This window comes from Mesorhizobium salmacidum (SeqCode) (assembly GCF_037179605.1).
Taxonomy (GTDB): Bacteria; Pseudomonadota; Alphaproteobacteria; order Rhizobiales; family Rhizobiaceae; genus Mesorhizobium; species Mesorhizobium salmacidum.
Genome location: NZ_JAPYKS010000006.1, coordinates 170,804 through 284,912 on the forward strand (window position 1 = coordinate 170,804; position 114,109 = coordinate 284,912).

Here is a 114,109-nt window from a genome sequence, read left to right on the forward strand (position 1 = left end):
AGCCTGTTCGCCGAATTGGCCTGAGGGTCTCGGCAGATGAGGAGAGACGGTTGAGCGCAGCGGAGCTGAAGAATCTGCCCCCGGTACCGGCATCCGGGGCTTCTGACATGGCGCACATCGTTCTGACTTTCGACAACAACAAGCTTGCCAGCGCCCTTTACGGCCAGTTCGACGAGAACCTCGCCCGGTTGGAGCAGAAGCTCGGCGTCGACATCCGCTCGCGCGGCAACCAGTTGACCATCAAGGGGTCCGCTTCTGCCGCCGAACAGGCGCGTCGCGCCTTGGACAATCTCTACGGCATCCTGCAGAAGGGCGTCGATATCGGCCAGTCCGATGTCGACGGCGCCGTGCGCATGGCTGTCGCCGCCGATGATCAGCTCACACTGCCGACATTGGAGCGCAAGGGCAAGGTCTCCGCCGCCCAGATCGCTACCCGCAAGAAGACCATCTATGCCCGCTCGCTGAACCAGGACGCCTATATGCGGGCGCTGGAGCGGTCCGAACTGGTGTTCGGCATCGGTCCGGCCGGCACCGGCAAGACCTATCTGGCGGTGGCGCATGCGGCGATGCTGCTCGAGCGCGGCATGGTCGAACGCATCATTTTGTCGCGACCGGCCGTCGAGGCCGGCGAACGGCTGGGCTTCCTGCCGGGTGACATGAAGGAGAAGGTCGATCCGTATCTGCGCCCGCTCTATGACGCGCTCTACGACATGATGCCGGCCGACAAGGTCGAGCGTGCGATTGCCGCCGAAGTGATTGAAATCGCGCCGCTTGCCTTCATGCGCGGCCGTACGCTGGCGCACGCCGCCGTCATTCTCGACGAGGCGCAGAACACCACGCCGATGCAGATGAAGATGTTTCTCACCCGTCTCGGCGAGAACTCGCGCATGATCGTCACCGGCGATCCCACCCAGATCGATCTTCCCCCGAGCACCAAATCAGGCCTGGTCGAAGCCTTGCGTGTGCTCGACGGTGTGGCAGGCGCGGTAACCGTGCGCTTCAACGACGTCGACGTCGTTCGCCATCCGCTGGTGGCCGAAATCGTCAGGGCCTATGACCGGGACACCAAGCTGGCTCGTGGCCTTGGCGCCGAGAATTGATGTGACGATGCGGCCTCATGCCTGAGGACAGCACATCCGGCGGCGGGAGCTTTCCGGTTCCCGTCGAGATCGATATATCGATTGAGGCGGGCGACTGGCCCGATGAAGCAAGCCTGACGCGGCTGGTCGATCGCGCGGTTGACGCCGCCTTCGCCGAGACCGGTGTGACGGGTCGTTCCGAACTCAGCATTGTTTTTTCCGACGATGCCCATGTCCGTACCTTGAATGCGGACTGGCGCGGCAAGGACAAGCCCACCAACGTCTTGTCTTTCCCGGCTTTTCCGCATGTGAAAGGTGGTCCGCTGCCGCCGATGCTCGGCGACATCGTGCTTGCCGCCGAAACCGTGGCGCGCGAGGCGGCACTGGAAGACAAGCCGCTGGAGAACCATATCTGCCATCTCGTCATCCATGGCCTGCTGCATCTCATGGGTCATGATCACGAGACCGACGCCGAGGCCGAGGAGATGGAAGCCGTCGAGCGCGCCGCGCTTGCAAGGCTTGCCATTCGCGATCCCTACGCGTAACTAAAAAGATCAATTGACCGGACGACGATGAACGACAAACCAGAGACTGCCGCCCGCCCCGATGCCGGCAGTGCGATCAAGGCTTCCGATACGTCGGAAGAGGGATCAAGTCCCAGTACCGTTACCGCTGGTGTCGCCAACACCGGCAGCGCCGCCATCGGCCCGTCGCCTGCCGGTCCCTCCCTGTTCAACCGCGTGCTGGGCCTGTTCCGGCAACGCAACGGCACCAGCTTGCGCGAGGAGATCGCCGGCGCGCTCGCCGAAACGACAAGCGATGTCGAATCCTTCTCGCCTGGCGAACGTGCCATGCTCAACAACATCCTGCGCCTGCGCGAAGTGCGCGTCGAGGACGTCATGGTGCCGCGCGCCGATATCGAGGCGGTCGAGATCGCCACGACGCTTGGTGACTTGCTTGGCATGTTCGAACAATCCGGCCATTCCCGCATGCCGGTCTATTCCGAGACGCTCGACGACCCGCGCGGCATGGTCCATATCCGCGACGTGCTGGCCCATATCACCAAGATTGCGCGCGTCAGGAAGGGCCGCACGACCCGCAAAACGCCCGTCGCCACGGTTCTCGATCTTGCCCAGGTCGACCTCGCGCGCACCATCGGGGAGCTCAACCTGATCCGCCAGGTCCTGTTCGTGCCGCCGTCGATGCTTGCTTCCGACCTGATGGGCCGCATGCAGACGACGCGCACGCAAATGGCCCTGGTCATCGATGAATATGGCGGCACGGACGGCCTTGTCTCGCTCGAGGACATCGTCGAGATGGTGGTCGGCGACATCGAGGACGAGCACGACGACGACGAGCCGATGATCACCCAGACCGGTGACGGCGTGTTCATCGTCGACGGCAAGGCCGAGATCGACGAGGTCGCCAAGATGATCGGCGAGGATTTCGCCGCGGGTGAACATGGCGAATATGTCGACACCATTGGCGGCATGATCTTCAACACGCTCGGCCGCGTGCCGGCGCGCGGCGAGGTGGTGCAGGCCATTCCCGGCTTCGAGTTCCATGTGCTCGACGCCGATCCGCGCCGCGTCAAGCGTGTCCGCATCGTGCAGAGCCAGAAGGGCGAGCGCCGCCGGCGCGCCACGGCGCGCACCGAACAGGCCTGAAAAGCTCCGCGCCATGACGGTCGAGGATCCGTTCAAGCTCCGGTCCTCGGTTCTGGCGTATTCTACCGCGACCCGCGTGCGGCGCTGGATTGGCTCGAAGCGGCCTTCGGCTTCGAGCGCAGCATGGTGGTCAGCGATGCCGATCGAAAACTGGTCCATGCCGAGATGCGGTTCGGGGATGGCTACATCATCGTCGATTCCGAATGGGCCGATCACGTCGCGAGCCCCGCATCGGTCGGCGGCAAGAACACGCAGTCGGTCTATATCAGGCTGAGAGACGGCCTGGATGCACATTGCGAGCAGGCCCGCGCGGCCGGTGCTGCCATAATCCAGGAGCCGGCGGACCAGTTCTACGGCGAACGCCAGTATCGGGCGCGCGATCCTGAAGGCCATATCTGGACGTTCACGCAACCAATCCGTTCTGTTTCCCGTGAAGAGGCCGAGCGGTTGGGTGGCTTGCGCATCGAAGGCTGGCACCGGTAGCGCGCAGCCGGGTGGTGGCGCCGGCGTTTGGATTGCAGGCCGCGGCCTGATAAATCTTGCGTCCTGATTCTAGCGACTCGGAAGTATTCATGGTGCGCCTTGCCGGTCGGATAATTCTGCTCTGGGGCTGGCGCCGTGCGCTGGTGGCCTTTTTCGCTGGGGCGCTGGCGGTGCTGGGCCAGGCGCCTTACGATTTCTTCGCCGCCTGTTTCATTTCGTTTCCGGTGCTGGTCTGGCTGCTCGACGGCGCGACCGGTGAAGCCTCCGGCAGCCTGTTGCGGCGGCTGCGGCCGGCCTTCGCCGTCGGCTGGTGGTTCGGCTTCGGCTATTTCCTCGCCGGCCTCTGGTGGATCGGCTCGGCGCTGCTGGTCGAGGCCGACGACTTTGCCTGGGCGCTTCCCTTCGCTGTGGTCGGCATTCCTTTCGCGCTCGCATTTTTCTATGGCTTCGCAACAATGGTCGCCCGGCTCCTGTGGAGCAGCGATATCGGCCGTATCGCCGCCCTTGCCTTCGGTTTTGCGCTGGCGGAGTGGCTGCGCGGCTTCCTGTTCACCGGTTTTCCCTGGAATGCCGTCGGCTACGCGGCGATGCCTGTACCTATTTTGATGCAGAGCGTCTCGGTGACCGGCATGATCGGCATGAACGCGCTCGCGGTCTTCCTTTTCGCACTGCCGGCGCTGCTGGCGACGCGCCGGCATCTTCGGCTGGGCGCCACGCTGTTTGTCATACTCGCCGCGCTCCATGTCGGCTTTGGCTATGTCAGGCTCACGGCCCCCGAAAAGCCGGCGACGCGCAGTCTCGATGTCCGCATCGTCCAGCCGGCCGTCGACCTGTCGGAAAAGTGGGACGCCTCGGTGCGCGACCGCATCTTCGCCACCTTGCTGGGCCTGTCCGCCAAGGCTCCGGACCCAGGTCACGAAAAACCGCAGCTGATTCTCTGGCCGGAAACCTCGGTGCCGTTCCTTTTCACCGAGCGCCCCGATGCCTTGACGGCGCTGGGCGACATGCTGGGCGACGGCCAGATGCTGATCGCCGGCGTCGTGCGTGAAGAGGGCGGCTCGGCCGCCAGCGCCGAGAGCCGCTACTACAACTCCGTTGTGGCGATCAACGACAAGGGCGAAATCGCCGATGCCGTGGACAAGGTCCATCTGGTGCCGTTCGGCGAGTACCTGCCTTTTGCCGACCTGCTCGGCCGTTTCGGCATCGAACAGTTCGTCGCCGGGCCGCTGACGTTCACGGCCGGCAACGAGCGCCATCCCATCGCGCTGCCGGGCGGCATTCGTGCCCTGCCATTTATCTGTTATGAGGTGATCTTTCCCGATCTGGTGGCAGTTGACGCAACGTCAGCGCAGCTTATTGTAAACGTTACCAATGATGCGTGGTTCGGCGACACGCCGGGACCGTATCAGCATTTCAGGCAGGCCCAGATTCGCGCGGTGGAGAACGGATTGCCCTTGTTGCGTGCTGCCAACAACGGCATCTCGGCCGTTGTCGACACGCATGGCCGCGTCGTCGATGCGCTGGCGATCGACGCGCGCGGGGTCATCGATGTGAAGGTGCCTGTTTCCGAACAGACGGTGATTTCGCCCAACCAGCGGCGCATTAACGGAATGCTGATCATGTTGCTGTTTGCGCTGGTAGGGCTGCTGTTGAACGTAAGGCAAAAGCTACGGTGAATTGACAGTTGGCACATTAGAAACTCATACTGTACGGCCTGAAAATTTCTCGAAGCCGGTGGATCGTTCTGTTGGGGCAGTCGCCTCCGGCTTTGTTTGGGCAGGAAAAACACAAAGCCGAAAAAATTCGGCGAGGAAAAAATGACAGAAGAAAACAAGAAGAAACCCAATCCCATCGATATTCACGTTGGAAGTCGGGTTCGGCTTCGCCGCAATATGCTCGGAATGAGCCAGGAAAAGCTGGGCGAGAATCTCGGCATCACGTTTCAGCAAATCCAGAAATATGAAAAGGGCACCAATCGCGTCGGTGCCAGCCGTCTGCAGGCGATAGCCTCGATACTCGGCGTGCCCGTCGCCTTCTTTTTCGAGGATGCGCCGGGGCAGGAGTTGACGGCCAACCGTGGCTTTGCCGAGGATAGCTCGATGGCGTTCGCCGTCGAATTCTGCGGCAGTCCCGAAGGGCTTCAGCTCAACCGGGCCTTTGTCAAGATCGCCGACGTCAAGGTGCGCCGCAGGATCATAGATCTGGTGAAATCGCTCGCCGAGGGCGATCTCGACTGATCGGCGATGCGCTTCGCACCGGCGGCGTGCACCGCCGGTGGCACAAGATATCGCTTCCGACATTCAGGCCAGACCCGCGGCAACGCTTGACGAGCAGCGCTCCGCCCCGCTAACACGTGGCGCGCCAAAATCGGCAGCCTGCCGATCGTTTTTCAAGAGGGGACACCCGTGACGCGGCAGAACTACTTCTTTACCTCGGAATCCGTTGCCGAGGGCCATCCCGACAAAGTCTGTGATAGGATCTCCGACGAAATTGTCGATCTGGTCTATCGTGAAGCCAAGAAGACCGGCATGGACCCGTGGAAAGTCCGTGTCGCCTGCGAGACGCTCGCGACCACCAACCGTGTCGTCATCGCCGGCGAGGTGCGCGTTCCCGAGACACTCTTGAAGAAGGACAAAGCCGGCAACGTCCTCAAGGACGCCGCGGGCCATCCGGTCGTCAATCCGGCGAAGTTCAAATCCGTCGCTCGCAAGGCGATCCGCGAGATTGGTTACGAGCAGGCCGGCTTCCACTGGAAGACGGCCAAGATCGAGGTCCTGCTGCATGGCCAGTCGCCTGATATCGGCCAGGGCGTGGACAACGCCGCCGATCGTCAGGGCGAGGAAGGTGCCGGCGACCAGGGCATCATGTTCGGCTATGCCTGCCGCGAGACGCCGGACCTGATGCCGGCGCCGATCTACTACAGCCACAAGATCCTTGAGCTTCTGGCCGCCGCCCGTCACGAAAACAACGGCGAGGCTGGCAAGCTCGGGCCGGACGCCAAGAGCCAGGTCACAGTCCGCTATGTCGACGGCAAGGCCGCGGAGGCGACGCAGATCGTGCTGTCGACGCAGCATCTCGATTCGAGCTGGGATTCCAAGAAGGTCCGCAAGGTCGTGGAACCCTATATCCGCGAGGCATTGGGTGACCTCAAGATCGCTGACGACTGCATGTGGTACATCAACCCGACCGGCAAGTTCGTCATTGGCGGTCCGGACGGCGATGCCGGCCTGACCGGCCGCAAGATCATCGTCGACACCTATGGCGGCGCGGCTCCCCATGGCGGCGGCGCCTTCTCCGGCAAGGACACCACCAAGGTCGACCGGTCGGCCGCCTATGCGGCGCGCTACCTGGCCAAGAACGTCGTGGCGGCGAAGCTCGCCGACCGCTGCACCATCCAGCTTTCCTATGCCATCGGCGTCGCCCAGCCGCTGTCGGTCTATGTCGACCTGCACGGCACCGGCAAGGTCGATGAGGCAAAGCTCGAGGACGCGCTGCGCACCGTGATGGACCTGTCGCCGTCAGGCATTCGCCGTCATCTCGATCTCAACAAGCCGATCTACGCCAAGACGTCGTCTTACGGCCATTTTGGCCGCAAGGCCGGCCGTGACGGTTCTTTCTCCTGGGAAAAGACCGATCTCGCCAAGGCGCTCAAGGATGCTGTCGCGGCCTGATCGCCACGACAGACCACGCGACCAGATGAGCCAGCAAGACAGGCCAAGCCGTACGACCGAAGCCTTCTTCGGCCGTCGGCGCGGCAAGCCCGTTCGTCCGCAGCAGGCGGCGGCCCTGGAAAGCGGCCTCGGCGCCTACCGGCTCGATCTGACGGCTGAAGCGCCGTCGGAATTGCGAACCTTGTTCAAAACCGAGGTTTCGGCGGTTCGGCTCGAGATCGGCTTTGGCGGCGGCGAACATCTTCTGCACCGCGCGACCGAGGCGCCGCCGATCGGCTTCATCGGCGTAGAACCCTTCGTCAACGGCATGGCCAAGATGATGATGGCGGTGCGGGCAGCGCCGCTGGCCAATCTCAGGGTCTACGACGACGACGCCACCCAGTTGCTTGACTGGCTGCCGCCGGCCTCGCTCGACGGCATCGACCTTCTCTATCCCGATCCCTGGCCGAAGAAGAAGCACTGGAAGCGGCGTTTCGTCAGCCCGGTCAATCTCGACCGTTTCTCGCGCGTCCTGAAGCCGGGCTCGAAATTCCGCTTTGCGTCGGATATCGACACTTATGTGAACTGGACCTTGCTGCATTGCCGGGCGCATGGCGCCTTCGCATGGCAGGCGGATGAGGCGGCGGACTGGCATCGCTCCTATGAGGGCTGGCCCGGCACGCGCTACGAGGCCAAGGCCATTCGCGAGGGTCGCCGACCGGCCTATCTTACCTTCATCAGGACGTAAGCCCGCCCGACCGGCAACGGCCGCGGCAACTGCCGGGAGCCGGGATCATCGACAAATCGCGATCCCAGCGGCTCAATACATCCCGAACTCCTGCATTCTCCGGCCCTGTAGCCATGCTGTTCGTGCCATCCCCAGCTCCATTGGCTGGGGACGAAAACCGGACAACTCATGTGCTACCTGATCCGGACAATTCATGTGCTTACGACAGGCCGGCACTGCGGGCTTGAAACACCAGCCCGGATCGTTTATATCGACCTCAAATTCTTGGTCGGGATGACGAAGAGTGGGTCCACCCGGTCCCGCTCTTTTTTATTACCTGCCGATGGGTTCGGAACGAACAACAGGCAATTGATGACTGCAACGGCAAGCGAAGGCGACGACCGCATCATCCGCGAAAGCGGTATCGATGCGCGCATTGCGCTGATCGTCCAGCCGGTGCTGCGCGGCATCGGTTTTCGCCTCGTGCGCGTGCATCTGTCCGGCCAGAACGGGCTGACGCTGCAGATCATGGCCGAGCGTGAGGACGGCACCATGACCGTCGAGGATTGCGAAGAGGTCAGCCGCGCGGTGTCGCCGGCGCTCGACGTCGATGATCCGATCGAAAAGGCGTATCATCTCGAAGTTTCGTCGCCCGGCATCGACCGGCCCTTGGTGCGCAAATCGGATTTCGTGACCTGGACCGGTCATCTGGTGAAGATCGAGACATCGGTCGTCGTCGCTGACCGCAAGCGTTTCAAGGGCAAGATCGCCGAGGCCGGTGAGAACGACGTGCTGATCGAGCGCGACAAGGCGGCCTATGGTGAGGAGCCGACGGTGCGCGTTCCCTATGACACCATTGCCGATGTCCGGCTGATCCTGACCGACGACCTCATTCGCGAAGCGTTGTCGAAGGACAACAGGGCGCGCAAGGAAGCCAAGAGACGCCGCGGTGAACCGGACGACGATGTGTCCGAGGGTGCGGAACCGGACGCCACGGAAGAACACGAACAGGAAATTTGATTGAGCTGCCGGGCGCAAAGGTCCGGCGAACAGGCTCGGGAGAAAGAACATGGTTGTAAGCGCCAACAGACTTGAACTGCTGCAGATTGCCGATGCGGTCGCGCGTGAAAAGTCGATCGACAAGTCGATCGTCATCGCCGCCATGGCCGATGCGATCCAGAAGGCGGCACGCTCGCGTTATGGCCAGGAGACCAACATCCGCGCCGACATCAACCCGAACACCGGCGAGATGAAGCTGCAGCGGCTGATGGAAGTGGTCGAGAAAGTGGACGACTACGCCACCCAGATCGCCATTTCCTCGGCCCGTGAGCGTAATCCCGATGCCCAGCTCGGCGATTTCATCGCCGAACAGCTGCCGCCGATGGATTTCGGCCGTATCGCCGCCCAGTCGGCCAAGCAGGTCATCGTGCAGAAGGTGCGCGAGGCCGAGCGCGACCGCCAGTATGATGAGTACAAGGACCGTATCGGTGAGATCGTCAACGGCACCGTCAAGCGCGTCGAGTACGGCAACGTCATCGTCGACCTCGGCCGCGGCGAGGCGATCATCCGCCGCGACGAGCTGATCCCACGCGAAAACTACAAATACGGCGACCGCGTCCGTGCCTATGTCTACGACGTGCGCCGCGAGCAGCGCGGCCCACAGATATTCCTGTCGCGCACCCATCCGCAGTTCATGGCCAAGCTCTTCACCATGGAAGTGCCGGAGATCTATGACGGCATCATCGAGATCAAGTCGGTCGCCCGCGACCCGGGCTCGCGCGCCAAGATCGCCGTCATCTCGCGTGATAGCTCGATCGACCCGGTCGGCGCCTGCGTCGGTATGCGCGGCAGCCGCGTCCAGGCCGTCGTCGGCGAATTGCAGGGCGAGAAGATCGACATCATTCCGTGGTCGCCTTCGGCCGCCTCCTTCATCGTCAACGCACTGCAGCCGGCGGAAGTCGCCAAGGTCGTGCTCGACGAGGATGCGGAGCGCATCGAAGTGGTGGTTCCCGACGATCAGCTGTCGCTGGCCATCGGTCGCCGCGGCCAGAACGTGCGCCTTGCCTCGCAGCTCACCGGCTGGGACATCGACATTCTGACCGAGGCGGAGGAATCCGAGCGCCGTCAGAAGGAATTCGTCGAGCGCTCGGCGCTGTTCATGGAAGCGCTCGATGTCGACGAGATGGTCGGCCAGGTGCTGGCTTCCGAAGGCTTCACCAGCGTCGAGGAAGTCGCCTATGTCGATGCCGGCGAGATCGCCTCGATCGACGGTTTCGATGAGGATACCGCCTCTGAAATCCAGACCCGCGCCCGCGAGTATCTGGAGAAGATCGAGGCCGAGCACGACGAGAAGCGCAAGGCGCTGGGCGTTTCGGATGATCTGCGCGAAATTCCCGGCGTCACCACCGCCATGATGGTGACGCTCGGCGAGGACGGCGTGAAGACGATCGAGGATTTCGCCGGCTATGCCGCCGACGACCTCACCGGCTGGAAGGAACGCAAGGACGGCGAGACCAAGGTGTATCCCGGCGTGCTGGCCAATCACGGCGTTTCGCGCGCCGATGCCGAGCAGATGGTTCTCGCCGCTCGCCTCAAGGCCGGCTGGATCACCGAAGACGAGCTCGCGGCCGAAGAAGAAACGGCTGACGAAGCCGTTGGTGCGTGAGGTGAAACCGCATCGCACACAACCCGCCCTTGGACGAGATGAACGATCGCACCTGCATCGTCACCCGAAAACAGGCCGAACCGGATGAACTGATCCGGTTCGTCGTCGGTCCGGATTCGGCCGTCGTTCCCGATCTCAAGAGAAATCTGCCCGGCCGTGGTTGCTGGGTGAGTGCCGACCGCCTACATATCGAGAAGGCGGCGGCCAAGAACCTTTTTGCCCGCGCCTTCAAGGCACAGGTGGTCGTGCCGCCCGATCTCGGCGGCATGGTCGACGGGTTGCTCTCCAGATCCGCCCTGGGCATGCTGGGCCTCGCCCGCAAGGCAGGCGCGATTTCGCTCGGTGCTACCAAGGTCGAGAGCGCGGTGCGCGGCGGGCTGGCGCTTTTCGTGCTCCACGCGACCGAGGCGTCCGACGATGGCGTGCGCAAGATCAGTCAGGCGCGGCGGGCGACCGTCCATATCGGCGGCCCTTCCATCCTTGCCTACAAACTTTTCTCCGAGGCCGAGTTGAGCTTGGCATTGGGGGGTACAAATGTGATACATGCTGCCGTCCTCGCGGGAGACGCGGGTAAGGCGGTCCAGAAGCGCATGGTTGCGCTCGACCGATATCGGGGCGGAACCCCGGACGATCTTGCAATGCTTGCGGCCGTTGCTGACGAAGATGATGCCGCAGAGGATATGGAATGAGCGATACGAAATCGGGCGACGACAAGACGTTGAGTGTTACACCGAAGAAGACCTTGACGCTGAAGCGCCCCGGCATGGAACAGGGCACTGTGCGCCAGAACTTCTCGCACGGCCGTACCAAGTCGGTCGTGGTCGAGACCAAGAAGCGCAAGTTCTCGCTGCCCGGCGACAAGCCGGAGCTGGCTGCGGCTCCGCCTGCGCCCGTCTTCACGCCGAAGCCGGCAGTCGTGGCGGCACCTGTCGTGCAGGAAGCGCCCAAGGCACCGCCCCCGCCGCCGCCTCCGGTCGAGCGCAGCGGCATGGTGCTGAACGAACTGTCGCGCAGCGAAATGGAAGCGCGCCGCAAGGCGCTCGAGGGCTCGAAGGTCCGCGAGGTCGAAGACCGTCAGCGCGCAGCCGACGAGGCCAAGCGCCGCGCCGAGGACGAAGAGCGCCGCAAGCGCGAACGCGAGGACTCCGCACGCCGCCAGGCCGAGGAAGAGGCCCGGTTGCAGACCGAGGCCGAATCGCGCCGTCGCGCCGAGGAAGAAGCACGCCGCCGCGCACCGCAAGCCGCTGAGTTGGCGACCGCCGACGAGGAGGAAGGGGCCAAGCCGAAGCGGGCGACCGCCGGTGCACCGGTGCGCCGCCTGGTCACGCCCGAAGTGGCACGCCCGGCCAAACCCACCAAGAGCGAGGAAGACCGCCGCCGTGGCAAGCTGACACTGAATTCCGCGTTGTCCGACGAGGATGCGCGGGCCCGTTCGCTGTCGTCGATGCGTCGCCGCCAGGAAAAATTCAAGCGCGCGATGCACAATGAGCCGCGCGAGAAGGTCATGCGCGAAGTGATCCTGCCCGAAACCATCACCATCCAGGAATTGGCGCAGCGCATGTCCGAGCGTGCTGTCGACCTGGTCAAGTACTTCATGAAGCAGGGCCAGATTCTGAAGCCGGGCGATGTCATCGACGCCGATACGGCCGAGCTGGTGGCCACCGAATTCGGCCACACGGTCCGCCGCGTCGCCGAGTCCGACATCGAGGAAGGCCTGTTCAATATCGCCGATCGTCCGGAAGACCTCGTGTCGCGTCCGCCGGTCGTCACCATCATGGGCCACGTCGACCACGGCAAGACGTCGCTGCTCGATGCGATCCGCAACGCCAATGTCGTTTCCGGCGAGGCCGGCGGCATCACCCAGCATATCGGCGCCTATCAGGTCGAGAAGAACGGTCAGAAGATCACTTTCATCGACACGCCCGGCCACGCCGCATTCACGGCGATGCGCGCCCGTGGCGCCCAGGCCACCGACATCGCCATCCTGGTGGTGGCGGCCGACGACAGCGTCATGCCACAGACGATCGAATCGATCAGCCATGCCAAGGCTGCCGGCGTTCCGATCATCGTGGCGATCAACAAGATCGACAAGCATGATGCCGATCCGCAGAAAGTGCGCTCGGAACTCTTGCGTCATGAAGTCTTCGTCGAATCGATGGGCGGTGAAGTGCTGGACGTCGAAGTGTCGGCGACCAAGGGCACCAATCTCGACAAGTTGCTCGAAGCGATCCTGCTGCAGGCCGAAATCCTCGACCTCAAGGCCAACCCCGACCGCACCGCCGAGGGTGTCGTCATCGAAGCGCAGCTCGACAAGGGCCGTGGTCCCGTCGCCACCGTGCTGGTGCAGACCGGCACCTTGATGCCGGGCGACATCCTTGTCGCCGGCAACGAATGGGGTCGCGTGCGCGCGCTGGTCAACGATCGCGGCGATCAGATCAAGGAAGCGCCGCCGGCAATGCCGGTCGAGGTGCTCGGCCTTCAGGGAACCCCGCAGGCCGGCGACCGCTTCGCCGTGGTCAACAACGAAGCCCGTGCCCGCGAGATCACCGAATATCGCCAGCGTCTGGCGCGCGAGAAGGCGGTGGCCAGGCATGCCGGCCAGCGCGGCTCGCTCGAACAGATGATGTCGCAGCTGCAGACGAGCGGGTTGAAGGAATTCCCGCTGGTCATCAAGGGCGACGTGCAGGGTTCGATCGAAGCGATCAATGCTGCCCTGGACAAGCTCGGCACCGATGAAGTGCGTGCGCGCATCGTCCATTCCGGCGCCGGCGCCATCACCGAAAGCGACGTCTCGCTGGCGGAAACGTCGGGTGCGGCGATCATCGGCTTCAACGTGCGCGCCAATGTGCAGGCGCGTGCCGCGGCCGCGGCCGCGGGCATCGAGATCCGCTACTACTCGATCATCTACAACCTGGTGGATGATGTGAAAGCGGCTCTGTCGGGCCTGTTGTCGCCGGAGCGTCGCGAGACCTTCATCGGCAATGCCGAGATCCTCGAAATCTTCGACATCACCAAGGTCGGCAAGATCGCCGGCTGCCGTGTCACCGAAGGCAAGGTCGAACGTGGCGCGGGCGTACGCCTGATCCGCGACAACGTCGTCATCCACGAAGGCACGCTGAAGACCCTGAAGCGCTTCAAGGACGAGGTTTCGGAAGTCCCTGGCGGCCAGGAGTGTGGTATGGCCTTCCAGAACTACGAGGACATGCGCGTCGGCGACGTCATCGAGTGCTTCCGCGTCGAGATGGTGACCCGCACACTCTGAGTTCGAGTGGCTCGTCGATACCGGGCGGTGGTCGAAAGACCGCCGCCTCAGTGCTATTGAGAATGACCGATTGAGACATGCGGCACGGTCCCATCCCGCGCCTCACGCTTTCAGGATTGAGAAAAATGCCCCGTTCCACGACATCAAGTCCATCCCAGCGCATGCTGCGCGTCGGCGAGCAGGTGCGCCATGCGCTCTCCGAAACTCTGCAGCGCGGCGAGATCATCGACCCGTTGATTGAAAACTCGGTTGTTTCGGTCTCCGAAGTGCGCATGTCGCCCGATCTCAAGATCGCCACCGCCTTTGTTTCTCCGCTCGGTGCCAAGGACGCCGACGCGGTGATCGAGGCGCTGAACAAGCATGCCAAGTTCGTGCGCGGCCGCGTCTCCGGCGCGCTCAGGCAGATGAAGTACATGCCGGAATTCCGCTTCCGGCTGGATACGTCCTTCGACAATTTCGCCAGGATCAACGATCTGCTGAAATCCCCCGAAGTGGCGCGCGATCTGGATAGCGACGACAATAAGGAAGAAGAATAATGGCGCGTCGCGGCAAGAAAAAGGGCCGGCCGGTCTCCGGCTGGGTGGTCCTGGACAAGCCGGTCGGCATGGGCTCGACCGAGGCCGTGTCCAAGATCAAATGGCTGTTCCAGGCCGAAAAGGCCGGCCACGCCGGCACGCTCGACCCTCTTGCCTCCGGCATGCTGCCGATCGCGCTCGGCGAAGCCACCAAGACCGTGCCCTACGTGCAGGACGGCGCCAAGGTCTATCGTTTCACCGTTGCCTGGGGCGATGAGCGTTCCACCGACGATCTTGAAGGGCCGGTGACGAAGAGCTCCGAGCTGCGTCCGGCGGAAGCCGAGGTGCGGGCGCTGCTGCCGAAATACACCGGCGTCATCATGCAGACGCCGCCGCAATTCTCGGCCATCAAGATTGCGGGCGAGCGCGCCTACGACCTCGCCCGCGAAGGCGGGACGGTCGACATACCCGCGCGCGAGATCGAGATCGGCCGGCTCGATATTGTCGAGCACAAGCCGGACCAGACGATTTTCGAAGTCGAATGCGGCAAGGGCACGTATGTGCGTTCGCTGGCCCGCGACATGGGCCGCGACCTCGGCTGCTTCGGCCATATCAGCGAGCTGCGCCGGGTCGAGGTTGAGCCGTTCACGCCGGAGGACTTCGTCACCATCGCCGAACTCGAGGCCGCCCGCTTCGGCGCGCAAGGCGAGGACAAATCGGACCCAGAAGCAGATCCTGCTGACGCGGTGGAAGTGCCGATCGACTTCGGCGCCATCGACGGGCTTCTCGTCGACACGTCAGCGGCGCTCGACTGTCTGCCGCAGATCGCCATCAGCGATGACGCGGCCACAAAGATCCGCCTCGGCAATCCGGTCATCATCCGTGGCCGTGACGCACCGGTGGAGGCGGAAGAGGCCTGCGCGACGTCACGCGGCAAGCTGGTCGCCATCGGCGCCATCGAGCAAGGCATGTTCAAGCCCAAGCGGGTCTTTGCCGGGTGACCGGTCTGATCTCCATGGCGGCATAGGCACTGAGCTTGCGGAACAGCGGATAGTGAAGGCGGTTCGCGAAGCTCGTTCTACTTTTCTTGTGTGCAGATTAAGTGCATAATCCGACCATGACAGACCTTCTTGAAAAAGCCGTTGCCGTGGCAAGGGTCCTTTCTCCGGCCATGCAAGATGAGATTGCTCGCGCCATGCTTATGCTTGCTGCCGAGGAGTCGGAGCCGGTGCCTTTGACGCCTGATGAGCGTGCGGCTATTGCGAGATCGCGATCGGCTGCTGCACGCGGCGAATTTGCAACCGACGACGAGGTGCGTGCTATGTGGGCCAAGTACGATCTGTGAAGGTTCGCTTCACCAGTCCGGCCCTTGCTGACCTGAAGAATATCATTGACCACATCAATGTTCACTCGCCGCGAGGCGCCCATCGTGTCCGGCAACGCATCAAGCTTTTGTTGGAGCGGATTGCGGGTCAGCCATTTCTTGGCAAACGAACGGACGATCCGGCCATCCGTCGTCTCGCAACCGTCCCCTATCCCTATCTAATTTTCTACGAAGCGGCTGACGAAGAAATCATCGTTCATGCCGTACGTCATGGTGCCCGAGACCCATCGTCCATGCCAGGTCAATCATAGACATTCGATCATACGCATCTATGGCAACAAGCAGGTTTCGACGGGTGGTGGCATGGCGAAGGCCGAGGTGGTGAAAAAACGGGCGCCGGTGAAGACGAGGCGGCCGCCTGTCGGCGCCTCGCCGGGCACATTGATCGCCGATCCGGCCGCGCGGCGCTCCGAATTGCGGCTGACCCTGATCTCGACGCAGAAGTTCAAGACGATCGACAATGCCAGCATCGACGATGTCGAGGCCAATTGCCGGAAATGGCCGGTCATCTGGCTTGACTGCACCGGCCTCGCCAACATCCAGTTGATCGAGGAGATTGGCCGCATCTTCAGCCTGCATCCGCTGGCGCTGGAGGATGTCGTCAATACCGGCCAGCGGCCGAAAGTCGATTTCTTCGAGGATCACGCCTTCGTCGTCATGCGCATGATCGACGATGTCACGTCGCATCGCTACGAACAGATAGCTCTCTTCCTCGGCGAGAACTTCGTCGTCACCTTCCAGGAACGCGAGGGCGATCCGTTTAATCCGGTGCGCAAGCGCATCGAGAGTTCGGCGCCCAACAGGCTGCGCACGCGCGGCGCCGACTATCTCGCCTACGCGCTGATCGACGCCATCGTCGACAGCTATTTTCCGCCGATCGAGGCTGCCGGCGACCTTGTCGACAGCATCGAGGACCAGATGTTGCATTCGACGCACAAGCACCAAATGCGGCAGCTGCACGAATTGCGGCGCGATGCCAACGTCCTGAAAGGCGTGCTGTGGCCCATGCGCGATGCGCTGGCCACCCTGATCCGTAACGACGTGGCCTATGTCGGAGCCGAGACCAAGGTCTTCCTCAACGACACCCTCGACCATTCGCTCAGGCTGATCGAACTGGTCGAGACCCAGCGCGACATGCTGACCGGCCTGATCGAAATGCACCTGTCGCTGAGCCAGGCCCGCACCAACGACGTCATCTCCTATCTCACCATCGTCTCGGTCATCTTCATGCCGCTCACCTTCCTGGTTGGCATCTGGGGCATGAATTTCGACCCCGCGAGCTCGCCATGGAACATGCCGGAGCTGAAGGCGTACTACGGCTATCCGTTGTCGCTGCTGTTCATGGCTGCCGTCGCTGTCGGGCTGATTGCATTCTTCAAATGGAAGAAATGGCTTTGACTGGGATTGAACCTGCCATTTGAGCGTCAAAAGCCGGCTTGTGAATTGGGCTGGTGTTTTTCGGGGAATTGCACTATATGCGCCGCAGCATAGCGCCTTGACGCCTTGCATGCACGGCCCCTGCTGGACGACATCCCGGCTGTGGGCGACCCGTTTCCTCAAACAGATAAGGAAAAACACGATGTCGATTACTGCCGAGCGCAAACAGGAATTGATGGGTGAATTCGCAACCGCCAAGGGCGATACCGGTTCTCCGGAAGTCCAGGTAGCCATCCTTTCCGAGCGCATCAAGAACCTGACCGACCATTTCAAGGACCACAAGAAGGATAACCATTCCCGCCGTGGTCTGCTCGCTCTCGTGTCCCAGCGCCGCAGCCTGCTTGATTATCTCAAGCGTAAGGACGACACGCGCTATCAGACACTGATCGAGAAGCTCGGTCTGCGCCGTTGACGAACTGACCGGCGGACTTTCCCAGGGAAGTCCGCCGGTCACGCATTCTGCCAGTCGTATCGGCTGGCCAGACCCGGTTTCGAGCGTGCAGAGGGCCACTCGAAACCTCCCATGGACGGTCATGGGGCAGGATTGCAGGACGCTCGTGCGCGCTCGTCGCGCTTAAATCATCCGAGCTTCCCGTTGTCTTGCCCGTGGCTGCCCGAGAAAGGAAGCCAGGGAAAGGGCATCCGCGCACCGTGAAACGGCGCGCCCCTTTCCGCTTATTAAGGACAAGACATGTTCAATCACCACAAAGTAGAAATCGAATGGGGCGGCCGTCCGCTCATCCTGGAAACCGGCAAGATCGCGCGCCAGGCTGACGGCGCGGTGCTCGCCACCTACGGCGAGACCAAGGTTCTCGCCACCGTCGTTTCGATGAAGGAGCCGAAGCCCGGCCTCGACTTCTTTCCGCTGACCGTCAACTACCAGGAAAAGACCTATGCCGCCGGCAAGATCCCGGGCGGCTATTTCAAGCGCGAAGGCCGTCCGAGCGAAAAGGAAACGCTGGTTTCCCGCCTCATCGACCGCCCGATCCGCCCGCTCTTCGCCGCCGGCTACAAGAACGACACCCAGATCGTCGTCACCGTCGTCCAGCATGATCTCGAAAACGATCCGGACATCCTGTCGATCGTTGCCACCTCGGCCGCTCTGACGCTCTCCGGCGTTCCGTTCATGGGCCCGGTCGGCGGCGCCCGCGTCGGTTACATCAACGGCGAATATGTGCTGAACCCGCATGTCGACGAGATGCAGGAGTCCAAGCTCGACCTCGTTGTCGCCGGCACCGCCGACGCCGTGCTGATGGTCGAGTCGGAAGCCAGGGAACTTGGCGAAGAGCTGATGCTCGGCGCCGTCATGTTCGGCCACAAGGGTTTCCAGCCGGTCATCGACGCCATCATCAAGCTGGCCGAAGTTGCCGCCAAGGAGCCGCGCGACTTCACCGCGCCGGATTATTCCGCGCTTGAGGCCGCGATGCTGAAGATCGTCGGCGACGAGCTCAGCGATGCCTACAAGAATGTCGACAAGCAGAAGCGTTATGCCGCCGTCGACGCCGTCAAGGCGAAGGTCAAGGCAGCGTTTGCCCCCGCCGAAGGCGAAGACGCCAAGTACACCTCCGAACAGATCGGCTCGGTGTTCAAGGAGCTCCAGGCCAAGGTCGTGCGCTGGAACATTCTCGACACCGGCTCGCGCATCGATGGCCGCGACCTCAAGACCGTGCGCAAGATCGTCTCCGAAGTCGGCGTCCTGCCGCGCACCCACGGCTCGGCGCTGTTCACCCGCGGCGAGACCCAGGCGCTGGTCGTTGCCACGCTCGGCACCGGCGAGGACGAGCAGTATGTCGATTCCTTGACCGGCATGTACAAGGAGAAATTCCTCCTTCACTACAACTTCCCTCCCTACTCAGTCGGTGAGACCGGCCGCATGGGGTCGCCCGGCCGCCGCGAAATCGGTCATGGCAAGCTCGCCTGGCGCGCCATCCGTCCGATGCTGCCGAGCGCTGACCAGTTCCCCTACACGCTGCGCGTCGTCTCGGAGATCACCGAGTCCAACGGTTCGTCGTCGATGGCTACCGTCTGCGGTACCTCGCTGGCGCTGATGGATGCCGGCGTGCCGCTGGCCAAGCCGGTCGCCGGCATCGCCATGGGCCTGATCAAGGAAGGCGAGCGCTTCGCCGTGCTCTCCGACATCCTTGGCGACGAGGATCACCTCGGCGACATGGACTTCAAGGTTGCCGGCACCGAGGGCGGCATCACCTCGCTGCAGATGGACATCAAGATCGATGGCATCACCGAAGAGATCATGAAGATCGCCCTCGGCCAGGCCAAGGACGGCCGCTTGCATATCCTCGGCGAGATGGCCCATGCTCTGACCGGCGCCCGCCCCGAACTCGGCGAGTTCGCGCCGCGCATCGAGGTCATGCACATCCCGACCGACAAGATCCGCGACGTCATCGGTTCGGGCGGCAAGGTCATCCGCGAGATCGTCGAGAAGACCGGCGCCAAGATCAACATCGAGGACGACGGCACGGTCAAGATCGCTTCCTCGAACGCCAAGGAGATCGAGGCGGCGAAGAAGTGGATTCACACCATCGTAGCCGAGCCGGAAGTCGGCGAAATCTACGAAGGCACGGTCGTCAAGACCGCCGATTTCGGCGCCTTCGTCAACTTCTTCGGTCCGCGTGACGGCCTCGTCCACATCTCGCAGCTTGCCAACGACCGGGTCGCCAAGACCTCGGACGTCGTCAAGGAAGGCGACAAGGTCTGGGTTAAGCTGATGGGCTTCGACGAGCGCGGCAAGGTCCGCCTGTCGATGAAAGTCGTCGACCAGGCCACCGGCAAGGAAATCGCGCGCGAGAAGAAGACAGAAGGCGAAGAAGACGCCGCCTGAGCGATCTGACGGCAAATGAAGCGGGCGCGGCTTAGGTCGCGCCCGTTTTTGTTTATGGAGCACGGCTATGTCCGCTGAAGCGCTGAAGACGCTTTTTCATCCGTTCAATGCCGAGGCTCTTTCCCCACCGCGCAAGGGCGAGCACATCCTCTTCATTGGCGCCGAACCCGGCCTGCGTCTGCCGCCGGCTTTCGCGGCCACGCTCAATCTCGTACAGGGCTTCCGGCCGTATTTCCGTTCGTTGCAAGCGGCGGGCTTCACGGTCACGCCGCAATCGACCGGCGACCGTTTTGATGCCGCGCTCGTGCTCGCCGGCCGCCATCGCGGTCAGAACGAACTGCGCATCGCCGAGGCTTTCGAGCGCGTGGACGAGGGTGGATTGATCGTCATTGCCGGTGGCAAGGAGGATGGCATCGCCAGCCTGCGCAAGCGCGTCGGCGATCTTGCGCCGCTTGATGGCCACATGCCGAAATATCACGGCATTGCCTTCTGGCTGCGCCGCCCGGCCGATATGCAAGCCGCCGCCGCGCTTCGCGCCGCCAATCCCGCCTTGCTGGTTGGGGAGCGGTTCCACACCGCACCCGGCATGTTCTCCTTCGATCGCGTCGATGCCGGTTCGAAACTGCTGGTCGAGAACTTGCCCGGCGATCTGCGTGGCAGTGCGGCCGATTTCTGCGCCGGCTGGGGCTACGTGGCGGCGGAGATGGCTGCCCGCTCGCCGGGCTTGTCGACCCTCGATCTTTACGAGGCCGATTTCGATGCGCTGGAGGCGGCCAGGGGCAATCTCGGCAACACCGTGGCGCAGGGCTTCTTCTGGATGGATCTGCTCGCCGAGCCTGTCGAGCGCCGTTACGACGTCATCGCCATGAACCCGCCCTTCCATCGCAGCCGTGCGGCGGAGCCGGAGATCGGTGCCGGCATGATCCGCGCGGCAGCCAAGGCCCTGAAGCCCGGTGGACGCCTGTTCATGGTCGCAAACCGGCAGCTTCCTTACGAGCCAGTGCTGTCGGCCGCCTTTGCCAGTCATGCGGAGCTTGCCCGCGACGGCATGTTCAAGGTGTTTGCCGCGCGCAGGTAATGCGGAGCGGGGGGTTATCAATGCAGGTTGGCGACGCGCCTCATGTCGTCGGCGACATGCCCGTCGCCAACGCTGATCTTGAGCGGTGCTGGCCGGCCGAACAGGTAGCCCTGCACCACCTCGCAGCCGGCGGCCCGCAGCAGCGTCGCCTGGCTCTCGGTCTCGACGCCTTCGGCGATGATGCTGACGCCGAGCGCCCGCGACAGCCCGACAATGGTCGACACGACCGCGCCGGAACTGGCATCCGTATCGATGCGGCTGACGAAGGAACGGTCGATCTTCAGCTTGCCGAACGAGAAGTCGATCAGATAGCTGAGATTGGAATAGCCGGTGCCGAAATCATCGACGGCGACCGAAATGCCCATCTCGGCAAGTTCTTTCAAGATGATCGCCGCGCGGTCGCGGTCCTGCATCATCGCCGTCTCGGTGACTTCCAGTTCCAGCCGTGACGGCTTGATGCCGGTGGCCCGCATCGTGTCGCGCACAATGCCGACGAAGTCCTTGGTCATGAACTGGACCGGCGAGATGTTGACGGCGACGAAACAGTCGTCAGGCAGATGGCGGGCATCGCTGCAGGCCTTGCGCAGCACCCATTCGCCAATCGGGTTGATCATGCCGGTCTCCTCGGCGATCTGGATGAACTCCATCGGCGGGATCATGCCGCGTTCGGGATGCTTCCAGCGGATCAACGCCTCGTAGCCGACGATGCGGCCGGTCGGGAGGTCGAGCTGCGGCTGATAGTGCAGGTCGAAATCGCCGCGTTCAAAGGCGCCATGCAGCTCGGATTCGACCCATTGGCGATGGTCGGCCACGCGTCCCATCTCGCTGTCGAAGACCGACCAGTTGCCAACCCCTCTGGCACGCGCATTCTGCAGCGCCAGGTTGGAGCGCCGCAGGATAAGGACCGGATCGATACCGTCCTTGGGCATCGCCACGATGCCGACCGACAGGCTCACCGATTGCTGGTGGCTGCCGAGTTCATACGGCTCCATCATCTCGTCGATGAGCCTCTCGACCATGCTTTCCAAGGTTCCCTGGATCAGATGGTCCGGGAGCAGCACCGCGAACTCGCCGGCCCCGATGCGGCCGATCAGGGCGCGCGCGGGCACGCAGTCATGCAGCCGCCTGGTGAAGGCGCGGATCAGTTCATCGCCCTGTGTGTAGCCGATAGCGTCGTTGATCTGCTTGAACCGGTCGATGTCGATGTCGATCAGGAACACCGGTTCCCCGGTGCGGCTTGTCGCGCATGCCGCCTCGGCGATCTTGCCGACCATCGCCGGGCGCGCCAGCAGTCCGGTCAGCTTGTCGAAATGGGTTTCGTTGAAGACGAAATCCGCCGATTCATCGATGCCGGCGAAGAAGGACATTGCCGCCACAGATGCCGCCAGCGCGCAAAGCGCGGCCATGACCGACACCATCATATCAGCCGATATGCCGGCAAACCCGTCGCCGAGACCGTGCTTCAGGCCCCAGATGCCGAGGACGAAACTGCCAATGCCCGAACTTGCTATCGTGAGCAGTCGGAACACGGGTGTTCGCTTCGGGTTGCTGATGCCAGGCATGAAAAGGTCCCCAGATGGGGAGCTCTATAGCGGCAAGCCTCTTAAAATGAGTTTCCGCGAATGAATCCAATTTTACTGGAGAGGATTATTTTCTTTACTGGCAAAGAGCCCACGTGGGGACGCTTCAGTCACGCCCGCCATCCGTCTGCTTCAACTCATCGAGTGTCGGCATCGAGACGATATGATAGCCGGAATCGACATAGTGGATTTCGCCGGTGACACCGGAAGCAAGGTCGGACAGGAGATAGAGCGAGGAGCCGCCGACCTCGTCGATCGTCACCGTCCGGCGCAGCGGCGAGTTGCGCTGCTGGTAGGAGAACATGTGGCGGGCGTCAGAAATGCCGGCGCCGGCCAGTGTGCGCACCGGACCGGCCGAGATGCCGTTGACCCGGATGCCGCGTGGGCCGTAGTCGTTGGCGAGGTAGCGCACGCTGGCCTCGAGCCCAGCCTTGGCGACCCCCATGACATTGTAGTTCGGCATGACGCGGACCGAGCCGGCATAAGTCAGCGTGATCATCGAACCGCCGGCAGTCATCAGCGGCGCGGCGTTGCGCGCCACTTCGGTGAAGGAATAGCAGGAGATCACCATGGTGCGGACGAAATTGTCCCGGCTGGTGTCGGCATAGAGGCCTTTCAATTCGTTCTTGTCTGAAAAGCCGATGGCATGGACGACGAAGTCCAGTCCGCCCCATGCCTTGCCGAGCGTGTCGAACGTGGCGGCGACCGAAGCGCTGTCCTCGACGTCGCAGGGAACGACCAGCGAAGCGCCGAGCTTGTCGGCGAGCGGCTTGACGCGGCGGCCGAAAGCCTCGCCCTGATAGGTGAAGGCGAGTTCCGCCCCATGTTCGGACAATTTCCGGGCGATGCCCCAAGCAATCGAATGATCGTTGGCGACACCCATGACAAGCCCACGCTTGCCCTTCATCAATCCGTCCATGGCCGGCAAATCCTTATATAAAAAACTTGGCCTTATGCGGAATAGCGCTGGAAAACGAGCGTTGCGTTGGTGCCGCCGAAACCGAAGGAATTCGACAGAACGGTGTCGATCCCTGCGTTGTCGATGCGCTTGCGCACGATCGGCATGCCCTCGAATTCCGGATCGAGCGTCTCGATATGGGCGCTTTCGCCGATGAAGCCGCCTTGCATCATCAGGATCGAATAGATGGATTCCTGCACGCCTGCCGCGCCCAGCGAATGGCCGGTCAGCGACTTCGTCGACGTGATAAACGGCATCTTCTCGCCGAACACTTCACGGATCGCGCCCATTTCCTTGGAATCCCCGACCGGCGTCGAGGTGCCGTGGGTGTTGATGTAGTCGACCGGCGTGGAAACCGTCGCCAGCGCCTGGCGCATGCAACGGACCGCGCCTTCGCCCGAGGGCGCGACCATGTCGAAACCGTCCGAGGTCGCGCCATAACCGACGATCTCTGCGTAGATCTTGGCGCCGCGCGCCTTGGCGTGTTCCAACTCTTCCAGCACCAGCACGCCGGCGCCCCCGGCAATGACGAAGCCGTCGCGATTGGCGTCATAGGCGCGCGATGCGGTCGAGGCCCTGTCGTTGAACTTCGACGACATGGCGCCCATGGCATCGAACAGGTCCGACATCGTCCAGTCGAGATCCTCGTGGCCGCCGGCAAAGACCATGTCCTGCTTGCCCCACTGGATCAGCTCGTAACCATTGCCGATGCAATGCGCCGAGGTCGAGCAGGCCGAGGAGATCGAATAGTTGACGCCATGGATCTTGAACCACGTGGCCAGCGTCGCCGACGCGGTCGACGACATCGCCTTCGGCACCGCGAAGGGACCGATGCGCTTGGGGCTGCCGTTCTTGAGCGTGGTTTCGGCGGCCTCGACGATGGTGCGGGTGGAGGGGCCGCCCGAACCCATGACGATGCCGGTGCGCTCATTGGTGATGTCGCTCTCGCCGAGGCCGGCATCCGCGATCGCCTGGTCCATGGCGACGTGATTCCAGGCCGCGCCCTGGCTCAGGAAGCGCATCGCGCGGCGGTCGATCATGGCGGAAGGGTCGAGCGTCGGCGCGCCCCAGACCTGGCAGCGGAAGCCATGCTCGGCAAAGGAATCGGAAAAGCTGATGCCGGATCTGGCATCATGCAGCGAGGTCTGCACCTCGTTGGCATTGTTGCCGATCGACGACACGATGCCGAGGCCTGTGACTACGACACGTCTCATTCGCAACTCCTTCCAGGGATGCTGGCCAATGGGCGGGCCAGGGCTGCGGTCAAGCGACCGCCGACTGCTTTGACAGGCCGACCTTCAGGTCCGTCGCCGCATATATGGGCTCGCCATCCGCCTTCATCCAGCCATCAGCGATGCCGAGCACCAGCCGGCCGCGCATCACACGCTTGAAATCCACGCCATACTCGACCTTCTTGACCGATGGCGTGACCATGCCCTTGAACTTGACCTCTCCGGTCGACAGCGCCATTCCCCTGCCGGGTTCGCCAAGCCAGCCGAGGTAAAAACCCGTCAATTGCCACAGGGCGTCCAGGCCGAGACACCCAGGCATGATCGGATTGCCGATGAAATGACAGGCAAAGAACCACAGGTCGGGCTTGATATCGAATTCCGCGCGAATGAAACCCTTATCGAAGGCGCCGCCGGTCTCGCTGACCTCGGTGATACGATCGAACATCAGCATCGGCGGGTAGGGCAGCTGGGCATTGCCTTCTCCGAACAGCTCGCCGCGGGCGCAGGCCAGCAATTCTTCATAGTCGTAGCTGGATTTCGAACCCGCCATCAATTTCATCCCCATATCGTCCGGGCGGTAGCGCGCCCTTGTCGTTGGTGTCCTAACACAATCTGTTTCAGGCCGGAAACCGGCGTTTGCGCTTAACCCGCCAGTCCGCCCGGGTCAATGCGCGCTATTGATCGCATTCGGGCGACAGAATATATGTCAACAGGGGTCCGGTTTCGGCAGACATTCATCTTTTTGCCATTCTGGGCATGTCTTGAAGCGGGACTGTGAGTTTGGACGACCAGATGGACCGGGGCTGCCGGAAGGAAAATGTCGCTGTGGACAAGCGGGTACGTGAAGCCGGCCTGAGGCCGACGCGTCAGCGCATTGCGCTGGCCGACCTGCTTTTCGCCAAGGGCGACCGCCATCTGTCGGCTGAGGAACTGCACGAGGAGGCGCAGGCCGCCGGCGTGCCGGTGTCGCTGGCCACCGTCTACAACGCGCTTCACCAGTTTACCCAGGCGGGGCTGCTGCGCATCCTCGCCGTCGAGGGTTCCAAGACCTATTTCGACACCAATACCTCCGACCACCACCATTTCTATATCGAAGGCGAAAACAGGATATTCGACATCGCCAACGGCCCGGTCACGGTCACCAATCTGCCGGACCCGCCCGAAGGCATGGAAATCGCCAATGTCGATATCGTGGTGAGGCTGCGTCCCAAGCGTCCGGAATGACCGGCGAGGCCGGAATAATGGGCCAGGGCCAGGACAATCAGCCAAGCCGGAATAATCCGTCAGGCTCGAATAGTCGGTCCGGCCCGAATGATCGGTCTGGCCCGACTAATCGGTCTGGGATGAAGCCCCTCGATTGGATAGTCCGGCTCGAATGGGCTGTCGTGGCGGCGGTTGCGGTCGTCTTCTATGGCGCGACAGGCGTCTCCTGGTGGCTCTTAGCGTTGCTCATCCTGGCGCCGGACCTCTCGATGCTGGGTTATCTCGGTGGCCCGCGCATCGGCGCCATCGCCTACAACGCCTTGCACACCCTGATCGTACCGGGGCTTTTGCTGCTTGCCGGGCATCTCGCCGGCAGTGCGGTCGGCAGCGCCATCGCGCTGATCTGGATCGCCCATATCGCGATCGACCGTGCACTGGGCTACGGCTTGAAGCTGTCGACAGGATTTCAGGACACCCATCTTGGCCCCATCGGGCGCAAACGCGAGACGTTCAGTCCTTGACCCGCTCGCCCGGATAAGCACCCCAGACGACCGACTGGGCAAGCCAGCCGGTGTGGCCGTCGAGCGTCATTTCGCACCACTGGCCGTCGCAGGACTTGATCGTGCCCATCACGCCGGGTTCGACGATCGCCACCACCCTGGCATCCTTGTCGGGACCTTTCAGAAGATTGATCTGGCCGCCCTTGCCGCGCTGCCAGGGCGCGATGATCGCTGTGCGCCGGCCCGAAAGCAGCGACTGGTTGATCCATCCTTCCGAGCCGTCGGCGTCGCGCACCCGCCGCCACGTATCGAACTCCTGGATGATCTCCATCGGCAGGCCAGCCTTCATATACATCCAGTCGACGGAATAGTTGGCGCCGGGGCCGACGCGCGAGTTGACGCGGCCGGATTTCAGGCTGACGAATCGCGGCAGCGGCAGCCCGCTCGGTCCGAGCGTGATGGCGCTCTGGGCTGGGGCGGCCGCGCTCTGCGCGCCGGCAAGCGGAGAATAGAGGAGAGCGCCGAGAAATGCTGCGCTGAGGGCCAGGCGAAGCGACGCGAAACCAGACACTTTCGTTCCTTTCGGCGCCGGCCCGACGGCTGCGGCACCCCTTTTTCTTTGTCTTCGGCGGCACCGCTTGTTACATGGGTAAATCGGCTACCGCGACCAGCTTTCAGTTTCGCCGGTCTTGGTTAAAGAGGTCTCAACGAGGGAAACAATGCCAGGCAAAAAGAAGCCTCTCGTGGTCATCACGCGAAAGCTGCCCGACCCGGTCGAGACCCGCATGCGCGAACTGTTCGACGCAAGGCTGAATGTCGAGGACAGGCCGATGACGCAGCCGGAACTGGTCGCTGCGGTCAAGGAAGCCGACGTGCTGGTACCGACCGTGACCGACCAGATCGATGCCGCACTGATCGCCCAGGCCGGCGACAACCTCAAGCTGATCGCCAATTTCGGCAATGGCGTCGACAAGATCGACGTGGCGGCGGCGGCCAAGAGAGGCATCACCGTCACCAACACGCCCAATGTACTCACCGAAGATACCGCCGACATGACCATGGCGCTGATGCTGGCCGTACCGCGCCGGCTGGCGGAAGGCGCCAGCGTGCTTACCGGCGACAAGAAATGGGCCGGCTGGTCGCCGACCTGGATGCTTGGCCGGCGCATCTGGGGGAAACGGCTCGGCATTGTCGGCATGGGCCGCATTGGCACCGCCGTTGCCAAGCGGGCCAAGGCTTTCGGCTTGTCCATCCACTATCACAACCGGCATCGCGTGCTGCCGGCGGTCGAAGATGGACTGGAGGCGACCTATTGGGAGAGTCTCGACCAGATGCTCGCCCGCATGGACATCATCTCGGTCAATTGTCCGTCGACGCCGGCGACCTTCCATCTTCTGTCGGCACGGCGGCTGGCGTTGCTGCAGCCCACCGCCTACATCGTCAACACCGCCCGCGGCGACATCATCGACGAAGAAGCTCTGGTCAAGCTGATCCAGGACGGCAAGATCGCCGGCGCCGGCCTCGACGTTTACGAGCACGAGCCGGCCCTGAACGGCAAGCTCTTGAAGCTCGCCGCCAGGAACAAGGTCGTGCTTCTGCCGCATATGGGCTCGGCCACGCTTGAGGGCCGTATCGACATGGGCGAGAAGGTCATCATCAATATCCGCGCCTTCGTCGATGGCCATCGCCCGCCGGACCGCGTGCTGCCGCTCAGAACCTGAAACCCGTCCAGGCGCCGGCTCGCCGTTTATGAAATCGTTTTGCGCATGGTGATGGACGTCGGCCTGTCATAGCCGTCATGCGCCGTTCGTTCGGTCTCGCGAAAGCCGAGCCGGGCAAAGGCGGCATGATTTGCGGTGAGCTCGATCCTCGTCTCGAGATCGATGGCGGACTTGCCGCGGCTGCGGGCCAGATCCTCGGCCGCTTGCATCAGCCGCCGGCCAATGCCTTGCCCTTGCCGGTCCGGGGCGACGGCGAGCTTGCCGATATAAAAACCGTCAGCCCTTTCAAGAGCAAAAACGCAGCCCACGATTCTGTCGTCGCCGTCGAGTGCCAGAAAGCCCGTCTCCCGCAGGGCCTTGGCGCGTAGCGCATCGACTGTGAGCAGGTGAGCCGACGACGGCGGGTCGATGATGCCGTCCATGAAGGCGAAGGCACGCATGATGAGGGCAAGCACATCACCCCAGCGGCAGAAATCGGCCGGGATCTGCGTGATCGAAATACGGGATTGTTCCAAGATCAGCGTCTCTTGTAGCGGATCGTCTCGAAACGCGCGGCCAGCGCATCATAGAGCAGCAGCCGGCCGATCAGCGGCTCGCCTATGCCGGTCACCAGCTTGATCGCCTCCATCGCCTGCAGCGTGCCGATGACCCCCGTCAGTGCGCCGAGCACCCCGGCCTCCGCACAGGACGGCACCAGGCCCGGCGGCGGGGCTTCGGGAAACAAATCCCGATAGCTCGGGTTTGGCTTGCCGTCGCTGCCGTTTTCGAAAGGCTTCAGCACGGTCACCGAGCCGTCGAAACGTCCGACGGCTGCATGCACCAGCGGCTTCCCTTCGGCCGCGCAGGCATCGGCCACCACATAACGCGTCTCGAAATTATCGGACCCATCGACGACGATATCGTACTTGGCGACGAGGGCAGGGGCGTTCTCCGCGGTTAGCCGGAATGTGTGCGTTTCGACTGATATGTTGGGATTGATACGGGCGATTGCCGCCTCGGCGCTCTGGGTTTTCAGCATGCCGATCGTGTCGGTGCCATGGATGACCTGGCGTTGCAGGTTGGAGAGCGAAACTGTGTCGTCGTCGATCACGCCGAGCGTGCCGACGCCGGCCGCGGCGAGATATTCAAGCACCGGCGCACCGAGCCCGCCGGCGCCGATCACCAGGACCCGCGCCTGCTTGAGCTTCTGCTGGCCCGCGCCGCCGACCTCCGGCAGCACGATGTGGCGGGCATAACGTTCGATCTCGTCGGCGGTGAGCGCAGTGGTCATATCAGGACCATATAGCGGCCGAAAAACCTTGTCAGGGGTCTTCGGTTGGCCCAACCGTGCCATGATCGACCGTCAGGAACTGCGCCCGGCCATGCAGGCTGGAAAACAGCGCCGCATCGGTTCCCGTCATGAAAGCCTGGCAGTTCAGTTCCTGCAGGATCGAGAACAGTGCCGCGCGGCGACCGGCATCGAGGTGCGCCGCGATCTCGTCGAGCAGCAGGATCGGCGTCAGGCCGGACATTTCGCCGGTCAGCCGGGCATGCGACAGCACGATACCGACCAGCAGTGCCTTCTGTTCGCCGGTCGAGCAAAGTTCGGCCGGCATGGCCTTGGGCCGGTGCCGGACCACGAGGTCCGAGCGGTGCGGGCCCTCGAGGGTGCGTCCGGCGGCACGGTCACGGTCTCGGCCATCGGCAAGCGCCCGTCGGAACCGCTCCTCGACATCGACTGCCGGTGCATTGGCAATCTCGGCCTCCAGGTCACCCGAAAGTCCGATATCGGCCTGCGGAAATGGCCCCGTGTCGGGCAGCCTGCCGATCATGGCGGCCAGCAGCCGCACCATTTCGGCGCGCGCCGCGGCGATCGCCACGCCGGTCTCCGCCATCTGCGTCTCTATCGCCTCGAACCAGTCGGCATCGCGTGAGCCTTCCGTCAGCAAACGGTTACGGCCCCGCATCGCCTTCTCGTAGTCGAGCGCACGCTGGCCGTGTCCGGGATCGATCGCCAGCACCAGCCGGTCGAGAAAGCGCCGGCGATCCGCGGCCGGTCCGGTGAACAACGAATCCATCGCCGGCGTCAGCCACACGACCCGCAGCCACTCCAGCATGTCCTCGGCCCGGGCGGCGGCTCCGTTTATACGCACCCGCCTGCCGCTCTCCGCCGTGTCGCCTCCGGAAATGCCGGTGCCGATCTCGACCTCGCCGTCAGGTCCGTCGAGCCGCGCATGCAGGGCAAAGCCGCCATCGCCACCCTCACGGGCCACATCTCCGTAAGGCGCGCGGCGCAAGCCGCGCCCCGGGGTCAAAAAGGAGATCGCTTCGAGGAGATTGGTCTTGCCGGCACCATTGTCGCCGGAAAAGACCACGGCGCCCGGAGCAAAATCTATCGCCAGGCTTGTGTAGTTGCGAAAATTGGTAAGCGTAAGCTTACTTATGTGGGTTTGTGCCGGCAACCGCTATCCGCCTGTGGAAGTCACCGCAACCAATATCCGCCGCCGGCCGTATCGTCAGGCGACGCCGGCTATACTCGCATCGGCATCAGCACGTAAAGCGCGGTCTCGTCGGCCATGTCGTGGATCAGCGTTGGCGAACCGGCATCGGCCAGCATGAATTTGGCTTCCGTGCCGGTCAGTTGCGCGGCGACATCGAGCAGATATTTCGCATTGAAGCCGATCTCGATCGGGTCGGACGAATAGTCTGCAGCCAATTCTTCCGTGGCGCTGCCTGAATCCGGATTGTTGACGGCAAGCGTCACCTGGCCTTCGCTGATCGAGAGCTTCACCGCGCGGCCGCGTTCGGAAGAGATGGTCGAGACGCGGTCGACCGCGGCAGCGAAGCTCTGGCGGTCGAGGATCAGCTTCTTGTCGTTGCCGGTCGGAATGACCCGCTGATAGTCCGGGAAGGTGCCGTCGATCAGCTTCGAGGTCAGGACGACGCTGCCGATGGTGAAGCGGATCTTGGTGTCGGACAGTTCGGTGGTCACGGCGACATCCGGATCGTCGACCAGCTTCTGCAACTCACTCACCGTCTTGCGCGGAATGATGATGCCCGGCATGCCCTCCGAACCCGCCGGGGCGTCGATCTCGGCGCGCGCCAGGCGATGGCCGTCGGTTGCCACCGAGCGCAGCTTCAGCTTGCCACCGACTTCATGCGTGTGCAGGTAGATACCATTGAGATAGTAGCGCGTCTCCTCGGTGGAGATGGCGAACTGCGTCTTCTCGATCAGGCCCTTCAACGCCACCGCATCGAGACGGAAAATATGCGAGAAGGATCCCGCCGAAAGCTCGGGAAAGTCGGATTGCGGCAGGCACTGCAGGCGGAAGCTGGAGCGGCCCGACGTAACCGTCATGGCGTTGCCGTCCTCATCCGTCTTCAGCATCACCTCGGCGCCGTCTGAAAGCTTGCGCACGATGTCATAGAGCAAGTGCGCGGGGACTGTCGTCGCGCCGCCGCGCTCGACCTTGGCGGGCGTCGCTTCCGTCACCTCCAGGTCGAGGTCGGTGGCCTTCATTTCGAGGCTGGCGCCTTCGGCGCTGAGCAGCACGTTGGACAGGATCGGTATGGTGTTGCGCCGTTCGACCACGCGGTGGACGTGGTTGAGCGACTTCAGGAGATTTGACCGTTCCAGGATAACACGCATGACGAAACAGGCTCGCTTGAATGAATGAACGGGTCTCCGGCTACCGGCGCCCCGCAAAAGGTCTGAACAGGCTTCAGAATCTACGCAAACTGACAGGAAAAAACCAGTGAGCGCAAGCCCGCGCCACCGGTTCGGGCCGGTTACGCGGGCTTTCTGGGGATAAAGCTGGCCAACCCTGCAAGCGGGCCGTTCTGGCCGGTCAGGCCTGGTCGTTGATCAGCCTTCTCAGCAATTCCAGTTCCTGCGCCAGCGTGTTGTCATTGCCGGACAGGTCCTCGATCTTGCGCACGGCGTGCAGCACCGTCGTGTGGTCGCGGCCGCCGAAACGCCGCCCGATCTCCGGCAGCGAGCGCGGCGTCATCACCTTCGACAGGTACATGGCGACCTGCCGCGGCTTGACTATGGTGCGCGTGCGCCGGTTGGACAGCAATTCCGTCTTCGAGACGTTGTAGTGGCGCGCGACGATGCGCTGGATGTCCTCGATGCGCACCCGCTTCGGCTCGCCCGTGCGATAGATATGGCCGAGGATCTCGTCGATGCGGTCGATGGTGATCTGCGGCTCGAACGACTGGCGAAACAAGAGCTGGTTGAAGGCGCCTTCCAGTTCACGTCCGCTACCGGTCACGGTGCGGGCAACGTGGTTGAGGATCTCTTCGGAAATGTCGAGCGATGCATCGTCGATCCTGGCTGTGGCCAGGCGCAGTTTGAGCATGCCGAGCCGCATGGCGAAATCGGGTGCCGACATTTCGAGCGCGACGCCGCCATTGAGGCGCGAACGGACCCGCGGCTCGAGCGATTCCAGCTCCGACGGTGGCCGGTCGGCCGCGACGACGACCTGCTTGGCGCTGTCGAGCAGCATGTTGATCAGATGGCAGAATTCATGCTGGATCGACTTGCCCTGCAGGAACTGCATGTCGTCGATGATCAGGAGGTCGATGTCGCGCAGCTGCTCCTTGAGCGTCAATGCGTTGTTGTCGCGGATCGCCGTGGCGAAGCGCCACATGAAATACTCGGCGGTGAGATAGACGACGCGCGACTTCGGGTTCTGCTTCAGCGATTCCGCGGCGATGGCTTGCAAGAGGTGCGTCTTGCCGAGCCCGACGGTGGCATGCAGGAAAAGCGGATTGAAGCGCACCGCGCTCGACTGAGATTCCGCCACGGCCTTGGCGGCGGCGAAGGCGACGCGGTTCGAGGGCCCTTCGATGAAGGAGCCGAACGTGTAACGCGGATCAAGCGGTGATCCCAGCACATTGTGGCGGAACTCGCTCTCGACCGGCACGCCCGGACGCGGCACGGGAGACCGCTCCACCCTGCCTGGGCTGACCGTGCCGGCAGCCAGCGCCGTCTGCGTCTGCCGCGTCATCTTGCGCGCCGGCGCCAATTCCGGTTCGGGCTGGCTGCGCCCCTGACGGGTCGCGGTGCGCACGATGATCTCGATCTTGAGAAGCTCGGGATCCTCGTGCTTCCACAGCTCGGAAATGAGATCGTGATAGTGGCCGTTGATCCACGAGCGCAGGAACGCGGTGGGCACGGAGATGCGGACAATGCCCTTGGAAGCTTCCGCGACCTTCATGCGGCCGAACCAGCTGGAATAGACTTCGGTTCCCAGGCGCGCCTTCAACTGGGCCTTGACCCGGTCGAACTTCTGTTCCGCGTCGCTGGAGACCGCCATCTCGTTTGCTCCGATCAAAGTTCCAGGAAATGGGAGGTCGCCCGTAAGCTCCCTTTCGATGCCGCTCTGCATGATCGAGTTCCTTGCCTTTCTGTACCCGTTTTTCGCTGGGGATGCGCCTCCTGCACCCTTTTTCCAGCGACCGTGTCTTCGCTACGATGCCCGTTGCCGCCGCCGGCAATGAACGTCGCCCACCATCGAAGGGAACCGGTGCCGGCTCATGAAAGCCAGCCCGCGTTGGGTATGTCAGGGCAATACAACACCGTCCGGCGAAAGAGCGCCGGCGCGCCGTCCTACCTGCCATGTCTAGTTACGCCAGTCCCCTACCGTATCGAAAAAGAGCAAACCATACCCGTCCGCGGACTTGATCCGCGTCGCAAATCCCGCCAATTTAAGCTGGCCGCGTCAGGCTGGGTTAAGGGCCAGAGGCCCGTCTCCTTCGATAGATCGACATTACCGAAATCGCTGTGGATAGGGCAAGGCCACGTCTAACGGATTTTTAAGGAATCTGGTTACCTCGGGCGGGTTGGAGCGCCACGCCGCAGTGCTGTATTTTGACAAAGCCATTGTGATTCAAACCCTTTTCCGACGAATATGAAAAAGCCGGACCGGCGCGAAATTTTCTGAAATAATTCACTTGACAGCCAGTTGTCCTCCCGTCCCTTCGGCGCGTTGTGGACAAGCTGTGGATGACCGTCGCTAAACATTTGAAAAGTATCGCTTATTTCTGATGGATATGGTTTTTAAAGTCGACGCTTTTCAAGCGTTCCGATCATCAGCGGGCATGAATGTGCCGGCAAACCATTTCAAACTGTGGACGCTGCATTTGCAGTTGTTTCCGGCTATTCTTTTTAAGTACTTGCCGGCAAACGAAAAAACCCGGCGTGATCGGCCGGGTTCGAAGAAGATCGTTCTGAGAAGGCGATGTCAGGCTGACAGCACCTTGAGGCGCTGGGCGAGGCGCGACACCTTGCGGGACGCCGTGTTCTTGTGGATCACGCCTTTGGTCGCGGCGCGCATCAATTCCGGCTCGGCAGCCTTGAAGGCGGCCTGTGCTGCGGCCTTGTCGCCCGAGGCAAGTGCCTCCTCGACCTGGCGGACGTAGGTGCGGACGCGCGAGCGGCGGTTCTTGTTGATCGCCGCGCGGCGGGCGATCTTGCGCGTTGCCTTTTTGGCCGAGGATGTGTTGGCCATGATGCCTCTCTTCTGGTCTGGTCGGCGCACGCGGCGTGCCGCAGGGCGCAAAAAACAAACGGGCAGCCACGGGGCCGCCTCGGTTGGTGCGGCTTATAGTTCAGCTTTTCCGGCGCGTCAACGCCGCCTGGCGTTCTTTTTGGCCGATGCCACGGGTTTCGGTCGCTGACCCCCGACGCCCTACCGGTTGGTGAAATTCGGCTTCCGCTTTTCGGCGAACGCCGCCATGCCTTCCTTCTGGTCTTCGAGCGCGAAAAGCGAATGGAACAGGCGGCGTTCGAAGCGCAATCCTTCGGCAAGCGTCGTCTCATAAGCCCGGTTGACGGCTTCCTTGGCCATCATCACCGACGGCAGTGAGAAATCGGCGATTTTGGCCGCCGCCTTGACGGCCTCCTCGACCAGCTCGCCGGCCGGAACGATCCGCGACACAAGGCCCGAACGTTCGGCCTCGGCGGCATCCATCATCCGTCCGGTCAGGCACATGTCCATCGCTTTCGATTTACCGACGAACCGGGTCAGGCGTTGCGACCCGCCCATGCCGGGAATGACACCGAGCGTGATCTCCGGCTGGCCGAATTTGGCCGTGTCGGCGGCAATGATGAAATCGCACATCATCGCCAGTTCGCACCCGCCACCGAGCGCATAGCCGGCCACCGCCGCTATGATCGGCTTTCGCGCCCGCGTGAACTCTTCCCAGCCGACGAAGAAGTCCTGGCTGTAGGCATCCGCATAGGAGATTGCCTGCATCTCCTTGATATCGGCACCCGCGGCAAAGGCCTTGTCGGAGCCGGTAACAACCATGGCGCCGATGCCAGGATCGGCGCAGAAAACATTCACGGCTGCGACAAGTTCGGCGAGGATCTGGGAATTCAATGCGTTGAGCGCCTTTGGCCGGTTCAGCGTGATCAGTCCGACCTTACCGCGCATCTCGGTGATGATCGTCTCATAGGCCATTGGCTGTTCCTCCTTGCTCGACACCGGTCTAGCTCACGTCTGACAGGTCCGGCAATAGAAGGTCGAGCGTCCGCTCTGCACGATACGTTCGACATGGCCGCCGCAGCCATGCTTGGGGCAAGGCTCACCCTCGCGGTCGTAGACGGCGAAGGAATGCTGGAAATAACCCAGCGATCCATCAGTGTGCATATAGTCGCGCAGTGAAGACCCGCCGGCCGCGATGGCATCTGATACGACCGAGCGGATCGCCTCGGCGAGGCGTTCGCTTTGTTCCCTGGCCTTCTTGCCTGGCCTGCCGATGGTGCCAGCCTCACGTAGCGGTGACAGGCCGGCGCGCCAGAGCGCCTCCGAGACATATATATTGCCTAAGCCGGCGATCAGCCTTTGGTCGAGAAGCGCTGCCTTGAGCGGCGATCTGCGGCCTTTCAGCAACGAGGCAAGCAGAACGCCGTCCAGCGCATTGCCGGTGGGTTCGACGCCCAGTCCGGCGAGCATCGGATGCGTCTCCGGCGGCTCTTGCGCAAACAGCATGAAACCGAAGCGGCGCGGATCGTTGAAGATCACACGTGACCGCCCGCCGGCGGCGGAAACGACATGGAACACGACATGATCGTGTGCCGCGCTCTTCGAGCGCTCATGGTGGAACACGCCAGGTGTCTCGTCGTCGTTGCCGGTCTCGATGCGAAAGGAGCCGGACATGCCGAGATGGCAGATCAGCACCGGACCGCCCAGCATATGCATGGTCAGATATTTGGCCCGCCGTCCAAGCGCCGTGATCGTCCTGCCGGTCAGCCGCTCCGAAAACCGTTCGGGGAAGGGGAACCGCAGGTCGGGCCGTCTCATCTCGACCTCGGCCAGGTGGGCACCTTCCAGGACCGGCCGCAGACCGCGCCGGACCGTTTCGACTTCGGGTAATTCAGGCATGGCCGCCAATCGAGGCATAAAAGGATATGCCGTTGCGGCCGCGCGTCAGCGCAAGATGTTCGGCAACGGTCTCGCCGATATCGGCAAATGTCGCCCTAAGCCCTATGTCGCCGCCTTTGAGGCCGGGTCCAGTGCCGATGACCGGAATGCGTTCACGCGTATGGTCGGTGCCGCGCCAGGTCGGATCGTTGCCGTGATCGGCGGTCAGGATGAGAAGGTCGCCCTGCTTCAGCTTCGCGAAGGCCTCCGGCAGTCTCCGGTCGAAGGCCTCGAGCGCGGCGGCATAACCGGCGACGTCGCGGCGATGGCCGAATTCGGTATCGAAATCGACGAAATTGGCGAAGACGAGGTCGCCGTCGGTGGCCTCGTCCATCGCGATCAGCGCCTGGTCGAACATGGCCATGTTGCCCGCGGCCTTGCGGACTTGCGAGATCCCGCGATGGGCGAAGATGTCGCCGATCTTGCCGACGGCGACGACGCGGCTGCCGCGCGCCGTCAGCCGGTCGAGCAATGTCGGCTCGGGTGGCGGCACGGCGTAGTCGTGGCGATTGTAGGTTCGCTCGAACGTGGCTGATGTTTCGCCGACGAAGGGGCGCGCGATCACCCGTCCGATCCTCAGCGGGTCGACCAGCCGGCGCACCACCTGACACAATTCATAGAGCCGCTCCAGGCCGAAATGGACCTCATGCGCGGCGATCTGCAGGACGGAATCGACCGACGTGTAGCAAATCGGCTTGCCGGTGCGGATATGTTCCTCGCCGAACCGCGCGATGATCTCGGTACCTGGCGCATGGCAATTGCCGAGAATGCCGGGCACCTTGCCCTCGTGGATGATCGCCTCGGTCAGGTCGGCCGGGAAGGCGGGAACCGTGTCCGGGAAATAACCCCAGTCGAAGCGCACCGGCAGGCCTGCGATCTCCCAATGGCCGGAAGGCGTGTCCTTGCCGCTCGAAATCTCTTGCGCCGCGCCGTGGAAGGCATTGGCGAGCAGGTCCGTCCCGAAATGCGTAAACCCCAGTCCTGTCGCGGTCTCGGCCGCCTTGCCAAGTCCCAGCGATGCCATATGGGGGACGAACAGCGGTCCCTGACGAAGCCCTTCGCGATCCGCGCGCCCTTCGGCGCAGGCTTCGGCGATGTGCGCCAGCGTGTTGGCGCCGGCATCTCCATAGCTTTCAGCGTCGGCCGCGCCGCCGATGCCGAAGGAATCCAGGACGAAGAGGAAAGCACGCGCCATCGGGTTATTTGTTGCCAGTGTGGATACCCAGACATAGGGTTCCGCGGCGGCCTTGGCAATTCGGAAACCAAACGGCAACGGCTTGGCGCGATAGTCATGTCGCCCAAAAGTGCGCAGCGGTTTTGGGGATAACGACATGACAGGCTAGGGATCCATGTCGCCCCAATGTGCCTGGCGGTCTTGGCAACGAGATTCACACAACGATCAGGTGTTGTGACGAGGGATCCATGGACGGAACAAGAGGCGGGACGGTCCTGTCGACTGCGCTCAAGGCATGGACCGCCTTGATCGCTGTAAACGCGTTCTGGTGTGAACCGGCGTGGGCAGACTGGCGCGATGATATAGGTACATTTCGTATCGGCATCGTCGCCGAGCCCGGCGCCGGCAACACCGTTCCGGGGCTGTCGGTGTTGACGCAAGCCTTTACCAATGCGCTCGGCATGAAGGTCGAGTTCGTCGTTGCCCGCGATTATGCGGCACTGATCGAGGGACAGGCCAATGCACGGATCGAATACGCCATCTATTCGGCGACCGCCTACGCCACGGCGCTGCAGCGCTGCGGATGCATCGAGCCGCTCGTGGCTCCGGTCGATTCCGACGGTGTGGCCGGCATCCGCTCGGTACTGCTGACCAGGGATGGCAAACTGCGCGGCTTGGCCGATATGGAGACCCACCGGGTCGCCATATCGCCGCCTGATAGCGTCGGCGGTTCTCTTTTGCCCTTGGCGGGGTTGGCTGCCGAACACGTCGAGATCGCCGAAGATGCACGGTTTCTTGTCCATGCCCCTTCGGCGTCGGCGGCCGAAACCACGCTCGTCGATGGCGAGGCCGACGCCATGTTCGGCTGGGTGAGGGCAGCGGCCGACGGCCAGCCGCAGCTGTCAGGGGGCACGCAGGCAAGGCTCGAGGCATCAGGCCTTTCGGCGTCGGCCCTTCAGGTTGTGTGGACGTCGGGTCTGCTGCGATACGGTCCCATGCGGTGCGCAGCGATCTCGATCCGGAAGCCAAGCGTCGGCTGACCGTGTTCCTCACCAACCTCAAATCAACGACGCCGGATGTCTACGATCTTCTGGAATCGAAGCATGCCGGCGGCTTTATGCCCGTGGTTTCAAAAGATTATGCCACGGCGGAGGCCATCGTGCGCCTGGTGTCGGTCGATGGTGGGCGGCGATAAGGTCTTCAGCAGTCGCCGCAAGGAATCGTGACGCTCCTGCGGGGGCGCAGATAATAGGTTTCGCCCATCGGGATCGCCGTTGTGAGAGATTGGGTCATTCCAAGCTTCTGCTGGCTGTCCGTCGTCCAGCCGATGATCGGCAAATAGTTGAGATTGCTCTCGACGCGGATGAGGAAGGTGCCGGCGACCTTGAGCGTTGCCGGAACCGTGGTCGCGGTGCCGGCGGTGGCTCCGACGCCGTTCACACCGTTGACCACCTTGCGCGACCACACCACCAGCACCCTCGGCGTGGCATCGGTGGTGACCTGTATGGCCGTGATGGTGATGTCCGGCGTCGAGCGGTTGTAGGGTTGAAGGGTTACGCTGCCGATCTTCATAATGGCATCGAGGTCCGCCTTGACGATGCTCGGCTGTTGCGTCACGAGATCGGCGACCATGCTGCCGACACGGCTGACCTTCTTGCTTGTCTCGATGGCCTGCGAAGCCTCCAAGGTCATGAAATACATGACCAGCAGGATAGGCGCGATAAGCGCGAACTCGACCGCCGCGACGCCGCGGCGATTGGACCAGAACCTGACCGATTTGGCCCAGAGCCCTGCAATTCCCAGATGTGCCCCCGCACGCATCATACTCGTTGCCTTTTTTCTTGTTGGTGCTTGCGTGATAGTCTCAATTGTCGAACGGCTCGTTCTGCCAGGTCACTGAAGCGAAATGCAGGGTTTTGTTACCCCCCATCGACTGCGCCATCAGGTCGGTCATGATCGGCCATTTGTAAAAGACCCGCAGCATGTTCTTTGATTCCGCCGCACCCGCCGTGACGGTAAAGGGCACATCGGCGCCGCTGTTCGTCAGCTTGATGTCACCGCCCTGAATCCTGAAGCCGGCCAAAGCCGCGTCGGCGAACGCCGTATACTGGCGAAGATCGACGCTCAACTGATTGGGACAATCCTGGGAAACGATGATTTCCAGCTTGTCGCAGATCATGTTCTTCAAACTATCTCCGGCGATGTCGGCGGCCCTTAACTGGCCGGTGCGCAGCCGGCGTGCGACATCGTCCGTGATGTTGGCCATCACCTCCTGGCTGGCAAACGAGATGCAGCTTTCGAGGATGGCGAACACCAGGAGTGCGAACGGCATTGCAAGCAGCGCGAACTCCAGCGCCGTGCTGCCGCGCCGGTCGCGCACGAAGCGCCTGAAAGATCTGGTGCGCTCCATCTTGTGCTGATCTGTCGAGCTGAATTCCATGCTCATGCGATGTTCCTGCCATCCCTGGACGGTGCTGACAGGTCTACTAGCGCAAACCAATTGAGGTCCGGTTTGAATGATCGTTAAAGTCGGCGCGGGCGTTTTAACCAGGCGGTAACCTGGGCCAGGGCGCACTCCGTGCAGCCTATTTGCTGAGGTTCATCTCGGCTTCGGACGATTTCTCCGCCTCGCTCTTGTAGGAGCTTTCGCAATAGGGCGTGCACGACATGGTCTGGACATCCGCGCGCCGGTAAATGCGAACCGACGAGGCTGCCTGGCGGACCACGGTAATCTGTGCGTCGACGATCGGGCTGCCGTCCGGGTCGAGAACGACGAGATTGGTGACACCGAAACCCTTGCCGGTGAGTACGATCGTCGAGGCATCCTGGACGGAAGCGTCGGCGATTGCCGGGTTACCCACGACGATGGTATCGGCGGGGCGCGACAGTTTCACGATCTTGGCCTGATTCATGGTGACCTCGATGTCGGCGCCAGCCCTGGCGGGCGTAATCAAGCTGGCGGCGACAAGAAGCGCGGCAATCAGGATTGAGGATTTCGGCACGGCCATCAAGGCGCTCCACGCAAGCGGACTGTTCAACGGAACATGAACGAGATTGGTGAACCAACGGTTAAGTCGGCTTGCCGCCGCCGGATGTAGCGGTCGGCATGGCTACCCGCATGGCCCGATGCGCGCAGGGCCCGCAAGCTTCCGCAAGCCCTTGCCTTTTACGGCGTTGACCCGCGAAACGGAATATTAGCCAGCGCTTAGTGTAGAGTTAACCACGCACTCGGCTCGAGCCGGGAAAGGAATCGGTAAGGCTGTTTATTAAGCCGATTGAAAGAGCTTCTCCCTAGATTGCCAGCATCCGATCAACCATCACAGAAGTTGACGGAAGTGCTGTAACACGTGGAGTAGGAGCTCTCGAATGTCTAATCTCATCGCACGTTTCGTGAAGGACGAATCCGGCGCGACCGCCATCGAATATGGTCTGATCGCCGCTCTCATCGCGCTCGCCATCATCACCGGCGCCGGCGCGCTCGGCAATGCAATCAATGCCAAGTTTACCACTATCGGTACCGCGATGAACACCGCAGGCAGCGGCAGCTGATCTGTCGTATTGCTGAACACCCAGACTGCATTCTGAACAAGGGCCGCCGCGTTGCGGCCCTTGTTCTATGCCGCTGCCAATACCAGTCGTCTTTTCGTTCCGGGCCTCATCAATCGTTAATCGAACATGCCTAGATTGAGCCCCGTGGAATCCGACAATAGGCATAGCCTCGATGCTTGAAGCCCTGATCTTCGTCGTCTTTCCGTTCTGCATGCTGTTTGCAGCGATCTCCGACATGCTGTCGATGACGATCGCCAATCGCGTGCCGGTGCTGCTTGTCGCCGTCTTCGCGCTGGTGGCGCCGCTGACGGGCATGGAATGGGCGGTTTACGGCTGGCATTTCGCCGCCGGCGCCATTGTCTTGGCCGTGACATTCGGTCTGTTCGCCTTGGGTGGCATGGGCGGTGGCGACGCCAAGCTGCTGGCCGCCACGGCCGTGTGGATGGGGCTCAACGTCCATCTCGTCGAATATCTTGTCGCTTCGACAATCATCGGCGGCCTTCTGACAATCGCGATCCTGTTTTACCGGAAATCGCCTCTGGCGATGTTCACCGGACGCAATCCATTCCTGCGTCATTTTGCGGAAGAATCAGCCGGTGTTCCCTACGGGATCGCGCTCGGCCTGGGAGGCCTGCTGACCTATCCCGATTCCCCCTTGATGGTGTGGGCGCTGGCAAGGCTGGCGAGCTGAATTCATTAAATTTTCGTCGGCCGACATGCCTTGCACGTCGGCTTTGCGGAGCGGCCGCCCAGCATTTCCGCGCCTCACGGCGCGATCCATTCTAATTTATATAAACCTTAAATTAATCACGATCGTAAGCATTGCATTAACCTTGTTTTGACGATTGCCGCTGCAAAGTCCGGCTTGGCTAGGTTGGTTTGCCAAGGGCGAGGGTTCGGACAGATGCCAGCATCCCGATTGATTATTCTGAGCGTGGCGGTGGCCGCGGCGGGCGGTGCTGGCTATGTTGCGAAAAACATGGTCGCTCCGCCGCCTCAGGTCGTCGTCGATTCTGGCCCCCAGGCCCCCGCGGTGGCCCTGCAGGACGTGCTTGTGCTCTCGGGCGATGTCGCAATGGGCAACGCGCTCGAGAACAACATAAGCTGGCAATCCTGGCCTGCTGACGGCATCAACGCGAATTTCATCACCAAGGCCACAGCTCCCGATGCCCTGGAGAAGCTGAAAGGGTCGATTGCCCGTGTGCCGATGTATGCCGGCGAGCCCGTAAGGCGCTCCAAGCTGATCGGCGAGGGACAAAGCTTCATGTCGTCCATCCTGCCGTCCGGCATGCGGGCGGTCGCAACGACGATATCGGCGGACACTTCGGCCGGCGGCTTCATCCTTCCCAACGATTTCGTCGACGTCATCATGACCCGCAGGGCCGATGCCAACACCGGGGCCGGATTCAGCACCGAGACCATCCTGAAGAATATCCGCGTCCTGGCAATCGACCAGACCATCCAGGAAGACGAGGAAGGCAAGAAGACCAGGGTGGGCCAGACCGCCACGCTGGAGCTGACACCCAAACAGGCGGAGATCATCACCGTCGCCCAACAGATGGCGGATCGCCTGACGCTGGCGCTGCGGGCGATCACGGACACCCAGGAAAAGAATGTGGACGAGGCCGACTATCTCGTTTCCGGCAATGGCCGCCGGGGAACGGTGAGGCTGATCAAGTCGGGCGAAGTCTCCGAAGTAGGGGCAAGGAAATGAGGCTAAGCGCTAAACTGCCGGCAATCGTGGCCATGGCACTCGGCCTTTTGCTCGTCGGAGCGAATGTGCAGGGCGTCGAGGCGAAGAGCACGAAAGTGTCGGCCACGACAGCCACCCAGCGCGTCAAGCTTGGCCTCAACAAGTCGGTGGTCATAGACCTGCCGAGCGATGCCTACGACATTCTTGTCGCCAATCCCTCCGTTGCCGATGCGGTGACCCGCACCGCAAGGCGTATCTACCTCTTCGGCAAGGCGGTCGGCGAAACCAACATCTTCGTCTTTGGGCCGAACGGCGAACAGATCGCCAGCCTGGACCTGTCCATCGAGCGCGACGTCGCCGGCCTGGAGGATTATATCAAGCGCTTCATTCCGACCTCGGCCGTCAAGGTGGAACTTCTAAATGACAACGTGGTTCTGACCGGCACCGTGGATACACCCTTGGATGCTAAGCGCGCCGAACAGCTGGCAAATATGTTTGTGTCCGGCGGTGAAGCGACGACGGGACAATATTCGCAGACCGCCGCCGGCGGCTCGGCCCAGAGCGGTGTCGACATCAACAACCCGGACCAGGAGCGCCGCGTCAGCCAAATCGTCAATCTGCTGCAGATCATCGGAGACGATCAGGTCACGCTGAAGGTGACGGTGGCCGAAGTCAGCCGCTCCGTGATGAAGCAGCTTGGCGTCAACATGGTCGGCAGCGGCGGCAGCAACGGCATCAGCTATGGAGCGATCAGCGACAATTTCAACGGCCTCGGCAAGCAATTGTCGAATTCGGGCTTCACAATCGGCGCCTCGGGGTTGCAGGCCTATGTCAACGCCATGGAACAGTCCGGGGTCATGAAGACGCTGGCCGAGCCGACCCTGACCGCCGTATCTGGTGAGAAGGCGACGTTCAAGGTGGGTGGCGAATACAACATGGTGACCGGCGTCACCGCGAACGTATCAACCGACAACCAGACCGGCCTGAAGAACTATACCATCGACAAGATCGAATATGGTATCGGCCTGGAATTCCAGCCGGTGGTGCTGTCTCCCGGCCGCATCAGCCTGAAAGTCAGAACGTCGGTTTCCGAGCCGACAACCGAAGGATCCGTTTCGCTGTCCTCGGGTGTGACGAGTCCCGGCACGAATGTCCTGTCGCTGCGCAAGCGTCTTGCCGATACGACCGTGGAATTACCCTCCGGCGGCTCCATGATGATCGCTGGCCTAGTTCGCGACGATGTCAGGCAGGCCGTCAACGGCTTGCCCGGGCTGACGAAGATCCCCGTCCTTGGCGCACTCTTCCGCAGCAGGGATTTCGTGCGCAACGAGACCGAGCTCGTCATCATCATCACGCCCTATCTGGTGAAACCCGTGGCGCGCAATGATCTCGCCAAGCCGGACGACAATTTCAACCCTCCGAGCGACGGCGCCGGCATGTTCCTTGGGCGTGTCAATCGCGTCTACGGCACCATGCAGACCGACAGGCCCAATGGCCGCTATCACGGCGTTGTCGGCTTCATCTACAAGTGAACGGGAAAGCAGACATGTCTCAGTCAGCATTGAAGGCAAGGACCATGGCGATGCGCTCCGGCCGTTCTCGGATAAGCCTGCGAGCCCTTCCGATCATGGCGGTGGCGGTATCGGCTCTGCTGGCCGGTTGTGCCCACCGCGACAGCATTACCGTCGGCGCCATCCCCGACGACTATCGCACCAATCATCCGATCGTCATCGCGGAGAAGAACCAGAAGATCGATCTTCCTGTCGGCGCCGGCGACCGCGGCATGACCGGCTCGCAGCGCGACACGCTCCTGGGTTTCCTCGACGGCTATGACAAGAGTGCCGCTCCGGCATTGACGATCCAGATTCCAAGCGGATCGGCCAACGAAGTCGCCGCGACGGCTGCCGGCCGCGATTTCGCCCGGCTCGCGGTCGCCGCCGGCATCAAGCGCGACCGGATCGTCGTGGTCTCCTATCAGGCTGGATCGAGCGAGGCATCAGCCCCGGTTCGCGTCTCCTACATCGCGGTGAGGGCACAGACCGACAAATGCGGACGGTGGCCCGCCGACCTGGTGGAAACGTCGGAAAACAAGCACTACGCCGATTTCGGCTGCTCCTATCAGAACAATCTTGCCGCCCAGATGGCCAATCCAGGCGATCTTCTCGGGCCGCGTAAGTCTACCACCATTGATGCGGCAAATCGCAGCAAAGCCATCGGTGTCTACCAAGACAGGGGCATTTCGGATGAATTCCTCGGCAACTCGGAAGTGACTTACTAAGCCGCCCTCGGAAAGAAGCGACGCCACGAACAGGCCACGGAAAAGAGCATGACCATGAGCAACCTTGCCTACGACGCCACTGTCGAGGGTGATACCTCGCCGCAGGACGTCGCCGCGATGCAGGCGTTGCGGCCGGTTCCGCGCATTTCGATCCAGGCATTCTGTGAGACGGAGGGCGTTGCCAATCCGGTCCAGCGCGCCGGCGAGGACCGCCGCATGACCAAGGCGCACCTCAAGGTCCATATGGGCGGCGTTCCCACCGCCATCGAGTTCTACCAGTCGGCGCCGACACCGAACCTGATCCTGCTGGAATCGCGCAGCGAACCCAAGCAGCTGCTGGAGCAACTCGCCCAGCTCTCGGAATACTGCGATCCATCCTCGAAAGTGGTGGTGATCGGTCACTACAATGATGTTGGCCTCTATCGCGAACTCATCCGCTCCGGCATCTCCGAATATGTCATCGCGCCGGTGTCGATGGCCGACATCGTCAGCGTCGTGTCGTCGATCTTTGTCGATCCGGAAGCTGAACCGCTCGGCCGCTCGGTCGCCTTCGTCGGCGCCAAGGGCGGCGTCGGCTCTTCCACGATCGCCCACAATGTTGCCTGGGCAATGTCCTCTCTGTTCAAATCCGAGGTCGTTGTGGCCGACCTCGATCTCGCCTTCGGCACCGCCAACATCAATTTCGATCAGGATCCGGCCCAGGGCATCGCCGAGGCCGTGTTCTCGCCCGAGCGTATCGACGAAGTCTATCTCGACCGGCTGCTGACCCAATGCGCCGAGCATCTGTCGCTGCTCGCGGCGCCCTCGACGCTGGAACGCGTCTACGATTTCGATCCCGACGCCTTCGCGCAGCTTGTCGATACCGCGCAGCGCAGCGTGCCGATCCTTGTGCTCGATGTTCCCCATGTCTGGACGGGATGGGCCAAGAACACGCTGGTCAAGGCCGACGAGGTCGTCATCACGGCAACGCCGGAACTGGCCAATCTGCGCAACACCAAGAACCTGGTCGACATGTTGAAGCGGCTTCGCCCGAACGACCCGCCGCCGAAATTGATCATCAACCAGGCCGGCGTGCCGAAGCGGCCGGAGATATCGTCATCCGATTTCGCCGAGCCGCTCGGCCTGACACCGATGTCGGTCATCGGCTTTGATCCCTTGCTGTTCGGCAATGCCGCAAACAACGGACGCATGCTGGGCGAGATGGATGCCAAGAACCCGGTTGTGGCCACCATCAACGAGATTGCTCATGTGCTGACCGGCCGCAGCGAAATCAGAGCGAAAAAGAAGGCTGGCCTGGGCAGTCTGCTCGGCAAGCTCTCGCGCAACAAGAAGTGACGCAATGGGGTCAGTAGTCGGTCATGTTCGGTAAAAGAGGCAACGACGACGGCAATCGGTTCACGCCGGAATTTCGCCAGCCGGCACCGGTTGCGCCGGCCGCCACGGTCTCGGCGGACACCGCGGTTCTTGCCCGGCCCGCGGCCACGCCTCAGCCGAGCGCGCCTGTCGCGCCACCGGCCCGGCGCGCGGTCGAGGCGCCGCCGATGGCGCCGGAACCGAGGAAAGGCCGCGAAAAGAGCGAAACCTACTACGATACCAAGAGCCAGGTTTTCTCGGCCCTCATCGATACGATCGACCTGTCGCAACTCGCCAAGCTCGATCCCGAAAGCGCCCGCGAGGAAATCCGCGACATCGTCAACGATATCATCGCGATCAAGAACTTCGCGATGTCGATCGCTGAGCAGGAAGAACTGCTCGAGGACATCTGCAATGACGTGCTCGGCTATGGGCCGCTCGAGCCGTTGCTCGCGCGCGACGACATCGCCGACATCATGGTCAACGGGTCCAAGAACGTCTACATCGAAGTCAACGGCAAGGTCGAACAGACCAACATCCGCTTCCGCGACAACCAGCAGCTGCTCAACATCTGCCAGCGCATCGTCAGCCAGGTCGGCCGCCGCGTCGACGAATCCAGCCCGATCTGCGACGCCCGTCTTCCCGACGGGTCGCGCGTCAACGTCATTGCGCCGCCGCTGGCCATCGACGGCACCGCGCTCACCATCCGCAAATTCAAGAAGGACAAGCTGACGCTCGACCAACTGGTCAAGTTCGGCGCCATCTCTCCGCAAGGGGCCGAAGTTCTCAAGATCATCGGCCGTGTCCGCTGCAACATCGTCATCTCGGGCGGCACCGGCTCCGGCAAGACGACATTGCTCAACTGCCTGACCAACTACATCGACCGTGATGAGCGCGTCATCACCTGCGAGGACTCGGCCGAACTGCAACTGCAGCAGCCGCATGTCGTGCGCCTGGAAACGCGTCCGCCCAACCTTGAGGGCGAGGGCGAGGTGACGATGCGCGACCTGGTCAAGAACTGCCTGCGCATGCGTCCCGAACGCATCATCGTCGGCGAAGTGCGCGGACCCGAGGTCTTCGACCTCCTGCAGGCGATGAATACCGGCCATGACGGCTCGATGGGAACGATCCACTCCAACAGCCCGCGCGAATGCCTGAACCGTATCGAGTCGATGATCGCCATGGGCGGCTATTCGCTGCCGCAGAAAACCGTGCGCGAAATCGTCGTCGGCTCCATCGACGTGATCATCCAGGCGGCGCGCCTGCGCGATGGATCGCGCCGCATTACCCACATCACCGAAGTGATCGGGATGGAGGGCGACGTCATCATCACGCAGGATATTGTCCTCTATAACATCAAGGGCGAGGACGCCAACGGCAGGCTGCTGGGTGAACACGTCTCGACCGGCATCGGCCGCCCCCATTTCTGGGAGCGGGCCCGATACTATGGCGAGGAGCAGCGTCTCGCCACAGCGCTCGAGGCTATGGAGAAACGTGCTGACTGACGCATCCGCGGGCGTGAAGGTTCTGGTCGATGTTTGGAATTGACGGCACCGTATTGGCGTTTGTAGTGCTCGCCGGCTTCAGCGCCGGCGCGGTCGCTTATGCATTTCTGTTCACTCAGATCAGCAATGAGAAACAGGCCGGAAAGCGGCTTGAAACGATCAAGGCCGCCGAGACGGACCGTTCTGTTGTCAAGGCGACCCGTGACCGGGCGGCGGACGCGGCCAAGCGCCGCAAATCGGTGCAGGATTCCCTGAAGGAACTCGACGAGAAGCAGAAGACCAAGGACACCGCCGTCAAGAAGCCGCCGCTGAAAGCCCAGCTTCGCCAGGCTGGGATGAAGGTGCCGATCGAGCGTTTCTATATCTATTCGGCCATATTCGGCCTCGCGCTGGCAATCGTCGCGTTCATGGCCGGAGCGCCGATGATTGTCTTGCCCGGTGTGCTGCTCGCCGGAGCGCTCGGCCTGCCGCGTTGGTTCGTCTCCTTTCGTCGTATCCGCCGCGTCAAGGCATTCCTCAACGAATTTCCAAACGCGCTCGACATCATCGTGCGGGCGGTCAAGTCCGGCCTGCCGCTGAACGACGCCATACGCCTGATCGCCAATGAATCGCCTGAACCCGTGAAGGCCGAATTTCGCCGGATAGTCGATTCGCAGCAGATGGGCCTGTCGATCCCCGACGCGACCTTGCGCATGCCCGAAACCATGCCGTGCACCGAGGCGAGTTTCTTCGGCATCGTCATCCAGATCCAATCGCAGGCCGGTGGCAATCTCTCCGAGGCGCTGGGTAACCTTTCGCGCGTGTTGCGCGACCGCAAGAAGATGAAGGCCAAGGTCGCGGCACTGTCGATGGAAGCGAAAGCATCCGCCGCCATCATCGGCGCCTTGCCTTTCATCGTCGCCTTTCTCGTCTATCTCTCCAGTCCCAACTATCTGATGCCGCTGTTCACGACCAGCGTCGGCCATTTGATACTCGGTTTCGCCGCCGTCTGGATGTCGATCGGCATCTTCGTGATGCGCAAGATGATGAACTTTGAAGTCTAGGGCCGCGGCATGACCGAACAAGCCATCAAATCACTGACGGATCCCAGCTTCCTGATTGCGCTGCTGGTCGGTATCGCCGTGTTCGCAACCGTCTTTACGCTGCTCCCGGCGTTTGGCGGAAACCAGCTCAAGGCGCGCATGAAATCGGTCGCGCTGGAGCGTGATGAGCTTCGCGCCAAGCAGCGCGCGCGGCTTGCGACCGAGGCCGATCGCCGCCGCAAAGGTCTGCGCGAGCAACAGTCGGTCGGCATGCGCAACATTGTCGACCGGCTCGATCTGCGGCGTGCGTTGGCCGACGAGGCCACCTTGCAAAAGCTCAAGGTTGCCGGCTTTCGCGGGCAGAATCCGCTAACGCGTTTTCTGTTCTTCCGCCTGGTGCTTCCTTTTGTCGGCTTCGCGCTCGGTCTGTTCTATATTTTCGTGCTCGGAGGATTGCCCGACAAGCCATTGGTGGTCCGGCTGTTCGTTTGCGTCCTGGTTGCCTATGGCGGCTTCTACGCGCCGGTCCTCTACGTCAACAATCGCGCGACCAAGCGCAAGCAGTCGATCCAGATGGCGTGGCCGGATGCGCTCGACCTGATGCTCATCTGCGTGGAGTCCGGCATGTCGGTGGAAGCCGCGCTGCGCAAGGTCGCCGACGAGATCGGCGCGCAGTCGGTGGCCCTGGCGGAAGAATTCATCCTGACCAACGCCGAACTCTCCTATCTGCAGGAGCGCAAGCAGGCTTACGAGAACCTGGCCAGCCGCACGGGGCTGGAATCGGTCAAGTCTGTGTCGCAGGCCCTTGTCCAGGCCGAGCGCTACGGTACGCCGGTGGCGCACGCGCTGCGCGTGCTCGCCGCCGAAAGCCGCGACATGCGCATGAACGCCGCCGAGAAAAAGGCGGCCGCCCTGCCGCCCAAACTCACCGTGCCGATGATCTTGTTCTTCCTGCCGGTGCTGTTCGCCATCATCCTGGGGCCGGCGGGCATCCAGGTCAGCCAGCGCGGTATCTTCGGCGATCATCCCGGGGCGGCCGCGTCGACCAGCCAGTAAACCAACGCAGAATCCGTCTGCGGAAACAAAAAGCCGCGCTGCAATCGAGCGCGGCTTTTACGATTTGCGGTAAGCCCGCGGCGATCAGTTGGTGGCGGTTTTCGCCGGTTTCGCCTTGTCCTGGTCCTTGAGCTGGCTCCAGGCGTTCTGCTGGGCCAGCATCTGCCTGAGATAGGCGACGTTGGCCTGTGCCTGTTCGGGGGAAAGTTCCTGCGAGGCGATCTTCTCGGCTTCGTCGAAACGACCCTGCAGGCCGACAACGAGCGCCAGGTTCTGGCGCACCCGGCTGTCGGCGTTCGACTGCTGGGCGGCCGACCGCATATAGGTCTCGGCGGTGCGCAGATCCCCTTCCAGCACATAGGACATGCCGAGATTGGAAAGGATCGAGGGCTCGTTCGGCTTGAGTTCGAGGGCCTTGCGGTAGAGTTGGCGCGCCTCGTCCTTCTGGCCGGTCTGATCGAGGATGGCCGCCTCCGCCGACACCAGCCTCCAGTCGGGATATTCCGGCGTCTGTGCACGGCGCACCGCATCGAGCGCCGCCTCGAACTGGCCGTTGGCGGCCAGCGCCTTGCCATAGGCGGCGAGTACGTCGCGGTCCTTGGGATAGGCGATCGCCAGCTTGCGCATCACGGCGAGCGACTGGTCGGCATCCCCATCCATCTGCAGCGCCGCCGCGAAATTGGTGGCGATTCGCTTGTCGGTGGGGTTCCTCGCATAGGATTGGCCAAGAGCGGCAGTGGCGTTGTGCAATTCTCCCGCCGACATCGTCTCCAGCGGCTTGCCGCTGGTGCGTCCGATCGAGCCGGTGGTGAGCTTGTCGGTTGCGCATCCCGCGACACCTGCCGCGAGCGCCAGCACGAATGCCGTGGTGATGAGCCGCGTTCCCCGGATGTTTATCGTGCGGTTGGTCGGCATCGGCACCCTGGCCTCCATTCATGCGCGTGGCCATTGCGTGGCCATCTTCCCTCCAGCAGAAATATTCTGTTAACCCTAACGGAGGGTTAAGAAACGCCGACTCGGGCGAGTTCGGCAGGAGAGACGTCTGATGTCCGTGGAACTGGTCGAGAACAAGCTGAAGAACCCGCTGCCGATCCATCTGGTCGCCAGGGACGGGCTGGACGCGGCCGGTCTGTCGCCGTCTATTGTCGCTTGGGCCAAGGCAAACGGTTTTTCCGGCGAGGCCGGCAGGACGCTGGTCGTGCCCGGCGAGAACGGAGTGCTCGGCGGCGCCGTGTTCGGTCTTGGCGACGGTGAGGGCGCGCTCGGTCTGGGCGCGCTGTCGAAAACCCTGCCGGAAGGCGACTGGCACTTCGCCTCGGCGCCGCCGGCCGAGCCTGAATTGGCGGCGATCGCGCTGGCGCTCGGCGGCTATGTCTTTACCCGCTATGGCAAGAAGGCGGGCAAGGCGCTGCGCTTCGAATTGCCGGCCGGCGTCAATGCGCAGCGCGTTCGCCGCATCGCCGACGGCGTTTTCCTGACGCGTGACCTCGTCAACACACCGACCAACGATATGGGGCCGGACGATCTGGAGAGGGCAGTGCGGGTCCTGGCTGGGACCCACAAGGCCGAAGTCTCCGTCATCAAGGGCGACGACCTGCTCACACAGAATTTCCCGATGATCCACGCCGTCGGTCGTGCGTCGTCCGATGCGCCGCGCCTGATCGACATGACATGGGGGCAGCAAGGCGCGCCGAAGGTGACCCTGGTCGGCAAGGGTGTCTGCTTCGACACGGGCGGCCTCGACATCAAGCCGTCCTCGGGCATGCTGTTGATGAAGAAGGACATGGGCGGCGCGGCCAATGTGCTGGGCCTGGCTTCGATGATCATGGCTGCCGGGCTCAACGTACGGCTGCGGGTGCTGATCCCTGCGGTCGAGAATTCGATTGCCGGCAATGCCTTCCGCCCCGGTGACGTGCTGGCGAGCCGCAAGGGCATATCAGTCGAGATCGGAAATACGGACGCGGAAGGGAGGCTGGTGCTGGGCGACGCGCTGGCGCTTGCCGACGAAGAGGAACCGCAGCTCCTGGTCGACATGGCGACCCTGACCGGAGCAGCCCGCGTCGCGCTGGGTCCCGACCTGCCGCCCTTCTACACCGATGACGAGGCGTTTGCCGCGGAGCTGGCGGCCGCCTCCATCGCGGTCGAGGACCCGCTGTGGCGCATGCCGCTATGGCGGCCCTACGACGCGAGACTGTCGTCGAAGATCGCCGACATCAACAACGTCACCACGGACGGTTTCGCCGGCTCGATCACGGCCGCGCTGTTCCTCAAGCGCTTCGTCGAGAAGACGGCAAGCTGGGCGCATTTCGACATCTTCGCCTGGAACCCCGCCGATCGTCCGCACGGCCCCGCCGGTGGCGAGGCGCAAGGCATCCGGGCGTTGGAGCGGATCATGTCGACACGCTATGCCTGATGCGCAAGCAGAGCCGGCAAATTGCAGAAACTGAAACGGAACCGAAACAATTTGCTGTCATGCTGGCGCGATGTCGATTGCGATGCGCCCGAGCCAGGCCTTGCGACTGTGGCAGCAAGTGATGCTGTCGCAGGTGCGCGAGGATGCGCCCGATCTCACCATGCGGCAGACGGCGATCCTGTTCACCATCTATCTCGATCCGCCGCCGCACACCGTGCGCGGGCTTGCCGCCCGTCTCAACGTCACCAAGCCGGTCATCACGCGCGCGCTCGACACGATGGGCGCGCTGAAGCTGGTGTCGCGTCATCGCGACGAGCTCGACAAGCGCAACGTCCTGATCAAGCGCACTGTCGAAGGCGCGCTCTTTGTCGAGCGCTTCGGTGATGGTATCATTGCCAAGGCCCACGACCTGCCGATCTGAACAATTTTCTTATCTAACTGGATTGCCGATTTGACCGCCCACGACCCCCGCCTGCACGCCTTCCGCTCCGATCTCGCCGATGCCAGGTTGAAAGGAGAGGTCGCTGCCGACCGTTTCGTAGCGGGTCGGCCGGCGCGGATTTCGGTCCCGGTGGCCGATATCCGCAAGGCGCCGGCGTTGGATTCGGGCGTCAACACGCAAGCTCTGTTCGGCGACGATGTGCTGGTTTTCGAGGATAGAGAAGGCTGGGCCTGGATCCAGGCAGAGCGAGACGGCTATGTCGGCTATGTCGCCGACGCCATGTTGGGCGAGCGGGACCATGCGCCCACCCATATCGTCTCGGTGCCGCGCACGTTCCTGTATCCCGGTCCCGATCTGCGCTTTCCGATTGCCGGGCAATTGTCGATGGGATCGACGGTAACCGTGACGGGTGCCGCCGAAACGCGCGGCACGCACTATGCACTGCTGCCCTCCGGTGAAGCCGTGATCGCTGGCCATCTGCGCCCGATCGGCGAAGTGGCCGGCGACTATGTGTCCGTGGCCGAGACGTTTCTCGGCACGCCCTATCTCTGGGGCGGTGTTTCCGGCTTCGGCATCGATTGCTCCGGCCTGGTGCAACTGGCCATGCGCATGGCCGGCGAGGATGTGGTGCGCGATTCCGACATGCAGGCCAATTCGATCGGCGAGCCGCTTCAGCCCGGCCCCGATTTTACGGGGCTGCGACGTGGTGACCTTGTGTTCTGGAAAGGCCATGTCGCCATCATGACCGACGCCGAGACCATGATCCACGCCAACGGTCACACCATGCTGGTGTCGCGCGAAGGGCTGAAGGAAGCCATCGCCCGCATCGGTTATCTCTATGGCGCGCCGACGGGATTCCGGCGGCCGTAAGGCTTTCGATCCCCTTTTGTTCCGATTCTGCTTGGCGATTGCGCGCCGCCGCGCTACCTCTGGCGGGTGACCGAGCTGCCGCGCCTCGCCGACCAGAATGCCGCCGTCGTCTTGCCCGAGCCATTCGTAAAATGGTTCGGCGAGAAAGGCTGGTCGCCGCGCGCGCATCAAATCGAACTCCTGGCGAAGGCCCAAGCCGGGCAATCGGTGCTGTTGATCGCGCCGACCGGCGCCGGCAAGACGCTGGCCGGCTTCCTGCCGTCGCTGACCGAACTGGCCGTCAGGCCGAGGCGAAAACCTGGCCAGGCGCGGCGCGGTATCCACACGCTGTATATCTCGCCGCTGAAGGCATTGGCCGTCGACATCGAGCGCAATCTCGGCAAGCCGGTCGAGGAGATCGGTCTGCCCGTCACCATCGAAACGCGCACCGGCGACACCCCCGCCCACAAGCGCCAGCGCCAGAAGCTTGCGCCGCCCGATATCCTGCTCACCACGCCGGAGCAACTGGCGCTGCTGATCGCGGCAGGCGATGCGAGGCGCTTCTTCGAGGATCTGCGCTATGTCGTGCTCGACGAATTGCATTCGCTGGTGACGTCCAAGCGCGGCCATCTGCTGGCGCTTGGGCTGGCGCGGCTGCGCAGCTTTGTCCCTGGCCTGCAGACGATCGGCCTGTCGGCGACGGTGGCCGAGCCGGGCGAATTGCGGCGCTGGCTGGTCAGCCAGAACCCGCCGGGTGATATGGCGGAATTGATCACTGTGACGGGCGGTGCGAAGCCCGAAATCTCGATCCTCGATTCCGAGGAGCGCGTGCCGTGGGCGGGGCACTCGGCGCGCTACGCCACGCCGGAAATCTACCGCGAGATCAAGCGCCACAAGACGACCCTGCTGTTCGTCAACACGCGCAGCCAGGCGGAGCTGCTGTTCCAGGAGTTGTGGCGCGTCAACGAGGACACCTTGCCGATCGCGCTTCACCATGGTTCGCTCGACGTCGCCCAGCGCCGGCGCGTGGAGAAGGCGATGGGCGAGAACGCGCTGCGCGCCATCGTCGCCACCTCGACGCTCGATCTCGGCATCGACTGGGGCGATGTCGATCTGGTCGTGCATGTCGGTGCGCCGAAGGGTGCCAGCCGGCTGGCGCAGCGCATCGGCCGTGCCAACCACCGCATGGATGAGCCGTCGAAGGCGATCCTGATTCCCGCCAACCGTTTCGAGGTGCTGGAATGCCGGGCAGCACTCGACGCCAATTATCTCGGCGCGCAGGATACGCCGCCGCTGGTCGATGGCGGGCTCGACGTGCTGGCGCAGCATGTGCTCGGCTGCGCTTGCGGCGCACCGTTCCGCGCCGATGACCTGTATGAAGAAGTGCGAACGGCGGCACCCTATTCAAGCCTCGATAGTCCGACATTCGACCGCGTCATCGATTTCGTCGCCACCGGCGGCTATGCGCTGAAGAATTACGAGCGCTACGCCCGCATCCGCCTCAACAAGGATGGACTGTGGCGGGTATCCAATCCGCGTGTCGCCCAGCAATACAGGCTGAATGTCGGCACCATCATCGAGGTGCCCGCGCTCAACGTGCGTTACGTCAAGGCCGGCAGCAAAGGCTCGGCGTCGCACGGCGGCCGCGTGCTCGGCAAGATCGAGGAGGCGTTCCTCGAAACCTTGACGCATGGCGATACCTTCATGTTCGCCGGCAAGGTACTGCGCTTCGAAGGCATCCGCGAAAATGAATGCTTCGTCTCGAACGCGCCCGGCAGCGACGCCAAGGTGCCCTATTATGGCGGCGGCAAGTTCCCGCTCTCGACCTACCTTGCCGAGCAGGTCCGCATCATGCTGGACGATCCGCAGCGCTGGAAGAAGCTGCCGGAGCAAGTGGCCGACTGGCTGCGGTTCCAGTCGGACAAATCGATGCTGCCCAAGCGCGACGATTTGCTGATCGAGACCTTTCCACGCGGCAACCGCCACTATCTCGTCGCCTATCCCTTTGAGGGCAGGCTGGCGCACCAGACGCTTGGCATGCTGCTCACCCGTCGCCTCGACAGGACGGGCGCCAGGCCGCTCGGCTTTGTCGCCACCGACTATGCGCTCGCCATATGGTCGCTGGGCGATATGGGCGCGATGTTCAAAGCCAGGAAACCTTCACTCGGCGCGCTGTTCGATCAGGATATGCTGGGCGACGATCTCGAAGCCTGGCTGGCCGACAGCTGGCTTCTCAAGCGCACCTTCCGCAATTGCGCGCTGATCTCGGGCCTGATCGAAAAACGCCACCCCGGCCAGGAGAAGAGCGGCCGCCAGGTCACCGTTTCGACCGACCTGATCTACGATGTGCTGCGCAGCCATGAGCCGGACCACATCCTGCTTCAGGCGACGCGTGCCGACGCGGCGACCGGCCTGCTCGATGTCAGCAGACTTGCCGACATGCTCTCGCGCATCCAGGGTCGAATCATGCATAAGGCGCTCGAACAGATATCGCCGCTTGCCGTGCCGATCATGCTCGAGATCGGCAAGATGCCGGTGAACGGCGAGGCCGATGAAACGCTGCTGATGGATGCGGCGACGCTGGTCGAAGAGGCCATGGGGCCTGGGATGGTTGACGAATGAACTTTTCGCTGGCGCGCGCGTCGCTGATCGCCGAGGCCGACCTTGTCGGCATCGCGGGCGAGCGCGCGGTCTGCGATCCGCGCGGCGTGCTCTATTTTCCCGAGCTCAGGCTGCTGACAGTATCGGACCTGCATCTGGAGAAGGGGTCGTCGCTGGCAAGGCGCGGCACGCTGATCCCACCCTACGATACCGGCGCGACCCTGCTGCGGCTGCAGGCGGTCATATCAGACTATGAGCCGTCGATCGTCATCAGCCTGGGTGACTCCTTTCACGACGGCGGCGGCGCCGTACGCATGCATTCGAGCTTTCGCGAACGGCTGGAAGCGCTGATGACGGGCCGTGACTGGTTCTGGGTCGCCGGCAATCACGACCCGGAAGCGCCGGCGGACCTGCCCGGCGAGACCGTGCGGGAACTGGCCATAGGCTCGCTGCTGTTCCGGCATGAGCCATCGAAAGTGCGGGTCGGGGGCGAAATATCGGGCCACCTTCATCCTTGCGCCCGCATCGTGCAGCAAGGCCGTTCGGTGCGGCGGCGCTGCTTTGCCGGCGACGGCGGCCGCATGATCATGCCGGCCTTCGGTGCCTATACCGGTTCGCTCAACGTGCTCGATCGCGCCTATGCCGGCCTGTTTCGGCCGGAGACGCTGATGGCCTATATGCTCGGCGCGGACCGCATCTTCGCGATTTCAGGCTCGATGCTGAGGCCGGGCTGAGATCGTCGGGAGCTCTTGGCGAGCTCATGTTTTCTTAAGCGCAGCTTGAACGCGATCAAGCGCTTCTTCCGCGCCATGGTATCCCTGGGCTGCCGAGCGTTTCAGCCATTGGACCGCAACGTCTGCATTCTGCTCAACTCCAACGCCTTTAAGATACATCAAAGTTGAATTGGGCCTTGCCATTGTTCAGTTGCGCAGCCCTTTCGTACCAATGAAAGGCCAGCTTGGGGTTTTTATCTACAATTTCGCCGGTTAGATAAGCGGCGCCGAGATTAATTTGCGCGTCAACGTTACCCTGCTCCGCTGCTCTGGTTAACCAAAGAGTTGCGTCCGCCCCACTTTGGGGCACTCCCTTCCCGACGGAATACACATATCCAAGATATTGCTGAGCTTCTGACAAACCCTGGATCGCCGCCCTGCGCCATAGCTCCGCCGCTTTGGTGTCATCCAGCGGAACGCCCTTACCCCAGGAATACAAAAGTCCAAGATTTAACTCAGCCACTGCCATGTCCTGATCCGCCGCCTTACCCCACCATTCCGCAGCTTTGGAATAATCCAGTGGAACACCAAGTCCCCTGGAATACAGAAAACCGACATTGAATTGTCCAGTAACATCGCCTTTTTGGGCGAGAGCCGCCCATTCTTTGTACGCTTCTGTATAGTTCTTCGCTTCAAAGGCGGCGTCGGCTTCGACGCCGCCTGCCAAAGAATTGTGAGGTAAAAAAAACCAAGATCCAGGCAAAGCAAAACGCCCATGGGAACAGTGATGCTGAACTAGAGGCAGCAGTGGAGTTCGTCACTTGATCTCCTAATGTTGGTCCTGCGACGACGCTATCGAACGACAACAAAATCATTGAAGTCCCAGCCCAAGTCAATGTTGGGATTCGCGGCTATCCGCCAACCAGCCGGCACGCTTGGGCATTCTGTCACGTTTTTCATTTCCGGGTTCGGATCAAGATTATGCTTGGCCCAGCGTCTTACCCTCTATCGCCCGTAATAGAGCATGACCGTGTGCTTGGCTTCGGCGAAGAACAGCCAGCGTTCGACCAGCATGCCGGCGAACTGGACGATCGCGGCGAGCGCCGACGACACCGCCGCAAACGGCCACGGCAAGGCGAAGGCGGCGATCAGCAGCAGGATTGGCAAACCGAAGGCCAGCGCCTGCGTGACCCGGCGCAACTTCGCGCTGTGCTTGCGCGCGATGCGGAAGCCCATTTCCTTGAGCAGGTAGTTTTCCTCGGTATGCGGCCATTCCAGGGATCGTACAGTGCCGCCGACGAGCCCAGTCGCGGTGTTGGCATTGGTCTGGATTTCAAGCTGGTCGTTGTAACGCCAGGTCGCCAGCTTCCAGCCCCAGCCAAGCAGGGTGAGCAGTACGGAAGCTGCAAGCGGGATCGTTGAGCCGAGCGCAAAGCCTTGCAGCAGGGCGTTGACAAGCACACTGCCGCTCATCGCCGAGAAGATGAGATAGCCGGGCAAGGTGTAGGGGCTGTGCCACTGCGCAATCGGCTTCAGCGAGGCATAGGTCATGCCGGTCATGCAGACCGTGACAATGGCGCCAATGGTCGCCAGAACGCCTGCGGCCGCCACCCAGCCATCGAGGCGGCCAAGGAAGATCCAGCCCATGCCGAAAAGGCCTGCGGGAATGAAGGTGGTGACCGAAGCGACGCCTTCGCGCGACAGCCATGAACTGCGCCATTGCGAGAACGCCCGCCAGGCACGTTCGGGCCTGCCGAGATGGCCGGTCGACGACAACAGGCCGGCGGCGATCAGGCCGAGCGCCAGCCCCATGCCGACGAAGCCCAGCCAGAAATCGGGTGCGATGAAGCCGAGCGGGCCGAGCACGCCGAGCAGCGCGAGCAGCCCATAGCCGGCACCCGTGGCGGTGGTGAAGAAAACGACCGAAAAAGCTGGATGCATGGACGGTCAGCTCGAAAGCATGCGGTCGACCCAGCCAAGGAAACCGCCCTCGGCCCGTACCGGCTCCAGCGCGGGAGCGGCTACCGATGCGGCGCGCTGTGTGTGAGCGCGCGGCGGCAGGTATTTGTTGGTCGGGCGGTAGCCGAGTTCCGGCATCAGGTCGACACCGCCGCGCTCCGCCACCAGTTGCGAAACCGGGGATTGGGGATCGCCGAGGTCGCCGAAATGCCGGGCGCTGGTCGGGCAGGCGGCGACGCAGGCCGGCACGCGGTCCCCTTCGGCCAGATTGTCGTTGTAGATGCGGTCGACGCAGAGCGTGCATTTCTTCATCACGCCGACATCCGTGTCGAATTCGCGCGCGCCGTAGGGGCAAGCCCAGCTGCACAATTTGCAGCCGATGCACTTGTCCTCGTCGATCAGTACGATGCCATCGGAGGCCCGCTTGTAGGAGGCGCCCGTCGGGCAGACGGTGACGCAGGCCGGCGTCTCGCAATGCAGGCAGGAGCGCGGGAAGTTCACCGTGCGCCCCCCCATCTCGGTGATGTGCTCGTAACTGTGCACGCGGTTGAACCAGACCCCGTCGGCATGGCCGCCATAGGGGTCGATGTCGGTCAGCGGCGCCATGTGGCCGCCGGCATTCCACTCCTTGCAGGCGGTGACGCAGGCCTGGCACCCAACACAGGTGTCGAGGTCGATGACGAGGCCAAGCTTCTTGCCGCCTGGATTTGGAAGACAGGTCATTCGGCCGCCTCTCTTGCCTGCCGGAACCCGGCGCCGAAAGTGAGCTTGTCCGGCGAGGGCTCGAAGTGCGGTGGCTGGTGGAAACGCTCGAATTGCGGTTCGGTGAAGCCGGCCTCTTCAGCCGCGCATTTGACGATGCGGACGCGCAGATCGAACCACGCAGCTTGTCCCGTGACCGGATCGGAATTCGAATAGCGCTTGCCGCTGGCGTCAGCAGAAGTCTGGTCACCGATGATGTGGTTGAGCAGGAAGCCGCGATTGCTCTCGGCGGCATCGTCCTTCAGCCCCCAGGTGCCGCGCCTTTTGCCGATCGCGTTCCAGGTCCAGACCGTGCTTTCGTTCACCCCGTCGACCAGCTTGATCTGCCCCTTCACCTTGCCGTTGATGCTCTCGATCCACACCCAGTCGTCATCGGCGAGGCCGAGGGCGGCTGCGGTCCGGTGATGTACGAACAGCCGGTTCTGGCTGGTGATCTGCCGCAACCACGCGTTTTGCGAACCCCAGGAATGGTACATGTGCATCGGCCGCTGCGTCAGCGCGTGCAGCGGATATTTTCCAAGGTCGACGGCCGCTTCCTCGAATGGCATGTGCCAGAACGGCAGCGGGTCCATGTAGGTCTCGACGCGCTCGCGCTGCGTCTGCGGCGGCACCACCCGACCATGGCCGCGCGCGGCCAGCCGAAAACGTTGCATCGGTTCGGAATAGAGCTGGAAGACGATCGGCTCGGCCTTGGGGATGAAGCCCAGTTGCACCGCGAAATCGAGATAGGAGCGGTTGGCCATCTTGTAGTAGCGCTGGTCGTCGGCGAAGTCGTGGTGCCAGAAACCGCCATTGTCGATGTAACGTTGCAACTGGTTGGGGTTGACGTCGCCCTTGCCGATCGAGGTTTCATCCTTGCCGCGCCAGCCGGCGAGCGGGCCGATGCCGGGCGTGCGTTCATGATTGACGATGTAGTCGGCGTAGTCGCGGTACTTCGCCGAGCCATCGTTTTCGACGAAGCCGGGTAAGCCAAGCCGCGCGCCGAGTTCGATCAGCACCGACTGGAACGGTCTGACGTCGCGGTCGGGCTCGACGACCGGATGGCGGATGGCGTCGCCCGGTCCGTCGGCATGGCTGATAGGCCGGTCGAGCAGGCTGATGCAGTCATGACGCTCGAGATAGGTGGTGTCGGGCAGGACGAGGTCGGCGAACGGCACGGTCTCGGAGTAGTAGGCGTCGGAATAGATGATGAAGGGGATCCTGTAGTTGCCCGCTTCATCATGATCCGTGAGCATGGCCATGGTCCCGACGGTGTTCATCGAGGAATTCCAGGCCATGTTCGACATATACATCATCAGCGTGTCGATCTTGTAGGGATCACCGGCCCAGGCGTTGCGGATGACGGTGTGCATCAAACCGTGCGCCGCCAGCGGCGAATCCCAGGAATACGCTTTGTCGATGCGCAGCGGCGTGCCCGCTTCGTCGACCAGCAGATCGTCGGGTCCGCAGACGAAACCGAGCGGCATGCCGTCGAGCGGCGTCATCGGCCTCACCTCCTTGCCGCAGGGCTTCGGGCCCGGCGGCGCCGACCTGGGGTAGGGCGGCTTGAATCGGAAGCCGCCCGGCACGTCCACCGTACCCAGCAGAACCTGCAGCAGGTGGATGGCGCGGCATGTATGAAAGCCGTTGGAATGGGCCGAGATGCCGCGCATCGCGTGCATCGAAACGGGGCGTCCCTTGATCGTCCCATGCCGGCGCCCCGCCCAGTCGGTCCACGCGACCGGCAATTCGATTGCCTGTTCGAAGGCGACGTGGGCCAGTTCGGCGGCGATCCGGCGGATCGTTCCGGCGGAGATGCCGCAACGCTCCGCGACCGCATCGGGCGCGTAGCTCTCGTCGAGATAGCGGTCCGCAATGAGCTGGAATACCGGCACGCAGCGGCGGCCACCGACATCGCAGCTGCCGGTCAGTGCCGGTTTGGCGTCGGCATCGATAGCGCTCACAGGACGTTTCGCCACTCTGTCCCATGCCAGCGGATTGCCGTCGCTGTCGCGCACGAACAGCCCGTCATCGGCCGCGCCAGGCTCCTGGATGACGAGCACATGCGCGTTGGTGTAGCGGAGCAGATAATCGAGATCGACGCGGCCGGCCTTCAAGAGTTCGTGGATCAGCGCGAACACGAACAGGCCGTCGGTGCCGGGCCGGATGCCGATCCAGTCGTCGGCGATCGCATTGTAGCCGGTCCGGCACGGATTGATCGAGACCACCTTGGCGCCGCGCGCCTTGAGCTTGCCCAGCCCGATCTTGATCGGGTTGGAGTCATGGTCCTCGGCGACGCCGAACAGCATGAAGTATTTCGTGTTGTCCCAATCGGGCTCGCCGAACTCCCAGAACGAGCCGCCGATCGTGTAAAGGCCTCCGGCCGCCATGTTCACCGAACAAAAGCCGCCATGGGCTGCGAAGTTAGGCGTGCCGAACTGGCTCGCCCACCAGCCTGTCAAGGATTGCGACTGGTCACGCCCGGTGAAGAAGGCGAGTTTTTTAGGCTCGGTGCGGCGGATATTCGACAGCCGCTCGGTGGCGATCGAGAAGGCTTCCTCCCACTCGATCTCGCGGAACTCGCCCGAGCCGCGTGGGCCGGTGCGCAGCAAGGGCTTCTTCAGCCGGGCCGGGCTGTAGTGCTGCATGATGCCGGAGCTGCCCTTGCCGCAGATCACGCCGCGATTGACCGGATGATCCTTGTTGCCGTTGATGTAGCGGATCTTGCCATCCTTGATATGCACGTCGATGCCGCAGCGGCAGGCACACATGTAGCAGGTCGTCTTGGCGATGCTGTCGGAAACGTCAGGCGAGGTGTCGACGCCATCGCCCTCATGGGGCGCCCGCGTGTCGGCAAGCTGGCGTTGCGAAGGGGCTGAATTGGCGCCGCGCGGCGGTCCTTGCATCATGATCCCGTGCTGCTCGCGCGGCCGGCGGATTTGGCTCGCGTCTTCGGCCCGGGGCCGCGCATGTAATGCTCTTCCGGGTGGTATCGATCACCGGCCAACCGCCGTCGGATGCCGCGGGTCCAATGCGCAAGCAGGGATCTGAACCGCCCGATCATTTTATCCTTCGCGATCCACCGGCGAATTTTTTCTAACTTCTTCCGAAAAAGTAGAATAAAGCTATCGATCCGTCTAATCAGTTGTTCTTGTAAATTCGATCGATATTGGTTCTTAATGCGCGCATGACCCTGGACCAGTTGCGCATTTTCGTCGCCGTCGCCGAGCGCGGCCACATGACCAAGGCGGCCGAACTCCTGGGCATCTCCCAATCGGCCGCGTCGGCGGCCATTCGCACGCTGGAAGAGCAGCACGGTGTCCATCTGTTCAACCGCGTCGGCCGCAACATAGAGCTGGCCCAGACCGGCCACCGGTTCCTGCCCGAAGCCAAGGCCGTGCTGGAGCGGGCCGCCGCCGCCCGCAATGTGCTGGAGCATGTTTCGCAGACGGTCGCCGGCAGCCTCTCCATCGCCGCCAGCCTGACCATCGCCAGCTATTGGCTGCCGCGCCGGCTGGCCTCCTTCCACGAGGCGCATCCGGCCGTCAGGCTTAGCGTCACCATCGGCAACACAAGGCAGGTCGAGGCCAGCGTGCTCGATGGAACCGCCGATCTCGGCCTGGTCGAAGGGCGCACCGAATCCGACATATTGCGCCGCGCCAAGGTCGATACCGACCGGTTGATGCTGGTCGTTGCCAGCTCTCATCCCAAGATCGTCGAAATCGCGCCGGGCCGCCCCGACATCACCGGCCTGCGCTGGATCATCCGCGAGGGCGGCTCCGGCACACGCGAGGTGCTGGAGGACCTGGCGCGCCGCGAGGGGATTTCGCTTGCTGACCTCAGGATATTCCTGGTGCTGCCCAGCAACGAGGCGGTTCGTCAGGCCGTCGAGGCCGGCGCCGGCGCGACCATCATTTCGGAGCTCGTCGTCGGGCGCGCGGTCGCCGAGGGGAGCCTGAGAGCCGTGCCGATCGAATTGCCGAAGCGCGACTTCGCCATGATCACCCATCGCGACCGTCAGGCAAGCCTGGCCCAGATGGCGCTGAAGGCGCATCTGGCCGCGGAGATGAACGGGTCAGGGTAGGATCAGCCGAACTTCCGCTGCGCGTCGAGCGCCAGGCCAAGCCCGACCGATCCGAACATATCGCCGTCGATGACGGAAGCCTGCGGCACCAGTGACAGGATTTCCCGCCTTGCCAGCGGAATCGCCGTCGATCCGCCGGTCAGGAACACCGCGGTGATATCGGACGGCTTGACTCCGGCGTCGCGGATGGTCTGCGCCACCGTTTCGGTGACCCGCTCGATATCCCGCGCGATCGTGGCCTCCAGCCCCTCGCGCGTGATCCCGGCGGCGAATGCCACGTCCGGCAGCTTCACCGCCACGTCGGCCGATGACCTGTCGGTCAGCTCTATCTTGGCTTTCTCGACCAGTGCCGCCAGAGCGTGCCCGTAGCGGTGCTCGACGATGTGGATGAAACGGTCGACCAGGTCGGCGCGCACGGCCTCGTAGCGGATCTGGCGCAGATGCGTCATCGCCTTGGCGGTGTAGACCAGGTTGATCCGCTGCCATGTGGCGAGATCGATGAAGTAGCTGGCCGGCAGATTGCGTTTGCCGTCCTTGGTCGCGGAGAGGTAGCCGAGCTGCGGCATGACATGGGCGATGCTCAGCAACCGGTCGAAATCGGTACCGCCGATATGGATGCCGCGGCTGGCCAGGATGTCGTCCTTGCGGTCGGTCGATCGCGAGCGCTCCGGCGAGACCCGCACGATCGAGAAGTCCGAGGTGCCGCCGCCCATGTCGATGATCAGCGCCAGTTCCTCGCGCGTCACCTTCTGCTCGTAGTCGAGCGCCGCCGCGATCGGCTCGAACTGGAAGGCGATATGCTTGAAGCCCTGGGCACGGGCAGCCTTCTCGAGTTCGCCTTGCGCCTCCGCGTCGGCTTGCGCATCGTCATCGACGAACTGCACCGGGCGGCCGAGCACCACGCTCTCCACCACGCCGCCGGCGTCCGCCTCCAGCCGCGTCCTCAGATGACCGATGAACAGGCCGATAATGTCGATGAAGCCGATCTGGCGCGCCTTGATACGCGTCTTCTCGTGGGCGAGCGAACTGCCGAGCACGCTCTTCAAAGAGCGCATCAGGCGGCCTTCGATGCTGTCGGTATAATCGCCGATCGCGCGACGGCCGAAATAGGTGTGGCCGTCCTCGAAGTTGAAGAACACGGCACTTGGCAAAGTGGATTGTTCGCCCTCCAGCGGGACCAGCCGCGCCTTGCCGTTCCGGATCACGCCCACCGTGGAATTGGACGTGCCGAAGTCGATGCCGCCGAATGCCTGATGCATTGCAGCCTCCTGTCATTGTTTCACGGCGGCAAAACAGCGGCGGCGTATCGCGCTGTCATCCCGGACCGCTCTTGCGAAATTGTATGTGCGTGTTTGCCCCTGGGCTGGGAGGCGGCGGTTTATCGCATGGCTGGGAAAAGGGGAACCCCTCTTTTCCCGCGGCATCAATCTTTGCGGAACACCAGCCGGCCGAGCCAGCCCGTCACCATGGCCAGCGATATGGCGAACACGCCGTAGAGGAACGAATAGTCGTGGGCGACGCGGAAGATCGATTGTTCGAAGCCCGATTTGCGGATTTCGAGTTGCGCCGAACTCTCCTTCACGAAGAGGCCGCTCTTGAATAGGAACGCGCGCGCCCTGTGCGTGCCGACCGACACATTCGGCGCCAGTCTGACGGTGGCGCGAAACAGGTTCTGCGACAGGAATTGCACGCCGCCGACATTCTCGCTGTAGAGGCCGGCGGCGGCCTTGCGCTCGCGCAGTGCCGCCGTGAATTCCTCGATCGTCGCCGGACTGTCACCGGCATCGGCGGGCTGCATGTAAAGGTTGGAGGCGCCGAGCGACAGTTGCTTGTAGCTGTTGGGTTCGGTGATGTCCTGCAGCGGCCGCGTCGTCGCCACCGAATAAGACACCGGCACGTTCTCGAAGCTCTCGGAATCCAGATTGACCCAGACGCCCAGCACTCGGTCCTTGCGGCGCACCACCACCGGTTTTGGTGGCCCTTCGAGCACGACGATCACGTCGTAACGGCCCTGGCGTGCCACCAGCGGGTCGGGATTTTCCAGCGAACCGAAAATGGTCAGATCGGCGCCGGAAAAACCGGCGGTGATCGACACCGCGTCGGTGGAGAGGCCGATCTGGATGCCTTCCGTCAGCGGCGTTTGCGCCTTCGCCGGCGCGGCGGCGGTCAGGGACAGGAGAGCGACGGTTGCGAGCGCTTTCGGGCCATTCATCAGTTGAGGCCCGCGCCGGACAGCGAATAAAGGTTGGGTGGCGTGACGAACAGATCGGTAGCGAGCCGGATCGCCACCGCCAGCACCAGCAGCGCCAGCAGGGCTCTCAATTGCTCGCCGCGCAGCCGCTGGCCGGCCTTGGCGCCATATTGTGCCCCGGCCACGCCGCCGGCCATCAAGAGGAAGGCCAGCATCACATCGACGGTCTGGTTGGTGGTGGCGTGAACCAGCGTCGTGTAGGCGGAGGTGAAGATGATCTGGAACAGCGAGGTGCCGATGACGACGTTGGTCGGCACTTTCAACAGATAGATCAGCGCTGGCACCATGATGAAGCCGCCGCCGACGCCCATGATCGACGACAGGAAGCCGATACCGGCGCCAAGCCCGAGCACCGGAATGACGCTGACGAACAGTTTCGACGCGCGGAAGCGCATCTTCAGCGGCAGGCGGTGGATCCAGTTGTGCTGGCCGGATTTCTTCAGCACCGGTGCCGCCCCGCTGCGCGTGGCGCGCAGCGCGTTGATGCTTTCGACCAGCATCAGCCCGCCGACGGTGCCGAGCAGCACGACGTAGAGCAGCGAGATGAACAGGTCGAGCTGGCCGAGCCTGCGCAGGAAGCCGAACACGTAGATGCCGGCGGTGGACCCGACGATGCCGCCGGCCAGGAGCACGCCGCCGAGCTTGAAGTCGAGTGTGCCTCGCTTCATGTGCGAAAGGACGCCGGAGACGGAAGAAGCGATGACTTGGTTGGCGCCGGTGGCGACCGCGATCGCCGGGGGGATGTTGTAGAAGATCAAGAGCGGTGTGATGAGGAAGCCGCCGCCCACCCCGAACATGCCCGACAGAAAGCCCACCGCGGCGCCCATGGCCAGCAGCACGAAGACGTTGACGGAAATTTCCGCGATCGGGAGATAGATGCCCACCCGTCAGTCTCGATCAGTTTGCCTGTCGGCGAATAAAGCCGTTGCGGACAGTATCGCATCGAAAAGCCAATTTTCTCTTGCGACGACGCGGCAGCGGGATCAAATCCCGCCACCGCGCCGAAACAAAAAGACAACTCAATCAGTTAACAGGCAAATATATGGCGAGGGCGTCGTGGAAACGACGCTTCTGCCGTTATTTGCGCGCCAGCAATGCCTTAACCAGTTTCTCGTCGACCGCGCCGGTCGCCGGCAGCTTGTTGGCGGTCTGGAAAGCGATGATCGCGTTCTTGGTCTTCCCGCCCATCACGCCGTCGGCACCGCCGGCGTCATAGCCGTTCTTGTTGAGGATGAGCTGGATGTTCTTGACCGCCTTCTTCATGTCGATGCCGGCGGTCGTCTGCGGCGTGCCTTCCTGCCAGGATTCAGGAATGTCCACCGAATTGGCTGTGGCGTTGAGCGGCTTGGCCTTCCACAATTCTGTCGCTGCGCGCGCCCGCTCGAGCTGCTCGGGCCGCAGCGCATTGGCGATCTCGTCGCGCTTGGACGCGGCATCCTTGTCACCGGTCTTGGCGACGAGCGCGAACCATTTGTAGGATTCTTCCAGGTTCTGCTTCATGCCGACGCCCTTGGCGGCGAGGATGCCGAGATTGAACTGGCTGTCTTTGACGCCGAGGTCGGCGGCCTCCTGGAACCAGTGCGCGGCCGATTGATTGTCGGTCACGCCATCGGCGGCCATGGCGAACAGCACCGCCAGATTGTGCATGGCGCTGGCGTTGCCCTGCGCGGCAGCGAGCTGGTACCAGGTCTTCGACTTCTTGATGTCGCGCGCGACGCCGATGCCCTTCTCGTAGAAATTGCCGATGCGGTATTCGGCCGGCGCGAAGCCGAGTTCCGCCGACTTCTCATACCATCTGGCGGCCACAGCCATGTCTTCCTTGACGCCGCGCGACTCGGCGTAGCGGGAGCCGACCTCGAACAGTGCCTTGGCGTCGCCACCGGCGGCGGCGTCACGCAAGGCGGCCGGGCCGGCATCTGCCGGGATGTCGAACTTGGTCGTGGCTGTCGCCGGCGCCTTGTCCATGGGCGCAACGGCGCCAGTCGTGTCGTTGGCCGTTGCCTCGGTCGCGACTGGCGCGGCAGGGGCCGGTTGGGCATCGGCATCCGCCTGCGTACCGCTGGCGATGGCGGCGGGTGCCGGATCCGTCATGGTAGGAGCAGCGGTCATCGGGGCAACCGGCGCCGGCGCGGCCGAAGCCATCGCGTCGGGAGCGGCTGTGCTCGGGCCGGAAGGCACGGCCGGCGCAACCGGCGCCGGAGCGGGCCTGGCGGCGGATGCGGTGTCCGGCATCGCGTCCGTATCGGACGGCATGGCCATGACGGTCTGCGCCGTCATGTCGTCCTTGCTTGCCGGCGCGGATTGTTCGGCCTGCCTGACGGCAGGGGCCGGCGCGATATCTGTCGCCGCCGGCTGGATTCCGGTCTTCGGCTGGCTGGCGGTATCGACAGATGCCGTCTTCACCGGCTGCGAGGCGACGATCGGGGCCGTGTCGTTATTTGCCACCTGGGCGGGATCCGAAAGAAACGCCTTGCCAAGCTGCAGGCCGGCAAGCGCCAGCATGATCGCTGCCGCAGCCATCAGGATCGGCTTGCGCCGCGCCTTGAGCAGGTCGCCTATCCTGAGCGCCTTGACCGGGCCTTTCATCGTCGACTGGCGCTTCAGGGCGTCGGCTTCGGCCGCGGCCGCCTGCGCCGCGCGCCGGGCAGCGGCGATGAAATCCGACTTCGCCGCGTCGCTGTCGCCGGGCTTTGCCGGTTGTCCGCGCTCATCGCGCACGCGCTTCATGATGGCATTGAGGTCGGGCGCGCCGGAGCCGGGCTCCAGCGGGCGGTTGGCGACTCTCGGGTCGAGCGGCTCGTCGAGATCGACACTCGGGACATCGGCGCTCGGCGCCGAGCCGGCCAGCGGCGGAACATCCGCAGGCTTCTTGCCCTTGAAGGCGCGCGCCAGCCCGCCGAACATCGACCTGCGGCCAGCAGGCTGGTCCTTTCCGGCGGTGGCGTCGGAACCGAGTGCGGCCATCGCGGCGGCGGCTGCTGCTTCCGCGGGTGAGCGCGCGCCCGGCCGGGCAGACAAGCCCGTTTCAACGTGCAGTGCCGGCTCGCCGGGCTCGGCGCGCAATATGGCCGTGGCACGCGCGTCCAGATCGGCCATGCCGGTCAGCGGCTGCGGCTCGTCCATTGTCATCGACGGTGCGTTCACGGCCATCTTGGGCCGCCGTGCGCCGCGCCAGCCGCTCGGTTCAGTCGGAGCCGCATCGAGGAGTTCGCTTACCGCTTCGGACGGATCGCTGGTTTCCAGCGAACCCAGCCTGTCGACGATCTTGAGCAATGTATCGTGAATGGCCTCGAAGGTGCGCGAATTGCGCTCGTCGGAACGCCGCGTCAATGTCTCCAGCGTCTTCAGGTCCTGGGCGAGGCCAGATACCGCGGCTGTATTGGTGCTCGTTCCGGCCAGCGAGCGCACCGCGTTCTCAGCCGCCTCGCGTGCGGCACCGAGGATGGAATCGCGGGTCCCGGCCAGCGCTTTTTCGATTTCGTTGAGGCGCGGGCTGATGTCCTCGAAATCCGGCAGCGGCGTGCTGGGCTTGGAAAGATGCGCCGACAGGCCGGCGACCTGCGCCTCCAGGCTGCGGATCAGCGCCGGATCGATGCCGGCCACTTGGGCCGCCGAAGCGTCCAGCCGGCTTGAAATGTCCTCGAGCCGGCTTTCCAGCCCGCGGATCGCCGCCTCGCCGGCGGGATCGGGAGCGCGCGTTTCCATGCGCTTGGCCAGTGCTGTGAAGCGGGCGTCGATGGCGTCCATGATGCCGGCGCTGTCGACCTGCGCCATGCTGCGCTGATCCAGCCGGTCGGCAACCTCGTCCAGCCGGCGCTCGAGATCGCGAAACAGCATGTTGCCCTGTTCGATGGCGTCGCCCTGGCGACGCTCCATCATGCCGGACAGCACGTCGAAACGCTGCTCAAGCCCCTGGAAGATGTAGTCGGCGTCGGGCATGGCCGGCGCCTGATCGATCGTGTCGGCGATCAGCGCGATCTGCTTTGCGAGCCGTTCCATCGCCTGCTCGGGCAGGTTGGCGCGGCCGGCGAGGTCATCGACCCGGCTCGACAGCGTGTTCAACCGGTCGACCACGACATTGCCGGGACGGTCCTGCGCCACTTCCTCGATCTGCTGAGCGAGCGAGTCGATCCGCTTCTCGATGCGCTCGAAGGCTTCGTGGTCGATTGAATTGGCCTGTGCGGCGACTGTCGAGGCTACGATGGCGCGAGAAATCTCGTCCAGCCGCTCGTCGATCATGGCCAGCGTGCCGCCGCCGCGATTGTCCTGCTGGTTGGCGAAATGGTCGACCGCCCCAGCCAGTGTGCGGACCTTTTCCTCCAGCGAACGCAGCGACAGCGATTCCGGCAGGTTGTTGACGGCGTTGCTGATCTGCTCCAGCCGATCGGTCAGGGCCGCAAGGGCGGGATCGTCGGAGCGCTTGCGCTGATCAGCGTCGACGCGATCCTCGAAGGCAGTCCAGCGGCGATCGAAATCGTCCCAGCGGCGGTCGACCTTCTGGACGCTCTCCTCGCGCGCCAGCGTGTCGAGCGCGGCTTTGACCTGCTCGAGTTCCAGTCGCAGCAGGTTGACGCCCCTGTCGTCACTCTTCTCCGACAGCGATTTGATGGCGCCGGACAGCCGCTCGAATTCCACGCCGAGTTCGGCGCTGCCCTTGCCTGTCGCGCCGGGCTTGGCGCTCGCCTGGAAGGCGCGGTCGATGTCCTTGCGCAGCGCGTCGAATTCGCGCTGCAGGCCTGAAGTCACCTGGTGGCGCAGTTCCTCGCGCATGCCGCGCAGCTCGCCCGCGATCTTGCCGACCATGGCGACGCTGTCTTCCTGGCCGCGCACGCGGTCGATGTCGCGCGCGATTGCCTGGTAATTCTGGTCGAAGGCAGGCGAGGGCGCCGAGTTGTGCGCACGCGGTGCCGGCTGCGGATCCTCATACCAGCGCTGCTGGGCCGTCGGTTGCGCGGCGGGATAACGCGGTTCGGCGGCGGGGTAACGCGGGTCGGCGCCATATTGGCGAGGAACGGGCCGTGCCGTCGCGTCCTCACGCGTCTGCCCCAGGCGCTGTTCCAGGGTCTCCAGCGAGCGGTTCAGCTGCTCGAGCGTTGTCTGCGGCTTGCGCTGCCTGCCGGCATTGAGTGTATCGAGGTAGGACCGCTTGCTGTTCATCGGTGCGTCCGTCTTTCAGATTGGCCGGCTTGCGACCAGCTCCCCAAGTCCCTGCCGGAACGAGGCGACCGCGCTTCCATGCCACGGTGGAAGACAAGCTTCCCGGGTTTCACCCCGCGCTCCGAAAAACCGTGAAAATTCGATACAGGATAACCACGGATAGCCGACACGCGCACATTTCGCCCAACGTGGTAAACAACGCGTTAACCAAGCTTAAGAAGTTGCAAGGAAGTTGGCGGTCGCGATTTCCGGTGCGGCATAAAGCACGGTTCTCAGAACGCCCTTGCGTCATGAGGCGGCTATCGGTATAGAATTGACGTAAACGTAAATGGCGCATCAACTGTGCTGTTTTGCGATTTGTTTGTTGAAACCACGGCTGGAAGCAGGCCCCCGCTTCCAGTCAGGCGACGCATGGTCCGGGACCGCGACGCCACCAGACGGGGAAGCCAGTGACCATGAAACTTATCTCGGCCGGCGAGACCGCGGCCAATACCAATAATGCATCCGTCGAAGTCGGCGAGGATCTCTCCCGCATCGGCGAAATGGCCAAAAAGTACGGCGTGACACTGCGCACGCTGCGCTTCTACGAAGACAAAGGCCTGCTCCACCCGCAGCGCGACGGTTCGACCCGTCTCTATACGCGCCGCGACAAGGCCAGGCTGAAGCTGATCCTGCTCGGCCGCAAGGTTGGGTTCTCGCTGCGCGACGTCAAGCAGATGATGGACCTTTACGATCCGAAAGGTTCCAACACCAAGCAGTTGCGGCTGGCGCTGGACAAGTCGGAGAAGCAGCTCGCTCGCCTGCAGAAGCAGCGGGCACTGATCGACGACGCCATCAATGAGCTCGGCGGCTCGATGTCGGCGGTGCGCCAGATGTTGGCCGAGCGTTCGACGCCGCAGGCGAGCGTCGCCAGCTAAGCCACTCTCCGACACTGTCGGACCTTCACCATCAAAGCCGCGTGGCCGTGCCGCGCGGCTTTTCGCTGTCATGGCCTGCTGTTTCGCGCTGACTTGCGCAATGCCGCAACGCTAGGCTCCGCGCGCGTGGCCACGGAATCTTGTCGCATCGAAATATTGACGTTTACGCAAACGTCAATATTTGCTATTGCCAACTTCGACATTGGCCCGCTTGCCGCGCACGGCTTGATTTCGGGGCCTTTATCCGCATGGTGGAGGAAAGCATGCCGATCTACAGGGCCCCGGTCCAGGACACGCTGTTCGTGCTCAACGAGGTGCTGGGCTACCAGCGCTATTCGAACCTTGCCGGATTCGCCGACGCAACGCCCGACATACTGGAGGCAATTCTCGCCGAAGGGGCCAAGCTCGCCGAGAACGTCATGCATCCGCTCAACCGTGTCGGCGACATGGAAGGCTGCGTGCGCCACGACGACGGCTCGGTGACCACGCCTAGGGGCTTCAAGGAAGCGTTCGACCAGTATCGCGAAGGCGGCTGGATGGGCCTGGCGGCTCCGGTCGAGTTCGGCGGCCAGGGCCTGCCCTATGCCGTTCACACGGCGGTGGCCGAATACATGGTGTCGGCCAACATGTCGTTGATGATGTATCCCGGCCTGACCCAGGGTGCGATCGCGGCCATCATCACCCACGGCACCGACGAGCAGAAGGCGACCTGGCTGCCCAGGATGGTCGAGGGCACCTGGACCGGCACCATGAACCTGACCGAGCCGCATTGCGGCACCGATCTCGGCCTGCTGCGCACCAAGGCAGTGCCGAACGGCGATGGCACCTACAAGATTTCAGGCCAGAAGATTTTCATCTCGGCCGGTGAGCACGACATGTCGGACAACATCGTCCATCTGGTGCTGGCCCGTATCGAAGGCGCCCCCGAAGGCGTCAAGGGAATCTCGCTGTTCATCGTGCCGAAGTTCAAGCTCGATGCGTCGGGCAATCCGGGGGCAAGGAACACCGTTTCCTGCGGTTCCATCGAGGAGAAGATGGGCATCCACGGCAATTCGACCTGCGTCATGAACTATGACGAGGCTGAAGGCACTCTGCTGGGCGAGGCCAATGGCGGCCTGAAGGCGATGTTCACGATGATGAACGAGGCGCGGCTCGGCGTCGGCCTGCAGGGGCTGTCGCTGTCGGAGATCGCCTACCAGAACGCCGTCGCCTACGCCAAGGACCGTTTGCAGGGCCGCTCGCTGTCAGGCCCTAAGGCGCCGGAGAAGAAGGCCGACCCGATCATCGTCCATCCCGACATCCGCCGCTCGCTGATGACCATGAAGGCTTTCAACGAGGCCGGCCGCGCGCTGGCGCTGTGGACCGCGATCAAGTCCGACATCGCGCACCGCTCCGCCGACGACAAGGACCGCCAGGCGGCCGACGACTACACCGGCCTGATGACGCCGGTGGTCAAGGGCGTGCTGACCGACAAGGGGTTCGACCACGCCGTGATGGCGCAGCAGGTGTTCGGCGGCCACGGCTACATCGAAGAGCACGGCATGAGCCAGTTCGTGCGCGATGCCCGCATCGCCATGATCTATGAGGGAGCCAACGGCATCCAGGCGCTCGACCTCGTCGGCCGCAAGCTCGGCTTGAACGGCGGCCGCGCCATACAGGCCTTCTTCAAGGAGGTCGGCGAGTTCTGCGAGGAAAACCGCACGGACGAGAAGATGGCGCCGTTCACCAAGGGTCTGAAGAAGGGCCTCAGCGATTTGCAGGCGGCGACCATGTGGCTGCTGCAGAACGGCATGGCCAAGCCCGACAATGCCGGTGCGGCCTCGACCGACTACATGCATCTCTTCGGCCTCGTGGCGCTGGGCTACATGTGGGCGCGGATGGCCAAGGCGGCGCAGGGCAAGACCGGCGCCAACGGTTCCCACTCTTTCCTTGAAGACAACGGGGCGTTCTACGACAACAAGGTCGTGACGGCGCGCTTCTTCATGGAACGGATCATGCCGGAGACCTCGGCCCACCTCGCCCGGATTTCGAGCGGCGCCGATACGCTGATGGCCCTGCCGGCGGAAGCGTTCTAAACTCAACCTCGCTGGCCTGTCTGTCTGTCGATACGCGGAGGAAATCGTGGCGACAAATCCCGCCGAAGTGCTCTCTTTGCCGAAGCCAGCCTGGGCGGCCGACGAGGTCGGCATGCTCTATGACATGGCTATCCGTTTCATGTCGGAGGAGATCGCACCGCGCTACGACGAGTTCGAGAAGAACGAGATGGTCGACCGCGAAAGCTGGCTGAAGGCAGGTTCTGCCGGCCTGCTCTGCGCGTCCATGCCGGAGGAATATGGCGGCTCGGGCGGCACCTTCGCGCATGAGAGCGCCATCATCGAGGCGATCGGCCATGTCGGCGTCGATGGTTTCGGCATCGGCCTGCACAATTCGATCGTCGCCCCTTACATCCTCCATTACGGTTCGGAGGAGCAGAAGAAGAAATGGCTGCCCAAGCTCGCCACCGGCGAACTGATCGGTGCCATTGCCATGACCGAGCCTGGCGCCGGTTCCGACCTGCAGGGTGTCAAGACCCGTGCCGAGAAGGACGGCAACCAATACAAGATCAACGGCTCCAAGACCTTCATCACCAACGGCCAGCTGGCGAACTTCATCATCGTCGTCACCAAGACCGATCCGGAGAAAGGCGCCAAGGGCACCTCGCTGATCGTTATCGAGACCGATGAGGTCGAAGGGTTCGAACGCGGCCGCAACCTCGACAAGATCGGGCTGAAGGCCAACGACACGTCGGAGCTGTTCTTCAACGACGTGCGTGTGCCGACCTCCAACCTGCTCGGCCATGAAGAGGGACAGGGCTTCGTCCAGCTGATGCAGCAATTGCCGCAGGAGCGGCTGCAGATCGGCACCGGGGCGATCGCCATGATCGAGCGGGCGCTGGCGCTGACCATCGACTACGTCAAGGAGCGCAGGGCCTTCGGCAAGGCGATCATCGACTTCCAGAACACCCAGTTCAAGCTGGCTGAATTGAAGACAGAGGCCACCATCGGCCGCGTCTTCTACAATGACTGCGTCACCCGCCACATCAATGGCGGGCTGGATCCGGTAACGGCCTCGATGGCCAAGTACTGGCTCTCCGACCTGCAGGGTAAAGTCGTCGACGAATGCCTTCAATTGCACGGCGGCTATGGCTACATGAATGAATATCCGATCGCCCGCATGTTCCGCGACGCCCGCGTCCAGCGCATCTACGGCGGCACCAACGAGATCATGAAATTGCTGATCGGACGCTCGCTCTGAGCAGCTCTCTTCAGCGAACCCAAGGAGCATGAAAATGGCCGAAGCTTATGTCTATGACGCCGTTCGCACGCCGCGCGGCAAGGGCAAGAAGGACGGATCGCTGCACGAGGTGCCGGCGGTGCGGCTCGCCGCCAGGACGCTCGAGGCACTGCGCGACCGCAACGGGCTGGACACCGGCACGGTCGACGACATCATCTTCGGCTGCGTCGACCCGGTCGGCGAGGCGGGCTCCGTCATTCCGCGTGCCGCCGCTTTCGAGGCCGGCTACGACACCAAGGCACCCGGCATGCAGATCTCGCGCTTCTGCGCCTCCGGATTGGACGCCATCAATTTCGGCGCCGCCAAGATCGCGCAGGGCGCCGATGAAATCGTCATCGCCGGCGGCGTCGAATCGATGTCGCGCGTCGGCATGGGCATGTCCGGCGGCGCCTGGTTCATGGATCCTTCGGTCGGCCTGCCCGGCTGGTTCGTGCCGCAAGGCATTTCGGCCGACCTGATAGCCACCAAATACGGCTTCTCGCGCGACGACGTCGACGCCTACGCGGTCGAGAGCCAGAAGCGCGCCGCAAGATCCTGGGCCGATGGCCGCTTCAAGAACGCGGTCATACCGATCAAGGACCAGAATGGACTGACCATTCTCGACCATGACGAGCATATGCGGCCGTCGACCGACATGCAGTCGCTCGCCTCGCTCAATCCGTCCTTTGTCATGCCCGGCGAAATGGGCGGCTTCGACGCGGTGGCGGTGCAGAAGCATCCCGAGATCGAGGAGGTCAACCACGTCCATCACGCCGGCAACTCGTCCGGCATTGTCGATGGCGCGGCGGCCGTGCTGCTTGGCTCGAAGAAGGCCGGTAAGGCGATGGGCCTCAAGCCCCGCGCCCGCATCCGCACCTTCGCCAACATCGGCTCCGAGCCGGTGCTGATGCTGACCGGCCCGGTCGACGTCACCGAGAAACTGTTGAAGCGTGCCAAGATGAAGCTGTCGGACATCGACCTGTTCGAGCTCAATGAAGCCTTCGCCTCGGTGGTGCTGCGCTACATGCAGGCTTTCGAGATCCCGCACGACAAGATCAACGTCAATGGCGGCGCCATCGCCATGGGCCATCCGCTCGGGGCCACCGGCGCGATGATCTTCGGCACGGTGCTGGACGAACTCGAGCGCCGCGACTTGAACACCGCGCTGGTGACACTGTGCATCGGTGCCGGCATGGGTACCGCAACCATCATCGAACGCGTCTGACGGGGAGAGAACGATGAGCTACGCCAATTTCACCCTCGACATCGACGCCGATGGCATCGCGCTGGTCACCTGGAACAGCCCGGACCGCTCGATGAACGTCTTCACCGAAGAGGTGATGCGCGAGTTGAACGCCATCGTGGACAAGGTGGCCGGCGATGCCGCCATCAAAGGCGCGGTGATCACCTCCGGCAAGGACACTTTCTCCGGTGGCGCCGACATCACCTTGCTGCAGAGGATGCTGACCAGCTTCGCCACTGACAAGGTCAGGGATGTCGAAAAGGCGACCAGGGCGCTGTTCGACAATGCCGGCATCATGACCGGCCTGTTCCGCAAGCTGGAAACCTGCGGCAAGCCATGGGTCTCGGCGATCAACGGCACCTGCATGGGCGGCGCCTTCGAAATGTCGCTCGCCTGCCATGGCCGCGTCGCCGCCGACTCCGACAAGGTCAAGATGGCGCTCCCCGAGGTCAAGATCGGCATCTTCCCCGGTGCCGGCGGCACCCAGCGCGTGCCGCGGCTGACCGACCAGCAACAGGCGTTGCAGATGCTGACCTCCGGCCAGACCCTGTCGCCGCAGAAGGCGAAGGCGATGGGCCTGATCCACGAGATCGCCGAACCGGCGAAGCTGATCGAGACCGCGAAGGCGATGATCAGGAACGGCCTCAAGCCGGTGGCGCCGTGGGACGAGAAGGGTTTCAAGCTGCCGGGCGGGCCGATCTATTCGGCGGCCGGCGCCAATCTGTGGCCGCCGGCCATCGCCATCCTGCGCCGCGAGACCCATGGCAATTACCCGGCCGCCGCCGCGATCCTGAAATGCGTCTATGAGGGCCTGCTGGTGGCCTTCGACACTGCGCTCAGGATCGAGCAGCGCTATTTCACCGAGATCATGCAGAGCAAGGAGGCGGCGGCGATGATCCGCTCGCTGTTCGTGTCGCTGCAGGAGCTGAACAAGGGCGCGCGCCGCCCGGCCGGCGTGCCGGACACCAGGTTCAAGAAGATCGGTATCCTCGGCGCCGGCTTCATGGGCGCGGGCATCGCCTATGTCACCGCCAAGGCCGGCATTCCGGTGGTGCTGCTCGACCGGGATGTGGAGGCGGCCGCAAAGGGCAAGGCACATTCCGACAGCCTGATCTCGGATCAGGTCAAGAAGGGTCGCGCCAGGCCCGAGGAGAAGGACAAGCTCCTGTCGCTGATCACGCCGACGGCAGACTATGCGGACCTCGCCGGCTGCGATCTCGTGGTGGAAGCCGTGTTCGAGGATTCCGCCGTCAAGAAGAACGCCACCGAACAGGCGGAGGCCGTGCTGAAGTCGTCGGCGATCTTTGCCTCTAACACCTCGACCATTCCGATCACAGGCCTGGCCAAGAATTCGGCGCGGCCGAAGAATTTCATCGGCATCCACTTCTTCTCACCGGTCGACAAGATGATGCTGGTCGAGATCATCCTCGGCAAGAAGACCGGCGACAAGGCGCTGGCGACCGCGATCGACTTCGTGCGCGCCATCAAGAAGACGCCGATCGTCGTCAACGACACGCGCGGCTTCTATGTCAACCGCTGCGTGCTGCGCTACATGTCGGAAGCCTACAAGATGCTGATCGAAGGCGTGCCCGCGCCGATGATCGAGAATGCGGCGAAGGCCGCCGGCATGCCGGTCGGTCCCTTGGCGCTGACCGACGAGACGGCCATCGACCTTGCCCAGAAGATCATGAAGCAGACCATCAGGGATCTCGGCGACAAGGCCGTCGACCCCAGGCAGATGGCACTGATCAACACCATGGTCGACGACCACGGCCGCCTCGGCCGCAAGAACGGCAAGGGCTTTTACGACTATCCGGCCAAGCCCGCGAAGAAGAAGCTGTGGCCGGGGTTGAAGGACCTCTATCCGCAGCTCGCGGCCGAGAAGGTCGACTATGAGGAGCTGCAGCAGCGCCTGCTGGTCACCATCGCGCTCGAAGCGGCACGCGTGATGGAAGAGGGTATCGTCACCGACCCGCGCGAGGCCGATGTCGGCTCGATCCTGGCCTTCGGCTTCGCGCCCTATACCGGTGGCGCGCTGTCCTATATTGACGGGATCGGCACCAAGCAATTCCTCAAGATCGCCAAGGGCCTGCAGAAGAAGTATGGCGCCGAGTTCAAGGCGCCCAAGCTGCTCATCGACATGGCCGAGAAAGGTGAGACCTTCTACGAACGCTTCGATCGCCATGCGAAGGGCGATGTGAAGCAGGCAGCCTGACATATGTACGTCTGGGCGCGCATGGCGCGCATGCTGGCCGCGGCGCGCAGGCGTGGTCCCTATCTCATGGGCGGCGAAGGCCGGCTGGCCTTTCGCTGCCTGCCGACCGACATCGACTTCAACATCCATCTCAACAATGCGCGCTACATGATGCTGGCCGACCTTGGCCGCATCGATCTGTTTGTCCGTGCCGGCCTCATCACGCTGGCGAGGAAAGAATGGCTGGGCGCCGATGATGGGCGGGCTGCAGGCCGTCTACGCCCGCGAGATACGGCTGTGGCGCCGCTTCGAAGTGGTGTCCTCGATCGAGACCTGGGAAGGCACCCAGGTCATCGGCAAGCACCGCTTCGTCCTCGACGATGGCGAGACGGCCGCCCTGATCCTGACGACGGCCGGCGTCTATGACCGCCAGGCGCGCCGCTTCCTCGACATTGACGAGGTAGTCGCCGCGCTTGGCCGTGCGGTGAACCCGCGGCCACCGACAGAGGCGGAACGGATTTTCATGACGTCGCACCAGGGACTGCGCGGCCTGGCCAAATCGTCCGGCTGATCAACCCGTCGGCGAGCAGGGTTCGATCGACTTTCCCAAGCCAGGCGCGGATGGTACATTAGTTACCGCTAACGCAATGTTAGCGGAGGAGTAATCATCATGCGTATGATGCTGAAAGTTTCCATCCCGGTCGAGGAAGGCAACAAGGCGATCAAGAACGCAGCATGGGCAAGTTCATCGAGCACACCCTGTCCGATCTCAAGCCGGAGGCTGCCTATTTTGCCGCTGACGGTGGTTGGCGGACGGTCTACCTTTTCCTCGAGGTGAAGGACAGTTCGGACATGCCCTATGTCGCCGAGCGGTTCTTCTTCGCCTTCAATGCCACCGTCGAGCTGATCCCGGTGATGAACGTCGACGAGCTCAAGAAGGGCCTGCCGAGGGCGATGGCCGCATTGGCCGGATAGCTTATCCGCAGCCTTGGCCGTGACATAGTGCCGTCGTTGCGGCACACAGTTTTGTTCGTGTTCCGCCGGCCAACACTGGTGGACAACGCAGCGGTTGCGCGTTAGACAAGAAGAGGCATTTTTTCCTGTTTCGAAGGAGAGCACGTCATGCTCTCGCACGACCGCATCTGGGCTGCCATCGATGCTCTTGCCGAGCGCTATTCGCTTTCGGCTTCGGGTCTGGCAAGGCGCGCGGGACTTGATTCGACCGCCTTCAACAAATCGAAACGCCTCTCGTCTGACGGACGGCCGCGCTGGCCTTCGACCGAATCGCTGGCCAAGATCATCGAGGCCACGGGCGCTTCGCTGGACGAATTCACGGGACTGATCGAAGGCCGGGGCGCATCGCCCGCCAGCCGGCGCGCCGTGCCGTTGCTCGGCTTTGCCCAGGCAGGCGCCGGCGGCTTCTTCGACGATGCCGGCTTTCCCGCCGGGCAGGGCTGGGATCTCGTCGAATTGCCTGCGCAATCGACCGAGAGTTCCTATGCGCTGCAGGTGCAAGGGGATTCCATGCTGCCGCTCTACCGCAACGGTGACGTGCTCATCGTCGAGCCGGGCGCCGCCACCCGCAAGGGCGATCGCGTCGTCGTCAAGACCACATCAGGCGAGGTGATGGCCAAGGTGCTCGAACGCCAGACCGTCAAGTCGATCGAGCTGGTCTCGCTCAATCCGGAGCATCCGGACCGCGACATCCCCATGCGCGAGGTCGAATGGGTGGCGCGGATCGTCTGGGCAAGCCAATAGGTGCAACGGGTGCGACCTCCTCATCTTGTCCTGGCGGTTCTGATGGTTACGGTAATGGCGGCGCTGGTCGTTGCCGGCGGACGCACGCTGAAAGGCAGCGCAAGCACTGTTGCGGTGGATCAGATCGATCCCGGCGCCGATACGATCCCGCGGGCTAACACCGGGACGCTACCAGAAGAACCTGCCACCTCAGCCATACCTGCTCCGCAGCCGCCAAAATCGGCGGCGCATTCGCGGGCGATCGATCCGCAGGTCGTCGCGCCGCCGGAACTGCCCGCCGGAGAGCTCGAGCGGGTCGAGCCGCGCGAGCCGTTGAGCAAGCTGGCGCTCGCCGTGCCGCCCAAGCCCAAGATGCCCGACGACTGGAACGGCACAAAGCTGTTCCAGCCGGTCGCCCCGGCCGCCGGCCTGATCGAGGCGAAAGGCTATTCGGTCGCCGTTTCCGGCATCGATGTCGTCGGGCAGGACGAGACCTGCACCACCGATGGCAAATCCTGGCCGTGCGGTGTCCGTGCCCGCACGGCGTTCCGCGCCTTCCTGCGCGGCCGCGCCGTGATCTGCACGGTGCCGCCTGAAGGTGGTCGCGACCGGATCGCGGCGGAGTGCCGGATCGGCAAGCAGGATGTCGGTCAATGGCTGGTCGAAAACGGCTGGGCGCGCGCCGCCAAGGGCGGGCCCTATGTGGAAGCGGGTGACAAAGCACAAAGCGCGAAGAAAGGCATTTTCGGATCGGCGCCGAACCTTGCCGGCATCTCGGCGGCGCCGGCCGCACCCGCCCCGGCGCCTCAGGCGCCGGGCTCGATCCTGGAAGAGGATGGCGGCGTCCTCAAGCCAGCTGACCAGCCAACGCCTTCTGAATGAGCGAGCGGGTCTCGGTGACGCCGTAGAGGGCGGCGAAGGATCCGAAGCGTGGGCCGCGTTCCTGGCCGATCAGCACCTGATAAATCATCTGGAAGAAGGCGCCTGAAACGCCGGGGCCGCCTTCCGGGCTCTGCTTGGAATGATCCTGGTAGCGTTCGATCTTGCGCGCCACGTTGAGCGAAGCGTTCTGGATCGCCTCGCCGCTGGCGCCCGCCGGCAAGTCGCCAAGAGCCTTTTCGAGAGCCAGCAGCGCTTCGCGCTCGATCTCGTCGGCCGGTCGAAAGGTCTTCGTCGGCTTCACGAAATCGTCGAAATAGCGGATCGCATAGCCCGTCAGCCGGTCGAGCTCGGGATGGGTGGCAGGCGTCACGCCCTGCACGTGGCGCGAGATGAAGCCCCACAGCACGTCCTTGTTCTGCGCATTGGAGGCGCTGACCAGGTTGAGCAGCAACGAGAACGGCACCGGCATGTCGATAGCGGGCGGATTGCCGTCATGCATATGCCAGACCGGGTTGCCCAGCCGCTCCTTCCAGTCCTGACGCGGGTATGCGGCGAGGAAGGTGTAATATTCGTCCACGGCCCGCGGGATGACGTCGAAATAGAGCTTCTTGGCCTGCCGCGGCCGCTGGTACATGTAGAGCCCCAGGCTCTCGGTCGGCGCATAGGTCAGCCATTCGTCGATCGTCAGGCCATTGCCCTTCGACTTGGAGATCTTCTGGCCGTTCTCGTCGAGGAACAGCTCGTAGACGAAATGCTCCGGCGCCCGCCCGCCCAGGATGTTGCAGATGCGGTCATAGACCACCGCATTGGTCTGGTGATCCTTGCCGAACATCTCGAAGTCGACACCGAGGGCCGCCCAGCGCATGCCGAAATCCGGCTTCCACTGCAGCTTCACCCTGCCGCCGGTGACCGGCAGCGTGGTTTCGGTGCCTTCATCGTCGAAGGTGATGGTGCCGGCCTTGGCATCCACATGCTTCATGGGAACGTAGAGCACGCGCCCGCTCTTCGGCGAGATCGGCAGGAAGGGGCTGTAGGTCGCCTGCCGCTCCGATCCAAGCGTCGGCAGCATGACCGCCATGATCTGGTCGTAGCGTTCGGCGGCGCGCAACAGCATCGCATCGAAACGGCCGGCCTTGTAGTACTGCGTCGCGCTGGCGAATTCATAGTCGAAGCCGAACGTGTCGAGGAAACGGCAGAGCATCGCATTGTTGTGGTCGGCGAAGCTCGCATAGTCGCCGTCAAACGGATTGGGCACCGACGACAGCGGCTTGTGCAGATACGGCTCCAGCGCTGCGCGATCCGGCACGCTGTCGGGTATCTTGCGCATGCCGTCCATGTCGTCCGAAAAACACAGCAGCTTGGTCGCGACCTTGTCCTGCGTCAGCACGCGGAACGCATGACGCACCATCGATGTGCGCGCCACTTCGCCGAACGTGCCGATATGCGGCAGGCCCGACGGTCCATAGCCGGTTTCGAACAGGATCGATCCTGGAAAGTCGGCCCCCTTGTAGCGTTCGATGATCTTTTTGGCTTCCTCGAACGGCCATGCCTTGCTCTCGACCGCGGCCGTCAGCAGTTCGGGATTGAGATTGATGATGTTTGATCCCGCCATGGTCCTGTTTTCCAAAATTATTCGCCGCTCTGGCTGCAAGTGTCGATTTTCAACCGGTCTCTAGGCGCGCGTGGCCGGAGCGTCAACGCGTGGGGCGCTTTTTCCTTGCGGCCTCGGGCTCCCCTTCCTACCTTCGGAACCCGTTCAAGGAGTAAAGAATGCCGTCGCCCACCCCTCACGAAGCCCTGATCTATCTTATGGTCATCACGTCGGCCTCCGACCGGGACATGACCGACGTCGAACTGGCCAGGATCGGCGATGTCGTCCGCTCGTGGCCGGTGTTCGAGGATTTCAGCCAGGACCGGCTGGTTGCCGTGGCCCAGGCCTGCCAGAAGATGCTGCATGAGAAGGATGGGCTGGAAGGTGTCCTGACCCAGGTTGCGGAGGCGCTGCCGGAGCGGTTGCGCGACACTGCCTACGCAGCCGCCTTCGAAGTCGCCGCCGTCGATCTGGAGATGCGGCTGGAAGAGGTGCGCGTGCTGCAGCTGATCCGTCGTCAGCTCGATCTCGACACGTTGACCGTCGCTGCGATCGGCCGTGCGGCGAAGGCAAGGCTTCGCACGCTCACCTGACATCGGCCTGAACAAGGACTGTTGAGATTCAGGTCAGGCCGGCATCACCTGAATATCAGCAGTCCTAGAAAGAGCCGGCCGGGAACCGGATCAGAAAAAACTGACCGGGAAATAGCGCAGGTAGAATTCGGCGAAGGTGCCTTTCATCGAAATCTCCTGCAACGCGTAGTCGAGTGCCGCGGCCAGTGCCGGATTGTCCGCTCGCGTCGCGATGGCCATGCCGGTGCCCAGATATTCGGGCGCCAGGTAGGGGCCGCCGGCAAAGCGGCAGCAGCCGGCGGCATCGGAGCCGCCCAGCCAGAAGGCGAATCGCATGCCGTCGCCGAAGGCCGCGTCGATCTTGCCGGCCTTGAGATCGCCGTAGAGGGCCTCCGGTCTGTCGAAGGGGACGATCTGGACCGTGCCGAAATAGTCGCGCAGCATGCGTTCATGCGCCGAACCTGATATCACGCCGACGCGCTTGCCGTGCAATTTGTCGAAGATCGGTTCCGCCAGCGCCTTGTTCTTAGGCATGATGAAGCGTGCCGGGAATTGCAGGTAGGCGCGCGAGAAGGCGTATGTCTGTCGCGACTGCGGCGTTGCGGCAATGCCGGCGATGATCGCCTCGCCTTCGCCTTTCTCGATCGCGCCTTGAAGTTCCGCCCAGGGCAAGGCCTGGATCTGGCACCTGTCGACGATGCCGAGTTCCGCGCAGATGGCCCGCGCCAGGTCGATGTGGAAACCGGAAAGCTTTCCCGCACCATCGAGGAAATTGAAGGGCGGAAAATCCGTGGTCGTCAGGAACCGCAGCCGCGGCAGTGCCGAAAGGTCCGGCTTGGGCAGCCGTTCCTTGGCGTCCCAGAGCACCGGTACCTGCGGCTCCGCCGTGCGACCTCCGGGAACCCAGGCCAGTGCCGCGATGAGCGCCGCTGCCAGGACCTGGAACCTCCATTGGAACGCCACGATAGAACTCCCCGCACCGTGCTCGTGCCGGTTTTGGTACGAAAATGGTACAGGCACAATGCTTTTTGATTTCAACGCTTCGATTTCAGGATATGATTTGGTGGGTTTGCAAACAGCGGTGGCTGCCCTGGTGGGGGTACCAGGGTCGAGAACCACAACCGGAAGCGGGCGCTTTGCAATTCGTGGTCGGTGGCGAAGTGCCGGCAAGGCGTGGACCATGGACTTCAATGCATAAGGCAACATGGGGTTGATGTTGCGATGAGTCAGTTCGATCGGACGCTGGAATACATGGACCAGCTGCAGCACGCCGCAACGGCGGCCGCGGTCTGCGAGAAACTGTTAGGTGTAACATCGGAATTCGGCCTGACCGCGCTGATGGCCGGAACCGTTCCGAAGCCGGGCACGCCCACGGGTCAGCAAAAGCAGCATGTGCTGCTATGCGACTGGCCGGTCGAATGGCTCGAGCGCTATGTGACGCGCAACTATGTCGATCACGATCCCGTCGTCAGTCACATGAAACAGCTGCAGGCGCCGTTCCAATGGCGGGAAGCCGCCCAGGGCATTCGCATCGACAAGAGCAGTGGCGAAGTGATGGGCGACGCGGGCGCCTTCAAGCTGCGGGACGGGCTGGCCTTCCCGCTGATCACGCTCGATGGCGAAATCGTCATGGTGTCGCTGGGTGGCGAGGCCGTGGAACTGTCGGCGGCCGAGTTCGGCCTGGTCTCGCTGGTCTCGACCTATGCCATTGGCCGCGCCATGCAACTTCACACCATGCCGGCCACGACCATCGATCACATCGAACTGACGCCGCGCGAACGCGAGTGCCTGCAATGGGCCGCCGTCGGCAAGTCCGAATGGGAGATTTCGCAAATCCTCGGCATCTCCGAACACACGTCGGAGAAACATCTTCTTAACGCCAAAAGCAAACTCGGTGCCGTCAACCGGGTGCAGGCAGTCGCCGAGGCGATAAGGCGCGGATACATTAGCTAGGTCGGCCGTGCAGGCCTAGAATTTCTTGCCTACGTGATCACGCAATTTTCGCATCGAAGCACGGCCGTATCTTCCCCTGAAACACAGGAGACTACGGAATGCTTTTTTGTCTTTCGACCAAGGAATTGATGGAACGCCCCGACCTCTGGGAGGCCGTCCATCGGCTGCGCTACCGGATATTCGTCGAGGAAATGGGATGGGAGGACCTGCGGCGCCCCGACGGTTTTGAGGTCGACCAGTTCGATCATGACGAGGCGGTGCATCAGATCGTCATCAGGGGCGATGAAGTCGCGGGCTACCAGAGGATGTTGCCGACCACACGGCCGCATCTGCTGACCGAGGTGTTGACCGATCTCTCCGAAGGAACGCCGCCGACGGGCCCCAACATCTGGGAGTTGACCCGCTATGCGGTGGCTCCGGGTTTTCGCGATGGCCGGCGCGGCGTCTCGACGGTCGGCACGGAATTGATAGCCGGTTTCGTCGAGTGGGGTCTCAAGCGCGGCGTCGACAAGGTCATCATCGAGTTCGAGCCGATGTGGGTGCTGCGCGCATTGCAACTGCACTTCCTGGCGACGCCGCTGGGCTATCAGCGCACCTATGGCAACCAGCAGGTCGTGGCGACGCTGCTCACCTTCAACGAGCACACGCTGGACGTGGTGCGTTCGCGCCGCAATCACCATGCACCCGTCCTGGCCAGGGGGTATCCCGACATGCTCGGCCAAAGGAGGGCGTCATGAACGCGCACCCACAACCCGAACTGCGCAACCATGCGCTGATCGTCACCGTGTCGTCGAATGACGGCCGGCCGGTGCTCGACAGGAGGGCCTATGAGAGCCTTGCCAGGACGTTTCATGAAGCCGCCGAGAACGACGAGGTGCGGGTCGTCGTGCTGCGCGGCCTGGCGGGCTGCTTCTGTCTTGGCGGCGACTTCTCCGAATTCCTGGACGCCACCAAACATCAGAAGCTGATCGCCGCCGTCACCGACATGTTCCGCATGCTGGCAACGTTTCCAAAGCCCATCCTGGCCTGTGTCGACGGCGATGCCGTCGGCGTCGGCTGCACCATCCTGTTCCATTGCGACATGGTGATCGCGTCAGAAAAAAGCACGTTCCGGGTGCCGTTCGTCGATTTCGGCCTGGTGCCCGACGCGGCGACCAGCATCCTGGCGCCGCAGAAGCTCGGCTATGCCGGTGCCTTCCGCTTCTTCTGCCTCGGCGACACGCTTCGTGCCGAAGATGCCAGGGCGCTCGGCCTAGTCGCCGAGATCGTCCCGGAAGGCAGCGTCGAGGAGGCGACGCTCGGCCGGGCCAGGCAGCTAGCCAAAAAGCCGGTTGCGGCGTTGTTGCAGACGCGCGGCCTGCTCAAGGGCAACACCACCGCGCTTTGCGAGCGCATCGATGAGGAGATATCGCTGTTCCAGCAGGCGCTGCAGGACGACGCCACGCTGCGACGGTTGCAGCGGATCGCACGCCTGGCGGCCTAATGCATGTCGCCCGGAAGTGTCCTCGGTTCCGGGATAACGACATGCATAAAATCAGAAGCTTACAGCAGGTCGGGCGAATCCCATTCGCCGCGACATGCTGTAGAGCCGGATCAAGGGCGCTCATGAATTGCGCCGCGCTGCCTTTTGCTGCGCGGCGCCAAAAAGCGTCAGTCCTGCTTGCCCAGGAATGACGGCCCTTCGCCGATGATCTTCTTGTCCTCCTTGCCGATGATATCGAGATCGCGTCCCTCATAGGGCAGCGACAGGAGGATGCGACGCATCACTGCCAGCCGCGCGCGGCGCTTGTCGTTGGCCCGCACGATGATCCATGGCGCGAACTCCTTGTGGGTGCGCTCGAACATACTGTCGCGCGCCTTGGTGTAGTCGTCCCACTTGGTGATGCCGGCAATGTCGATCGGCGAGAACTTCCAGCTCTTGAGGGGGCTGTAGCGGCGATCGTGAAAGCGCTCGAGCTGCGTCTCCTGGCCGATGTTCAGCCAGAATTTGAAGAAATGGATGCCGTCATTGACGATCATTCGTTCGAAATGCGGCGTCTCGTCGAGAAACTTCTGGTGCTGTTCTGGGGTGCAAAAACCCATCACCGGCTCGACGCCGGCGCGGTTGTACCATGAGCGGTCGAAGGTGACGAATTCGCCCGACGTCGGGAAATGGTCGGCATAGCGCTGATAATACCATTGCCCCAGCTCCGTCGGGGTTGGCTTGGTCAGCGCGACGTTGCGCGCCGTGCGCGGGTTGAGGTACTGGCGCAGCACGAAGATCGTGCCGCCCTTGCCGGCGGCGTCACGCCCCTCAAACAGCGCCATCGCCCGCTTGCCGGTCGCCTGCAGCCATGCTTGCGCTTTGACCAGCTCGATCTGCAACTGCTCGAGCGTCTCGTCGTACTCCTCGGCTTTCATCTTCTTGTCGTAGGGATACCCGCCCGCGGTCAGCTTGTTCTCCTCGACCCAGTCCGGAAGCTCGGGATTCTCGATATCGAACTCCCGTTCCTTGCCGCCGATCCGGATTTTCAGCGGACCTGAAGTTGGCGTGGCGGAATTTTCCTTGGCCTTATTCATGCAGACGAACCCTTTTAAGTGTCTGGACTCATGCTATTGGGAGCCACTACAGCGCCGCGCGTCCATTTGGGCGCGCAAAGGACGCTGTAGCACTTTTGATTTGCGGTCCAGCGGAAGTTTTCGCCGCCGTGTGACCGGTGGAGGCTGGGCGCGCGAATGACTGACCCGGGCGCAGAGCAGAAAGGCATGGGGCAAGCGATCGCCGCCCGGCTGTGGACCAGCCGCTGGCTGCTCGCGGCCGGTGTCGTGGCGGTCCTGATCGCCTATGGCTTCGCGGGTATTTCCGCCTACGTGCTGGTACCGGCGCTGCTCCTGCTGCTGGCGGCGGCACTATTGCCGGTTACAGCTGCGCGCCATTCCGCCGAGAGCGCCGGGGCAATCGAAGCGATGGGCTTGCAGCGCCTGTCCGGCGAATATCTCGCGGCCGCCGTCGCCGATCCGCTCATCATCTTCGACCAGGCCGCCACCATCGTCCACGCCAACGCCGCCGCCTTTGCCGCCTTTGGCGGCATCGCGCCCGGCATATCGCTGCCGCTGAAATTCCGGGCGCCGGAAATGCAGGCGCTGCTGGACAGTGTTCTGTCGGGCACCGTCGCCTCGGATGTAGTCGACTATACCGAGAGACTTCCCGTCGAACGGGCCTATCGGGTCAGCGCGTCCTCGGTCGGGCATGGCACCGACCTCTACGTGCTGGTCTTCAAGGACCAGAGCGAGGCACGGCGCATAGACCGCATGCGCGCCGACTTCATCGCCAATGCCAGTCACGAGTTGCGCACCCCGCTGGCCTCGATCGCTGGCTTCATCGAAACGCTGCGCGGACCGGCCCGCAACGATCCGGCGGCGCGCGAGCAGTTCCTCCAGATCATGCAGAACCAGACCGGCCGCATGGCGCGACTGATCGATGATCTCCTGTCGCTGTCGCGGCTGGAGATGAAGCCCTATCTGAAGCCGGGAACCGAAGTCGATCTGCGCCAGACCGTCGACAGCGTCATCGATTCGCTCGGACCGCTCGCCCGGGAAAACAATGTCGCCATCGAACGCGATTTCGCCGAGGGGCCGCTCGATGTGCCGGGTGATCGCGACGAGTTGTTCCAGGTCTTCGAGAACCTTTTGGAAAATGCCTGCAAATACGGCCGGTCGGGCGGCCGCGTCGTGGTGTCGATCGCGCGCGGCGATGACGGTTCCGAACCAGGCATCGACGTGACGATCAGGGATTTTGGCCCCGGCATTCCCGAGGAGCATATCCCGCGCATCACCGAGCGCTTCTATCGCATCGATGTCGAGACCAGCCGGACCCAGAAAGGCACGGGACTTGGCTTGTCGATCGTCAAGCACATCCTGACGCGTCACAATGCCAGGCTGACGATCAAGTCCGAGGTCGGCAAGGGCGCCGCCTTCTCGGTCCATTTGCCGGCGCACTGATACTGCCCTAGTTTCCCACTGGACCGTTTCTTTTTTCTGTCATCCGGTTAGCGTATCAGCGGGGATTCGAGGAAACGACTCAAGATCAAGACACCCCGTGGGAAGGCATTTCGTCCATGCAGTCCGTTCACACAATGAGCGCCTTTGACGAGGAACTGAAATATCTCGCCAAGCGCATCGCAGCGATGGGCGGCCATGCCGAGCGCATGGTCGAGCAGGCGGTCGCCGCCTTGGTCAATGCCGATCCGGGATTGGCCCAGAAGGTCATTCGCGACGACATCGTGCTGGATGAGGGGCAGCGTGAGATCGACGACAAGGCGATCATCATCATCGCCAAGCGCCAGCCGATGGCTACGGACCTGCGCGAGATCGTCGGCGCCATCCGCATCTCGGCCGACCTCGAGCGGGTCGGCGACCTCGGAAAGAACGTTGCCAAACGGGTGGTCGCCGTCACCGACGGCCGTCAGCCGACCAGCCTTTTCCGCGGCCTGGAGGCGTTGGCCAACCTGGCGCTGACCCAGCTGAAGGAAGTTCTCGACGTCTATGCGTCGCGCTCGGTCGACAAGATCGGCTTCGTGCGCGACCGAGACGAACAGATCGATGCCATGTACACGTCGCTGTTTCGCGAATTGCTGACCTACATGATGGAAGATCCGCGCAACATCACGCCCTGTACGCATCTGCTGTTTTGCGCCAAGAACATCGAGCGTATCGGCGATCACGCCACCAACATCGCCGAGACCATCTACTACATCGTCACCGGCGACCAGATGCCGGCCGAGCGGCCGAAGAGCGACAAGACGGACAAGATCGGCCTCCCCGCGGCGCTGCCGGTGAAGTGAACGCACGTCCTCTCGAACGCTTGATCATATTGCGCTAAACTATCCCGAGATAAGCTTGCCGGTTCCCTAGGGAAGGCAACGCTTTCGGGAGGCCGCGATGGAATATGTCCGGGAGTTCAAGCCCTCGCCGCCGACATCGGGCATCATCGCCTGTGGTGTCTACACCGCCGGGCACCGTATCGCCGATATTCCCATCGAGGAAGCCGGCGAGTGGGCCAAGAAATCGGGACATGTCGTCTGGATCGGGCTGCTTGAACCCGACCGCGAACTTCTGTTGCGCGTCAAGGCGCAGTTTCATCTGCATGAGCTGGCGATCGAGGATGCCGAGCACCCGCACCAGCGGCCAAAGATCGAGCAATATGGCGATGCGCTGTTCATCGTCGCTCGCACGGCGCAATTGATCGAAGGGCGCGTCACCTTCGGCGAGACGCATCTGTTTGTCGGCTCAGGCTACATCGTCAGCGTCAGGCACGGCCCTTCCACATCCTATGCCGCCGTGCGCCAGCACTGGGAAAGCTGCCCGCATTCGCTGGCCAAGGGCGAGGATTTCGTCCTCTACGCCATTCTGGACTTCATCGTTGACAACTACATGCCCGTGCTCGAGCAGATCGAGGACGAGGTCGAGGCGATCGAGGACAAGGTCCTGCTGAAGCCCATGACCGGCCCCGATATTGAACGCCTCTACATGCTGCGCCGTGACCTCCTGCGCCTGCGCAACGCGGCATTGCCCCTGGTGGAAGTCTGTCGCCGGCTGACCAGCGCCGAGCTGCCACAGATCCATTCGGCCATGCACCCGCTGTTCCGCGACGTGACGGATCATATCCGTACCGTCCAGGAGAAGATCGACAGCCTGCGCGAGGTACTTGCCTTCGCCTTCGAGGCCAGTCTTCTGGTCGGTCAAAGCCAGGAAACGGCGATCTCCAAGAAACTCGCCTCCTGGGCGGCCATCCTGGCGGTGCCAACCGCCTTCGCGGGCATCTACGGCATGAACTTTACCGACATGCCGGAGCTGAAGATGGAATATGGCTACCCGATGGTGCTGGCCACCATCGCGCTGATCTGCTGCTTCCTGTACTGGCGGTTCAGGAAGAATGGGTGGCTGTAAAAGAGCGAATAGCGAATAGGGAGTAGCGAATAGGGGAAAAACTGCATTGCTCCCTCGCGGAAGCTCAATCAGTGCCTATTCGCTATTCGCTATTCGCTATTCGCTATTCGCTATTCGCTATTCGCTCAGCGATTCCGCCGCCGCTCCGCCGCTGGCTGGAACGCCACGCGGGCATGGTATTTGCAGTAGGGACCGGTTTCGGCGGCTTCGTTGCCGCAGAAATTGAAGTCCTCCGAAAGCGGATCGCCGTTCGGCCATTTGCAGGTGCGCTCGGTCAGTTCGACGAGCTGCAGATGCCGTGAGATCGGTACCACGACGTTCTCGACCGGGCGGATGTAGTGCCTTGCCACGGGTTCGGCGTCGAATTGCGTCTGAAGGGCCGTTGCGCCGATCGAAGTCGTGACATGGCGTGCCGTGCTCGCGGCGCGCGCCACCGACTTCTGGACGGAGGAGCCTTGCGATGCCTTTTTCTGGCGTGCCGGCGTGGCCGTTGCGCGGCCACGGCCCGACAGCTTCAGCCGGTGCACCTTGCCGATGACCGCGTTGCGGCTGACCCCTCCAAGCTGCGCAGCAATCTGGCTTGCGCTCAGACCCTCCGACCACAGTTTTCTCAAGAGTTCTACCCGCTCGTCAGTCCAGTTCATGACCGCGCTCCTTACAAGCGTGCGGCAATCAGAATCCATTCCCGACCCAGCACAACTGCTGGGGCAGACACCACATATATCTGGTGATTAGGTCCGCCGCACGAAATCTAGTTATTTCTCGACTACAACTACTCTATGCGCTGACTCGGTGACAAGAGTCCCAAGTGCAACACGAATCGGTTTTTTCGGTTTTCCCCAACTTGCCCGGTCGCTCATGAGCCGGCGTCGCGTCAGGGGGCTTGCCGCGCGCCACTACGCGACGTTTTCGTTGACTTCATGGCCGAAAAACACGATAAGCCGCAGAAGGCCGCCGCTTTGGCGGCTTTTTTGATTTTCCGGTACCGGAGACGCATATAATGAGCGGTTCGGCGCTTTACGAGACCTTTGCTCGCGCACCCCTGGCCTTCGACCATGGGGAAGGCACCTGGCTGGTTACCGACAAGGGCGAGCGATATCTCGATTTCGCTGGCGGTATAGCGGTCAATTCGCTTGGCCACGGTCATCCGCATCTGGTCGCGGCCCTCACCGAACAGGCGGCGAAACTCTGGCACGTCTCCAATCTCTATGAAATCCCGGGGCAGAGCAAGCTTGGCGAGCGGCTGGCCGATGCCACCTTCGCCGACAAGGTGTTCTTCACCAATTCCGGCGCCGAAGCGCTGGAATGCGCGATCAAGACGGCGCGGCGCTACCACTTCGTCAAAGGCCATCCCGAGCGCTTCCGCGTCATCACCTTCGAAGGCGCCTTCCATGGCCGCACGCTGGCGACCATCGCGGCTGGCGGCCAGTACAAATACCTCGAAGGCTTCGGACCCAAGGTCGAAGGCTTCGACCAGGTCGGTTTCGACGACATCGACGCCGCTGAAAAGGCGATCACGCCGGAGACCGCCGCGATCCTGATCGAGCCGGTGCAAGGCGAGGGCGGTATCCGTCCGGTGCCGACACAGTCGCTGAAGCGGCTGCGGCAGCTCTGCGAACAGCACGGTCTGTTGTTGATCTATGACGAGGTCCAGTGCGGCATCGGCCGTACCGGCAAGCTGTTCGCGCATGAATGGTCGGGTGTGACGCCCGACATCATGGCAATCGCCAAGGGCATTGGCGGCGGTTTCCCGATGGGCGCCTGCCTTGCCACCGACGAGGCGACCGTCGGCATGACCGCCGGCGTGCACGGCACCACATTCGGCGGTAATCCGCTGGCCATGGCGGTCGGCAACGCCGTGCTCGACGTGGTGCTGGAAGATGGTTTTCTCGAGGATGTCCAGCGCAAGGCGCTGCTGATGAAGCAGGGGCTCGCGTCAATAGCTGACGAATTCCCCGAAATTGTCGAGGATATCAGGGGCACCGGGCTGATGCTCGGCCTCAAATGCGCGATGCCCAACGGCAAGGTGAACATGGCGCTGCGCGACCAGCATTTGCTGGCCGTTCCGGCCGGCGACAACGTCATTCGCCTGCTGCCACCGCTCACCGTCACCGATGCCGAGATTCACGAAGCGCTCAACCGCATCCGCGCTGGCGCCAAGGGCCTGTCGGAGGCCATGGCCTCCGCCGCCGCGAAGTAATCCGGAACCATTCCTGATGTCAGTCCGCCATTTCACTGATCTCTCCACCGTTTCCGAAGGCGATTTGCGCTTCATGCTGGATGACGCGGTGACGCGAAAGGCGCGTCTCAAGGCCGGTGAACGGACCAAGCCGCTCGAAGGCAAGGTGCTGGCGATGATCTTCGACAAACCATCGACGCGCACGCGCGTTTCTTTCGACGTCGGCATGCGCCAGCTTGGCGGCGAGACCATCATGTTGACTGGCACCGAGATGCAGCTAGGCCGCTCCGAGACCATCGCCGATACCGCCAAGGTGCTGTCGCGCTACGTCGATGCGATCATGATCCGCACCACCTCGCATGAGCGGCTGCTGGAGCTGACCGAGAACGCGACCGTTCCGGTGATCAACGGCCTGACCGACGACACCCATCCCTGCCAGCTGATGGCCGACATCATGACTTTCGAGGAGCATCGCGGGCCGGTGGCTGGCAAGACGATCGCCTGGACCGGCGACGGCAACAATGTGCTGCACTCGCTGCTCGAGGCCTCGGCACGGTTCCGCTTCAATCTCAACGTCGCCGTGCCCGAAGGCAGCGAACCGGCGCAGAAGCATATCGACTGGTCCAGGGCGCATGGCGGCAAGCTGCATTTCACCCGCTCGCCCGAGGAAGCCGTCGACCAGGCCGACTGCATCGTCACCGACTGCTGGGTGTCGATGGGCCAGGAACACCGTGCTCGCGGCCACAATGTCTTCTCGCCCTATCAGGTGAATGCAGCGCTGATGGCCAGGGCAAAGCCCGATGCCCTGTTCATGCATTGCCTGCCGGCCCATCGCGGCGAGGAGGTGACCGACGAGGTCATCGACGGGCCGCATTCGGTGGTGTTCGACGAGGCCGAGAACCGGCTCCACGCCCAGAAGGCCGTGCTCGCCTGGTGCCTCGGTGCTTGAAGTCTCTTGGGTGCCTGAAGTGCCTGGGCGCCTGAAATGCCTGGGCGCCTGAAGTGCCTGGGCGCTTGATCTGCGGGGGCGCGATGCCTATCTGCGCCGCATCACGCAAATCAAGCGCGTTTGGACGCATGTGCCCACCAGGGCCGCATGGCCGCGCCCTGGAGCTTTGTCATGTTGGAAAGCCATCAAGTGACTGAACATCACCCCAAACTCGGCGAGTTCGGCTACGCCGGTGACGATCACGTCGTTCCCTTTGAAGTCGGTCCGCTCGACGTGCGTGGCCGCACGGTCCAGCTCGGGCCGATGCTCGACGCCATCCTTGGCCGCCATGACTATCCCGAGCCGGTCGCCCGCCTGCTGGCGGAAGCCTGTGTGCTGACGGTGCTGCTCGGCACCTCGCTCAAGTTCGAAGGCAAGTTCATCCTGCAGACCCGTACCGATGGGCCTGTCGACATGCTGGTCGCGGACTTTTCCACGCCCTCGGCGCTGCGCGCCTATGCGCGTTTCGACGCCGACCGGCTGGAGGCACTGATCGCGGCCGGCGAGACCTCGCAGCAAACGCTGCTTGGCAGCGGCGTGCTGGCACTGACCATCGACCAGGGCGCCCATACGCAGCGCTATCAGGGTATCGTCCAGCTCGACGGCGAGACGCTGGAAGAGGCGGCGCGCACCTATTTCCGCCAGTCGGAACAGATCCCGACCGACCTCAGGCTCTCGGTTGCCAAGCTGCTGACGCCCGGTGTCGGCGGTGCGCGCGAGCAGTGGCGCGCCGGCGGCATCCTGGCGCAGTTCCTGCCGCAATCGCCCGAGCGCATGCGCATTCCGGACCTGCCGGGTGGGGATGGCGATCCGCGCGAGGAGATCCATGATCCCACAGACAATTCCTGGCAGGAGTTGCTGGCCTTGCTCGGCACCATCGAGCCGACCGAGTTGATCGACCCGACCATCGGCGCCGAGCGGCTGCTCTACCGCTTGTTCCACGAGCATGGCGTGCGCGTCTTCGGCGGCGTTCCCGTCGCCGATCAGTGCTCATGCTCCCGGGACAAGATCCGCGGCATCCTCGAAGGCTTCTCCGCGCAGGAGATCAAGGACAGCACCGAGGATGGCGGCATCCACGTCGCCTGCGAGTTCTGCTCGACGCAGTACGACTTCGATCCGGCGGAATTTGCCGCTCAGTGAGCTATCTTTCCTTCTCCCCGTTCACGGGGAGAAGGTGCCGGCAGGCGGATGAGGGCCAGCGCGACCGCCGGTGCTCAGTTCACCGTGCGCCTTGTCCCCGGCAGATCGAGCGAGAAGGCGGGGATTGCGATGTCGAACGTCTCGCCGCGCTTGTTGCGCATCGTGTAGCGTCCGACCATGATCCCGGACGGTGTCGAGAGCGGGCAGCCGGACGTATATTGATAGCTGTCGCCGGGATTGAGCTCCGGCTGGTCGCCGACAACGCCCGGCCCGCGCACTTCCTCGACCCGGCCGGCACCATCGGTGATGTGCCAGTAGCGCGACAACAACTGCACGAACTCGTCCGACTGGTTGTCGATCGTTATCTGATAGCCCCAGACATAGCGGTTCTCCGAGGGATCCGAACGGTCCTTGAGATAGAACGGCCTGACCTGCACTTCGATGTTGCGCGTCACGGCGCGGTACATGAGCGGCTCCAAACAATCCGACGATTTTCGACGCTCCCGGTGAGCAGGTCAACGTGCGCGTCTTGTCGCGCCTGGCCTTGAACCGCAGGTGCCGGCAAAGAATGTCATTTAAGTGACACACGACAATGGTGGTGTGCACGAACCGGGCGACTCGGCGCTCTGTCGAACTGTTGAAAACGAGCATGATGCGGGCCGCCTTTCCGGAGTGACCAGATCTCGATGGAACTCACCTTCATAGCCGCCTCGCTTTCGACCGCTCTCATCCTTTCAAACGCCGCCAGCATTTCGCTCGCCGCCTCACGGCTGAAACGGCGCGGCACGATCGCCCCGCCCGCCGGCAAGTCGCAACCGGTATCGATCGTCGTCCCGTCGCGTGGCGTCGAGGCATTCACGCATGAAACGCTGGAACGCACCTTCGCGCTCGACTGGCCACATTATGAGCTAATCTTCTGCGTCGCCCATGCCGACGACCCGGTGGTCAAACTGATAAACAGGGCGATTGCCCGGTTTTCCAAGGTGCCGGCCCGGCTGCTGATCGGTGACGACCGTGTCAGCGCCAATCCAAAGCTCAACAATTGCGTCAAGGGCTGGGAAGCGGCGCGCCACAGCTGGGTCATCCTTGCCGATTCCAACGTCTTGATGCCGAGGGACTATGTCGAGCACATGATGGCGGCATGGCGGCCCGACACCGGTCTTGTCTGCTCGACGCCGATCGGTTCGCGACCCGAGGGTTTCTGGGCCGATGTCGAATGCGCCTTCCTCAACACATTGCAGGCCCGCTGGCAGTATGCCGGCGAGGCGCTCGGCCTCGGCTTTGCCCAGGGCAAGAGCATGCTGTGGAACAAGCCGATGCTGAACGCCAATGGCGGCATTCGCGCGCTGGCCGCCGAGATCGCCGAGGACGCCGCCGCCACCAAGCTGGTCAACGGCCTCGGCCTGCGCGTCAATCTCGTTGCGGCGCCCTTCGAGCAGCCGCTCGGCCAGCGTACCGTTGGCGAGATCTGGTCGCGCCAGGCCCGCTGGGCGCGCCTGCGCCGCGTCACCTTTCCGCTGTTCTTCGCGCCGGAACTCCTGACCGGCGCAGCGGTGCCTCTCGCACTGGCGCTGGTTGCGGCGGCGAGCGCGGGCGTCAGCCTCTGGGCAACCGCGATTGCCGTGTTGGCCGCCTTCTACCTTCCGGAATGCGCGCTGGCCTTGTCCAAGGGCTGGCATCTGTCGCCGCGCACGGTCGCGGCGATGATCGCGCGCGACGTGATGCTCCCGTTCATCTGGGCGCGCGGCTGGCTCGGCGGCGCCGTCGACTGGCGCGGCAATGCCATGATCATCCGCACCAAGGCGGCCGAATTGGAGGAGACGCCGTCGCGCGCCTGATCGCCGCGGACGACGCTCCTAAGCAGCTTATCTAGCGGCCTGCAAAGCCTGCGCGATGTCTTCCAGCAGGTCGTCGGCGTCCTCCAGGCCGACAGACAGCCTGAGCGTGCCAGGCCCGATGCCGAGTTCGGCGCGGGCCTCGTCGCTCAAATTCTTGTGCGTCGTCGTCGCGGGATGGGTGATCAGGCTCTTGGCATCGCCGAGATTGTTCGAGATCAGCACGATGTCGAGGGCGTTCTGCAGGGCGAAGGCCGCCGGCTTGCCACCCTTGACGTCGAGGCAAATCAGAGTCGAACCGCCCGACATCTGCTTCTTGACGATATCAGCCTGCGGGTGGTCGGCGCGGCCGGGATAGATGACGCGGGCGATCTGCGGCTGCTCGGCCAGGAAGTCGGCGATCCTGCCGGCGCTTTCCGTCTGCTGGCGCACGCGCAGCGGCAGCGTCTCGAGGCCCTTCAGCAAGGTCCAGGCATTGAACGGCGACAGGCTGGGGCCGGTGTGGCGGAAATAGTCGTGCAGGTTTTCGTCGATCCACTTCTTGTCCGACAGGATGACGCCGCCCAGACAGCGGCCCTGGCCGTCAATGTGCTTGGTGGCCGAGTAGACGACGATGTGCGCGCCAAGCTGCAACGGCTTCTGCTGCAGCGGCGTGGCGAAGACGTTGTCGACGACAAGCCGCGCGCCGATCGAGTTGGCAAGCGAGGCAACGGCCGCGATGTCGACGACTTCCAGCGTCGGATTGGTCGGGCTTTCCAGGAAGAACAGCTTGGTGTTCGGCCTGACCGCCTTTTCCCAATTGGCAATGTCGGTGCCGTCGACCAAAGTCGCCTCGATGCCATAGCGCGGCGCCAGCGTCTCGACCACCCAGCGGCAGGAGCCGAACAGCGCGCGCGCCGCCACTATATGGTCGCCGGCCTTGACGCTGCACAGCAGCGCCGCCGTCACCGCCGCCATGCCCGACGCAGTGGCGCGCGCGTCCTCGGCGCCTTCCAGCGCGCACATGCGCTTTTCGAACATGTCGACGGTCGGGTTGGCGTAACGCGAATAGATGAAGCCAGGCTCTTCGCCCTTGAAGCGGGCTTCCGCCGCCTGGGCGGTCTTGTAGACATAGCCCTGGGTCAGATACATCGCCTCGGAGGTTTCGCCGAAGCCGGAACGCAGGGTTCCGCCATGCACGAGTGCCGTCTGAGGTTTCCAGTTGCGCTTCTTGGTGCTCATCGCTTTGTTCCAGACACAAAAAAACCGGCCGCGAAAGTCGCAACCGGTCCATACGGCCTTGCGGCCCGACGGTCCTTTAGCGACTTGTTTAACGTGGCTGCAAGCCGACCGGCCAAATCACCACGGGATAACGACCCTTTAGACCCGCGCCACGCTTGCGTCAATTGCCGGCTTCATTAAGAGGTTTGTACCAAGGCAGGTTCCGCAAAGTGCCCAGCGGTTTTGCGGCAAGAACCTGCAACAAAGGAGACCAGTCTTGGGGCGGAGCCAGACTTTGCGGCAGACAGGCATTCTTCCCGATCAGGACATTTCGGCGCTGTTCCAGTCCGGCGCGCTGAAGTCGCCGCGTGCGCTCGATGCCGACCAGATCCAGCCGGCTAGTCTTGATCTCAGATTGGGCGAAAAGGCCTGGCGGGTGCGGGCCTCGTTCCTGCCCGGTCCCAACCACAAGGTCTCGGAAAAGCTCGATCGGCTGCAGCTCCATGAGATCAATCTGGCCGAAGGCGCGGTTCTCGAAACCGGCTGCGTCTATATTGTGCCGCTGCTCGAAAGCCTGGCCCTGCCGGCCGACATTTCGGCCTCGGCCAATCCAAAGAGCTCGACCGGTCGCCTCGACATCTTCACCCGCGTCATGACCGACCGTGGCCACGAGTTCGACAAGATCGCCGCCGGCTACAACGGTCCGCTCTATCTCGAAGTCAGCCCGCGCACCTTCCCGATCGTTGCGCGCACCGGTTCGCGCCTGTCTCAAATCCGCTTTCGCACCGGCAACGCGCTGCTTTCGGAAGCCGAACTGCATGAATTGCACCGCGCCGAGATGCTCGTCGCCACCGAGCCGCCGAACATTTCCGGCGGCGGCATCGCGCTGTCGATTGATCTCAATGGCGACAAGGATGGGCTGGTCGGCTATCGCGGCAAGCACCACACCGGCCTCATCGATGTCGACAAGCGTGCCGCCCAGGATGTCCTCGACTTCTGGGAGCCGATCCACAAGAGCGGCGCCGGCGAACTGGTGCTCGATCCCGACGAGTTCTACATCCTCGTCAGCCAGGAGGCGGTGCATGTGCCGCCGCTCTACGCCGCCGAGATGACGCCCTTCGATCCGCTGGTCGGCGAATTCCGTGTCCACTATGCCGGGTTTTTCGATCCGGGGTTCGGCCATTCGGCGGCCGGCGGCACCGGCAGCCGGGCGGTGCTCGAAGTGCGTAGCCACGAAGTGCCGTTCATCCTCGATCATGGCCAGATTGTCGGCCGGCTGGTCTACGAGCACATGCTAAAGCGCCCGCGGGCGCTTTACGGGACCGACCTGGGCTCGAACTACCAGGCACAAGGCCTGAAGCTGTCCAAGCATTTCCGCCCGCGCTGAACTCCCATTATCACCGGCAGATGCTTGCCCACGGGCAAGATTTTGAGGTCGAAATGGCCTCGCCCGGCCTTCGGGCCCCACCAGGGGAGAAGGCAGAGTTGGCGCCAGTTACAGCGCCTTCACCGCCACCTTCACCGGCTTTTCGATTTCCAGCGGGTTGCGCAGCGGCAGGCCGAAATCCCCTGCCTCGATCTCGAACACGTCGCCGGCTTCGGTCGTCACGCCGTCGGCGAAGGACAGCGTGGCCGTTCCGAACATATGCACATGCACATCGCCCGGCTGGCGGAACGCCGAATATTTGAAATGGTGGTGCTCGAGATTGGCGATGGTGTGCGACATGTTCGCTTCGCCCGACAGGAACGGCTTCTCCCACATTGTCCTGCCGTCGCGCACGATGCGTGACGTGCCGCGGATGTCCGAAGGCAGGTCGCCGATCAGAATTTCGGGCCCGAACGAGGCATTGCGCAGCTTGGAGTGGGCGAGGAACAGATAGTTCACGCGCTCGGTCACATGGTCCGAGAATTCGTTCGACAGCGTGAAGCCGACACGGAATGGCGCGCCGTCATCGCCGATGACGTAGATCCCGGCGATCTCTGGTTCTTCGCCGGCATCCTTGGCAAAGGCCGGTGACATGAGCGCGGCACCAGGCGCGACCGCCATGGTACCGTTGCCCTTGTAGAACCATTCCGGCTGCACGCCGACCTGGCCTTTCGCGGGCTTGCCGCCTTCCAGTCCCATACGGAACATCTTCATGGAATCGGTAAGTTGCTCCTCGCCGTCGGTGCTGAGCTTCTTGTGCATGGAATCGCGCGTCGCGGCCGAACCGAGATGCGTTAATCCCGTGCCGGTCAGATGCAGATGCGCCGGGTCGGGGTGATTGATCGGCGACAGGAGGCGGCCCCTCTTGTAGGCGGCGTCGAGATCGACCGTCTCGCCCAGTCCCTTGCGTTCGATCAGGGCCGTCAGGCCGACGCCGGTGCGGGCGGCCTCCATCGCCAGCGAATAGACGCTGCGCGCGCCGTTGATGATCCGGGTCTTCCCGCCGCTGCGGGCAACGACACGGATCGTCTCGGCGTCGTCGAGAATCTGCGAGATCAGCATGATCAGTCCTCTCTCATTTATCCGTATCCGGCTGCCAATGGGCAAACCCTGACCGGCGCGGCGCGGGAACGCGCCACGGTTGAAACGTTCGTCCGGATTGCGTTCGCGAACCTGGTCCTTCCCCGGACTTCTTGGTGCCGACGGGCCGCCGGCAGTTTCGCGATCTAGAACCCGTATGCCTCCTAGTCCTCGCCCCAGCCCTTAAGCCTTGTTCTTGTTGTAGACGTCGAAGATGACGGCCCCGAGCAGGACCAGTCCCTTGACCACCTGCTGCCAGTCGACATTGACGCCCATGATCGACATGCCGTTGTTCATCACGCCCATGATGAAGCCGCCGACCACAGCGCCGATGACCTGGCCGACGCCGCCCATCGCCGAGGCGCCGCCGATGAAGACGGCCGCGATGACGTCGAGCTCGCTGCCGAGGCCCGCTGCCGGCACGGCCTGGCCGAGACGCGCGGCGATGATCAGGCCGCCGAGCGCCGACAGCACGCCCATATTGACGAACACCAGGAGCGTCAGGCGCTCGGTGTTGATGCCCGACAGTTGCGCCGCCTTGGCGTTGCCACCCATGGCGTAGATGCGGCGGCCAATGGTCATGCGCTTGGTGACGAAGACGAACAATGAAATCAGCACGCCCATCACCAGCAGCACGATCGGCAGGCCCCGATAGGTCGCGAACTGGAAGACCAGGAACAGCGCCAGCGCGCTGCCTACCAGGATCTTGATGACGAACAGAGTGAAAGGCTCGGCCTCATAACCGTGGCGTTCGCGCTTGCGCCGCGCCCTGAAGCCGAAATAGGCGTAGGCGAGCACCGCGATCACACCCAGCACGATCGTCGTCATGTGCAGCGTGAGCCCGCTACCCAAAATGGTCTTGCCGGCGGCATTCACCGTCGGTGGGATCAGCGTCAGCGGGCCGATCACGTCCGGGATGAAGCCGGAACTCAATGCCTTGAAACTGTCGGGAAGCGGACCGACCGAGGAGCCGCCGCCAAGCAGCGCCTGGCAAATGCCGCGGAAGATCAGCATGCCGGCCAGCGTCACGATGAAACTTGGTATGCGGTGATAGGCGATCCAGTAGCCTTGCGCCCCACCGATCAACCCACCGACGATCAGGCAGACGATCGAGACCACGAGCGGGTTGCTGAACATGCCAAGCGGCCAGATCACCATCATCATGGCGGCAAGTGCACCGATGAAGCCGGCGACCGATCCTACGCTGAGATCGATATAGCCGGCGACGATGACCAGCAGCATGCCGAGCGCCATCACGATGATGAACGAGTTCTGCTGCACCAGGTTGCTGAGGTTGACCGGTTTGAACAGCGTTCCCGACGTCGTGTACTGGAAGAACAGCATGATGACGATCAGCGCGATGATCAGGCCGTATTCGCGCAGGTTCGTCGTCAGCGCCGAGACGGCGATGCGAGGACCCTGCTTGACGTCCTCGGCGGTGCCGCTTTGCGGCGCGGGAGCGCTGTCTGTGCTCATGATGCTTTTCCTTCTCCGCGAACAATAGCGCGCATGATTTTTTCCTGGCTGGCGTCGCTTGCCGCCATCTCGCCGACGATGCGCCCTTCGTTCATGACATATATTCTGTCCGAGATGCCGAGCAGTTCCGGCATTTCCGATGAGATGACGATGATCGCCTTGCCCTCGGCGGCGAGGCGAGCGATGATTGTATAGATTTCGTACTTGGCACCGACGTCAATGCCGCGCGTCGGTTCGTCGAGGATCAGAACTTCCGGGTCAGCGAACAGCCATTTCGATAGCACCACCTTCTGCTGGTTGCCGCCTGAGAGATTGCCGGTCAGCTGATAGACGCTGGATGCGCGGATATTGGTCTTTTTGCGATAATCGTTGGCGACGCTCATTTCGCGCATATCGTCGATGACGCCGCCATTGGAAACGCCGGCGAGGTTGGCCAACGTCACATTGTGCTTGATGTGGTCAATGAGGTTCAGCCCATAGGTTTTGCGGTCTTCGGTGACGTAGGCGATGCCGTTCTGCACCGCCTTGCCCACTGTCGAAAGGTCCACGGGCTTGCCGTTGAGCAGCACCTCGCCGCTGATGCGGCGGCCATAGGAGCGACCGAACAGGCTCATGGCGAATTCGGTGCGGCCGGCACCCATCAGCCCGGCGATGCCGACAACTTCGCCTTTGCGCACTTTGAGGTCGATGCTCTTGATCACTTGCCGTTCGGCATGGATCGGGTGGTAGACGGACCAGTCCTTGACCTCGAAAATGACGTCGCCGATATGAGGCTCGCGCGGCGGGTAGCGATCGTCGAGGGACCGGCCGACCATGGAGGTGATGATCCGGTCCTCGCTGATCTCCTTCCTCGGCAATGTCTCGATCGTGCGCCCGTCGCGGATGACCGTCACCTTGTCGGCGACGCGGTTCACCTCATTGAGCTTATGGGAGATCAGGATCGAGGTCATGCCCTGCCGCTTGAACTCAAGCAAAAGATCGAGCAGCGCCTGGCTGTCCTTCTCGCTGAGCGATGCCGTCGGCTCATCGAGGATCAGGAGCTTCACTTCCTTGCTGAGTGCCTTGGCGATCTCGACCAGCTGCTGCTTGCCGACGCCGATATGGGTGATCAGCGTCTTGGGGTCTTCCTTGAGCCCGACTTTCTTCAAAAGCCCGGACGTGCGTGCCTCGTTGGCGTCCCAGTCGATGACGCCGTAGCTGGCGTGCTCGTTGCCGAGGAAAATGTTCTCGGCGATCGACAGCATCGGCACCAGCGCAAGTTCCTGGTGGATGATGACAATGCCCTTGTGTTCGCTGTCATGGATGCCTTTGAAATGGCATTCCTGGCCCTGAAAAATGATCTGGCCATCATAGGTGCCGGAAGGATAGACGCCCGACAGCACCTTCATCAGGGTCGACTTGCCGGCGCCATTTTCGCCGACCACGGCGTGGATCTCGCCTTCCTCCACGCTGAGGTTGACGTTCGAGAGCGCCTTCACGCCGGGGAACGTCTTGGTGATGTCGCGCATCTCCAAAATCGTCGAGGTCATCAGGGCAAGCTCCTAGGAGGCCGGTAGAACCCATGCCGGGGTCGCTTTTAACGAAAAGGGGCCCTGCGTTGCGCAGGACCCCTGACTTTATAACCGAAATTACTTCAGGTCTTCGGCCTTGATGTAGCCGGAGTCGACGACCAGCGCCTGGTAGTTCGACTTGTCGACTTCATGCGGCGTCAGCAGGATCGAGGGAACGACCTTGACGTCGTTGTTGTAGGTCTTTTCATCGAGGCCTTCCGGCTTGCCGCCCGAGAGCACCTTGTCGACCAGCTGCACCGTGGCCTTGGCCAGTTCGCGGGTGTCCTTGAACACGGTCGAGTACTGCTCGCCCGAGATGATCAGCTTGACCGAGGCGGTCTCGGCGTCCTGGCCGGTCACGATCGGCCAGGGCTGTGCGTCCGTGCCGTAACCGACAGCGCGCAGCGAGGCGGTGATGCCGCGCGACAGTCCGTCATAGGGCGACAGGACGCCATCGACGCGGCTGCCGTCCGAGTAGTTGGCCGACAGGAGGTTGTCCATGCGCGCCTGGGCGGTTGCCGCGAGCCAGCGCAGCGTGCCGACCTTGTCCATGCCGGTCTGGCCGGACTTGATCTTGATCGAGCCGTCGTCGATCAGCGGCTGCAGGACGGAAATTGCGCCATTGTAGAAGAAGAAGGCGTTGTTGTCGTCGGGCGAGCCGCCGAACAGTTCGACGTTCCACGGCTTGGTGTTCGGGAAACGCTCCTTGAGGCCCTTGACCAGCGAATTCGCCTGGATCACGCCGACGCCGAAATTGTCGAAAGTGGTGTAATAGTCGACATTGGCGGTCTTCTTGATCAGGCGGTCATAGGCGACGACGACGACGCCCGCGTCGTTGGCCTTCTGCAGCGCATCCGACAGGGTGGTGCCGTCGATCGAGGCGATGATCAGCGCCTTCGGGCCCTTGGTGATTTCATTTTCCAGTTGGCTGAGCTGGTTGGGGATGTCGTCCTGCGCGTACTGCAGGTCGACAGTGTAGCCGAGAGCCTCGAGCTGGGATTTGACGGCGTCGCCGTCATTGATCCAGCGCTGCGAGGTCTTGGTCGGCATCAGCACGCCGACAAGACCCTTGTCGGCCGCGTGCGCCTGATAGCTCATGGCAGCGATGCCAAGGGCCGCGACGGCGGCCAGCGTTTTGATGATCTTCAACTTACTCTCCCTGGTTGATGGACGCGACACCTCGGGGCTTCGCGGGCCGCGCAGCCAGACAGGAGCGCAAACGCGCCGCTGTCGGCTTTATCGATCTCCGGTATCCTCCCAATCGGCTCCGCGATGCAGTTTCAATCGATACGATTTTGGTCGTTACCGCCCTTGCACCCCGGAACGCGCGAAGGGTGGGTCGCTTTGCCATAACTGTCAAATGCGATCTTTGGTGGTTGCTATACCGAAACCGGTATGATCTAGCATGCGGAAAGGAACCGGCGGAAGGGCTGGAAGATCATGGCGGCATTGCGCGATCCCGATGCGATTCCCGTAAGTTACGAGAAGCTCCCGGGCAATGGGGAGACACTCCTGCGCAGTGGCTTGAGCTTGCGCCACATGCGCATGATCGCCGCCCTCGACGATCACGGACGGGTGAGCGCCGCGGCCCAGGTCATGAACATCTCCCAGCCGGCCGCCTCGCGCATGATCGCCGAGATGGAGGCGGTGCTCGACGTGAAGCTGTGCGAACGGCTGCCGCGCGGCGTGACCCTCACCCCCTATGGCCAGGCGCTCGCCAGGCGGGCCCGCTCGATCCTGCTCGAGATGCGCGAAGCCGACCGCGAGATTGCCGAGCTCAAGGCCGGCAAGGGCGGTTCGGTGTTCCTCGGCGCCGTGACCGCGCCGGCGATCGAATTGGCCGTGCCGGCGATTCGCGAGATCCGCCGCATCTACCCGCGCATCGAGATCACCATGCAGGTCGAAACCTCCAATGTGCTCGCCCGCGAGCTGATCGCCTCGCGCCACGACTTCATCATCGCCCGCATTCCCGACGACCTCAATCCGCGGCTGTTCGAATCCCGCGTGATCGGCGTCGAGAAAGCCTGCCTGATCGTGCGCCGCGGCCACCCGCTCGCGAGGGGTAATGTAGTGCGCCTGGAAGACACCGCTGCCTATGACTGGGTCTTCCAGTCAGGCGGTTCGCCCTTGCGCCAGGCGATGGAGAGCAATTTCCTGAACCGCAACATCGCGCTGCCGGACCGGATCTTGAATACCAGCTCGCTGCTGCTCACGCTGGTCATGGTCGCGCAATCCGATGCCATAGCGCCGGTCTCGGTGCAGGTGGCGAAGTTCATCCAGAACCCGGACGGACTTGCCGGCGCCATCGACGTCGTCCAGACCGAGTTCGACATCGAGGTCAGGCCCTACAGCCTGATCACGGTCAGGAATCGCGTCCTGTCACCGGCGGCCAAGATGCTGCATGATTTCATCCTGCGTGAAGTGGGGTGATGGAACGAGAACCACCTCCGCGCGTTCAAAACCGATCGGCATGCGCGCTGGAGCCTGTTTCGGGCGAGGGAACGAGGTGTCGGTAGTTAACAACTCGGGAGGTTTTTATGGAACGTCGGTTGTTTCTTACTGGAATGCTTGGCGTTGCGGGGGCGGTTGCGTTTGCAAGCGTGGCCCGACCCGGCCGCGCGCTTGCCGGTGTTCCCCAGGGCAATGGAATTCTCGATGAGTTGGACAAGCCGGATCCGGCTGTCTTCGAAGGGGATGACGAGGTCGAACTGGAGCAGGTCTCCCACCGCCGTTGGCATCGCTGGAGACATCATGGTCCCGATGGCTATTGGCGTCGGCGCCATGGACGCCGCCGCGGCTGGAGACGGGTTTGCCGCAGCTACTGGCGCCACGGACGCCGCCGCGTCCGCTGCTGGCGCGAGCGCGTCTGGCTCGGCGTCTGGCTGTAATCGCTTCTGGCTGACGTCAAAGGGCGGCCACCACAGCGTGGCCGGCCTTTGCGCGTATCTTCAGGGCTCTTCGAGCCCAAGGCGCGGCGTTGATTACCCAACTGTAACGTGTTTGGGCCTGCATTCTGCCTTAGCCTAAGGTCGAATCGACGGAACCATATAGGCCTTTGTCCGTTGAGGCGCTGTTTAAGCGGAGCTTTGACCATGGCGGGGGACCATCAAGAAGAACGGCATTCTGCAATCGACATGACGCGGGCCGCGGATCATCGGCACGCATGAAGGGCGTCGCGATACTGACCGAAGCCCGCAGCGGCTCCGAATGGCTTGGCAGCCTCACAAACAGCACGGGATTGTTCGGCAAGTCGGCCGAGTGGCTCGACACGACCAATCTGGGGTGCAAGCCGAAATCCTTCGATGATCTGCTGTCCGCCGTGATCCATCGCGGCGGGACTGCGAACGGCACGTTCGCCGTGAAGCTGTTTCCACGGCACCTTCACTGGTCGCAGGCCAAATACGGAGCGGACTTCCTGGCGGAATGCGGCCGGCGCCATGACATGGGTCTGGTCCTGCTGGAGCGACGGGACCGTCTTCGCCAAGCGATTTCCTATTGCCGGGCAAAGGCGTCAGGCCATTGGAGAAGCACGATGGGCGGCGCGGATCTGGTTCCGCAATACGACTTCGCCGGTATTTGCCAGGCCTATTTCCTGATCGAGCAGAGCTATGCCTTCTGGGAGGCTTACCTGCGGTTGGCCGATCTGCATTACGATCGCTTTTTCTATGAGGATCTGTTGGACGATCCTCGTCCTTACGTCGCGTCGGTGGCCCGGCAGTTGTCGGTGGAAATGCCGGACGGAGAGTTCGAGACGAATTTGCGGCTGCAGCGGGACGACCTCACCGAAGATTGGGCGGAGCGGTTCCGCAACGACGTCAAATCGGAAGACCTGCTGGCGCATCTGCCCAGGAAGGTGGCGCCGCGGAATATCAACAACCTCGCCCGGTTCCTCCTCAAGAAGCAGATGCGAATCGGCCAAGCTTAGGCTCACCGACAGTGCTGCCAAATGGACGGGTTCCGCCCAGGCCAACGGACTCTTGGCTTCAGGGTGGAGCGGGTAGCGGGAATCGAACCCGCGCGTTCAGCTTGGGAAGCTGACAGGCTACCATTACATCATACCCGCGCTGCAGCCTCGTTATCATGACGGCATGGCTTCGGGCAATCGCAAACCGGTCTCACAATGCGGGCTTCGCCAGCTCACCGGTGACGGTCGGCGCCGGCTCCCTGGCCTTTGCGACTTCGCCGCCGGCGGCGAAGCTCGGCCAGTATTTCGAGATGGCCAGCGTCGCGCCGGCGGAAGAGAAATGCCCGTAGTCGAAATAGAGAAACTGCTTGCTGGTGGCATCCTCATAGGAACAGCCGATGGCGTCGCACAGATAGGTAAGTGGATCGATGAAGGTCGCGCCCTTGGCGAAGAGCTGCACCTGCTTGTTGATGTCGGGATCCATGGCCATCGGCCAGGATGTGTTCGCGGCGCCTTCGTGTTTAGCAAAGAAAGCGACCTTCTGGACGTCGGCGATGAACTCCGGAGACTGGCCGATGACATAGACCTTGACACCCATGTCGCGCAGCCGGTCGATCGTCGTCTGCAGTCCGTCGAAGCCCCTGGCCTGGTAGTCCGTCCATCGGCCGCTCAGGATCACCGCCTGGATATTGGCATCGCGGATGATCGACAGCGCCCGTTCGTTGAAGCGGGTGCAGGTTGGCCTGGCGTAGGAAAAATAACTGAGGTTGGGTGGACAGCCGGCATAGGTATATTGGATGACGTTGGCCTGGATTTTCTGCGCGTTGGCCTCCAGGCCCGAAACGTAGTGAGCCGCGAAGGAATCGCCCCACAGCAGCACATTGGTGGGAAAGCCATGCGTGCGCGTGCAGTCGGCAAGGTTCCAATTCTCGATCCGGCTCGTACCCTCGTTGAAGCAGACGCCATTGCGCCAGTCGTCCACCACGATCCGTTGCGTCGAGAAATCGGGGAACCGCTGCGGAAAGCCCTTGCCGAGCACACCGGCCAGACCGCCGACGCACAGCAGGGCGATCGCCGTCGCCGAAAAGGCAAAGATCGGCAGCGGGGCGGTGAAGGTTCGCTTCTGCCGGAAAGGCTGCTCGACATATTTCCACGAGAAGGTCGCCAGGGCGAAGCTGGCCACCGTCATCGCGACGATCGTCGGCACCGAGATGGCTTTCAGCGAGAGGTAATGGACGAAGGAATTGATCGGCCAGTGAACAAGATAGAGCGAATAGGAGATGAGGCCGACCCAGACCATCGGAGCGAATTGAAGCACACGCGTGGCAACGGGCACGGGCCGGTCCGCGTGATTCTGGCCCGCGTAGATGAGCAGGGCCGTTCCGATGCAGGGAAACAGGGCATTGTAGCCGGGAAACGGATCGCTTTCCGAAATCGTCAGGAAACCGAACGCAAGCAGGGCAAAGCCTGCAAGGCCGACCAGTTCCGTTGCCGTCCGGTTGGCAAGTGGCGGCGGCTTTTTCAGCATCAGCATGGCACCCAGCGCCAGCTCCCAGGCGCGTGTCGGCAAGAGGTAGAAGCCGGCGGTCGGCGCCATCGTGGTCGCCATGACCGCCAGGGCAAAACTGCCGATGGCGATCGGCAGAAGTATCGTCAACCAGCGCTTCGAGGCATACCGGTAGATCAGATACACAAGGATCGGCGCGAAGATGTAATACTGCTCCTCGACCGAAAGCGACCATGTGTGCAGCAGCGGCCGCAGTTCGGCGTCGATCGAAAAATAGTTCGTCGTCTTCCAGAAATAGATGTTCGACCAGAAGGTCGAGGCCGCAATCACGCTGAGGCTGAATTCGTGCAGATCCGACGGCAACAGGATGAACCAGGCCGCAATGCTCGCAAGCAGGATGACGAAGGTCAGTGCCGGCAGGATGCGCCGTGCACGACGCCAGTAGAAGCGTCCGATCGAGAACTGGCCGCGCTCGAGATCATCCAGCAGGCTGCCGCTGATCAGGTAGCCCGATATCACAAAGAAAATATCGACGCCGGTGAAGCCCCCGGGAATGGCGGATACGCCGAAATGGAAAAGCACCACGGGCAGCACTGCAACGGCCCGCAGACCATCGATGTCGCGCCTGTAATTCATTCGACCGGTCCGTACGCGGTGACCCGCGGTGGCCGTGCGGCGCCGCCTGACATGCCCGTCATAAGGCAATCCCCATTGTGCGAAAAACCTTGGCTCGTAGGCCTCACGGACTGTGCTATGCAGCACAACTTTGCTGCAGTGCAACATCCGTGTCAAGGCGAATAGCGGGCATTCGAACGCTGGCCACGCCGGTTTTGTGGGATCGGTGATTCAGGTGCCGGGCAGGTAGATCACGGCATAATCGTCCGCATAGGCCCGCTTCCAGCCCAGTTCATTGAAGAAGGGGATTCGGGTGTCATCGGCCGTAAGCAATGCCCAGCCGATGGCGTATTTCTTCAACTGGGCCTCGAGCTGCGGCTTTCCGTCGCTGTGCCCCGTTGCATCATCCGTTTTCGTGAATCCGCCAAGGAACAACTGGTCCGTCCTGCCGTCGATATAAGTCTTGATGTCGTGGAAAATCAGCGTGCCGCCGAAATTGTAGGAATTCAGCACATTGCCGGACAGGTGGTGATCCCGCGCGAAAGCAAGGGCGCCGCTGGCTGATGTCGCCGGGCTCGGCGCGACCTGGTAGGCACTGCCGAGGATCGAGACCGCACCGACCAGCAAGACAGCCATCGCGCCGCAGATAGCATAGAACCGGCTGGCGAAGAGTTTTTCCAGCCCGTCGCGCTTCTCCGCCAGCCAGGCCGCGGTCGAGAGCGAAGGATATTGCTGTGCGATCTCGACCGCGATGACCAACGGAATCAGCAGGAAGGGCAGATATACAAATCGCAGATGGGCGAGATAGACATGCAAGGTGAAGACGATGAACAACGCCTTGGCCCAGCCGATCCGCGGCCTTGACACCAACAGCCCGAAAATCGCCAACAACATCGCCGCTTCCTGGAAGAGTTGCTCCTGGGCATTGAACGGGTTCCATTCCAGGATGAGTGGAACAGCCTCATTGCCATAGGCCACGGTGAGCGTGGCCAGGATGGCTTTCACGCCATAGGGATGCAGCAGGCTGACCAACGGACAGAGCAGGCCGAAAACGACCCATTTTACCAGAAGGGAGGGTTTAGACAGACCCGCGCGCGCCAGCAGATCGAGCCCGGCAAAGGCCGCGATGATGAAGCTCAGGGTAAACGTGGCATGCAGGTTCGCCCATAATACGACTAGCACGAGCAGCCACGGCGGTGGGGCTCTCTCTTCTCGCGCGGCACGAAACAGCATTGCCGTCCAGACGACGATGATCGGCAAGGTGAAGACATGGGGGCGCGCGGTATAGATCGGGGCGATCAGGAGGGCCGCGGCGAGGGCCAGCGCTATCGCCAATATCGGCTTCAGCCATGCGCTGAGGAACCATCCCATCAGGAAGACCGTCAGGCCGATCGTGGCGATGATCAGTGTGACGACGCCATTCCAGCCACCCGCGCCGTAGGCAAGGGCCAGCAAGACTTGCCCCAGCCATTCCTTGGCGATCCAAGGCTGGCCGGCGAAAGTGTAGGAATAAGGGTCGACGGTTGGAAATGTCCGGTTTTCCAGGAAATCCAGCCCGACCTTCACTTGCCACCAATTGTCGGGGTCCTGCAGGATCGCGCCGGCAAAGGCCGTGAGCAGATAGGCCACGGCGCAAGCGCAGAAAAGGCAGAATATCAGCCTGATGCGTTGCGCGTCCCCGAGCGACGGCGTGGCGGTCGCGATAGCGGCGGCCTGGTTCACGTCAAGGCTCCGGGCGAGCACATCCTGCCCATGCCGTTCCGTTGCATCCGGTCGACCTTCGCCTCAGCCACGCGCGGCCCTTTTCGCCATCTCCTGGAGGCGGTGGACAGGCAAATCCTGGCCTTCAGCCGCTGCCTGGCTTCGTGAGACGATCTCGTTGACGAAATAGAGCGGCCGCCGCTTCGTTTCCATGTACATGCGGCCGAGATACTCGCCGAAGATGCCCAGCACCAGAAGCTGGACGCTGCCCAGGATAAGCATGATCGCGGCAAGGCTCGTCCAGCCGGGCAGAACATTGCCGACAGACCATTCCAACAGCGTATAGCCAAGCACGACCAGACCGAGCAGCCCGAACATCATTCCCAGCAGCGAGGCAAAGCGCAAAGGCACGATCGAAAAGCTGGTCATCGCGTCGACGGCCAGAAGAACCATTTTCTTCAGCGGGTAGTGGGTGGTGCCGGCAAAGCGCCGTTGCCGTTCATAAGGGAAGGCGACCTGCCTCAGCCCGATCCAGCTCACCATGCCGCGAATGAACCTATAGCGTTCGGGCATTGCAATCAGATGGTCCAGCGCACGGCGGCTCATCAACCGGAAATCTCCGGAGTCCGACGCGATCTCGACATCGACCATCCTGCCGAGCAGTCGGTAGAACATCGAGGCGGAAGCCAGCTTGAACCAGCTCTCGCCGTCCCGTTTCACCCTTTGGCCGTAGACGACGTCGAAGCCTTCATCCATCTTCGCCATCATCGCACCCAGCAGTTCGGGCGGATCCTGGAGATCGGCGTCGAGAATGAGAATGCGCTGGCCGCGGCAGAATTCCAGCCCCGCGCTCAAGGCGATCTGGTGGCCGTAATTGCGTGCAAGATCGATGGCGACCACATGGTCGTCCTTTTCGGCCAGTTCGAAAATGGCCTCGCGGGTGCCGTCGGTCGCCCCGTCGATGACGAGCACGACCTCGTAGGGGAGGCCTTGCTCGAGGCATACCGCGCTGACGCGTCGATGAAGCTCCGCCACGCCGTCGCGTTCATTGTAGCAAGGCACGACGACCGACAACATGGGTGCGCGATGCGCGCTGATTTTTCCCGTTCCCACCAAAGCCCTGGCTCCCGCTTTGGAAATGGCAATAGCGGCAATTGGTTAGAAAACAGATAAGTCAGGGATCGGCGCGGCTACTGGCTGGCGGCCGCCACGCGTTTTGCGTCAACGGCCTGGGTCACGACCGAACCGGCAGTTCCATGCGGATGCGGGCACCGCGCCATGAGCCCGCCAGGATCCGGATCGTTCCCTCGTGCAGTAGCGCGATCTGTCGGGCGAGGTTCAGCCCCAACCCCGCCCCGCGCGACTGCGGCTGCAGGCGATAGAAGGGCTCGAAGACATTCTCGCGCTCTTCCACCGGAATGCCCGGACCTTCGTCGCGCACTTCGATGCCGCCCGTCCTGTCGATCGCAACCGTGATGGTGCCGCCGCCGCCGCCATGCTCGATGGCGTTGCACACGAGGTTGGCGAGCGCCCGCTCGATCTGCAGCACGTTGACTTCGACGCGTGTCTTGTCGGGCGAAGGCTCGAAGGCAAGGTCGTAGCCGGCCTCGATGGCGAGCGGTGCGAAGTCGGCCGCCACCCGGCAGACGAGATCGTCGAGATCGACGATCTCGCGCTGGTCGGATGGGCGGTCGAGCAATTGATGGTCGAGCAGTTGTTGTGCGAGGTGCGACAGGCGCTCGATATCATGCAGCAGCCGCGTGCTTTGCGGCTCCTGCCGCAGCAACTCGGCGCGTGTGCGCAGGATGGCGATCGGCGTGCGCAATTCGTGCGCCGCGTCGGTGAGGAAGCGGTTGTGTCGGTCGTATCCCTGCGCGAGGCGGGCCAAAGCCTCGTTGAAAGCATGCACCAGCGGCGCGATTTCCTGCGGCACGTGTTTGACCGGCAA

Annotated in this window: 101 protein-coding genes, 1 tRNA gene, 3 pseudogenes and 1 riboswitch (1 of these 106 only partly in view); of the genes and pseudogenes, 63 read left to right on the forward strand and 42 right to left on the reverse strand. The window is 62.9% G+C overall.

All coding sequences use genetic code 11. The annotated features are described in order from the left end of the window. From miaB to O7A60_RS10630, 21 genes and pseudogenes are all read left to right on the forward strand, one after another. Nucleotides 1–24, forward strand: the final stretch of a protein-coding gene (gene miaB, locus O7A60_RS10530) for a tRNA (N6-isopentenyl adenosine(37)-C2)-methylthiotransferase MiaB (protein WP_337106197.1). Its footprint begins 1,386 nt before the window's first position; 24 of the gene's 1,410 nt are visible here — the last part of the coding sequence; its start codon lies beyond the left edge, outside the window; the stop codon is at nucleotides 22–24. Nucleotides 25–107: 83 nt separating this feature from the next. Further along, nucleotides 108–1,100: a PhoH family protein gene (locus O7A60_RS10535; RefSeq protein WP_027142045.1), complete on the forward strand. Its 993-nt coding sequence runs from the start codon at nucleotides 108–110 to the stop codon at nucleotides 1,098–1,100. Between the two features lie 17 nt (nucleotides 1,101–1,117). Beyond that, nucleotides 1,118–1,624, forward strand: coding sequence for an rRNA maturation RNase YbeY (gene ybeY / locus O7A60_RS10540; protein WP_337106198.1), 507 nt, complete (start codon nucleotides 1,118–1,120; stop codon nucleotides 1,622–1,624). A 27-nt stretch (nucleotides 1,625–1,651) separates the two neighbouring features. Continuing rightward, a complete protein-coding gene (locus O7A60_RS10545; RefSeq protein WP_337106199.1) occupies nucleotides 1,652–2,746 on the forward strand; it encodes a hemolysin family protein in 1,095 nt (364 codons plus the stop codon). A 13-nt stretch (nucleotides 2,747–2,759) separates the two neighbouring features. Beyond that, nucleotides 2,760–3,229 (forward strand): annotated as a pseudogene (locus O7A60_RS10550) (VOC family protein). 89 nt (nucleotides 3,230–3,318) lie between these two features. Then, nucleotides 3,319–4,905, forward strand: coding sequence for an apolipoprotein N-acyltransferase (gene lnt, locus O7A60_RS10555; RefSeq protein ID WP_337106200.1), 1,587 nt, complete (start codon nucleotides 3,319–3,321; stop codon nucleotides 4,903–4,905). Nucleotides 4,906–5,046: 141 nt separating this feature from the next. Beyond that, nucleotides 5,047–5,466, forward strand: coding sequence for a helix-turn-helix domain-containing protein (locus tag O7A60_RS10560; RefSeq protein WP_027142040.1), 420 nt, complete (start codon nucleotides 5,047–5,049; stop codon nucleotides 5,464–5,466). Nucleotides 5,467–5,634: 168 nt separating this feature from the next. Then, a complete protein-coding gene (gene metK / locus O7A60_RS10565; RefSeq protein WP_140507658.1) occupies nucleotides 5,635–6,900 on the forward strand; it encodes a methionine adenosyltransferase in 1,266 nt (421 codons plus the stop codon). A 25-nt stretch (nucleotides 6,901–6,925) separates the two neighbouring features. After that, on the forward strand, nucleotides 6,926–7,627 hold the full coding sequence (gene trmB, locus O7A60_RS10570) for a tRNA (guanine(46)-N(7))-methyltransferase TrmB (RefSeq protein ID WP_337106201.1): 702 nt from the start codon (nucleotides 6,926–6,928) through the stop codon (nucleotides 7,625–7,627). A gap of 351 nt (nucleotides 7,628–7,978) precedes the next feature. Next, entirely contained in the window at nucleotides 7,979–8,626 is a 648-nt protein-coding gene (rimP, locus tag O7A60_RS10575; protein ID WP_337106202.1) for a ribosome maturation factor RimP, read from the forward strand. A 49-nt stretch (nucleotides 8,627–8,675) separates the two neighbouring features. Further along, on the forward strand, nucleotides 8,676–10,271 hold the full coding sequence (nusA, locus tag O7A60_RS10580) for a transcription termination factor NusA (protein ID WP_027142036.1): 1,596 nt from the start codon (nucleotides 8,676–8,678) through the stop codon (nucleotides 10,269–10,271). A 38-nt stretch (nucleotides 10,272–10,309) separates the two neighbouring features. Next, nucleotides 10,310–10,960: an RNA-binding protein gene (locus tag O7A60_RS10585; protein WP_013891268.1), complete on the forward strand. Its 651-nt coding sequence runs from the start codon at nucleotides 10,310–10,312 to the stop codon at nucleotides 10,958–10,960. Then, nucleotides 10,957–13,533 (forward strand): translation initiation factor IF-2, encoded by a 2,577-nt coding sequence (gene infB, locus O7A60_RS10590; protein WP_337106203.1) that lies wholly within the window; start codon nucleotides 10,957–10,959, stop codon nucleotides 13,531–13,533. Before O7A60_RS10585 ends, infB begins: the two co-directional genes overlap by 4 nt. Before the next feature lie 125 nt (nucleotides 13,534–13,658). After that, on the forward strand, nucleotides 13,659–14,069 hold the full coding sequence (rbfA, locus tag O7A60_RS10595) for a 30S ribosome-binding factor RbfA (protein WP_027142034.1): 411 nt from the start codon (nucleotides 13,659–13,661) through the stop codon (nucleotides 14,067–14,069). Then, nucleotides 14,069–15,049 carry a tRNA pseudouridine(55) synthase TruB gene (gene truB / locus O7A60_RS10600; RefSeq protein WP_337106204.1) on the forward strand — a complete coding sequence of 327 codons (981 nt, stop codon included), beginning with the start codon at nucleotides 14,069–14,071 and terminating at the stop codon, nucleotides 15,047–15,049. Before rbfA ends, truB begins: the two co-directional genes overlap by 1 nt. 116 nt (nucleotides 15,050–15,165) lie before the next feature. Continuing rightward, nucleotides 15,166–15,393: a hypothetical protein gene (locus O7A60_RS10605; protein WP_027142032.1), complete on the forward strand. Its 228-nt coding sequence runs from the start codon at nucleotides 15,166–15,168 to the stop codon at nucleotides 15,391–15,393. Next, nucleotides 15,390–15,683, forward strand: coding sequence for a type II toxin-antitoxin system RelE/ParE family toxin (locus O7A60_RS10610; protein ID WP_337106205.1), 294 nt, complete (start codon nucleotides 15,390–15,392; stop codon nucleotides 15,681–15,683). The genes O7A60_RS10605 and O7A60_RS10610 overlap by 4 nt, the downstream gene beginning before the upstream one ends. Nucleotides 15,684–15,735: 52 nt before the next feature. Continuing rightward, nucleotides 15,736–16,830, forward strand: a complete 1,095-nt coding sequence (gene corA, locus O7A60_RS10615; protein ID WP_337106279.1) for a magnesium/cobalt transporter CorA — start codon at nucleotides 15,736–15,738, stop codon at nucleotides 16,828–16,830. Nucleotides 16,831–17,011: 181 nt separating this feature from the next. Further along, nucleotides 17,012–17,281 (forward strand): 30S ribosomal protein S15, encoded by a 270-nt coding sequence (rpsO, locus tag O7A60_RS10620; protein ID WP_027142030.1) that lies wholly within the window; start codon nucleotides 17,012–17,014, stop codon nucleotides 17,279–17,281. Nucleotides 17,282–17,560: 279 nt separating this feature from the next. After that, a complete protein-coding gene (gene pnp / locus O7A60_RS10625) occupies nucleotides 17,561–19,708 on the forward strand; it encodes a polyribonucleotide nucleotidyltransferase (RefSeq protein ID WP_027142029.1) in 2,148 nt (715 codons plus the stop codon). Between the two features lie 67 nt (nucleotides 19,709–19,775). After that, nucleotides 19,776–20,786, forward strand: coding sequence for a class I SAM-dependent methyltransferase (locus O7A60_RS10630; RefSeq protein WP_337106206.1), 1,011 nt, complete (start codon nucleotides 19,776–19,778; stop codon nucleotides 20,784–20,786). Between the two features lie 17 nt (nucleotides 20,787–20,803). Here the strand turns inward: O7A60_RS10630 and O7A60_RS10635 are convergent, their stop codons facing one another. The 4 genes from O7A60_RS10635 to fabA form a co-directional block, all read right to left on the reverse strand. Further along, the gene (locus O7A60_RS10635) at nucleotides 20,804–22,348 is read right to left on the reverse strand and encodes a putative bifunctional diguanylate cyclase/phosphodiesterase (protein ID WP_337106207.1); all 1,545 of its coding nucleotides are present in this window, start codon (nucleotides 22,346–22,348) and stop codon (nucleotides 20,804–20,806) included. 124 nt (nucleotides 22,349–22,472) lie between these two features. Beyond that, entirely contained in the window at nucleotides 22,473–23,285 is an 813-nt protein-coding gene (gene fabI / locus O7A60_RS10640) for an enoyl-ACP reductase FabI (protein WP_337106208.1), read from the reverse strand. Nucleotides 23,286–23,317: 32 nt separating this feature from the next. After that, the gene (gene fabB / locus O7A60_RS10645; RefSeq protein WP_027142025.1) at nucleotides 23,318–24,538 is read right to left on the reverse strand and encodes a beta-ketoacyl-ACP synthase I; all 1,221 of its coding nucleotides are present in this window, start codon (nucleotides 24,536–24,538) and stop codon (nucleotides 23,318–23,320) included. A 49-nt stretch (nucleotides 24,539–24,587) separates the two neighbouring features. Continuing rightward, nucleotides 24,588–25,106: a 3-hydroxyacyl-[acyl-carrier-protein] dehydratase FabA gene (fabA, locus tag O7A60_RS10650; protein ID WP_027142024.1), complete on the reverse strand. Its 519-nt coding sequence runs from the start codon at nucleotides 25,104–25,106 to the stop codon at nucleotides 24,588–24,590. A gap of 242 nt (nucleotides 25,107–25,348) precedes the next feature. Between fabA and irrA the strand changes: the two genes are divergently transcribed. Further along, nucleotides 25,349–25,780 (forward strand): iron response transcriptional regulator IrrA, encoded by a 432-nt coding sequence (gene irrA, locus O7A60_RS10655; protein WP_027142023.1) that lies wholly within the window; start codon nucleotides 25,349–25,351, stop codon nucleotides 25,778–25,780. 119 nt (nucleotides 25,781–25,899) lie between these two features. After that, nucleotides 25,900–26,280, forward strand: a complete 381-nt coding sequence (locus O7A60_RS10660; RefSeq protein ID WP_337106209.1) for a DUF4260 family protein — start codon at nucleotides 25,900–25,902, stop codon at nucleotides 26,278–26,280. Here the strand turns inward: O7A60_RS10660 and O7A60_RS10665 are convergent. Further along, nucleotides 26,270–26,830 (reverse strand): SH3 domain-containing protein, encoded by a 561-nt coding sequence (locus tag O7A60_RS10665; protein WP_337106210.1) that lies wholly within the window; start codon nucleotides 26,828–26,830, stop codon nucleotides 26,270–26,272. The two genes, O7A60_RS10660 and O7A60_RS10665, sit on opposite strands and share 11 nt — an antisense overlap. 148 nt (nucleotides 26,831–26,978) lie before the next feature. On the opposite strand from O7A60_RS10665, the gene O7A60_RS10670 reads away from it, so the two are divergent. Continuing rightward, nucleotides 26,979–27,980, forward strand: a complete 1,002-nt coding sequence (locus tag O7A60_RS10670) for a 2-hydroxyacid dehydrogenase (RefSeq protein ID WP_027142020.1) — start codon at nucleotides 26,979–26,981, stop codon at nucleotides 27,978–27,980. A 26-nt stretch (nucleotides 27,981–28,006) separates the two neighbouring features. Here O7A60_RS10670 and O7A60_RS10675 read toward each other — a convergent pair whose 3' ends face one another. The 9 genes from O7A60_RS10675 to O7A60_RS10715 form a co-directional block, all read right to left on the reverse strand. Beyond that, nucleotides 28,007–28,495 (reverse strand): GNAT family N-acetyltransferase, encoded by a 489-nt coding sequence (locus O7A60_RS10675; RefSeq protein WP_337106211.1) that lies wholly within the window; start codon nucleotides 28,493–28,495, stop codon nucleotides 28,007–28,009. A gap of 2 nt (nucleotides 28,496–28,497) precedes the next feature. Next, nucleotides 28,498–29,250, reverse strand: coding sequence for a molybdopterin-synthase adenylyltransferase MoeB (locus O7A60_RS10680; RefSeq protein WP_337106212.1), 753 nt, complete (start codon nucleotides 29,248–29,250; stop codon nucleotides 28,498–28,500). 31 nt (nucleotides 29,251–29,281) lie between these two features. Continuing rightward, nucleotides 29,282–30,421, reverse strand: a complete 1,140-nt coding sequence (gene recF / locus O7A60_RS10685) for a DNA replication/repair protein RecF (RefSeq protein WP_337106213.1) — start codon at nucleotides 30,419–30,421, stop codon at nucleotides 29,282–29,284. A 68-nt stretch (nucleotides 30,422–30,489) separates the two neighbouring features. After that, nucleotides 30,490–31,608 carry a DNA polymerase III subunit beta gene (gene dnaN / locus O7A60_RS10690; protein WP_027142016.1) on the reverse strand — a complete coding sequence of 373 codons (1,119 nt, stop codon included), beginning with the start codon at nucleotides 31,606–31,608 and terminating at the stop codon, nucleotides 30,490–30,492. Between the two features lie 199 nt (nucleotides 31,609–31,807). Then, nucleotides 31,808–33,352 (reverse strand): chromosomal replication initiator protein DnaA, encoded by a 1,545-nt coding sequence (dnaA, locus tag O7A60_RS10695; protein ID WP_027142015.1) that lies wholly within the window; start codon nucleotides 33,350–33,352, stop codon nucleotides 31,808–31,810. Nucleotides 33,353–34,207: 855 nt separating this feature from the next. Continuing rightward, entirely contained in the window at nucleotides 34,208–34,474 is a 267-nt protein-coding gene (rpsT, locus tag O7A60_RS10700) for a 30S ribosomal protein S20 (RefSeq protein WP_027026587.1), read from the reverse strand. Nucleotides 34,475–34,654: 180 nt separating this feature from the next. Then, nucleotides 34,655–35,428, reverse strand: a complete 774-nt coding sequence (locus O7A60_RS10705; protein WP_337106215.1) for an enoyl-CoA hydratase — start codon at nucleotides 35,426–35,428, stop codon at nucleotides 34,655–34,657. A 33-nt stretch (nucleotides 35,429–35,461) separates the two neighbouring features. After that, complete coding sequence (gene mutM / locus O7A60_RS10710; RefSeq protein ID WP_337106216.1) at nucleotides 35,462–36,352, reverse strand: bifunctional DNA-formamidopyrimidine glycosylase/DNA-(apurinic or apyrimidinic site) lyase; 891 nt, start codon at nucleotides 36,350–36,352, stop codon at nucleotides 35,462–35,464. Beyond that, complete coding sequence (locus O7A60_RS10715) at nucleotides 36,345–37,586, reverse strand: phosphopentomutase (RefSeq protein WP_337106217.1); 1,242 nt, start codon at nucleotides 37,584–37,586, stop codon at nucleotides 36,345–36,347. Before O7A60_RS10715 ends, mutM begins: the two co-directional genes overlap by 8 nt. Before the next feature lie 254 nt (nucleotides 37,587–37,840). On the opposite strand from O7A60_RS10715, the pseudogene O7A60_RS10720 reads away from it, so the two are divergent. Next, a pseudogene (locus O7A60_RS10720) lies at nucleotides 37,841–38,760 on the forward strand (phosphate/phosphite/phosphonate ABC transporter substrate-binding protein). 5 nt (nucleotides 38,761–38,765) lie between these two features. Here O7A60_RS10720 and O7A60_RS10725 read toward each other — a convergent pair. The 3 genes from O7A60_RS10725 to O7A60_RS10735 form a co-directional block, all read right to left on the reverse strand. Beyond that, on the reverse strand, nucleotides 38,766–39,389 hold the full coding sequence (locus O7A60_RS10725) for a TadE/TadG family type IV pilus assembly protein (RefSeq protein WP_337106218.1): 624 nt from the start codon (nucleotides 39,387–39,389) through the stop codon (nucleotides 38,766–38,768). A 40-nt stretch (nucleotides 39,390–39,429) separates the two neighbouring features. After that, the gene (locus O7A60_RS10730) at nucleotides 39,430–40,011 is read right to left on the reverse strand and encodes a TadE/TadG family type IV pilus assembly protein (protein ID WP_337106281.1); all 582 of its coding nucleotides are present in this window, start codon (nucleotides 40,009–40,011) and stop codon (nucleotides 39,430–39,432) included. Between the two features lie 139 nt (nucleotides 40,012–40,150). Next, nucleotides 40,151–40,573, reverse strand: coding sequence for a pilus assembly protein N-terminal domain-containing protein (locus O7A60_RS10735; protein WP_337106219.1), 423 nt, complete (start codon nucleotides 40,571–40,573; stop codon nucleotides 40,151–40,153). A 358-nt stretch (nucleotides 40,574–40,931) separates the two neighbouring features. Between O7A60_RS10735 and O7A60_RS10740 the strand changes: the two genes are divergently transcribed. From O7A60_RS10740 to O7A60_RS10780, 9 genes are all read left to right on the forward strand, one after another. Continuing rightward, complete coding sequence (locus O7A60_RS10740) at nucleotides 40,932–41,114, forward strand: Flp family type IVb pilin (protein WP_140507625.1); 183 nt, start codon at nucleotides 40,932–40,934, stop codon at nucleotides 41,112–41,114. Between the two features lie 172 nt (nucleotides 41,115–41,286). Continuing rightward, nucleotides 41,287–41,805, forward strand: coding sequence for an A24 family peptidase (locus O7A60_RS10745; protein WP_337106220.1), 519 nt, complete (start codon nucleotides 41,287–41,289; stop codon nucleotides 41,803–41,805). Between the two features lie 213 nt (nucleotides 41,806–42,018). Beyond that, nucleotides 42,019–42,828, forward strand: coding sequence for a Flp pilus assembly protein CpaB (cpaB, locus tag O7A60_RS10750; protein ID WP_337106221.1), 810 nt, complete (start codon nucleotides 42,019–42,021; stop codon nucleotides 42,826–42,828). After that, nucleotides 42,825–44,339: a type II and III secretion system protein family protein gene (locus tag O7A60_RS10755; RefSeq protein WP_337106222.1), complete on the forward strand. Its 1,515-nt coding sequence runs from the start codon at nucleotides 42,825–42,827 to the stop codon at nucleotides 44,337–44,339. The genes cpaB and O7A60_RS10755 overlap by 4 nt, the downstream gene beginning before the upstream one ends. Nucleotides 44,340–44,353: 14 nt before the next feature. Beyond that, on the forward strand, nucleotides 44,354–45,085 hold the full coding sequence (locus O7A60_RS10760; RefSeq protein ID WP_337106223.1) for a CpaD family pilus assembly protein: 732 nt from the start codon (nucleotides 44,354–44,356) through the stop codon (nucleotides 45,083–45,085). Between the two features lie 48 nt (nucleotides 45,086–45,133). Beyond that, nucleotides 45,134–46,420 carry an AAA family ATPase gene (locus tag O7A60_RS10765; RefSeq protein WP_415926815.1) on the forward strand — a complete coding sequence of 429 codons (1,287 nt, stop codon included), beginning with the start codon at nucleotides 45,134–45,136 and terminating at the stop codon, nucleotides 46,418–46,420. Nucleotides 46,421–46,443: 23 nt separating this feature from the next. Further along, a complete protein-coding gene (locus tag O7A60_RS10770) occupies nucleotides 46,444–47,943 on the forward strand; it encodes an ATPase, T2SS/T4P/T4SS family (RefSeq protein ID WP_337106224.1) in 1,500 nt (499 codons plus the stop codon). A gap of 29 nt (nucleotides 47,944–47,972) precedes the next feature. After that, nucleotides 47,973–48,986 carry a type II secretion system F family protein gene (locus O7A60_RS10775; RefSeq protein ID WP_337106225.1) on the forward strand — a complete coding sequence of 338 codons (1,014 nt, stop codon included), beginning with the start codon at nucleotides 47,973–47,975 and terminating at the stop codon, nucleotides 48,984–48,986. 9 nt (nucleotides 48,987–48,995) lie between these two features. Further along, entirely contained in the window at nucleotides 48,996–50,021 is a 1,026-nt protein-coding gene (locus tag O7A60_RS10780; RefSeq protein WP_337106226.1) for a type II secretion system F family protein, read from the forward strand. A gap of 84 nt (nucleotides 50,022–50,105) precedes the next feature. Here the strand turns inward: O7A60_RS10780 and O7A60_RS10785 are convergent, their stop codons facing one another. Further along, nucleotides 50,106–50,936 carry a tetratricopeptide repeat protein gene (locus O7A60_RS10785; protein ID WP_337106227.1) on the reverse strand — a complete coding sequence of 277 codons (831 nt, stop codon included), beginning with the start codon at nucleotides 50,934–50,936 and terminating at the stop codon, nucleotides 50,106–50,108. 130 nt (nucleotides 50,937–51,066) lie between these two features. Here O7A60_RS10785 and O7A60_RS10790 point away from each other — a divergent pair, with 130 nt between their 5' ends. The 5 genes from O7A60_RS10790 (at nucleotide 51,067) to pdeM (ending at nucleotide 57,060) form a co-directional block, all read left to right on the forward strand. Then, entirely contained in the window at nucleotides 51,067–52,434 is a 1,368-nt protein-coding gene (locus tag O7A60_RS10790; protein WP_337106228.1) for a leucyl aminopeptidase family protein, read from the forward strand. A gap of 70 nt (nucleotides 52,435–52,504) precedes the next feature. After that, nucleotides 52,505–52,855 carry a MarR family winged helix-turn-helix transcriptional regulator gene (locus O7A60_RS10795; protein ID WP_140507608.1) on the forward strand — a complete coding sequence of 117 codons (351 nt, stop codon included), beginning with the start codon at nucleotides 52,505–52,507 and terminating at the stop codon, nucleotides 52,853–52,855. 30 nt (nucleotides 52,856–52,885) lie between these two features. Next, nucleotides 52,886–53,746 (forward strand): C40 family peptidase, encoded by an 861-nt coding sequence (locus tag O7A60_RS10800; RefSeq protein WP_337106229.1) that lies wholly within the window; start codon nucleotides 52,886–52,888, stop codon nucleotides 53,744–53,746. A 66-nt stretch (nucleotides 53,747–53,812) separates the two neighbouring features. Beyond that, a complete protein-coding gene (locus tag O7A60_RS10805) occupies nucleotides 53,813–56,347 on the forward strand; it encodes a ligase-associated DNA damage response DEXH box helicase (protein ID WP_337106230.1) in 2,535 nt (844 codons plus the stop codon). Continuing rightward, complete coding sequence (gene pdeM, locus O7A60_RS10810) at nucleotides 56,344–57,060, forward strand: ligase-associated DNA damage response endonuclease PdeM (RefSeq protein WP_337106231.1); 717 nt, start codon at nucleotides 56,344–56,346, stop codon at nucleotides 57,058–57,060. Before O7A60_RS10805 ends, pdeM begins: the two co-directional genes overlap by 4 nt. 148 nt (nucleotides 57,061–57,208) lie before the next feature. Here pdeM and O7A60_RS10815 read toward each other — a convergent pair whose 3' ends face one another. The 4 genes from O7A60_RS10815 to O7A60_RS10830 form a co-directional block, all read right to left on the reverse strand. Next, complete coding sequence (locus O7A60_RS10815; RefSeq protein WP_337106232.1) at nucleotides 57,209–57,802, reverse strand: tetratricopeptide repeat protein; 594 nt, start codon at nucleotides 57,800–57,802, stop codon at nucleotides 57,209–57,211. 242 nt (nucleotides 57,803–58,044) lie between these two features. Next, nucleotides 58,045–58,980: a dimethyl sulfoxide reductase anchor subunit family protein gene (locus tag O7A60_RS10820; protein ID WP_337106233.1), complete on the reverse strand. Its 936-nt coding sequence runs from the start codon at nucleotides 58,978–58,980 to the stop codon at nucleotides 58,045–58,047. Between the two features lie 6 nt (nucleotides 58,981–58,986). Next, nucleotides 58,987–59,721, reverse strand: coding sequence for a 4Fe-4S dicluster domain-containing protein (locus tag O7A60_RS10825; RefSeq protein ID WP_337106234.1), 735 nt, complete (start codon nucleotides 59,719–59,721; stop codon nucleotides 58,987–58,989). Continuing rightward, on the reverse strand, nucleotides 59,718–62,648 hold the full coding sequence (locus O7A60_RS10830) for a molybdopterin oxidoreductase family protein (protein WP_337106235.1): 2,931 nt from the start codon (nucleotides 62,646–62,648) through the stop codon (nucleotides 59,718–59,720). Before O7A60_RS10830 ends, O7A60_RS10825 begins: the two co-directional genes overlap by 4 nt. 278 nt (nucleotides 62,649–62,926) lie before the next feature. Here O7A60_RS10830 and O7A60_RS10835 point away from each other — a divergent pair, with 278 nt between their 5' ends. Next, nucleotides 62,927–63,823: a LysR substrate-binding domain-containing protein gene (locus O7A60_RS10835; RefSeq protein WP_337106236.1), complete on the forward strand. Its 897-nt coding sequence runs from the start codon at nucleotides 62,927–62,929 to the stop codon at nucleotides 63,821–63,823. Nucleotides 63,824–63,825: 2 nt separating this feature from the next. Here the strand turns inward: O7A60_RS10835 and O7A60_RS10840 are convergent, their stop codons facing one another. The 4 genes from O7A60_RS10840 to O7A60_RS10855 all read right to left on the reverse strand — a co-directional run bounded on the left by O7A60_RS10840 (nucleotide 63,826) and on the right by O7A60_RS10855 (nucleotide 71,231). After that, nucleotides 63,826–65,082 (reverse strand): Hsp70 family protein, encoded by a 1,257-nt coding sequence (locus tag O7A60_RS10840; protein WP_337106237.1) that lies wholly within the window; start codon nucleotides 65,080–65,082, stop codon nucleotides 63,826–63,828. 164 nt (nucleotides 65,083–65,246) lie between these two features. Next, entirely contained in the window at nucleotides 65,247–66,035 is a 789-nt protein-coding gene (locus tag O7A60_RS10845) for a TIGR02186 family protein (RefSeq protein ID WP_337106238.1), read from the reverse strand. Next, nucleotides 66,035–66,958, reverse strand: a complete 924-nt coding sequence (locus tag O7A60_RS10850) for a sulfite exporter TauE/SafE family protein (RefSeq protein ID WP_027141986.1) — start codon at nucleotides 66,956–66,958, stop codon at nucleotides 66,035–66,037. The genes O7A60_RS10845 and O7A60_RS10850 overlap by 1 nt, the downstream gene beginning before the upstream one ends. A 193-nt stretch (nucleotides 66,959–67,151) precedes the next feature. After that, nucleotides 67,152–71,231, reverse strand: a complete 4,080-nt coding sequence (locus tag O7A60_RS10855; RefSeq protein WP_337106239.1) for a peptidoglycan-binding protein — start codon at nucleotides 71,229–71,231, stop codon at nucleotides 67,152–67,154. A gap of 455 nt (nucleotides 71,232–71,686) precedes the next feature. Here O7A60_RS10855 and O7A60_RS10860 point away from each other — a divergent pair, with 455 nt between their 5' ends. The 9 genes and pseudogenes from O7A60_RS10860 to O7A60_RS10900 all read left to right on the forward strand — a co-directional run bounded on the left by O7A60_RS10860 (nucleotide 71,687) and on the right by O7A60_RS10900 (nucleotide 81,516). Next, a complete protein-coding gene (locus tag O7A60_RS10860) occupies nucleotides 71,687–72,148 on the forward strand; it encodes a MerR family transcriptional regulator (RefSeq protein WP_084636389.1) in 462 nt (153 codons plus the stop codon). A gap of 263 nt (nucleotides 72,149–72,411) precedes the next feature. Beyond that, on the forward strand, nucleotides 72,412–74,223 hold the full coding sequence (locus O7A60_RS10865) for an acyl-CoA dehydrogenase (RefSeq protein ID WP_337106240.1): 1,812 nt from the start codon (nucleotides 72,412–72,414) through the stop codon (nucleotides 74,221–74,223). Between the two features lie 46 nt (nucleotides 74,224–74,269). Further along, a complete protein-coding gene (locus O7A60_RS10870) occupies nucleotides 74,270–75,442 on the forward strand; it encodes an acyl-CoA dehydrogenase family protein (RefSeq protein WP_337106241.1) in 1,173 nt (390 codons plus the stop codon). A 34-nt stretch (nucleotides 75,443–75,476) separates the two neighbouring features. Beyond that, nucleotides 75,477–76,685: an acetyl-CoA C-acetyltransferase gene (locus O7A60_RS10875; protein ID WP_337106242.1), complete on the forward strand. Its 1,209-nt coding sequence runs from the start codon at nucleotides 75,477–75,479 to the stop codon at nucleotides 76,683–76,685. Nucleotides 76,686–76,698: 13 nt separating this feature from the next. Next, the gene (locus O7A60_RS10880) at nucleotides 76,699–78,918 is read left to right on the forward strand and encodes a 3-hydroxyacyl-CoA dehydrogenase NAD-binding domain-containing protein (protein ID WP_337106243.1); all 2,220 of its coding nucleotides are present in this window, start codon (nucleotides 76,699–76,701) and stop codon (nucleotides 78,916–78,918) included. A gap of 3 nt (nucleotides 78,919–78,921) precedes the next feature. After that, nucleotides 78,922–79,468 (forward strand): annotated as a pseudogene (locus O7A60_RS10885) (thioesterase family protein). A gap of 164 nt (nucleotides 79,469–79,632) precedes the next feature. Next, a complete protein-coding gene (locus O7A60_RS10890; RefSeq protein ID WP_337106244.1) occupies nucleotides 79,633–79,872 on the forward strand; it encodes a hypothetical protein in 240 nt (79 codons plus the stop codon). A 147-nt stretch (nucleotides 79,873–80,019) separates the two neighbouring features. After that, nucleotides 80,020–80,655 carry a S24 family peptidase gene (locus O7A60_RS10895; protein WP_337106245.1) on the forward strand — a complete coding sequence of 212 codons (636 nt, stop codon included), beginning with the start codon at nucleotides 80,020–80,022 and terminating at the stop codon, nucleotides 80,653–80,655. Nucleotides 80,656–80,664: 9 nt separating this feature from the next. Next, nucleotides 80,665–81,516: a thermonuclease family protein gene (locus O7A60_RS10900; RefSeq protein WP_415926816.1), complete on the forward strand. Its 852-nt coding sequence runs from the start codon at nucleotides 80,665–80,667 to the stop codon at nucleotides 81,514–81,516. Here O7A60_RS10900 and O7A60_RS10905 read toward each other — a convergent pair. After that, a complete protein-coding gene (locus tag O7A60_RS10905; protein WP_337106247.1) occupies nucleotides 81,482–83,128 on the reverse strand; it encodes a lysine--tRNA ligase in 1,647 nt (548 codons plus the stop codon). The genes O7A60_RS10900 and O7A60_RS10905 overlap by 35 nt on opposite strands. A gap of 158 nt (nucleotides 83,129–83,286) precedes the next feature. On the opposite strand from O7A60_RS10905, the gene O7A60_RS10910 reads away from it, so the two are divergent. Next, on the forward strand, nucleotides 83,287–83,700 hold the full coding sequence (locus O7A60_RS10910) for a tellurite resistance TerB family protein (protein WP_337106248.1): 414 nt from the start codon (nucleotides 83,287–83,289) through the stop codon (nucleotides 83,698–83,700). Between the two features lie 90 nt (nucleotides 83,701–83,790). On the opposite strand, the gene O7A60_RS10915 is transcribed toward O7A60_RS10910, so the two are convergent. After that, nucleotides 83,791–84,642: a transporter substrate-binding domain-containing protein gene (locus O7A60_RS10915; RefSeq protein ID WP_337106249.1), complete on the reverse strand. Its 852-nt coding sequence runs from the start codon at nucleotides 84,640–84,642 to the stop codon at nucleotides 83,791–83,793. A gap of 258 nt (nucleotides 84,643–84,900) precedes the next feature. Between O7A60_RS10915 and O7A60_RS10920 the strand changes: the two genes are divergently transcribed. The 3 genes from O7A60_RS10920 (at nucleotide 84,901) to O7A60_RS10930 (ending at nucleotide 87,115) form a co-directional block, all read left to right on the forward strand. Next, nucleotides 84,901–85,632: a helix-turn-helix transcriptional regulator gene (locus tag O7A60_RS10920; protein ID WP_337106250.1), complete on the forward strand. Its 732-nt coding sequence runs from the start codon at nucleotides 84,901–84,903 to the stop codon at nucleotides 85,630–85,632. Nucleotides 85,633–85,730: 98 nt separating this feature from the next. Then, nucleotides 85,731–86,369 carry an acyl-homoserine-lactone synthase gene (locus O7A60_RS10925; protein WP_337106251.1) on the forward strand — a complete coding sequence of 213 codons (639 nt, stop codon included), beginning with the start codon at nucleotides 85,731–85,733 and terminating at the stop codon, nucleotides 86,367–86,369. Further along, complete coding sequence (locus O7A60_RS10930) at nucleotides 86,366–87,115, forward strand: enoyl-CoA hydratase-related protein (protein ID WP_027141971.1); 750 nt, start codon at nucleotides 86,366–86,368, stop codon at nucleotides 87,113–87,115. The genes O7A60_RS10925 and O7A60_RS10930 overlap by 4 nt, the downstream gene beginning before the upstream one ends. Nucleotides 87,116–87,282: 167 nt before the next feature. Here O7A60_RS10930 and ppk2 read toward each other — a convergent pair whose 3' ends face one another. Next, the gene (ppk2, locus tag O7A60_RS10935) at nucleotides 87,283–88,191 is read right to left on the reverse strand and encodes a polyphosphate kinase 2 (RefSeq protein ID WP_337106252.1); all 909 of its coding nucleotides are present in this window, start codon (nucleotides 88,189–88,191) and stop codon (nucleotides 87,283–87,285) included. 156 nt (nucleotides 88,192–88,347) lie between these two features. Here ppk2 and O7A60_RS10940 point away from each other — a divergent pair, with 156 nt between their 5' ends. From O7A60_RS10940 to O7A60_RS10950, 3 genes are all read left to right on the forward strand, one after another. Next, nucleotides 88,348–89,613: an ATP-binding protein gene (locus O7A60_RS10940; protein WP_337106253.1), complete on the forward strand. Its 1,266-nt coding sequence runs from the start codon at nucleotides 88,348–88,350 to the stop codon at nucleotides 89,611–89,613. Nucleotides 89,614–89,729: 116 nt separating this feature from the next. Beyond that, entirely contained in the window at nucleotides 89,730–90,455 is a 726-nt protein-coding gene (gene phoU / locus O7A60_RS10945; RefSeq protein WP_337106254.1) for a phosphate signaling complex protein PhoU, read from the forward strand. Between the two features lie 97 nt (nucleotides 90,456–90,552). Then, complete coding sequence (locus O7A60_RS10950; RefSeq protein ID WP_337106255.1) at nucleotides 90,553–91,560, forward strand: magnesium and cobalt transport protein CorA; 1,008 nt, start codon at nucleotides 90,553–90,555, stop codon at nucleotides 91,558–91,560. Nucleotides 91,561–91,685: 125 nt separating this feature from the next. On the opposite strand, the gene O7A60_RS10955 is transcribed toward O7A60_RS10950, so the two are convergent. Further along, nucleotides 91,686–92,204 carry a GcrA family cell cycle regulator gene (locus tag O7A60_RS10955; protein ID WP_027141966.1) on the reverse strand — a complete coding sequence of 173 codons (519 nt, stop codon included), beginning with the start codon at nucleotides 92,202–92,204 and terminating at the stop codon, nucleotides 91,686–91,688. 356 nt (nucleotides 92,205–92,560) lie between these two features. Between O7A60_RS10955 and O7A60_RS10960 the strand changes: the two genes are divergently transcribed. From O7A60_RS10960 to O7A60_RS10970, 3 genes are all read left to right on the forward strand, one after another. Next, a complete protein-coding gene (locus O7A60_RS10960; protein WP_337106256.1) occupies nucleotides 92,561–93,760 on the forward strand; it encodes an aspartate aminotransferase family protein in 1,200 nt (399 codons plus the stop codon). A gap of 16 nt (nucleotides 93,761–93,776) precedes the next feature. Beyond that, nucleotides 93,777–94,688 carry an ornithine carbamoyltransferase gene (gene argF / locus O7A60_RS10965; RefSeq protein WP_337106257.1) on the forward strand — a complete coding sequence of 304 codons (912 nt, stop codon included), beginning with the start codon at nucleotides 93,777–93,779 and terminating at the stop codon, nucleotides 94,686–94,688. A 147-nt stretch (nucleotides 94,689–94,835) separates the two neighbouring features. Beyond that, nucleotides 94,836–95,867 carry an Hsp33 family molecular chaperone gene (locus tag O7A60_RS10970; RefSeq protein ID WP_027141963.1) on the forward strand — a complete coding sequence of 344 codons (1,032 nt, stop codon included), beginning with the start codon at nucleotides 94,836–94,838 and terminating at the stop codon, nucleotides 95,865–95,867. A gap of 74 nt (nucleotides 95,868–95,941) precedes the next feature. Here O7A60_RS10970 and apaG read toward each other — a convergent pair whose 3' ends face one another. Then, a complete protein-coding gene (apaG, locus tag O7A60_RS10975; protein ID WP_337106258.1) occupies nucleotides 95,942–96,334 on the reverse strand; it encodes a Co2+/Mg2+ efflux protein ApaG in 393 nt (130 codons plus the stop codon). A gap of 219 nt (nucleotides 96,335–96,553) precedes the next feature. Here apaG and O7A60_RS10980 point away from each other — a divergent pair, with 219 nt between their 5' ends. Then, nucleotides 96,554–97,705 carry a ceramide glucosyltransferase gene (locus tag O7A60_RS10980; RefSeq protein WP_337106259.1) on the forward strand — a complete coding sequence of 384 codons (1,152 nt, stop codon included), beginning with the start codon at nucleotides 96,554–96,556 and terminating at the stop codon, nucleotides 97,703–97,705. Between the two features lie 27 nt (nucleotides 97,706–97,732). Here O7A60_RS10980 and O7A60_RS10985 read toward each other — a convergent pair whose 3' ends face one another. After that, a complete protein-coding gene (locus O7A60_RS10985; protein WP_140507551.1) occupies nucleotides 97,733–98,923 on the reverse strand; it encodes an O-succinylhomoserine sulfhydrylase in 1,191 nt (396 codons plus the stop codon). A 56-nt stretch (nucleotides 98,924–98,979) separates the two neighbouring features. After that, nucleotides 98,980–99,057, reverse strand: a riboswitch (SAM riboswitch). A gap of 140 nt (nucleotides 99,058–99,197) precedes the next feature. Here O7A60_RS10985 and O7A60_RS10990 point away from each other — a divergent pair. After that, nucleotides 99,198–100,289 carry a 2'-deoxycytidine 5'-triphosphate deaminase gene (locus O7A60_RS10990; RefSeq protein WP_337106283.1) on the forward strand — a complete coding sequence of 364 codons (1,092 nt, stop codon included), beginning with the start codon at nucleotides 99,198–99,200 and terminating at the stop codon, nucleotides 100,287–100,289. 108 nt (nucleotides 100,290–100,397) lie between these two features. Here the strand turns inward: O7A60_RS10990 and araD1 are convergent, their stop codons facing one another. The 4 genes from araD1 to chvE all read right to left on the reverse strand — a co-directional run bounded on the left by araD1 (nucleotide 100,398) and on the right by chvE (nucleotide 105,583). Continuing rightward, nucleotides 100,398–101,390, reverse strand: coding sequence for an AraD1 family protein (araD1, locus tag O7A60_RS10995; RefSeq protein WP_140507549.1), 993 nt, complete (start codon nucleotides 101,388–101,390; stop codon nucleotides 100,398–100,400). Nucleotides 101,391–101,591: 201 nt separating this feature from the next. Continuing rightward, complete coding sequence (mmsB, locus tag O7A60_RS11000) at nucleotides 101,592–102,884, reverse strand: multiple monosaccharide ABC transporter permease (protein WP_027145661.1); 1,293 nt, start codon at nucleotides 102,882–102,884, stop codon at nucleotides 101,592–101,594. Continuing rightward, the gene (gene mmsA, locus O7A60_RS11005; protein WP_337106260.1) at nucleotides 102,881–104,413 is read right to left on the reverse strand and encodes a multiple monosaccharide ABC transporter ATP-binding protein; all 1,533 of its coding nucleotides are present in this window, start codon (nucleotides 104,411–104,413) and stop codon (nucleotides 102,881–102,883) included. The genes mmsB and mmsA overlap by 4 nt, the downstream gene beginning before the upstream one ends. A 99-nt stretch (nucleotides 104,414–104,512) precedes the next feature. After that, a complete protein-coding gene (gene chvE, locus O7A60_RS11010) occupies nucleotides 104,513–105,583 on the reverse strand; it encodes a multiple monosaccharide ABC transporter substrate-binding protein (protein ID WP_140507547.1) in 1,071 nt (356 codons plus the stop codon). Between the two features lie 291 nt (nucleotides 105,584–105,874). On the opposite strand from chvE, the gene O7A60_RS11015 reads away from it, so the two are divergent. After that, a complete protein-coding gene (locus O7A60_RS11015; protein ID WP_140507545.1) occupies nucleotides 105,875–106,864 on the forward strand; it encodes a LysR family transcriptional regulator in 990 nt (329 codons plus the stop codon). A gap of 86 nt (nucleotides 106,865–106,950) precedes the next feature. Here the strand turns inward: O7A60_RS11015 and O7A60_RS11020 are convergent, their stop codons facing one another. Further along, complete coding sequence (locus O7A60_RS11020; RefSeq protein WP_337106261.1) at nucleotides 106,951–107,217, reverse strand: hypothetical protein; 267 nt, start codon at nucleotides 107,215–107,217, stop codon at nucleotides 106,951–106,953. Between the two features lie 380 nt (nucleotides 107,218–107,597). Between O7A60_RS11020 and O7A60_RS11025 the strand changes: the two genes are divergently transcribed. After that, nucleotides 107,598–108,359: a Stf0 family sulfotransferase gene (locus O7A60_RS11025; protein ID WP_140507542.1), complete on the forward strand. Its 762-nt coding sequence runs from the start codon at nucleotides 107,598–107,600 to the stop codon at nucleotides 108,357–108,359. A gap of 64 nt (nucleotides 108,360–108,423) precedes the next feature. Here the strand turns inward: O7A60_RS11025 and O7A60_RS11030 are convergent. The 5 genes from O7A60_RS11030 to O7A60_RS11050 form a co-directional block, all read right to left on the reverse strand. After that, nucleotides 108,424–108,497 (reverse strand) — tRNA-Gly (locus O7A60_RS11030). Between the two features lie 52 nt (nucleotides 108,498–108,549). Continuing rightward, complete coding sequence (locus tag O7A60_RS11035) at nucleotides 108,550–110,481, reverse strand: acyltransferase family protein (RefSeq protein WP_337106262.1); 1,932 nt, start codon at nucleotides 110,479–110,481, stop codon at nucleotides 108,550–108,552. Between the two features lie 210 nt (nucleotides 110,482–110,691). Further along, nucleotides 110,692–112,182, reverse strand: coding sequence for a hypothetical protein (locus tag O7A60_RS11040; RefSeq protein ID WP_337106263.1), 1,491 nt, complete (start codon nucleotides 112,180–112,182; stop codon nucleotides 110,692–110,694). Nucleotides 112,183–112,245: 63 nt separating this feature from the next. After that, a complete protein-coding gene (locus tag O7A60_RS11045; RefSeq protein WP_337106264.1) occupies nucleotides 112,246–113,274 on the reverse strand; it encodes a glycosyltransferase family 2 protein in 1,029 nt (342 codons plus the stop codon). Nucleotides 113,275–113,395: 121 nt separating this feature from the next. Next, nucleotides 113,396–114,109, reverse strand: a complete 714-nt coding sequence (locus tag O7A60_RS11050) for a sensor histidine kinase (protein WP_337106265.1) — start codon at nucleotides 114,107–114,109, stop codon at nucleotides 113,396–113,398.

What these genes read in the sequence shown, in the direction of transcription:
- O7A60_RS10905 (WP_337106247.1), bottom strand. Translation starts at nt 83,128, where the DNA reads ATGGCGGGATCAAACATCATCAATCTCAATCCCGAACTGCTGACGGCC.
- O7A60_RS10705 (WP_337106215.1), bottom strand. Translation starts at nt 35,428, where the DNA reads ATGGCCTATGAGACGATCATCACCGAGATGCGCGGTAAGGTCGGACTG.
- fabA (WP_027142024.1), bottom strand. Translation starts at nt 25,106, where the DNA reads ATGGCGGGTTCGAAATCCAGCTACGACTATGAAGAATTGCTGGCCTGC.
- O7A60_RS10635 (WP_337106207.1), bottom strand. Translation starts at nt 22,348, where the DNA reads ATGCCTGGCATCAGCAACCCGAAGCGAACACCCGTGTTCCGACTGCTC.
- O7A60_RS11025 (WP_140507542.1), top strand. Translation starts at nt 107,598, where the DNA reads ATGAAGGGCGTCGCGATACTGACCGAAGCCCGCAGCGGCTCCGAATGG.
- O7A60_RS10910 (WP_337106248.1), top strand. Translation starts at nt 83,287, where the DNA reads ATGCCGTCGCCCACCCCTCACGAAGCCCTGATCTATCTTATGGTCATC.
- cpaB (WP_337106221.1), top strand. Translation starts at nt 42,019, where the DNA reads ATGCCAGCATCCCGATTGATTATTCTGAGCGTGGCGGTGGCCGCGGCG.
- O7A60_RS11035 (WP_337106262.1), bottom strand. Translation starts at nt 110,481, where the DNA reads ATGAATTACAGGCGCGACATCGATGGTCTGCGGGCCGTTGCAGTGCTG.
- O7A60_RS10535 (WP_027142045.1), top strand. Translation starts at nt 108, where the DNA reads ATGGCGCACATCGTTCTGACTTTCGACAACAACAAGCTTGCCAGCGCC.
- O7A60_RS10630 (WP_337106206.1), top strand. Translation starts at nt 19,776, where the DNA reads ATGTCCGCTGAAGCGCTGAAGACGCTTTTTCATCCGTTCAATGCCGAG.
- pnp (WP_027142029.1), top strand. Translation starts at nt 17,561, where the DNA reads ATGTTCAATCACCACAAAGTAGAAATCGAATGGGGCGGCCGTCCGCTC.
- O7A60_RS10760 (WP_337106223.1), top strand. Translation starts at nt 44,354, where the DNA reads ATGTCTCAGTCAGCATTGAAGGCAAGGACCATGGCGATGCGCTCCGGC.
- irrA (WP_027142023.1), top strand. Translation starts at nt 25,349, where the DNA reads ATGGACCGGGGCTGCCGGAAGGAAAATGTCGCTGTGGACAAGCGGGTA.
- pdeM (WP_337106231.1), top strand. Translation starts at nt 56,344, where the DNA reads ATGAACTTTTCGCTGGCGCGCGCGTCGCTGATCGCCGAGGCCGACCTT.
- O7A60_RS11015 (WP_140507545.1), top strand. Translation starts at nt 105,875, where the DNA reads ATGGCGGCATTGCGCGATCCCGATGCGATTCCCGTAAGTTACGAGAAG.
- O7A60_RS10560 (WP_027142040.1), top strand. Translation starts at nt 5,047, where the DNA reads ATGACAGAAGAAAACAAGAAGAAACCCAATCCCATCGATATTCACGTT.
- lnt (WP_337106200.1), top strand. Translation starts at nt 3,319, where the DNA reads ATGGTGCGCCTTGCCGGTCGGATAATTCTGCTCTGGGGCTGGCGCCGT.
- O7A60_RS10745 (WP_337106220.1), top strand. Translation starts at nt 41,287, where the DNA reads ATGCTTGAAGCCCTGATCTTCGTCGTCTTTCCGTTCTGCATGCTGTTT.
- O7A60_RS10680 (WP_337106212.1), bottom strand. Translation starts at nt 29,250, where the DNA reads ATGACCACTGCGCTCACCGCCGACGAGATCGAACGTTATGCCCGCCAC.
- O7A60_RS10890 (WP_337106244.1), top strand. Translation starts at nt 79,633, where the DNA reads ATGGGCAAGTTCATCGAGCACACCCTGTCCGATCTCAAGCCGGAGGCT.
- O7A60_RS10845 (WP_337106238.1), bottom strand. Translation starts at nt 66,035, where the DNA reads ATGAATGGCCCGAAAGCGCTCGCAACCGTCGCTCTCCTGTCCCTGACC.
- O7A60_RS10770 (WP_337106224.1), top strand. Translation starts at nt 46,444, where the DNA reads ATGTTCGGTAAAAGAGGCAACGACGACGGCAATCGGTTCACGCCGGAA.
- phoU (WP_337106254.1), top strand. Translation starts at nt 89,730, where the DNA reads ATGCAGTCCGTTCACACAATGAGCGCCTTTGACGAGGAACTGAAATAT.
- O7A60_RS10835 (WP_337106236.1), top strand. Translation starts at nt 62,927, where the DNA reads ATGACCCTGGACCAGTTGCGCATTTTCGTCGCCGTCGCCGAGCGCGGC.
- O7A60_RS10780 (WP_337106226.1), top strand. Translation starts at nt 48,996, where the DNA reads ATGACCGAACAAGCCATCAAATCACTGACGGATCCCAGCTTCCTGATT.
- O7A60_RS10785 (WP_337106227.1), bottom strand. Translation starts at nt 50,936, where the DNA reads ATGCCGACCAACCGCACGATAAACATCCGGGGAACGCGGCTCATCACC.
- corA (WP_337106279.1), top strand. Translation starts at nt 15,736, where the DNA reads ATGGCGAAGGCCGAGGTGGTGAAAAAACGGGCGCCGGTGAAGACGAGG.
- O7A60_RS10545 (WP_337106199.1), top strand. Translation starts at nt 1,652, where the DNA reads ATGAACGACAAACCAGAGACTGCCGCCCGCCCCGATGCCGGCAGTGCG.
- O7A60_RS10725 (WP_337106218.1), bottom strand. Translation starts at nt 39,389, where the DNA reads ATGATGCGTGCGGGGGCACATCTGGGAATTGCAGGGCTCTGGGCCAAA.
- rimP (WP_337106202.1), top strand. Translation starts at nt 7,979, where the DNA reads ATGACTGCAACGGCAAGCGAAGGCGACGACCGCATCATCCGCGAAAGC.
- O7A60_RS10865 (WP_337106240.1), top strand. Translation starts at nt 72,412, where the DNA reads ATGCCGATCTACAGGGCCCCGGTCCAGGACACGCTGTTCGTGCTCAAC.
- ppk2 (WP_337106252.1), bottom strand. Translation starts at nt 88,191, where the DNA reads ATGAATAAGGCCAAGGAAAATTCCGCCACGCCAACTTCAGGTCCGCTG.
- ybeY (WP_337106198.1), top strand. Translation starts at nt 1,118, where the DNA reads ATGCCTGAGGACAGCACATCCGGCGGCGGGAGCTTTCCGGTTCCCGTC.
- O7A60_RS10820 (WP_337106233.1), bottom strand. Translation starts at nt 58,980, where the DNA reads ATGCATCCAGCTTTTTCGGTCGTTTTCTTCACCACCGCCACGGGTGCC.
- O7A60_RS10825 (WP_337106234.1), bottom strand. Translation starts at nt 59,721, where the DNA reads ATGACCTGTCTTCCAAATCCAGGCGGCAAGAAGCTTGGCCTCGTCATC.
- O7A60_RS10955 (WP_027141966.1), bottom strand. Translation starts at nt 92,204, where the DNA reads ATGAACTGGACTGACGAGCGGGTAGAACTCTTGAGAAAACTGTGGTCG.
- O7A60_RS10860 (WP_084636389.1), top strand. Translation starts at nt 71,687, where the DNA reads ATGAAACTTATCTCGGCCGGCGAGACCGCGGCCAATACCAATAATGCA.
- argF (WP_337106257.1), top strand. Translation starts at nt 93,777, where the DNA reads ATGTCAGTCCGCCATTTCACTGATCTCTCCACCGTTTCCGAAGGCGAT.
- rpsT (WP_027026587.1), bottom strand. Translation starts at nt 34,474, where the DNA reads ATGGCCAACACATCCTCGGCCAAAAAGGCAACGCGCAAGATCGCCCGC.
- O7A60_RS10880 (WP_337106243.1), top strand. Translation starts at nt 76,699, where the DNA reads ATGAGCTACGCCAATTTCACCCTCGACATCGACGCCGATGGCATCGCG.
- O7A60_RS10585 (WP_013891268.1), top strand. Translation starts at nt 10,310, where the DNA reads ATGAACGATCGCACCTGCATCGTCACCCGAAAACAGGCCGAACCGGAT.
- O7A60_RS10765 (WP_415926815.1), top strand. Translation starts at nt 45,134, where the DNA reads ATGACCATGAGCAACCTTGCCTACGACGCCACTGTCGAGGGTGATACC.
- O7A60_RS10920 (WP_337106250.1), top strand. Translation starts at nt 84,901, where the DNA reads ATGAGTCAGTTCGATCGGACGCTGGAATACATGGACCAGCTGCAGCAC.
- rpsO (WP_027142030.1), top strand. Translation starts at nt 17,012, where the DNA reads ATGTCGATTACTGCCGAGCGCAAACAGGAATTGATGGGTGAATTCGCA.
- O7A60_RS10775 (WP_337106225.1), top strand. Translation starts at nt 47,973, where the DNA reads ATGTTTGGAATTGACGGCACCGTATTGGCGTTTGTAGTGCTCGCCGGC.
- araD1 (WP_140507549.1), bottom strand. Translation starts at nt 101,390, where the DNA reads ATGCTGATCTCGCAGATTCTCGACGACGCCGAGACGATCCGTGTCGTT.
- O7A60_RS10980 (WP_337106259.1), top strand. Translation starts at nt 96,554, where the DNA reads ATGGAACTCACCTTCATAGCCGCCTCGCTTTCGACCGCTCTCATCCTT.
- nusA (WP_027142036.1), top strand. Translation starts at nt 8,676, where the DNA reads ATGGTTGTAAGCGCCAACAGACTTGAACTGCTGCAGATTGCCGATGCG.
- O7A60_RS10855 (WP_337106239.1), bottom strand. Translation starts at nt 71,231, where the DNA reads ATGAACAGCAAGCGGTCCTACCTCGATACACTCAATGCCGGCAGGCAG.
- rbfA (WP_027142034.1), top strand. Translation starts at nt 13,659, where the DNA reads ATGCCCCGTTCCACGACATCAAGTCCATCCCAGCGCATGCTGCGCGTC.
- O7A60_RS10830 (WP_337106235.1), bottom strand. Translation starts at nt 62,648, where the DNA reads ATGATGCAAGGACCGCCGCGCGGCGCCAATTCAGCCCCTTCGCAACGC.
- O7A60_RS10755 (WP_337106222.1), top strand. Translation starts at nt 42,825, where the DNA reads ATGAGGCTAAGCGCTAAACTGCCGGCAATCGTGGCCATGGCACTCGGC.
- dnaN (WP_027142016.1), bottom strand. Translation starts at nt 31,608, where the DNA reads ATGCGTGTTATCCTGGAACGGTCAAATCTCCTGAAGTCGCTCAACCAC.
- O7A60_RS10960 (WP_337106256.1), top strand. Translation starts at nt 92,561, where the DNA reads ATGAGCGGTTCGGCGCTTTACGAGACCTTTGCTCGCGCACCCCTGGCC.
- O7A60_RS10925 (WP_337106251.1), top strand. Translation starts at nt 85,731, where the DNA reads ATGCTTTTTTGTCTTTCGACCAAGGAATTGATGGAACGCCCCGACCTC.
- mmsB (WP_027145661.1), bottom strand. Translation starts at nt 102,884, where the DNA reads ATGAGCACAGACAGCGCTCCCGCGCCGCAAAGCGGCACCGCCGAGGAC.
- O7A60_RS10605 (WP_027142032.1), top strand. Translation starts at nt 15,166, where the DNA reads ATGACAGACCTTCTTGAAAAAGCCGTTGCCGTGGCAAGGGTCCTTTCT.
- O7A60_RS10735 (WP_337106219.1), bottom strand. Translation starts at nt 40,573, where the DNA reads ATGGCCGTGCCGAAATCCTCAATCCTGATTGCCGCGCTTCTTGTCGCC.
- trmB (WP_337106201.1), top strand. Translation starts at nt 6,926, where the DNA reads ATGAGCCAGCAAGACAGGCCAAGCCGTACGACCGAAGCCTTCTTCGGC.
- mmsA (WP_337106260.1), bottom strand. Translation starts at nt 104,413, where the DNA reads ATGACCTCGACGATTTTGGAGATGCGCGACATCACCAAGACGTTCCCC.
- mutM (WP_337106216.1), bottom strand. Translation starts at nt 36,352, where the DNA reads ATGCCTGAATTACCCGAAGTCGAAACGGTCCGGCGCGGTCTGCGGCCG.
- O7A60_RS10985 (WP_140507551.1), bottom strand. Translation starts at nt 98,923, where the DNA reads ATGAGCACCAAGAAGCGCAACTGGAAACCTCAGACGGCACTCGTGCAT.
- O7A60_RS10715 (WP_337106217.1), bottom strand. Translation starts at nt 37,586, where the DNA reads ATGGCGCGTGCTTTCCTCTTCGTCCTGGATTCCTTCGGCATCGGCGGC.
- O7A60_RS10670 (WP_027142020.1), top strand. Translation starts at nt 26,979, where the DNA reads ATGCCAGGCAAAAAGAAGCCTCTCGTGGTCATCACGCGAAAGCTGCCC.
- O7A60_RS11020 (WP_337106261.1), bottom strand. Translation starts at nt 107,217, where the DNA reads ATGGCGCCGACGCCAATAGCCATCGGGACCATGATGTCTCCAGCGATG.
- O7A60_RS10930 (WP_027141971.1), top strand. Translation starts at nt 86,366, where the DNA reads ATGAACGCGCACCCACAACCCGAACTGCGCAACCATGCGCTGATCGTC.
- O7A60_RS10660 (WP_337106209.1), top strand. Translation starts at nt 25,900, where the DNA reads ATGAAGCCCCTCGATTGGATAGTCCGGCTCGAATGGGCTGTCGTGGCG.
- fabI (WP_337106208.1), bottom strand. Translation starts at nt 23,285, where the DNA reads ATGGACGGATTGATGAAGGGCAAGCGTGGGCTTGTCATGGGTGTCGCC.
- O7A60_RS10895 (WP_337106245.1), top strand. Translation starts at nt 80,020, where the DNA reads ATGCTCTCGCACGACCGCATCTGGGCTGCCATCGATGCTCTTGCCGAG.
- O7A60_RS10950 (WP_337106255.1), top strand. Translation starts at nt 90,553, where the DNA reads ATGGAATATGTCCGGGAGTTCAAGCCCTCGCCGCCGACATCGGGCATC.
- dnaA (WP_027142015.1), bottom strand. Translation starts at nt 33,352, where the DNA reads ATGCAGAGCGGCATCGAAAGGGAGCTTACGGGCGACCTCCCATTTCCT.
- O7A60_RS10790 (WP_337106228.1), top strand. Translation starts at nt 51,067, where the DNA reads ATGTCCGTGGAACTGGTCGAGAACAAGCTGAAGAACCCGCTGCCGATC.
- O7A60_RS10970 (WP_027141963.1), top strand. Translation starts at nt 94,836, where the DNA reads ATGGCCGCGCCCTGGAGCTTTGTCATGTTGGAAAGCCATCAAGTGACT.
- O7A60_RS10940 (WP_337106253.1), top strand. Translation starts at nt 88,348, where the DNA reads ATGACTGACCCGGGCGCAGAGCAGAAAGGCATGGGGCAAGCGATCGCC.
- O7A60_RS10875 (WP_337106242.1), top strand. Translation starts at nt 75,477, where the DNA reads ATGGCCGAAGCTTATGTCTATGACGCCGTTCGCACGCCGCGCGGCAAG.
- O7A60_RS10740 (WP_140507625.1), top strand. Translation starts at nt 40,932, where the DNA reads ATGTCTAATCTCATCGCACGTTTCGTGAAGGACGAATCCGGCGCGACC.
- apaG (WP_337106258.1), bottom strand. Translation starts at nt 96,334, where the DNA reads ATGTACCGCGCCGTGACGCGCAACATCGAAGTGCAGGTCAGGCCGTTC.
- infB (WP_337106203.1), top strand. Translation starts at nt 10,957, where the DNA reads ATGAGCGATACGAAATCGGGCGACGACAAGACGTTGAGTGTTACACCG.
- O7A60_RS10730 (WP_337106281.1), bottom strand. Translation starts at nt 40,011, where the DNA reads ATGAGCATGGAATTCAGCTCGACAGATCAGCACAAGATGGAGCGCACC.
- fabB (WP_027142025.1), bottom strand. Translation starts at nt 24,538, where the DNA reads ATGAGACGTGTCGTAGTCACAGGCCTCGGCATCGTGTCGTCGATCGGC.
- O7A60_RS10795 (WP_140507608.1), top strand. Translation starts at nt 52,505, where the DNA reads ATGTCGATTGCGATGCGCCCGAGCCAGGCCTTGCGACTGTGGCAGCAA.
- O7A60_RS10840 (WP_337106237.1), bottom strand. Translation starts at nt 65,082, where the DNA reads ATGCATCAGGCATTCGGCGGCATCGACTTCGGCACGTCCAATTCCACG.
- truB (WP_337106204.1), top strand. Translation starts at nt 14,069, where the DNA reads ATGGCGCGTCGCGGCAAGAAAAAGGGCCGGCCGGTCTCCGGCTGGGTG.